Origin of the sequence: Pseudonocardia oceanicola, assembly GCF_047200735.1 — a bacterium.
In the GTDB taxonomy this organism is placed as follows: domain Bacteria; phylum Actinomycetota; class Actinomycetes; order Mycobacteriales; family Pseudonocardiaceae; genus Pseudonocardia.
The window spans coordinates 1-113,564 of record NZ_JBJZON010000009.1; the positions used below are offsets into that span (position 1 = coordinate 1).

Sequence of the window (113,564 nt, forward strand, 5' to 3'; positions counted from 1 at the left end):
CGAGGAACCTCACGGATCCGTCCGGGGCGTTGTCACTCACTCTGTCCGAGAGCCTACCACGCCCGATCGGGCCGGAGGCAACTCTCTCATATTACGTCGTCCGAGCCGCCGGGGCAACCCCCAACACCCGTCCAACTTCCCCCACGCACCGATCCGAGAGGGATCGCCACCGCGGAGGCCGTCACCCTCTGGCGAGCTCGACCCGGCCCGGAGATCCGGCCCGATCCGTCTTCCCGCTCGCCGCGGCGACGAGGAGAAAGTTACACCAAGGCCTCCGGGGGTGGTCAAATCGGCCCCCCATCTGCCTCTTGACCTGCGAAGACGGCGGTTCTCGTCGAACCCGGCGGAAGACAGCTCCGCGACGAACGGTCACCCCCTCGGCGGGTCGTCCGGACACCGCTCACCTGCGCTGATGGCCGTCGCGTCGGCCGCTCCGGGAGCGGCTGGGGCGCCCTCCACTCGTCGTTCGTCGTGCACCACTCCGCTCCCGCGATCGCCCGAAACTTTTTCGGACGCGCTCGACGGCGCCCTTCCGCGGGCCAAGCGGCCCAGCATCTCGTTGTAGGCCTTGAGCTCCGCATCGCCGTCTGTGTCCGCGCGACGATCATCGCGCCTGGCCGACCGCTCGTCGTGGCGAGCCCACTGGACGAGCAACGCGATGATCACCAGGAGCAGGGGCACCTCGCCGGACGCCCAGGCGAGGCCGCCGCCGAGCTTCTGGTCCACGAGCGGATCGGTGACCCAGGGCAGAGCCAGCGAGCGGTAGAAGGTCTCGCCGATCACGGTGTCGGCCCCCATGAGCGCGACGCCGAAGAACGCGTGGAAGGGCACGGAGATGAACACGACCGCGAGCCGCACCACCGGCGGCAGCCGCCGCGGCGAGGGATCGACCCCGATCACGGGCCAGAAGAAGATCAGGCCGGCGAGCAGGAAGTGCAGGTTCATCGCCACGTGGGCCCAGTGCTCGGTCAGCGCCCACCCGAACAGGTCGGAGAAGTACAGCGCGTAGTACGAGCCGACGAACACCGGCAGGGAGAACAGCGGATGCGTCACGAACCTCGCGACCGGCGAGTGCACCGCGGCGAGCAGCCACTCCCGGGGGCCCGGTGGGTTGCCCCGTCCCGCAACCGGCACTGCCCTCAGCATCAGGGTGACGGGCGCTCCCAGCACGAGCAGGATGGGCGTGAGCATCGAGAGGATCATGTGGGTGCCCATGTGCACGCTGAACATCGCAGGTGCGTACCTCCCCAGCCCGGAGCTCGTGGCGATCAGGAGCACGGCGCACCCGCACAGCCACGCCGCCGTCCGCCCCGGCCCCCAGCTGTCCCCCCGGGCACGCAGTCGTCGCACACCGAGCAGGTAGAGCGCGGCCATCAGCAGGGCCGCGGTGCCGAAGAACAGGTCGAAGCGCCAGTCGAGGGCGAGCCTCGCCAGGGTGGGTGGTCCGTCGAGGTCGTACCCGATCACGACCTCGGTCCGCGACGGCGGAGCCGCCTCCGCCGTGGGTGGCGCGGTGCGCCCCAGCGCCACCGCGAGCCCGATCGTGGACAACATGAGCAGCACCTCGACCGCGCCGAGTCGCAGGAGCGCCCCGCGTTCCCCCCGTGCCGCGGCGTCGACCGTGTGCCTGCGGTGCAGGAGACCCAGCCCCCCGAGCACGAGCAGAGCCGCGGTCTTCCCGAGCAACAGCGCGCCGTAGGCGGAACCGAGGAGGTCCGCCGGCGGGACCCGGACGAGCGCGTTGAGCACCCCCGTCGTCGCCAGCACCAGCCAGCACCAGAAGGCCACCCGCGAGAACCGACGCACGGCCACCCCGACCGTTCCCGGGTCGCCGTCCGCCGTGGCCGCCGCGAGCGAGAGCACCGCCACCAGGCCACCGATCCACAGCGAGGCGGCCAGCACGTGCAGCACGAGGCTGTTCGTCGCGACGTCGTGGGAGCCGCCTGCTGCGGAGTGTCCGGTCAGCGCGACCGGCAGCGGGCCGAGCAGCGCGAGCCCGAACGTCACCACCGTCCATCCCCAGGAGAGCACGAGGCGGCAGGCCACCAGGAGCAGCAGCGCGACGATCGCGGTCAACAGCCAGGCCATCGCGTCCGTGAGCCTGGGGATGACGGCGACGAGGAGCTCGGGGTCGAGCACCTCGACCAGCGGCCTGCCCAGGGCGTCGGCCGCGCTCAGCGGGACCAGCAGGAGGGCGGCGGCCGCCCAGCCCGCGGCGGCGTAGGAGGCGGCCCGCACCCCGCGATAGCCCGCGACATCCAGGTACCCGCTGCGTTGCGGCGCCACGAAGAACGCCGCGAGGAGCAGGAACCCGATCGCCAGCACGGCGCACACCTCGGCCGCCGCACGGACCGCCGGAAGCCCGATCGTGGTCAGCGTGCCCGGGTCGGGCAGGCCGAGGTTCTCGACGGGCCGGGCCCCGGTGAGGGCCGTGAGCCCTGCCGCGACGAGGACCGCCACGGCGATGCCGAGTCCCACCAGGCCGCCGACGCCCGACGGCGGGTGGGCCGGCGTCGACGGGGCGGGGTCGGCGGTCGTCTGCGCCATGCCATCAGGCTATGCCCGCACGACGACCGATTCCGCCGCGTCCCGGCTGCGAACCGTTGGTGGTGACGGACCTCCCAGACCGACACCGAGGCCGCGTCGTCCGACCCGGAGGACCGGGCTCGACGAGCCTGGCCCGATCGCTGCCGTGCTGCTCCCGTTCGGCGTGCTCGAGACCGCGCCGTCCGGGACGTCGCCGACGGCTCGAGCCCCCGGTGGGCCGTGCGGTGCGCGACAAGGCCGCTCGAACCCCGGCGACCCGACGTCAGCGCAGGTCCGAGGCCGCTCCCACGACCCGGACACCCTGCGCTCCGGCCTCGCCCTCGTCGACGACGTCGGCCACGATGCACGTGATGTTGTCAGGTCCCCCGCCCTCGTTGGCCAGGGTGATCAGCTGCTCGACGACGACCCCGGGCTCGGTGGGCGCGGCCATCAGGTCCTCGATCGCCTTGTCCGGCAGCACCGCCGTCACCCCGTCCGAGCACAGCAGATAGCGGTCCCCCTGCTCGGGCTCGAGGAACTCGAGGTCCGCCTCGACCGGGTGCTCGGTGCTCAGCGCCCGCATGAGGACGGAACGCCGAGGGTGGACGAGCGCCTCCTCCGGCGTGATCTGCCCCTCGTCGACGAGCTGCTGGACCATGGTGTGGTCGCGGGTGAGCTGGAGCAGCTCGCCGGCGCGGCAGCGGTAGATCCGCGAGTCGCCCACGTGCGCGAGGCCGAGCCGGGTCCCGTCGAACACCAGCGCGACGACCGTCGTGCCCATCCCTTGGGTGTCCGGCTCCTTGCGGGCGTGCTCGGCGAGCCGCTCCGACGCCTCGTCGACCGCGGTGGCGAGCTCGGCGAGCAGATCGACCGACGCGAGGTCCCGGGGCAGGCGCTCGTCCAGCTCCAGCATCGCCGCCACGGTGAGCGCACTCGCGAGCTCCCCGTGCGCGTGGCCGCCCATGCCGTCGGCGACGACGAGCAGGCGGTCCCCGGCCGCGCCGGAGTCCTCGTTCGCGGTGCGCCGGCGGCCGACGTCCGAGCCGATCGCGGAGCGCAGTCCCAGTGCCATGCACCCAGTATGGATCTCGTGCCCCCGCGGCGTGAGGGCGGACACCGCGAAACGGACGGGTGACGTCGCGCAACGGGTGGCTCCGCGACCGCCGGGTCGCACGGACGGGCGGCGGCGGACGTCCACCGCGGCCCGAGCCGTTACCCTCGTCGGCGGTGGCCTCCGGGCCCCACGCCCTCGTAGCTCAGCTGGACAGAGCAAGAGCCTTCTAATCTCTGGGTCGCAGGTTCGAATCCTGCCGGGGGCACGCACGTCAGGGGGCATGGACCGCTGCCCGGGCACGCCACGTGGGCGAGCATCGCCGCCGTCGCCCCAGGGCGGCTGCTCGGGAGGCCTCGATGTCGACGCGACAAGGTCCCCGTCGAACCACGGCTGCCGCGGGTCGGGGTTCGAGACACCGCACCCCGCTGACGGTGAGTTCGGGTGCGCCGGGCGGTCTACCTCCCCATGGGCACTCTCAGCTACGCGATGAGCATCTCCCTCGACGGCTACATCGAGGACCCGACCGGCGGCATCGCCTTCTCCGAGCCAGACGAGGAGGTGCACCGCTTCGCCAACCAGCAGACCCGCGATACCGCGGCATTCCTGTTCGGCCGCGGCCTCTACGAGGTCATGGAGGAGTACTGGACGGCACCGGAGCGGGCGAACGGGTCCGAGGTGGAGGCGGAATTCGCCCGCGAGTACGTCGCGACGCCGCGGATCGTGTTCTCCGACTCGCTGGAGTCGGTCGCACCCGGGTGCCGGCTGGTGCGCCGCGCCGACGCGGTCGACGAGGTGGTCCGGCTCAAGAAGGAGACCGACGGCGACCTGGCCGTCGGCGGCGCCGGTCTGGCCGCATCGCTGCTGGACCTGATCGACGAGTTCCGCCCGAGTGTGGTGCCGGCCGTCGTCGGCGGCGGCAAGCCGTACTTCCCGCTCGGCGCCGACCTTCGGCTGCGGCTGGTCGAGCAGCGCGCCTTCCGCGCCGGCATCGTGTACCTGCGCTACGAGAGGACGGTGTGACGGAGCACGGGTGTGCGGAAGTGACGTCCCAGGGCGCCACGCCGCACACTGGAGCAACCGAGTCAACTCGGCGCGACCGGGACCCGCATCCCTCCGTGCACGGACCGCACCGCAACCTCGGGGGACGACGTGGACGACGAGACGACCCGCGCAACGATCGAGGCCGTCGAGCGGCTCGATGCTGCATTTGACCGCGGTGACATCGACGCCTTCATGGCGGCCCTGACCGAGGACTGCGTCTGGGAGTCCTTCGCGCCGGCCCCAGACGGGCACCGCTACGAAGGCCAGGCGGCGGTGCGGCAGGCAATGGCGGACTTCCTCGGCTCCTCCCCGGTCTTCGACGGCGAGGAGATGCTCGCCGCCGGCGACCGTGCGACGGTGCGCTGGACCTGCCGCTTCGATCGCGGACATGTCCGAGGAGTCGACGTCGTTCGAGTCCGTGACGGGAAGGTCGCCGAGATCCTCTCCTACGTGAAGGGGTGACCGCGCCCATCCGGGCCGCCTCCAGTACACCGGCGGTGCCGTCCCCTCCCAGCCTCGAGTCGAAGCCCCTCGGCGACGACTGGTGGCCCTACCACGTCGCCGGCCACCGTCAGGCCCTCCACACCTCGCTGACCCACCACCACGGGGAGGGGTCCCTTCGTCGGTGGACGATCGAGGAGATCGTCGGCTCGCAGCTGGGCGGTACCGGACGAAGCCGGGCCTACCGGGCGGCGGAAGGGCGACCGGGCCCCGGCGAGCCGTGCATGACCTGCCTCACGCACGAACCGCTCGGTGGTCGCCGGGGCGAGCCCGCCCTCGACCGTCTCGGCCACCGGTGTGCGGCAGACGGTGAGGCCGGAGTGCGACCGACGCAGGAGTGCGCCGTGATCGTCGAACCGGTGGTCCGCATCAGGGGTGTGGTCGCGGAAGCGCGGGGGTAGCTCCGGACCCGTCCGGCCTCGCTCGTAGAGGCCGGGCCCATGGTCGAGCAGCGGCCGGACCGTCGAGCAGTCCGGTGCGTCCCGGGTCCGCGCGGCCGGGCGGATGCACCACCGCAGGGATCACCGTCGAGAGGGGAAGCGCACCATGGCTCAGGAGCCGACGACCACGAATCCGAATCCGGCGAGGACGAGGCGCCCGCCGGCCGCCACCAGACCGAAGGCCGCCCGGCCGGTCAGCGGCCCGCCGAGCGAGCCCGAGGTGACACCGGTCGGTGTCCCTGTCGCCGAGGCCGACCGCGATCGCGTGAGCCGCCGCGCCCGCGAGCAGGGCGACCGCCGGCCGAAGGGCTCGACCGGGCCGGCGGGGCCGATCGGCGAGCGCGGGGACAAGGGCCCCCAGGGACCGGCCGGCCCCCCCGGTGAGCCGGGCGATCGCGGTCCGAAGGGACCAGCGGGTCCCGAGGGCCCCGTCGGCGAGCGCGGTGACACCGGCCTCCCGGGTCCGGTCGGACCGCCCGGGGAGCAGGGCCCCCAGGGGCCGACCGGCCCGCAGGGCGAGCAGGGCCTCCCGGGTTCCACCGGCCTTCCCGGCGAGCAGGGAGAACTGGGCCCGCGCGGGCCGCTGGGCGAGCAGGGCCCCCAGGGGCCGACCGGCCCGCAGGGCGAGCAGGGCCTCCCGGGTTCCACCGGCCTTCCCGGCGAGCAGGGAGAGCAGGGCCCGGCCGGACCCGTCGGCCTGCCCGGCGACGCGGGAGAACGGGGGCCCCAGGGCGAGCGGGGTTTGTCCGGCGCCCCGGGCCCGCGAGGCGTGGTCGGGGAGGCCGGCGAGAAGGGACCGCGCGGTCTGCAGGGCCCGCAGGGCGATGGCGGCGAGAAGGGTGCTCCCGGCGTCCGCGGACCCCAGGGCCCGCAGGGTGAGCAGGGGCCGCCCGGCCCGGCCGGGCTGCCCGGGGTTCAGGGCCCCCAGGGTCGGACCGGGCCGGCCAGGCTGTACCGGCCCAGCCCGGTCGAGCTCGCGGGCAAGGTCAAGGAGGCCGCGTTGAACATCCGCCCACGGACGGTGCTCGACCCCCGCGAGGGCGCCCGCTACCTGGCGACGCTGACCTCCCGGATCGTCAAGTTGCAGGGAGGCCTGATCCTGCGCGTGATCGTCGACACCGACACCGACACCGACACCGACGCCCCCGCGGACCGCGCCCCGGCCAGGCCGGGCGACGTGCGCTCGTCGACCTGATCGAGGTCACCCTTCTCGCCTCCGTCGACGTCGGCGACCTGCTCCGGCCCGGGCGCGCCCTCGCACGGACCCGCAGCGGGAGTTCGACAGCACGGAGCTGCGGCCCGGGCCGGCAGAACGCCCTGCCACGGGCGGGTCGGAGCCGGTCGGGGTCGCCGATCTCGACCGGCTCGATCAGCCGCGGCTGCAGGGACCGCGAGCGGAGTCCCACGGCAGGTCCGGCCCGAGAACTGCTCGACGAACTCGTGCCGAGAGCACGCCGGTCAGCCCGCGGAGGGCGCGGTGACCGTGAGCAGACGCGTCCCGGAGAGATCGAGCCGCACCCGTCCGCCGCCGGTCCCGAACCGCAGCACGACGGCCGTGCAGGACGGGCAGCGCACCACCAGCGCGGGAGCGTCGGGGTACAGGTCGTGCTCACGCAGCTCGGTGCTCGCCCCGCAGCCGCCGCAGGTGAGGACGGCGTCGGTGAGGTCGAGCGCGAAGAGGCCGCGCAGGTCGTCGAGCGTGGTCGTCATGGGTCGGTCCCCTCAGTCTCCGGCGTAGCGCTGCTCGCGCCACGGATCGCCGTAGGTGTGGTAGCCGAAGGTCTCCCAGAAGCCGGGCTCGTCGAACGACGTGAGCGCCAGCCCCCGCACCCACTTCGCCGACTTCCAGAAGTACAGGTGCGGCACGAGCAGCCGCGCGGGCCCGCCGTGCTCGGGTGCCAGCGGCTCGTCGGAGTAGGTGTCGACGACCCACGCCTGTCCGCCGGTCAGGTCCTCGAGCGGGAGGTTGGAGGTGTAGCCGCCGTCGGAGAAGGCGACGACGTACTCCGCCGCCGTCTCGACACCCTCGAGCACGGTGTCGACCGAAACCCCGGACCAGCGCGTGTCGAACTTGGACCAGCTGGTCACGCAGTGGATGTCGACCGTGACCGGCTCGTGCGGCAGGGCCCGGAACTCCTCCCACGTCCACCGGTGCAGCCCGTCGACCTCCCCCTGCACCACGAAGTCCCACTCGTCGAGCGGGGTGTGCGGGGTCGGCCCGGCGGTGAGCACCGGGAACCCGTCCCCGATGTCCCGCTGACCCGGTGGCAGCCGCCCGTCCCGCCGCCCGCGCCCGTGGAACCCCCGCGACACCACAGCCATCGCCCGCCCCTTCCCTCGGAGCACCCGAGCATGGCGGGTGGGCGGGCCCGCCACATCGCGCGTTCGTACCAAGGGCCCACCTGTCGGATCGCACAAAGGCGCCCGCCGGGGACGGCACGCGTTCGTGCTCGCGGTGCCTGCCGGAGACCGGACCGGGCACGGAAGGTATGACGCGTCCCACACCACCCCCTGCGAGGTGCCCGTGCGCGCTACCGCCCGATCCCGTCCGCGTCAGCCAGGCCGCAGGCCGCACCCGGTCGACGAGGTGCTGCCTGCCGGCAAGCTCGCCGTCTACGGCGTGCAGCACGTGCTCGCCTTCTACGCCGGCGCCGTCATCGTGCCGATCCTGCTGGCCGGCGCGATCGGCCTGTCGGAGCGCGAGCTCATCCACCTGATCAATGCCGACCTCTTCACCTGCGGGATCGCGTCGATCATCCAGTCCGTCGGGTTCTGGAAGATCGGTGTGCGGCTGCCGCTGCTGCAGGGCGTCACGTTCACCGCGGTGTCGCCGATGATCGCGATCGGGCTCGCGGCGGGCGGCGGCACCGACGGCCTGCTGGTGATCTACGGTGCCGTGATCGTCGCCGGCCTGTTCACCTTCCTCATCGCCCCGTGGTTCAGCAAGTTGATCCGCTTCTTCCCCCCGGTGGTCACCGGCACGGTCATCACGATCATCGGCCTCGCGCTGCTGCCGGTCGCCGCGCAGGACGCCGTCGGCGGAGGCTCCGCGCCCGACCCCACCAGCGCCCGCAACCTGGCCTACGCCCTCGGCACGCTCGCCGTCATCGTCGTGATCCAGCGGGTGTTCCGCGGGTTCACCGCCACCGTCGCCGTTCTGATCGGGCTGGTCCTGGGCACGGGCGTGGCCTGGCTGCTGGGCGACGCGTCGTTCGCGTCCGTCGGCGAGTCCTCCTGGTTCGGCGTGACCACGCCCTTCTACTTCGGCTGGCCGAAGTTCGCCGGCGCCGCGATCGTCTCGATGATCGTCGTGATGCTGATCACCGCCGTCGAGACCACCGGCGACGTCTTCGCCACCGGCGAGATCGTGGACAAGCGGGTCGGCCGCGAGGACATCGCCCGGGCGCTGCGGGCCGACGGCCTGGCCACCACCATCGGCGGCGTCCTCAACTCCTTCCCGTACACCTGCTTCGCCGAGAACGTCGGGCTGGTCCGGCTCACCCGCGTCAAGAGCCGGTACGTCGTCGCCGCCGCGGGCGCGTTCATGATCCTCATCGGGCTGATCCCCAAGGCCGGCGCGGTCGTCGCGGGCATCCCGCACCCGGTGCTCGGCGGCGCGGCCCTGGCGATGTTCGCGACCGTGGCCGTCGTCGGCATCCAGACGCTGTCCCGCGTCGACTTCCACGACCACCGCAACGTCGTGATCGTCGGGACCAGCCTGGGGCTGGCGATGTTCGTGACCGCCCAGCCCGACGTCGCGAAGGCCCTGCCCGCCTGGGCGCAGATCGTGTTCGGCTCCGGGATCACCCTGGGCAGCATCACGGCGATCCTGCTCAACCTCGTGTTCCACCACGTCGGCAAGGACTTCGGCCCCGCCGTCGCCGGTGCGCCGGGCACCCCGACGATCCGGCTCGACCAGGTGAACCGGATGAGCCGCGACGAGTTCATCGCCGCCTTCGGCCGGCTGTTCCAGGGCCCGACGGACGTCGTCGGCCGGGCCTACGACCGCAAGCCGTTCGCCGACACAGCGGCCCTGCGCACCGCGTTCCAGGAGGCCCTGTTCGCGGCGCCGCGCGAGGAGCAGCGCGCCCTCATGGCCGCCTACCCCGACCTCGGCGGCGACCGCGTCGCGGACGGTGAGGAGGGCGACGACTCCCGCGAGGACCAGGCGTCGGCCGGCCTGACCCGGCTCTCCGACGACGACCGCACCGAGTTCGCCGAGCTCGCTGCGGCCTACCGCGAGCGCTTCGGGATCCCGCTGATCGTGTGCGTCCGCGAGCACCCGGACCGCGAGGCGATCCTGCGCGAGGGCCGGCGCCGGCTGGGCAACTCCCCCGCCCAGGAGCACGCGGCCGCGTTGATCGAGATCGCCAAGGTGGCCAACCGCCGCTTCGAGGACCTGGTCGCCGAGGCCAACCCGATCGCGACGGCGCGTGCCGGGGCCTTCGGATCGGGCGCCCGATGACGGCCGTCGCCCTGACCGTCGGGGCCTTCGACGACCTGCCCGCCGCCCGCGCCGAGGAGCTGCTCCGCGAGGTCTGCGCGGCCCCGCGATGGGCGCGGCAGGTCGTCGCCGGGCGGCCCTACGGCAGCCTCGCGGCGCTGCAGTCGGCGGCCGCGGCGGCGCTCACCGAGGCGGACCTCGACGCCGCCCTGGCCGGCCACCCGCGCATCGGCGACCGCTCCGCGCGGGGCACGGCCCGTCGCGAGCAGGGCGCGGTCGCCGGGGCGCCGACGCCGGTCCTCGACGCGCTCGCCGAGGGCAACCGGGCCTACGAGGAGCGCTTCGGGCACGTCTACCTGGTCTGTGCCAGCGGTCGTGACGCCGAGGACCTGCTCGCCACCCTGCGGGCCAGGCTGGGCAACGACCCCGCGACCGAGCGCAGCGTGGCGCTCGCGGAGCTGGCCGCGATCAACCGGCTCCGGCTGGGGCGGGTGTTCGGGGCATGACGCTGTCCACCCACGTCCTCGACGCGACGACGGGCACCCCCGCCGCCGGGATGACCGTCGTGCTGCGCACCGACGGCCGCGAGCGCGACCGGCTGACCACCGACGCCGACGGCCGGGGCCGGTTCACCGGGCCCGGCCCCGGCGTGCACACCCTGACCTTCGCCACGGGCGACCGGTCCGACTTCTACCCCGAGGTCACGGTGACCTTCACCGTGACCGACCCGGGGCGGCACCACCACGTACCGCTGCTGCTGTCCCCGTTCGCCTACTCGACCTACCGCGGGAGCTAGACATGGGAATCAGGCTGGGTGCCAACGACTACGGCAAGGCGGAGAACCGGGTCGTCCGGATCTACCGCGACTCGCCGCGGCACGAGATCCGCGACGTCACCGTGACGACCGCGCTGCGCGGCGACTTCACCGACGCGCACCTGCGGGGCGACCAGGCCCGGGTGCTGCCGACCGACACGCAGAAGAACACCTGCTACGCGTACGCCAAGGAGAAGGGCCTGCGCGAGATCGAGGACTACGCGCTCACGCTGGCGCGGCACTTCGTCGCCGACGTCGAGCCGGTGTCCGGGGCGCGGATCGCGGTCGACGAGCACACCTGGGAGCGGGTGCCGGTCGACGGGCGCGGGCACGACCACACGTGGGTGCGCCGGGAGTCGGAGATCCGGACGACGGTCGTGGAGGTCTCCGGCGACGGTGAGCGCGTGGTCTCCGGGCTGCGGGACCTGGTCCTGCTCAAGTCCACCGGCTCGGAGTTCGCCGGCTTCCTCACCGACCCCTACACGACCCTGCAGGAGACCCACGACCGGATCATGTCCACCTCGCTCGTCGCGGAGTGGGCCTACGCCGGCACGGAGATCGACTGGGACAAGACCTGGGCCGACGTCCGGCGGATCCTCCTCGAGCGCTTCGCCACCGTGCACTCCCTCGCGCTGCAGCAGACGCTGTGGGAGATGGGGAAGGCCGTGCTGGAGGCGCACCCGGAGATCGCCGAGATCTCGCTCTCCGCGCCCAACAAGCACCACTTCGTGGTGGACCTGGCGCCGTTCGGCCTGGAGAACCCCAACGAGGTCTTCCACGCCGCCGACCGCCCCTACGGCCTCATCCAGGCCACCATCACCCGCGACTGACCCGCACCATGGTTCCATAACGCGCGGAGACCGGCCCGATTCCCGCGTTGTGGTTCCGTACTGCGTCAGCGGGAGCGGAGGGCGAGGAAGAGGTCGACCCGGTCGGGGAAGTCGGCGAGGCTGCGGCCCGTCAGCTCCTCCACCCGCCCGATCCGGTAGCGCACGGTGTTGACGTGCAGGTGGAGCCGTTCCGCGGCGCGGCTCCACGAGCCCGAGCAGTCCAGGAACGCCTCGAGGGTCTCCAGCAGCCCGGCCGCGTTGCGCTCGTCGTAGGCCAGGACCGGGCGGAGCACCCGGTCGGCGAAGGTGCGGCGGACGTCGTCGGGCACCGCCGCGAGCAGCGCGACGTGCGAGGTCACCTCCGACGCCGTGACCACCGCGACCGCGCCGGGGCGCTGCTGCGCGAGCGTCCGGGCGTGCACGGCCTCCTGCAACGCCCCGGTGAGTGCGGCGAGGGCCGCGGGCCGGCTCACCCCGACCGCGAGCTTCTCCGACGCGAACCCGGGTTCGAGGCGGGCCAGCGCGGCGTCGAGCACCGCCGTGTCCCCGGGCACGAGCGCGACGGCCAGCCCCTCGTAGGTCCCGACGACCGGCGGCCCGAGGTGGGCCGCGGCGTCGACCAGCACCGAGCGCGCGGTCTCCACCCGCCCCGGCCCGCTGAACCCCGCGACCGCCACCGCGAGCGGCGCCGACGGGTCGAGCCCCGCCTGCCGCAGCCGCACCGGCAGCTCCGGCCGCTCCCCCGCCCCCTCCGCGACCAGGGCGATCGCGTCGTCGGCGATGTCGCGCGCGAGCCGCAGCCCCTCGCTGCGCCGGGCCCGGTCGAGCGCGGCGATCGCCACCAGCTCGCCCACCGCCTCGACCGTCTCCTGGTCCCAGTCCGGCCGCGCGCCGTCGACCGCCACGAACCACGAGGTCGACCGCAGCTCCGATGACGGCCCCACCGGGAACACCGTGCGCGCCGGTCCGCGGGTGGTGACCGCGGGGAGCCGGTCCGCGGTGAGGAAGGTCCGCACCGCGACGTCGAGCTCGATCGTGGGCAGCGGCTCCGGCCCGGCCGCGAGCGCTCGCCCGGCCGCGGTGAACACCCGGCAGGTCCGCCCGATCGCGGCCCCCACCTGCGCGGTCAGCTCGTCGAGCCCCAGCCCGCTGGCCACCGCGGCGAGCAGCTGGCGCTGCCGCCCCACCGTGACGGCGAGCCGGTCGCCCCGGGCCGCCGTGACCGAGCCGACGACGTACTCGGTCACCGCCGCGAACGAGACCTCCTCGGGCACCTCCAGCAGCGGGACGTCGTGCCGGCGGCAGGCCTCCGCGACATCGTCGGGGATCCCGTGGAACACGGCCGCGCCCGCGGCCAGCGCCGCCACCTTCGCCCGCGCGAGCGCCCCCACGAACCGCTCGGTGTCCGCCTCGGCCGTCCGCCACACCAGACCGCTGATCACCAGCTCGCCCCCGGAGAGGTAGCGGCCGGGATCGGGCAGGTCGGTGGTGTAGACCCAGCGCACCGGGCGCTCGAGCGCCGCCGCGTCGCCGTGCAGCAACCGCAGCTTCAGCTCGGGGCGCCCGACCAGGTCGCGCAGCAGCATTGGAGGAACGTACAACCGTGCCGCCCGGGACCGCCACGGGTTCGTCGCGGCAGCGACTCGTGGCGGTCACGAGCGCGCGCTGTACTTCTCGGCATGGACTTCCTGGCGCCGACCTCCTGGGCGGAGGCCCTCGAGACCAAGGCGGCACACCCCGACGCCCTGCCCGTCGCGGGCGGCACGGACGTCATGGTCGAGCTCAACTTCGACCACCGGCGCCCGGCCGCGCTGCTGGACCTCACCCGGGTCCCCGAGCTGCAGGAGTGGTCGCGCGACGCGGGCCGCATCCGGCTCGGCGCCGGCGTGACCTACAGCCGGGTGATCAGCGAGCTCGGCGGCACGCTGCCCGGCCTGGCGATGGCCGCGCGCACCGTCGGGTCGCCGCAGATCCGCAACCGCGGCACGGTCGGCGGGAACCTGGGCGCGGCCTCCCCGGCCGGGGACAGCCACCCGGCGCTGCTCGCCGCGTTCGCCGAGGTGGAGATCGCCTCGGTACGCGGGACGCGCGTGGTGCCGGTCGCCGGGTTCTTCACCGGCGTGAAGCGCAGCGTGCTGGAGCCCGACGAGCTCATCGCCGCCGTGCGCGTCACCCCGCCCGCCGGCCCGCAGCAGTTCTGCAAGATCGGCACCCGCAACGCCATGGTGATCGCGGTGTCCGCCTTCGGGTTCGCGCTGCACCCGGACCGCCGCGTCGTCGGCACCGGGATCGGGTCGGCCGCACCCACCCCGCGCCCGGCCCCCGAGGCCGCCGCCTTCCTCGCCGGCGAGCTGGAGGCCGCCGGGCTGTGGGACTCCCGCGGCCCGCTGCCCGAGGGCCTCGCCACCGACTTCGGCCGCCGCGTCCGCGACGCCGCGGCCCCCATCGACGACGTCCGCGGCAGCGCCACGTACCGCCTCCACGCCCTGTCCGTCATGGCCCGCCGCGCCGCGACCTGGGCCTGGGACTCCTACCGCAACGACGACGGGACCGACGGGACCGACAGGAGCGCCGCCGCATGAGGATCGAGCTGACGGTCAACGGCACCCGCCGCGAGGCCGACGACGTCTGGGAGGGCGAGAGCCTGCTCTACGCGCTGCGCGAGCGGCTCGGCCTGCCCGGTTCGAAGAACGCCTGCGAGCAGGGCGAGTGCGGCTCCTGCACGGTCTACCTCGACGGCACCCCGGTGTGCGCCTGCCTGGTCGCGGCCGGCCAGGCGCAGGGCCGCGAGGTCACGACGGTCGAGGGGCTGGCGGGCGAGGAGCTCGACCCCGTGCAGCAGGCGTTCGTGGAGAAGGGCGCGGTGCAGTGCGGTTTCTGCACCCCCGGCTTCCTGATGTCCACCAAGGACCTCCTGGAGCGCAACCCCGAGCCGAGCGACCCGGAGATCCGGGAGGCCCTCGCCGGCAACCTCTGCCGGTGCACGGGCTACGAGAAGATCCTGGACGCCGTGCGGAGCGCCAGCGGAGCGCGCATCGACTCGGCGCGGGCTGCGGCGGCGGCGAAGCGATGATCATCGAGAACGCGCACGTCGTGACCGTGACCGGCGCGGAGATCGCCGGCGGGCACGTCGTCGTCGAGGGGAACCGGATCGCGGCCGTCGGTGCCGGCCCGGCGCCCGACCGCGAGGGCCACGACGTCGTCGACGCCCGCGGCGGACTGCTCACCCCCGGCTTCGTCAACACGCACAACCACCTCTACCAGTGGGTCACCCGCGGCCTCGCGGTCGACGCGACCCTGTTCGAGTGGCTCACCACGCTCTACCCGGTGTGGGCCGGCATCGACGAGCACGCCGTGCACACCGGCGCCACCGGCGCGCTGTCCCAGCTCGCGCTGACCGGCTGCACCACCAGCACCGACCACCACTACGTCTTCCCCCGCGAGGGCGGGGACGTGTTCGCCGCCGAGATCCGCGCCGCCGCCGAGGTGGGCCTGCGCTTCCACCCCTGCCGCGGCTCGATGGACCTCGGGCAGAAGGACGGCGGCCTGCCCCCGGACCACGTCGTCGAGGACCGGGACGCCGTGCTGGCCGCGTCGGAGGCGGCGATCGACCGGTGGCACGACGCCTCGCCGGGCTCGATGCTGCAGGTCGCGCTGGCCCCGTGCTCGCCCTTCTCCGTGACCGGCGACCTCATGCGCGAGTCCGCCGAGCTGGCCCGCCGGCGCGGCGTCCGGTTGCACACCCACCTCGCCGAGACCCTCGACGAGGAGGACTTCTGCCGCGAGCGCTTCGGCTGCTCGCCACTGGAGTACGTCGAGGGCCTGGGCTGGACCGGCGACGACGTGTGGTTCGCCCACGCCATCCACCTCGACGACCCGGCGGTCAAGCGGATCGGCGCGACCCGGACCGGGGTAGCGCACTGCCCGTCGTCGAACGCCCGGCTGGGCGCGGGCATCGCCCGCACCCGCGACCTGCGCGACGCCGGCGCCCGCGTCGGCCTCGGCGTCGACGGCGCCGCGAGCAACGAGGCGGGCTCGCTGTTGGAGGAGGTCCGGCACGCGGTGCTGTTCGCCCGCGCCGTCGGCGGCCCCACGGCGCTGACCGTCCGGGACGCCCTGGAGCTGGCCACCCTCGGTGGCGCCCGGGTCCTGGGCCGGCAGGACGAGATCGGCTCGATCGAGATCGGCAAGCTCGCCGACCTGGCCCTCTGGGGCCTCGACGGGCTGGGGCACGCCGACGTCGCCGACCCCGTCGCGGCGCTCGTGCTCGGCTCGCCGCCGCCGCTGGACCTGCTGCTCGTGAACGGCCGCCCGGTCGTCGAGCACGACCGCGTGGTCACCGTCGACACGGACGCCGTGGCGCGCGAATGCGCCCGCGTCCACCGCACCCTGCTGGAGAAGGCGTCATGACCAGTACCGAGACCCGGACTGCAGGCAGGCTGGGCGACTCCCCGCTCCGCCCCGACGGCACCCTGAAGGTCACGGGCGAGTTCGCCTACTCGTCCGACCTGTGGCACGACGACATGGTCTGGGGCGTCACGCTGCGCAGCCCGCACCCGCACGCCCGCATCCGCGCGATCGACATCACCGAGGCGCTGCGCGTCCCCGGCGTGTCCGCGGTCCTCACCGCGGCCGACGTCCCGGGCGAGAACGCCGTCGGGCTCGAGCACCTCGACACCCCCGCCCTGGCCGACGGCGTGGTCCGCTACCAGGGCGAACCCGTCGCGCTCGTCGCGGCGGACCACCCCGAGACCGCGCGCCGCGCCGCCAAGCGGATCGTCGTCGACTACGAGGTGCTGCCCGCCGTCACCGACCCGCGCCGCGCGCTCGACGCCGACGCCCCCCTCGTGCACACCTCCCGCGAGGACAACCTGGTGCGCGCCATGAAGATCCGGCGCGGCGACCCGGCCCCCACCGCTCCCGTCGTGGTGGCGCTGGACTTCGAGGTCGGCATGCAGGACCAGGCCTTCCTCGGGCCGGAGTCCGGGCTCGCGGTGCCCGACGGCGAGGGCGGCGTCGACCTCTTCGTCGCCACCCAGTGGCTGCACGTCGACCAGGGCCAGGTCTGCCGGGTGCTCGGGCTGCCGCCCGAGCAGGTCCGGCTCACCCTCGCCGGTGTCGGGGGTGCGTTCGGCGGCCGCGAGGACCTGTCGATGCACGTCCACGCGTGCCTGCTCGCGCTGCACACCGGCAAGCCGGTGAAGATGAGCTACGCCCGGGACGAGTCCTTCTTCGGGCACGTCCACCGGCACCCGGCCTGGCTGCGCTACGAGTTCGGGGCGTCGGAAGAGGGTGAGCTGATCTACGCCAAGGCGGACATCCTCTTCGACGGCGGCGCCTACGCGTCGTCGACCGGCGCGGTCGTCGGCAACGGCGGCACGCTGGGCCTGGGCCCGTACCGGATCCCGAGCGTGCACGTCGACGCCCGCGGGGTCTACACGAACAACCCGCCCTGCGGCGCGATGCGCGGCTTCGGCTGCGTGCAGGCCGCGTTCGCGCACGAGGCGCTGATGGACGAGCTGGCCGACCGGGTCGGCGTGGACCGGGTGGAGATCCGGGCGCGCAACGGCATGCGGGAGGGCGACCACAACATCACCGGGCAGGTGATCGACTCGGCGGCCCCCGTGGCCGAGCTGATCCGGACCGTGCGGGACCTGCCGCTCCCGCCGGAGCCCGAGGGCGAGCGCGACATCCGCCAGCTGCCCGGCGGGGTCTCCAACACCACGCACGGCGAGGGCGTCGTGCGCGGGGTCGGGTACGCGGTGACGTACAAGAACGTCGGGTTCTCCGAGGGGTTCGACGACTACTCCACCGCCCGCGTGCGGCTGGAGGCGGTCGCCGGCGCGCCCGTCGCCACCGTGCACACCGCAGCCGCCGAGGTCGGGCAGGGCCTGATCACGATCGAGCAGCAGATCTGCCGCACCGAGCTGGGCGTGGACCAGGTCGTGGTGCACCCGAAGGACACCAGCGTCGGCTCGGGCGGCTCGACGTCGGCGTCCCGGCAGACGTACGTGACCGGCGGTGCGGTCAAGGCGGCGTGCGAGGCGGTGCGGACCTCGGTCCTGCGGCGCGCGGCGGAGGCGCTGCAGCGCGACGACCTCCGGCTGGAGGGCGACAAGATCGTCGCCGGGTCCGGGGAGGTCGTCGCGGGTCTGGTCGAGGTGCTCGACGAGCCGGTCGAGGAGACCGTCGAGTGGCGGCACCGCCCGACCTTCCCGATCGACGAGGAGACCGGGCAGGGGAACGCGCACGTCCAGTACGCCTTCTCCGCGCATCGCGCCGTGGTCGACGTCGACACCGAGCTCGGCCTCGTCAAGGTCGTCGCGCTGGACACCGCGCAGGACGTCGGCCGGGCGCTCAACCCCGACGCCGTCGTCGGACAGATCCAGGGCGGCAGCGCGCAGGGCATGGGCCTGGCGCTGATGGAGGAGGTCGTGGTGCAGGACGGGCACGTGAAGAACCCGTCCTTCACGGACTACCTGATCCCCACGATCCTCGACATGCCGCCGATGCAGGTGAAGGTGCTGGAGTATGCCGACCCGCACGCGCCCTACGGCGTCCGTGGGGTGGGCGAGCCGCCGACGATCTCCTCCGGCCCGGCCGTCGCCGCCGCGGTCCGCGCCGCCACCGGAAAGGCCCTGCGCCGGGTCCCGATCCGCCCCGAGCACATCACCTTCTGACCCTGTGAGTGGCGACAGGCGCCATGCATCTGCCCTACCCACCCACCCCGCCGGCTTCGCCGGCCGCCGTCCCCCATGCCACTCACGAGAGGAGCCGGCATGCCGCGCATGTTCCTCAACGGCACCGCCATGTCCGGCGGGGCCGACCACCACCTCGTCGGCGACGCGCCGCTCGTCGCCCGCACCCGGACCGCCCCGCGCTACCGATTCCACGCCGTCGACGGCCGGTACCCGGCCCTCGAGGAGGGCGGCGCCGCCGCGGTCGAGGGCGAGGTCTACGAGATGACGTACGCGCAGCTTCGCGAGGTGCTGCTGCCCGGCGAGCCCGAGGGTCTCGAGCTCGGCGTGGTCGAGCTGGCCGACGGCTCCGGGTCGCTCGCCATGGTCCTGCGGGCCGACCACCCCGCGCCGCGGACCGACATCTCGGAGCTGGCGAGCTGGCGGGCCTACCGGGAGGCGTCGTGAGGACCGTCTTCCGCGCACCCCGCGCCGTCGTCGAGGGGACGGAGCGGCCGGCCGCCGTGCTCGTGGCCGGCGACCGGATCGAAGCCGTCCTCGCGCTCGACACCCCGGTCGACGCGTCCGAGATCCGTCTTGCGGCCGACGAGGTGCTGGTCCCCGGCCTCGTCGACACGCACGTGCACGTCAACGAGCCCGGCCGCACCGAGTGGGAGGGGTTCGCCTCCGCGACCCGGGCGGCCGCGGCGGGCGGTGTCACGACGCTGGTCGACATGCCGCTCAACGCCCTGCCGCCCACCGTCGACGTCCCGGCGCTGGAGATCAAGCGCAAGGCGGCCGACCGACAGTGCGCCGTCGACGTCGGGTTCTGGGGCGGCGCGATCCCGGGGAACGAGCGCGAGCTGCGCGCGCTGCACGAGGCCGGCGTGTTCGGGGTGAAGTGCTTCCTGCTCGACAGCGGCGTCCCCGAGTTCCCGGCCCTGCCGGACCCGCGCGAGGCGCTGCGCGAGCTGGCCTCGTTCGACGGCCTGCTGCTCGCGCACGCCGAGGACGGCGCCCTGGTCGGCGAGGCCCACGGCCGTCGCTACCGGGACTTCCTGGCCTCCCGCCCGCGCGCCGCCGAGGACTCGGCGATCGCCGGGCTGGTCCGGATGGCCCGCGAGACGGGCGCGCGGGTGCACGTCGTGCACCTGTCGTCGGCCGACGCGCTGCCGCTGCTGGCCGAGGCCCGCGCGGACGGCGTCCGGATCACCGTCGAGACCTGCCCGCACTACCTCGCGCTGACCGCCGAGGAGGTGCCCGACGGGGACACCCGCTTCAAGTGCTGCCCACCGGTCCGCGAGGAGGCCAACCGGGACGCCCTCTGGCAGGGGCTGGCCGACGGGGTGATCGACATGGTCGTCAGCGACCACTCCCCCGCCACGCCGCAGCTCAAGGGCACCGGCGACTTCGGGTCGGCCTGGGGCGGCATCGCGTCGCTGCAGATCGGGCTGCCCGTGGTCTGGACCGAGGCGCGCCGGCGCGGCTGGTCGTTCGCCGACGTCGTCGCCCGGATGGCGACGGCCCCGGCCGACCTGGTCGGCCTGCGCCACAAGGGCCGCATCGCCCCGGGGGCCGCGGCCGACCTCGCGATCGTCGCCCCCGACGAGACCTTCGCGGTGGGCACGCTCGCCCACCGCCATCCCACCACCCCGTACGCCGGCCGCACGCTGCACGGCGTCGTCCGCGGCACCTGGCTGCGCGGCCGGCGGGTGGACCCCGACCGGCCCGCGGGCCGGCTGATCGGCAGAGGAGACGCCTGATGCACCCGGACCTCGCCCTGCGCACCCTGGGCGGCGCCGTGGTCTCGGCGACCGACGAGTCGTTCGCGGCCAAGGAGAACCTGATCGTCCCCGGCCCGCCGGTGTTCGACCCGACCACGTTCGGGCACCGCGGCAAGGTCTACGACGGCTGGGAGACCCGCCGGCGTCGCACGCCCGGGCACGACGAGGCCGTCGTCCGGCTCGGCGCGCCGGGGGTCGTCCGGCGGGTCGTGGTCGACACGACCTGGTTCACCGGCAACTACCCGCCGGAGGGCGCGGTGGACGGGTCCGCGGACGGGAGCACCTGGTTCGGGCTCGTGCCCCTCTCGCCGCTCAAGGGGGACTCGGAGAACGCATTCGACGTGCGGAGCGACAAGCGCGTCACGCACGTGCGGCTGCGGATCGTGCCCGACGGCGGCGTGGCCCGGCTGCGCGTGCACGGCGAGGCCCTGCCGGACCCGGCGTTGCTCGACGTGCTCGGCACCGTGGACCTGGCGGCGATCGAGAACGGCGGGCACGTCCGCGACGTGTCGAACCGCTTCTACAGCAGCCCGCACAACCTGCTGCTGCCCGGACCGGCGCGCTCCATGGGCGAGGGCTGGGAGACCGCGCGGCGCCGCGACGCCGGCAACGACTGGGTCGAGCTCGGCCTGGGGACCGAGGGCCGGATCGCCGTGGCCGAGATCGACACCTCGTACTTCCTGTACAACGCGCCCGGCTCGGCGGTCCTGCGCGGCCGGAGCGGGGAGGGAGCCTGGCAGGACCTGCTGGACACCCCGCTGCAGCCCGACACCCGGCACCGCTTCGTCCTCGCCGACCGCCCGGCGGTCAGCGAGGTACGCCTCGACATCCACCCGGACGGCGGCCTCTCCCGGGTACGCCTGTGGGGCAGCCCCACCGAGGCCGGCCGCGAGTCCCTCCGCACCCGCTGGGAGGCCGCCCAATGAACCGACCGCAGTATGGCTCCATAACGCCTCCAGACCGACCCTCGGCCCGCATTATGGTTCCATAACGCTTCCAGCACCCGCCTCCGAGCGCATTATGGTTCCATAACGCGACTCAGAGGCCCTCGAAATCGCATTATGGCTCCATAATGCGAACATCCCGGAGGAAATCTCGTGGCGTTTCGTCATGCCCTCAACTGTTCCATCGTGCTCACCGATCTGCCCCTGCTCGAACGGCCGCGTGCGGCCGCCGACGCCGGGTTCGATGCCGTCGAGTTCTGGTGGCCCTTCCCCACCGCCGCCCCGTCCGACACCGAGGTCGACCGCTTCGCCCGTGCGATCGAGGACGCGGGCGTCCAGCTGATCGGGCTCAACTTCGCAGCCGGTGACATGCGCGCCGGCGACCGCGGGCTCGTCTCCTGGCCCGGTCGGGAGCAGGAGTTCCGCGACTCGGTCGCCGTGGCCGTCGGGCTCGGCGAGCGGCTCGGCGCCGGGATCTTCAACGCCCTGTACGGCAACCGGATCGACGGGGCCACCGGGCAGGACGAGCTCGCCGCCGAGAACCTCGCGCACGCCGCGAAGGAGGCCGGGCGGATCGACGCGACCGTCGTCGTCGAGCCACTCAGCGGCACCGACCGCTACCCGATCCGCACCGCCGCGCAGGCCGTCGCGGTGCTCGGCCGGGTCGGCGCGCCCCACCTCGGCCTGCTCGCCGACCTCTACCACCTCGCGGTCAACGGCGAGGACCTCGACGCCGTGATCGCCCGCTACACCGACCGCATCGCCCACGTCCAGCTCGCCGACGCCCCGGGCCGACACGAACCCGGCACGGGCGGACTCGACTTCGACCACCTGCTCGATTCCCTGCGGACGGCCGGATACACCGGCCGCACCGCGCTCGAATACGTCCCCACGCGACCCGATTTCGCGTGGCTGAAGGAGTCCTCGTGACCACTCCCGAAAAGACCGATCCCACAGAGAGCACGCCCGGAAAGAGCACGATCGCCTTCATCGGCCTCGGCATCATGGGCGGCCCGATGGCCGCGCACCTCGTGCGGGCGGGCCACGACGTCATCGGGCACAACCTGTCCCGGCTCGCCGTCGACGTCCTGGTCGAGCGTGGCGGGCGCGCCGCCGCCGACACCGCCGACGCGGTCCGCGAGGCCGACGTCGTGATCACGATGGTCCCGGACAGCCCGGACGTCGAGGCCCTGGTCTTCGGCGAGGACGGCATCCTCGCCCACGCCAAGCCCGGCACCCTGCACATCGACTGCTCCACCATCCGCCCGGACGTCGCCCGCCGGATCGCCGACGCCGAGCGCGAGCGCGGCATCCGCCCGGTCGACGCCCCGGTCAGCGGGGGCGAGCCCGCTGCGGTGGAGGGCGCCCTGTCGATCATGGTCGGTGGGGAGGCCGACGACGTGGCGGCGGCGCGGCCGTTCCTCGACGTCGTCGGGAAGACCGTGGTCCACGTCGGCCCCTCCGGCGCGGGCCAGACCGTGAAGGCGGCCAACCAGTTGATCGTCGCCGGCAACATCCAACTCGTCGCCGAGGCGCTGGTGTTCCTGGAGGCGCACGGTGTGGACGCCGAGTCCGCGCTCGCGGTGCTCGGCGGCGGACTCGCCGGCAGCACGGTGCTCGACCGCAAGGGCGCCACGATGCGCGCCCGCACGTTCGCCCCCGGCTTCCGGATCGACCTGCACCACAAGGACCTCGGCATCGTCACCGCCTCGGCCCGGGAGGCCGGCGTCGCGATCCCGCTGGGCGCGCACGTCGCCCAGCTCGTCGGGTCGCTGCGGGCGCAGGGGCACGGCGGGCTCGACCACAGCGCGCTGCTGCTGCAGGTCGAGCAGCTGTCCGGACGGGGCCACGCAGACGGGAGGGCACGGTCATGACGAGGATGCGCGCCGTCGACGCCGCCGTCGCGATCCTGCGGGCGGAGGGCGTCACGCACCTCTTCGGCCTGCCCGGGGCCGCGATCAACCCGTTCTACGACGCCGTGCGCCAGGACGGGACGCTCACCCACGTCCTCGCCCGGCACGTCGAGGGCGCCTCGCACATGGCCGAGGGCTACACCCGCGCGAAGGCCGGCAACAGCGGCGTCTGCGTGGGGACCTCCGGTCCCGCCGGCACCGACATGATCACCGGCCTGTACTCGGCGATGGCCGACTCGATCCCGATCCTCGCGATCACCGGCCAGGCGCCGGTGGCGAAGCTGCACAAGGAGGACTTCCAGGCGGTCGACATCGCGGCGATCGCCGCGCCCGTCACCAAGCTGGCGATGACGGTCCGGGAGCCCGCCCAGGTGCCCGGCGCCCTCGCGCAGGCCTTCCACCTCATGCGGTCCGGCCGGCCGGGACCGGTGCTGCTGGACCTGCCGATCGACGTCCAGCAGGCGGAGATCGAGTTCGACCCGGACACCTACGCCCCGCTCCCGGTGCACCGGCCCGAGGCGACCCGCGCGCAGGCCGAGAAGGTCCTCGACCTGCTCGCGTCCGCCGAGCGGCCGGTGATCGTCGCCGGCGGCGGGATCGTCAACGCCGACGCCTGCGCCGAGCTCGTCGAGCTGGCCGAACGGTTGGACGTCCCCGTCATCCCCACGCTGATGGGCTGGGGTGCGATCCCGGACGACCACCCGCTGATGGCCGGCATGGCCGGGCTGCAGACCTCGCACCGCTACGGAAACGCGACCCTGCTCGCCTCCGACCTCGTGCTGGGCATCGGGAACCGGTGGGCGAACCGGCACACCGGCGGGCTGGAGGTCTACCGGCGCGGGCGGCGGTTCGTGCACGTCGACGTCGAGCCCACCCAGATCGGGCGGGTGTTCGCCCCGGACTACGGGGTCGTGTCCGACGCCGGCGCGTTCCTCCGCCGGATGCTCGAGGCCGCCCGCGAGCGGGCGCTGCCGAGCCGCACCGAGTGGGTGCGGGAGTGCGTCGAGCGCAAGGGGACCCTGCAGCGCCGCACCCACTTCGACGACGTCCCGATCAAGCCGCACCGGGTGTACGAGGAGATGAACAAGGCGTTCGGGCCGGACACCCGCTACGTCAGCACGATCGGGCTCAGCCAGATCGCGGGCGCGCAGTTCCTGCACGTCCAGCGGCCCCGGCACTGGATCAACTGCGGGCAGGCGGGGCCGCTGGGCTGGACCGTGCCGGCGGCGCTCGGGGTGCGGGTCGCGGACCCGGACGCCCCGGTGGTCGCGCTCTCGGGCGACTACGACTTCCAGTTCATGATCGAGGAGCTGGCGGTCGGCGCGCAGTTCAGCCTGCCGTACGTGCACGTGGTCGTGAACAACTCCTACCTCGGGCTGATCCGGCAGGCGCAGCGCGGGTTCGACATGGACTACTGCGTGCAGCTCGGCTTCGACAACATCCACTCGCCGGAGCTGGACAAGTACGGCGTCGACCACGTCAAGGTCGCCGAGGGCCTGGGCTGCAACGCCCTGCGCGTGACCGACCCGGCCGACCTGCCGGCCGCGTTCGCCCGGGCGCAGGAGCTGGCCCGGCTGCACCGCGTGCCGGTGGTGGTCGAGGTCGTGCTGGAGCGGGTCACCAACATCGCGATGGGGCAGGACATCGACGCCGTCGTGGAGTTCGAGGAGCTCGCCACGACCCGCGAGCACGCCCCGACGGCGACGATCCCGCTCCCGTGACCGGACACGTGCTGGTCGCGCCGGACAAGTTCAAGGGCTCGCTCACGGCGGCGGAGGCCGCGGCGCACCTGGCCGCCGGCCTCCGCGCGGCCGGGCGCGAGGCCCGCGAGCTGCCGGTGGCCGACGGCGGCGAGGGCACCCTCGAGGCCGCCCTCGCCGCCGGGTTCGGCCGGGTGCCGGTGACGGTGTGCGGACCGACCGGCAAGCCGGTGGAGTCCGCGGTCGCGGTGCGCGACGGCGTCGCGGTCGTCGAGCTGGCGGCGGCGTCGGGGCTCGCCCTGCTGCCGGACGGGCCGGACCCGCTGGGCGCGACCAGCCGCGGGACCGGCGAGCTCGTCGCCGCGGCGCTCGACGCGGGCGTCGACACGATCGTGCTCGGCGTCGGCGGCAGCGCGTGCACGGACGGCGGCGCGGGCCTGCTCGCCGCCCTCGGCGCCCGGATCCTCGACGCCACGGGCGACCCCGTCTCCGACGGCGGGGCCGCGCTCGCGCAGGCTGTGCGCCTGGACCTCACCGCGCTGGACCCCCGGCTGCGGAAGGTGGAGCTCGTGCTGGCCTGCGACGTCGACAACCCGCTCCTCGGCCCGGACGGCGCCGCCGCCGTCTACGGCCCGCAGAAGGGAGCGGGTCCGCGGGAGGTCGCCGCGCTGGAGGCGGGCCTCGCCCACTGGGTGCGGCTGGTCGGGAGCGCACCCGACGTCCCCGGCGCCGGGGCCGCGGGCGGCGTCGGCTTCGCCGCCCTGGGCGTGCTCGGTGCCCGGCGGCGTCCGGGCATCGAGGTCGTGCTGGAGCTGGTGGGGTTCGCGGAGCACCTGGCCGGCGCCGCACTCGTCGTCACCGGGGAGGGGGCGCTCGACGCGCAGACCTTGCACGGCAAGGCACCCGCCGGTGTCGCCGCGGCAGCGCGGGCGGCCGGCGTGCCGGTGATCGCCGTGTGTGGCCGGTGCGAGGTGTCGGCCGCCGAGCTCGCCGCCGCGGGGATCCGGGAGGCGCACGCCCTCGTCGACCTCGCCCCGGACAGGTGCCTCACCGAGGCGGGCGCGCTGCTGCGCCGGATCGGGGCCCGGCTCGGGTGAGATCGGGCCCGGACGGGGAACGCCCCGGACGGGAGGACTCGTGCAGAAGATCAACGACAAGCTCCACAGCTGGGCCTCGATCCTCGAGCCCGCCACGCTCGCGCAGGCCGAGCGGACGGCCGCGATGCCGTTCGTGCAGCCCTACCTGGCCCTGATGCCCGACGCCCATCTCGGCGCCGGCGCCACCGTCGGCTCGGTCATCCCGACCGTCGAGGCGCTCGTGCCCGCCGCGGTGGGCGTCGACATCGGCTGCGGGATGATCGCCGTCCGCACGCAGTTCACCCGCGATGACCTGGGCGGCCGGGCCCTCGGCGACCTGCGGCGATCGGTCGAGAAGCGGATCCCGCTCAGCGCGGGCCACCACCACCGCACGGTGGGCGACACGGCGGCGCCGCGGGTCGCCGCGCTGAGCGAGGAGGCCGGTGACCGGCTGTCCTTCTACGGGGACCTCACCCGGGTGGGCTGGGAGCTCCAGCTCGGCAGCCTCGGCAGCGGCAACCACGTCATCGAGCTGACGGCCGACGAGACCGGCACGCTCTGGCTGTTCCTGCACTCCGGTTCGCGCGGCATCGGCAACGCGATCGCGCGCCACCACATCCGCGTCGCGCAGGAGCGGTGCCGCGACCTGCGCCTGCCGGACCGGGACCTCGCGCACCTCACCGAGGGCACCCGCGAGTTCGACGAGTACGTCCGCGACCTGGAATGGGCACAGCACTTCGCGCTGGCCAATCGCGAGGAGATGAGGGGGCGATCCGGGCGGACGCGGGCCGCCCCGGCCTGATCCCCGGCTCGATGGGCACCGCAAGCTACGTCGTGACCGGCAGGGGCGACCCGGCGAGCTTCGCGAGCAGCCCGCACGGCGCCGGCCGCGCCTACGCCCGCCGGGCGGCCCGGCGGACGTTCACGCTCGAGGACATGGACAAGGCCATGGCCGGCATCGAGTACCGCCGCGACGCCGCGTTCCTCGACGAGATCCCCGCCGCGTACAAGGACATGGACGTGGTGATGGCCGACGCCGCCGACCTCGTCGAGGTCCGCCACACCCTGCGCCAGCTCGTGAACGTCAAGGGCGATCTCGTCGAGCGGCGCGGCGCGGACCAGCTCGCGGGCGCTGCGCTCGGCGCCGGCCAGCTCGGTGGGCGTGGCCAGCGCCAGACAGGCCTCGGCGTAGCAGGCCAGCGCCCGGTGGTGCAGCCGCCGCCGAGCCTGGCATCCCGGCGGACCGCGGTCAGCGGCTCCGGGATTCCCGCGGTGCCGCTCCGGGTACACCCGGATCGGTTGAGCGACCAGCCGCTGCACGAGGGCGACGCCGGTCCGTGCCCGCGTCGCCGGGACGACGGAGGGCGGAGGCGATGGCGCATCCCGCGGACACCGTGGACGCTGTAGACCCTGCGGACACCCGCACGACGGTCGACACCCCACTCGCGGCCCCGGACCACGCGGGGTCGCCGGGTGCCTCCGGCCCGCGCACCGTCGGTGTCGAGGAGGAGTTCCTGCTCGTCGACCCCGTGACCGGGCGGGCACGGGCGGTCGCGACCAGCCTCCTGAGGTCGGCGCCCGACGCCGGCGATCTCTGCGCCGAGCTGCAGCGCGAGCAGCTCGAGACCGGCACCAGCCCCTGCCGCGACCTCGCCCACCTCGCCGAGGAGATCCGTCGCACGCGCGCCGCCGCACAGTCGGCGGCCGAGGTGACCGGAGTCGCCGTGGCGCCGCTGGCCACCTATCCCCTCGACGTCGAGCCGACGCCCTCGCCGAACGAGCGGTCCCGGCGGATGGTCGAGCGGTTCGGCCTGATCGGCCGCGAGCAGCTGACCTGTGGTTGCCACGTGCACGTGGGCGTCGCGGACGACGTGGAGGCCGTCGCCGCGCTCGACCGGATCCGCCCGTGGCTGGCGCCGCTGCTGGCGCTGTCGGTGAACTCGCCCTTCTGGGCCGGCGCCGACACCGGCTACGCCGGCTACCGGGCGCAGGTGTGGCCGCGCTGGCCCTCCGCGGGCCCGTACGGAGCGTTCGGCTCGGCGGCCGGGTATCGGGCCCTCACCGACACCATGCTCGGCACCGGCACCCTCCTCGACGCCGGCATGCTCTACTTCGACGCCCGGGTGTCGACGCACCTCCCGACCGTCGAGATCCGCGTCGCGGACGTCTGCCGGGAGGCCGACGACGCCGTGCTGGTCGCCGCGCTCGTCCGGGCCCTGGTCGAGACCGCGGTCCGGGAGTGGCGGGCGGGTGTCGACGCCGATCCCGTGCGCACGGAGGTCCTCCGGCTCGCGTCCTGGCGTGCGGCGCGCACGGGCGTCTCCGCCGATCTCGTCGATCCGGCGACGTGGCGGCCCGCCCCGGCCCGGACGGTGCTCGACCGGCTCCTCGCCCACGTCCGGGACGCCCTCGCCGACGCGGGCGACCTGGAGGCGGTGTCCGGTCGCCTCGAGGCCGTCCTGCGCCGGGGCACGGGCGCCGAGCGGCAGCGGGCCGTGTTCCGCGCGACCGGCGACCTCAGGGCGGTGGTGCTCGACGCCCTGCCCGTGGGGCCGCGGGACGCCGCCGCCTACTGACGGCCCCGCCTGACCCACGGCCCCGCCTCACCCGAGGCGTTCCTCCAGGCGGTCGAGGTCCGGCTGCTCGCCGGGCACCCGCGGGCGGCCGGCCTCGGCCCGCAGCCGCCGGGCCAGTGCGACGAAGTGCCGGGCGCGCTCGTCGGTGCGGGCGGTGAGCGCCCGCCCCTCCACGACGTAGGCGACGGCCCGGGGGTCCCGCGTCGCTGCGGCCGCACGTTCGGCCTGGTCGAGCAGGGCGGCCGCTCGGGCCGACGTCGAGACCCGGGCCAGCGCGGCGGCCGTCATCGCGACCCCGGCGACCGAGCCCGCGTACCGGTACCAGCCCAGCGCCTGCCGGTGTCCGCGCTCCGCGGCCGCCCGGTGGCCGGCGCGGGCGTCGGCGAGCGCCAGCGTGTTGCCCGCCCAGGCCAGCAGGGACGGCGACGCCACCCGCCGGGCGAGCGCCGTCGCCTCGGCCAGCCGCTGCCGGCCGCCGGCGTGGTCGCCGCGCAGGTCGGTGACGCTGCCGAGGCGCACGGAGAGGTGGCACTGGGCGTGCGGCCAGCCGCCCTGCACGGCCAGCAGCAGCGCGTCGCCGTAGCGGCGCGCGGCGCGGCCGAGGTCGCCCGCCACCTCGTCGAGGTAGCCGAGCAGCTCCAGGGCGCGCATCCGGCCGGCCGCGTCGGGCAGCGACTCGAACACCGCGAGCGCGGCCGACGCCCGGGCCTGCGCCTCGTCCGCACGGCCGGCCGCGAGCCGCACGCGCGCGTGCACGAGGTCGTCGAGCGCGGTGCCCCACGGGTCGCCGACCGCCTCCACGGCCGGCCGCGCCGCGGCGAGCAGGGCCGTCGCCCGGTCGGGCTCGCCACGCTCGGCGTGCCGGTCGGCGAGCACCAGCAGGGCCAGCCCGTCGACCGAGCTCTCGATGCGGCCGCCGGCGGCGAGGTGCCCGTCGAGCAGGGTGCGCACGTCCGCGAGCGCCGCGGGCTCGTCCCGGTCGTGTGCGGCCAGCGCCGCCGCCCAGAGCCGCGCGGTCGTCGAGTCGGGACGGTCGCCGAGCAGGTCGAGCAGCAGCCGGCGGCCGCGCCCCCGGTCACCCGCGAGCCACCAGCCCCACGCACACCGCACGGCGAGATCCAGGGCGGCCTGGCGGTGCCCGTGCCGAGCGAGCCAGCGGATCATGTCCGGCGGCTGCAGCACGCCCGGTCCGGCCGCCTCCGGCCGGGCCGAGGACCGCTCGTCGGCCAGGATCCGGGCCTGCACGGCCCGCAGCTCCGGCGCGGGCTCGAGCCCGGCGGCCTCGGCCAGGACCCGGCGGGCGCGCGCGTAGCCGGCCAGCGCCTCCGCCCGGCGCCCGTCCCGGTCGAGCGCCTCCACCAGCACCGCCTGGGCGTGCTGGCGCAGCGGGTCCTCGGCGACCAGGGCGGTGGCGAGGTCGGCGGCGCCGCGGGCGTCGCCGGCCTCGAGGACCGCGCGGGCGTGCACCTCCCGGACCGCGACGAGCAGCTCCCGCAGCCGACCCGCGGCGGGCGTGACCGCGGCGCACGCGTCGGCGCCCTCGTACGGCTCGCCGCGGACGAGGGCGAGCCCCTCCTCCAGCGCGGCCGCGGCCTCCTTCGGAGCGCCTGCGGCCAGCCGGGCCCGCGCACGGTCGAGGGCCTCGCGCAGCAGGTCGTCGTCGCCCTCGTCCGGGCCGGTCCGCAGCAGGTAGTGCCCGCCCTCGCGGACGATCCGGTCCGGCCCGACCAACCGGCGCAGGTGCGAGATGCGAGCCTGCAGGGCGTTCGGGGTCCATCCGCCCTCCGCGCCCCAGCCCGCCTCGGCGAGCACCTCGACGGCCACCGTGCGGTTCCGTCGGGCGAGCAGGGCCGCCAGGATCGCCCGGTCCCGGGGGCCGGTGAGCGTCACCGCCCGCCCGTCCACGGCCCGGACGGCGGGCGGCCCGAGGACGAGGAAGCGCGGGGTCACCGGAGGGCCGCCGGGGCCGCGACCCCCATCGCGTTCGGGTAGGGCACCGCTCCGGTGTCGACGACGGCGGCGGCGAGCGGGGCGAGCGCGTCGAGCAGGTGCACGAGGGCGGCGTCGTCCAGCCCGGCGAACGCGGGTGCGGCGGCGTCGTCCGTGCAGTGCTCGATCACCACGCGCGCCTCGCGCCCGCGCGGGGTGACGGCGCCGTCCGCGTCGAGCCAGCCGCGCAGCCGCAGGGCCGCGCCGGCCGCGGTCCACTCCCCGGTCGTCCAGCCGCGGAACTCGCGCTGCTGGTCGACGAGCGACCCGAGCGCGGCCAGCAGCACGTTCGCCCCCGCGCCGTCGACGCCCGCCGCGACCAGCGCCGCCACGTGCCCGTCGCCCCGGTACTCGCGCAGCACGGTCGCAGCGTGCCACAGCCGGGCGAGATCGTCGGCCGGTTCGGGCACGGCCGCGTGGGCCGCCGCCAGCGCCCGCCCCCCGAACGACGGCGGCCGGGCGGCGGCGAGCAGCGCCAGCGCCGGGCCGGGGTCCCACCCGTCCGGCCGGAGCCGGGCGAGCGCGGCCGCGGCACCGGCCGTGCGGGCCTCGGTCACCGCCCCCGGCCGCGCGATCTCCCACACCGCGGGCACCGCGCGCTCGACCATCCGCGGGGCGAAGCCGTGGAAGAGCGCGGTGACCACCGCGGCCGGCACGGGGCCGAGCGCGGCCGCCCGCGCCGCGAAGTAGCGGCGCCAGAACCCGCGCAGGCCGAGCGCGGTGAGCCGGTCGGCCGGGTCCGGCGCGAAGTAGACGACGGCGTGCACCGCCTCGATCACCCGCCACAGCTCGCGCTCCCGCGCCGCCCGGTCCATGTGCCAGACGTAGATCGGGTGCGGCGCCCGCGGCAAGGGGTCGGGCCGGCCTGCGTCAGCCTGACGTCAGTGCGGCCGCCGACCGTCTGACGCCCGGCTGACGTGGTGGCCGGACGCCGTTGCCCGCGAGCGGTCGCGGGTCCTGACATGGGCGGGTCGGCCCCGCCCGAAGGGAGCTCCCGCCATGCCGGTCCTACCACCCGACGACCGCCCGGTCGCGCAGGTCGGGCTCCGGGTCACCACGGCGAGCTGGACGGACGTCGTCGCGGTCGTCGAGCTCTGCGGCCCGGAGGCCCTCGCCGCACGCTTCCTCGGGGCCGGCGCACCACCGCGGGCGGAGGTGCTGGGCAGGCTGGCGCGCACCCTCCACGAGGGCCGGACCCTCGTCGCGTCGGTGGGCCGTCCGGTGGGGCTCCTCGGGGTGCATCCGGACGGCGAGCAGCGGGCCGAGCTGTGCGCGCTCGTCGCGGACGCGTACCAGGCGCGCGGTGTCGGCACGGCGCTGCTCGCGGCCGAGCTGGGGTCATCCCGTCACCGGGACCGGACCCTGCACGCCCTGGTGGCGCACGGAAACCTCGCGGCCCACGGGCTCGTCCGCAGCGCCGCGCGGCGGGTGCCCGTGACGCGGCACCGGGCCACGGACGGCGTGGAGTACGTCCTGCACCCGCGGGGTCCGGCGTGACCCCGCCGCTCGGGTTCCTCGGCCTCGGGCTCATGGGGCTGCCGATGGCGGTGCGACTCGCCGAGGCCGGGCACGACCTCGTCGTCTGGAACCGGACGCCGGCCCGGGCCGAGCCGGCGGTGGCCGCGGGCGCGCGGCTCGCCGCGACCCCCGCCGAGGTGCTCGGGCAGGCCGACACGGTGCTGGTGATGCTGGCCGACGAGGCCGCCGTCGACGCAGTCCTGGGCCGGGACACACCCGCCTTCCCCCGGCTCGTCGCCGGGCGCACGATCGTCCACACCGGAACGGGGGCGGCGGCCTGGTCCGCCGGGCTGGAGGCCGATCTCCGGGCCGCCGGCGGCCGCTACGTCGAGGCGCCCGTGTCCGGCTCCCGCACCCCGGCCGAGGAGGGGACGCTGGTCGCGATGCTCGCCGGCGACCCCGCGGACGTCGCGCGGGTCCGGCCGGTGCTGGCCCCGCTCTGCGCGCGCACCGTGGTGTGCGGGCCCGTCCCCTCGGCGCTGCGCATGAAGTTCGTGGTGAACACCGTGCTGATCACGCTGGTCTCCGGGCTCGCGGAGGCGTGGCGGCTGGCCGCGGCGCACGGCCTGGACCCGCAGCTGTTCGCCGAGGTGCTCGACGCCGGCCCGATGGCGTCGGCGGTCTCCCGGACCAAGCTCGGCAAGCTGCTGGCCGGCGACTTCTCCGCCCAGGCCGCGATCGACGACGTCCTGAAGAACTGCCGCCTGGTACGGGACTCGGCGCGGGAGGCGGGAGCCGCCACCCCGTTGATGGACGCCTGCCTGCAGCTCTTCGCGACCGCCGCCGACCTCGGCCTCGGCGCCGAGGACATGATCGCGGTCGTCCGGGAGCAGGCGGAGGTGGAACCGCGCTGGTCGGGCCGGCCCGGCCGGCAGTAGGTCAGGCGCCGGCCCCGCGCAGGTCACGGAGGTCACGCCGCTCGAGCAGCCAGGTCACCCCGAACCCGGCGAGCAGGCCCCAGAAGGCGCCGCCGACGTTCAGCACGGTCACGTCGGCGACCGTCACCACGAAGGTCACGAGCGCCCCGAAGGTGCACCGCGATCCGAACGCGGTGACGAAGGCGGACTGCAGCACGCGCAGCATCGCGAGCCCGCCGAGGGTGGCCACGAACGCGGGCGGCGCGGCCAGCATCAGCCGGGTGAACAGGGGCGCGAAGAGGCCGAACACCAGGGCGAGCAGGCCGCAGCAGATGCCGGCGACGTAGTGCCGGTGCCGCTCTCCCGAGGCGGTGAGCAGCGCGTTGGTCGGCCCGGTGAGGCAGGTCGACACGGCCCCGACCCCCGCGGTGAGCAGCGACCACGCCCCGCAGGCGATCGTCGCGACGTTCACCGGCGGCTCGTGCCCGGCGCTCCGCAGCACCGCCACGCCCTGGCCGTTCTGCACCACCAGCACGGTGATCGCCAGCGGCAGGACGAGCTCGACCATCGCCTGCCACGACCACTGCGGCGCGACCAGGACCGGCGCGGCGAGCCAGCCCGTGCCGTCGCCGGTGGGACGGAAGCGGCCGGACAGCGCCACCGCCACGACGCCGACGACGAGCGCCGCGAGGATCGGCGGGACCTTCCGCCCGGCCGCGGACCACGCGCTGAGCAGCAGGAACACCGCGACCATGGGGGCCGCGACCAGGACGTCCGCCGCCACGGAGCGCACCAGCCCGGTCCCGAAGCTCAGGAAGACGCCCGCGACCATCCCCATCACGATCGGCATCGGCACGGCCGCCATCGCCCGCCGTACCCAGCCGGACAGCCCGAGCAGCAGCATCAGCAGCCCGGTCGCGAAGTAGGCGCCGACGACCTGCGGGAAGGTCAGGTGGCCCAGCGCCGGCCCGACGAGCACGGTGCCCGGGATCGTCCAGAAGAACGCGAGCGGCCGGCGGTAGAGCCAGCACGCGAGGACGGTGAGGATCCCGTTGAGGAAGAAGACCCCGAACAGCCAGGACGCCAGCTCGCGCTCGGTGAGGCCGCCCTGCACGCCGACCGCGAGGATGACCGCGACCGGTCCGGTCGCGGCGAAGATCAGCCCGACCAGTCCGTTGGCGACGTACTGCGGGCCGAGGTCGCGGACGAACCGCCGCGGGGTGGTCGCCGGCCCCGGTGGCCGCTCGAAGCGCGGCGGCGGGGACGGCGTCGCCGCGGCCGACGGGTCGCTGGACGGGCCTCGGACGTCGGGCGTGGCCACGGGTGCCTCCGTGCGGGTCGTACGGGTCGTGCTCCCCGGCGGGCCGGCGCCGTCCGGGACGACGGCGCCCAGCAGGAACGACCCGGCGAGGACCGGCTTCGGACCCATTCGGTCGGCGACCCGCGAGGCGAGCCCGCCCGCTCGCGCTCGGCGGGGGCCGCGTCGGTGGCGGGCACCGCGGCCGCGTCGTCGAGCACCACGCCCGTCCGCTCGGCCAGTGCGCGTGCCTCGGTGACCCGTCCGCGGGCGAGCAGCCACGCGGGCGCCTCGGGCATCTTCACCAGCGCGAGCGGCAGCAGCGTGACCAGCGGCAGCGCGCCGATCAGCGCGTAGCTGCCCAGCGCGCCGCCCAGGGCGGGTGTCACCTCGCCGATCTGGCTCGGGTCGCGCAGGAACTGCGGGAGCAGCGTGCCGTAGACGACGAGGTCGTCGCCGTCGAGGACGAGGCCGACGGTCGCGAGCGCGACGATCCAGCTGACGGTCCTGCGGCGGAGCACGTCCCGGGGGACGTCCCGCTTCTCCCCGACCGAAGTCGTCGTTGCCTCCCGGGGGAAGGGAATGGGCGTCGTGCGAGGACCTGCGGGACGCACGGGCGCGCGCCGCGCAGGGGTACTGCGGGACGTGCGGGGGCGTGCGGGACGTGCGGGGCGCCACCCGGGCGCGGACGCGGGCGCGCGGACGGTGACGTCGAGCGAAGGGCCGGGTCGGCGGAAGGGCCGGATCGCCGGGACGGGCCGGCGGCGCCGCCCGTGCCCGGCGCGAGGCGGGGCACGGGGGCGTGCCGCGCAGGGGTGACCTCGCGGGTCAGCTGTCGAGGTGGACGTCCGACGGGTGACCGGCGAGCGGCGTGACCGTCATCGTCATGTGGGGGAAGAGCGGCAACCCCCAGAGGATCTGGTGGAGCTGCTCGTTGGACTCGACCTCGAAGATCGAGAGGTTGGCGTACTCCCCCACGCAGCGCCAGATGTTGCGCCAGTGCCCGGACCGCTGCCACTCCTGCGAGTAGGCCTTCTCCCGGGCGAGGAGGTCGGCGCGCGCCGCCGGGTCCATGTCCGGCGGCAGCGCCACGTCCATGCGGACGGCGAAGAGCTCGCTCATTCGGCCGGGTCCAGGGCGAAGTCGTAGGTGACCTCGTTGCCGGTGCCCGATGCGGCCGGGGTCGGACGCAGGATCAGCTCCGGCTTCACGGCCTGGGCCACGTCGTCGTCGACCCACTCGCCGCCGTCGAAGTAGAGCTGGGTGGTGACCAGCTGCGTGCCCGGGGCCGACACCTTCAGGTGCAGGTGCGCCGGGCGCCACGGGTGCCAGCCGGCGGCGGCGATCAGCGTGCCGCAGGAGCCGTCGGTCGGGATCTGGTACGGCGCGGGCTGGATGGTGTGGAAGGCGAAGTGCCCGTCGGCACCGACGCGGATCTGCCCGCGCAGGTTCCACTCCGGGATGCCCGGGGCGAACTGCGAGTAGTAGCCCGCGTCGTCGGCGTGCCACAGCTCGACCAGCGCCCCGTCGATCGGCGCCCCGTCGAGGTCGGTCACCGTGCCCTGGAACAGCAGCGGGGTGCCCTTCTCGTCCTCGCGCATCGGCAGTGTGGCCTCGCTGGTGAACTCCGGCGCCCCGGGGATGTAGTACGGGCCCTCGATGGTGCCCACGGCACCCTTGCGGTCGGCGTTGGCGACCTCCTCGACCACGTGCTCGATCCACACGTCGAGGAACAGCGGCCACTCGCCGGTCTCGCCGACGTCGATCAGCCACGCCTTCAGCGCGTCGTACTCGGCGTAGGTGACCTCGTGCTTGCGGATCACCTCGTGCAGCGCCTGGATCGCGTCGGTCGCGATCGCCGACACCCGCTGGTGGTCGACCGGCCCGGCGGCGCGCTCCTTCTTGGCGAACGAGGCGGTGGCGTTGCGGCCCGAGCCCGCGGCGGTGGGGTTGATCGCCTGCCCGCTTTCGGTGGTGGTCATGTCCGTGTCTCCTGACGCGTCGGTGCGGTTCGGAAGGATGTGCGTCGGTTCAGCTGGTTCGATCGGTGCGGTAGTGCGCGAGCTTGTCGGGGTCGATCTCGATCCCGAGGCCCGGTCCCGGACGGACGGCCAGCTCCCCGCCGCGGATCTCCAGCGGCTCGGTGAGCAGGTCGTCGCACATGCCCAGGAAGTTCGAGAGCTCGCCGGCGCGCCGGGAGCTGTGCCGGTGCGCGGCACCGAAGGCGACGGTGCACGCGGTGCCGACCTGGCCGTCGACCTGGTTGCCCAGCACGACCTCCACGCCCATCCCCGCGCATTGGTGGAGGATGGCCTGCGAGGTGTGGAACCCGGTCCGGGCCGTCTTGATGCTGATCATCGTCGCGGAGCCGCCGAGCAGCTCGCGGGTGACCTCGCCGGGGGTCGTGGCGCTCTCGTCGGCCACGGTCGGGATCGTGGTCCGGGCGGTGAGCCAGCGGCGCCCCAGGACGTCGTCGGCCGGGCAGAGCTCCTCGGACAGGGTGAGGTCCAGGTCGTCCATGGCGCGCAGGGCGCGCGCGGCCTCCGCCGGCGTCCAGCCACGGTTGCCGTCGACGTAGAGCTCCGCCTCCGGCCCCAGCGCGGCGCGCAGCGCCCGGCAGGCGGCCACGTCGAGGGAGACCGGCCGGCGGCCCACCTTCACCTTGAACACGGTGACCCCGTAGGTGTCGCGCATCCGCTCGGCGTCGGCGACCATCGCCTCGTCCGAGGCGAACCCGACCATGTGCGAGACCCGCATCCGGTCGGTGTACCCGCCCAGCATCTGGGTCACCGGCAGATCCAGGGTCCTGCCCAGGGCGTCCCAGCAGGCCATGTCCAGCGCGGCCTTCGCCGCCGGGTTGCCCACGGTGCGCTCCAGCCGGGCGTGCATCACCTCGCGCTCCAGCAGCGACAGCCCCACCACCTCGGGCGCGAAGATCCGGTCGATCACCGCGACGATCGACTGCTGGGTCTCGCCGTAGGTGAACGGGCGCGGCGGCGCCTCCGCGACCCCGACCACACCGTCGTCGGTGTGCACGCGCACCAGCACGTGCTCGGCGGTGTGCACCTCGCCGGAGGCGAAACGCAGCGGCTTGCGGTACGGGATCGCGAAGGGGATCGCCTCGACGTGCGCGATCTTCATCGGGCCTCTCCGGGGTGGGCGGGGACGCGGTCGGTGCGCGGGCGGGCCGGGGCCTCGGGCGGCACGAAGCCGTTGGCCTCCAGGACCTCCACCAGCCGCGCGAGGGCGGGGTTCGCCTCGTCGGCCCGCCAGGCGAGCGCGAGGTCGACGTGGGGCGCTTCGGCCGTGCCGTCGGGGCCGGGTGTGCTCCGGTCGGCGACCGGGACGTACCGGACGCCGTCGACGCCGAGGGCGAGCGCGGACTCGGGCAACAGCGCCACACCGAGTCCGGCGGCCACGAGGGTGAGCATGACCGAGGTCTCGGCGACCTCGTGGGTGCGCCGCGGCAGGAACCCGGCGCCGAGGCAGGCCTGGGTCACGGCCGCGTCGACGACCGAGTCCCGGGCCCCGTAGACGACGAAGTCCTCGTCGTGCAGCTCGTGCAGGCCGACCGGCTCCTCGCCGGCCAGCCGGTGCCCGGCCGGCACCGCGAGCGTCAGCCGCTCGCGGGCGACGGGCCGGGACACCAGCCCGGGGCGGCGCAGCGGCGGGCGCAGCACGGCCAGGTCGATGCGGTCCTCCGCGAGGGCCTCCTCCTGCGCCGGCGTGAGCAGGTCGGGGACGTAGCGGAGGATCAGTCCGGGCAGCTCGCGGGCGGCGATCCGGGCCAGCTGCGGCAGCTGCTTGTAGGCCGCGAGGCCGGTGCAGCCGACGCGCAGCAGGCCGCTGTGCCCGTCGCCGATGCGCTGGACGCGCTCCCGGGCCGCCTCGACCGAGTCGAGGATGCGCAGGGCGTCCCGCAGGAAGGCCTCGCCGGCGGGGGTGAGGTCGACGCGGCGGGTGGTGCGGTGGAACAGCGTGGCGCCGACGTGGGCCTCGAGTTGGCGGATCGCCTGCGAGAGCGGCGACTGCGCCATGTGCAGGCGTTCGGCGGCCCGGCCGAAGTGCCGGGTCTCCGCGACCGTGGCGAAGTAGCGCAGCTGGCGGATCTCCATGCCGCTCTCCCTCCGTCGGGTCACTCGACCGGGCTGTCCGGTGCCTCCACGGTAGGACCGCCGTCCTGCACACACAAAGACCTAGTGCAGCTTCATTGAGACATCTGGCGTCCGAAAAAGTGCTGGGTCAGAACTAGGCAGAGTGCTGACGCGAAGCCCCGCGGTCCGGCGCGAGAGTCGGATGCGACACCGAACTCGACTCACCGCCGACTCGACCGGGAGGCCCACCCATGACCGCCACCGCCGACGTGTCCCGTTCCCGGGTGCGCACGGTCGTCGACAGCAGCGTCGTCGAAGACCCCGCCGCCGGGGTCTACCGCGCCAACCGCCGCATCTTCACCGACGAGGAGATCTTCGAGCTGGAGCTGCGGCACATCTTCGAGGGCAACTGGGTCTACCTGGCCCACGAGAGCCAGGTCCCGGACCCCGGCGACTACTTCACCACCTCCGTCGGCCGCCAGCCCGTGGTCATCACCCGCGGCAAGGACGGCGAGCTGCACTGCCTGATCAACGCGTGCGCGCACCGCGGCGCGATGCTGTGCCGGCGCAAGACCGACAACCGGATGACCCTGACCTGCCCGTTCCACGGCTGGACCTTCCGCAACGACGGCACGCTCCTCAAGGTCAAGGACCCCGACGGCGCCGGCTACCCGGACACGTTCGACGTCGACGGCTCGCACGACCTCACCCGCGTCGCCCGCTTCGACTCCTACCGCGGCTTCCTGTTCGGCAGCCTCAACGCGGACGTCGTGCCGCTCGACGAGCACCTCGGCGACACCGTCACGGTGATCGACATGCTCGTCGACCAGTCCCCCGAGGGCCTCGAGGTGCTGCGCGGCAGCTCCACGTACACCTTCGACGGCAACTGGAAGGTCCAGGCGGAGAACGGCGCCGACGGCTACCACGTCTCGGCCACCCATTGGAACTACGCCGCCACCACCTCCCGGCGCGGCACCGGCGAGTCGACGAACTCCACCAAGGCGCTCGACGCCGGCGGCTGGGGCAAGTCCGGCGGCGGCTACTGGTCCTACCCGAACGGCCACCTGTGCCTGTGGACCTGGGCGGCGAACCCGCAGGACCGCCCGCTGTGGGACCGGATGGACGAGCTCAAGGAGCAGTTCGGCGAGGCCAAGGGCGAGTTCATGGTCAAGGGCAGCCGCAACCTGTGCCTCTACCCGAACGTCTACCTGATGGACCAGTTCTCCACCCAGATCCGGCACTTCCGGCCGATCGCGCCGGACAAGACCGAGGTCACGATCTACTGCATCGCGCCCGAGGGCGAGAGCGCCGAGGCCCGTGCGCACCGGATCCGCCAGTACGAGGACTTCTTCAACGCCTCCGGCATGGCCACCCCCGACGACCTGGAGGAGTTCCGCTCCTGCCAGCTCACCTTCCGCGCCACCGCGGCCCCGTGGAACGACATGAGCCGCGGCGCGGAGCACTGGCTCACCGGCCCGGACGAGGTCGCGACGTCCCTCGGCATGGACGGCGTGATCTCCGCCGGGATGCGCAACGAGGACGAGGGCCTCTACCCCGTCCAGCACGGCTATTGGCGGCGGACCATGCTCGCCGCCCTCGAGAAGGAGCAGGCCGAGCACGACTCCGCCATCGCGAGCGAGAAGGGCTGACCGCCGATGACCACCACGGAGCAGCGCCGCACCGACACCGAGCGGACCGGCGACAAGCTGATCACCCAGAACATGATCGAGCAGTTCCTCTACCGCGAGGCGCGGTACCTCGACGACCGCGAGTTCGAGAAGTGGCTCGAGTGCTACGCCGACGACGTCGTCTACTGGATGCCCTCCTGGGGCGACGACGACCGGCTCACCGAGGACCCCCAGCGCGACATCTCGCTCGTCTACTACGACAACAAGGGCGGTCTGGAGGACCGGGTCTTCCGGATCCGCACCGAGCGCTCCAGCGCCACCTCGCTGCCCGAGCCGCGGACCAGCCACAACATCAGCAACGTCGAGGTCATCGAGCGTCGCGGCGACCTGGTGGACGTGCGCTTCAACTGGCACACCATGTACTTCCGCTACAAGACGGTCGACCCGTACTACGGCACGTCGTTCTCCACGATCGACTTCTCCGGCGCGCTGTCGAATTCCGGGGGCCCGCTGATCCGCCGCAAGACCGTGGTGCTCAAGAACGACTACATCCACCACGTGGTCGACGTCTACCACTTCTGAGGAGGGGCACCATGAGCGCTCCCGCCGCGTCGACCACACCGTCGACCACACCGTCGACCACCCCGCCGACCCGCCCGGCGGCCCCGGCGTCGGCGAGCCACCGGGTCGCCCTCACCTTCGAGGACGGCGTCACCCGCTTCATCACCTGCGCCGAGGACCAGACCGTCGCCGACGCGTCGTACCGGTCCCGGATCAACATCCCGATGGACTGCCGCGACGGCGTGTGCGGCACCTGCAAGGCCTTCTGCGAATCCGGCGAGTTCGACGGCGGCAGCTACCTCGACGACGCGCTCGCTCCCGACGAGGAGGCGCAGGGCTACGTCCTGACCTGCCAGATGAGGCCGCGCTCGGAACTGGTACTGCAGATCGCGAGCACCTCGGCGGTCGCGAAGACCAGCGCCGCGACCTACCGCGGCACGGTCACCGGGCTCGAGCGGCTCTCGCCGACCACGGTCGCGCTGACCATCGAGATCACGGAGCGGGAGAAGCTCGCCTTCCTGCCCGGGCAGTACGTCAACATCGCGGTGCCGGGCGCGGAGGAGTCGCGCTCCTACTCCTTCAGCAACGCCCCCGCCGACGACGCGCTGACCTTCCTGGTCAAGCTCACCCCGGGCGGGGTCATGTCCACCTGGCTGACCGAGCGGGCCCGGGTCGGTGACGACGTCTCCTTCACCGGCCCGCACGGCAGCTTCTTCCTGCGCCAGTCCGTCCCCGGCGGCGACTCGGCCGATCCGCTGCTGCTGCTCGCCGGTGGGACCGGGCTCGCGCCCATCCTGTCGATCCTGCGCACCCTCGACGCGCTCGGCAGCACCCGCCCGGTGCACCTGATCTACGGGGCGACGACCGACGCGGACGTGGTCGAGCTGGCGACGATCGAGCGGCTGGCCGTCTCGATCCCCAACCTGACCTGGGACTCCTGCGTCGCGGACGAGAACACCGCGGCACGGAACCAGGGTTACGTCACCTCGCTGATCGAGCCCGAGCACCTGCACGCGGGCGCCACGGCCGTGTACCTCTGCGGGCCGCCGGCGATGGTCGACGCGGTGCGGAGCCACTTCGCCGACCGCGGCATCCGGCCCGCCGGGTTCTACTACGAGAAGTTCGCGCTCGCGGCGTCCGCCGGGGACGTCGATGAGCGGGTTCCGGAGGCTGCCGCCGACCACCGGGCCACGGACACCGGGAGCACGACGACGGCGGAGGGCACCGAGCAGACCACCGAGCAGACCACCGTGCGGCCCGCGGTCCCGGTCACCCCGGCCGGGGACGGCGACGGGCTGGTCGTGCTCGGCGGCGAGGGCCGCGCCGTCGACGGGCAGGAACTCGCCCCGGCGGTCGAGCTCGAGCCGCTCGGCACCGGCCAGGGGGCGTCCGCCGACACCGCGCGGGTCGTCTGCGGGCAGGAGCTGTTCCGCACCGAGCTGCCCCCGGCGAGCCGCACCCCCTCGCCCCGGACGACGCCCTGATCGTGGCGGGCGGCCGCGGCGCGGCCGGCCAGGAGCTCTTCCCGGCCGCGGACCTCGCGCCACTGCACCGGCCGGCGCCGGCACCCCTGCCGCCCGCCGCGGTGGGCGAGGACGGGTACGAGATCGGCGAGGAGCACCCGTCGGTCCGCGAGTCCGACGCGATCTTCGACGCCCGCCGCGCCCTGGAGCTCGGCGCGCTCGAACTCGTCGTGGGCAGGCTGACCTCCCGGCAGCTCACCGGGTACCGGCTGCTCGCCGAGGCGACGCTGCCCCACGTCGAGGGCGACCGGTTCGTCGACGCCGCCGGCTACACCGAGGCCAACGCGGCCTTCCACGACTACCTGTTCACCCTCACCGGCAACGAGCACCTCTCGCAGGCCTACACCGCGCTCGGGGTCAAGGGGCACATGGAGCAGTCCCTGCGCACCGCGACCTGGTGCCATCCCCGGTGCGCCCGGGACCACCTCGAGATCGTCGCCGCGATCGAGGCCGAGGACCGGGAGACCGCGCGGCAGCTCATCACCGAGCACGCGGACCGCTCCAAGGAGACGACCCGCCGGGCGATGGCCGACAACGCCGCCGCCCGCCGTCCCCGCTTCGTGACGCCGGGCCGCTTCGACCGCACGGTCGTGGTGGTCACCGGCGCCGCGCAGGGCATCGGGCGGGCGGTCGCCGAACGCGCCGCGGCCGAGGGCGGACAGCTGGTGCTGCTCGACCGGTCGCCGCTGGTCCACGAGGTCGCCGAGGGCCTGCTCGCCGACGGCGCGAAGACCCTCGCGATCGAGGCCGACCTGGAGGACTTCACCTCCGCGGAGGCCGCGCTGCGCGAGGCGGTGAGCTGGCAGGGTCGGATCGACGTCCTGGTGAACAACGTCGGCGGCGCGATCCACTTCAAGCCGTTCACCGAGTTCGCCGAGGCCGAGATCGGGGCCGAGATCCGCCGGTCGCTCATGCCGACGCTCTACTGCTGCCGGGCGGTGCTGCCGGGCATGGTGGAACGCGGCCACGGGGTGGTCGTCAACGTCTCGTCGGCGGCCACCCGCGGGGTCCACCGGATCCCGTACTCGGCCGCGAAGGGTGGCATCAACGCGCTGACCGCGTCGCTGGCGTTCGAGTACGCCGACAAGGGGATCCGGGTCGTCGCCACCGCACCCGGCGGCACGGAGGCGCCGCCGCGCCGGATCTCCCGAGGCACCCCGCAGGCCCGGTCGGAGCAGGAGCAGGCCTGGTTCCAGGCGCACGTCGACCAGACGCTCTCCTCGTCGTTCCTGGGCCGCTACGGCACGCTCGACGAGCAGGCCGCGGCAATCCTGTTCCTGGCGTCGGACGAGGCCTCCTACATCACCGGGTCCGTGCTCCCGGTCGCCGGCGGCGACCCCGGATGACCCGTGCGGCCGGGCGGGGAGCGTGCCTCCCCGCCCGGCGGCCTTCTACGGTGGCCGCATGAGCACGCGGGTCGGCGAGGGTGCCGGCGCTGTCGACGGGGCCGGTGGACACCCGGCGCACGTCGTCGGGCAGGACGCGGAGTCCGCGGGGCTCGACGCGGCACTCTCGGAGGTCACCGACGCCACCGCCGGCATCCCGGTGGTCGTGGTGGTGGAGGGCGTGCCGGGCGTCGGCAGGACGACCCTGCTGCGCCGGTTCCTCGCCCGCCGGCCCGGGCTCGCGACCGTGCGGGCCGAGGGCCTGGCGTGGGAGGCCGGGCGGCCCGGGGCGCTCGCCCGGCGGCTCGACGGGTACTCGTGCACGGGGCCGGTCGACCCCGGCGCCTGGGGCGAGGCGCTCGCCGCGTGCTGGCGGGCCCGGGCCGCCGCGGCCCCGCTCGCCGTGGTGGTCGACGACGCGCACGCCGCCGACCCGGCGTCGCTGCAGGCGGTCGCCTCGGCCGTGGTCCGGGTGACCGATGCGCGCCTGCTGGTCGTGCTCGCGGCCCGGACCGGTCCGGACGCCCGGGCTCACCCCGACACGCGCGACGTCCTCGACCGGCTGCCCGCCCGGCGGATCACGGTGGCGCCGCTGACCGCCGAGCAGACCCGGCTGCTGGCCGCGCGGGCCGCGGGCATCGACCTGCCGATCCCGGTGGCCCGCCGGCTCCGCGAGCACACCGGCGGCGTGCCCCGCCACCTGCTGGAGATCCTGCGGGACAGCCCGCCGGCGCGCTGGTCGGACTGGCAGACCCGGCTGCCCGCACCCACCTCGGTGCGGGAGCGGGTCGAGGCCGCCCTCGACGCCGCCTCCCCACCGGCCCGCACCCTCGTCGAGGCCGCCGCCGTTCTCGGCAACACCCCGATCCTCGCCGAGGCCGCCGAGCTGGGCGGCGTCACGGACCCGATCGGCGCACTCGACGAGGCCTTCGCCGCCGGGCTCCTCTCCCCCGCCGCCGGGCACGGGCTGGACACGCTGACCTTCCCCGGCCGGTTCGTGCGCGGGGCGGTGCACGCCACCCTCTCCCCCGGCCGCCGGCACGACCTGCACAAGCGGGCCGCCGGCGTCGTCCGGGACGAGACCGAGTGCCTCCGGCACCGGGTCGAGGCCACCCCGCTGCCCGACGCCGAGCTGGCCGGCGAGCTGCTGGACCTGGCCCGGCGCAAGGCCGACGAGGGCGCTTGGGCGGTCGTCGCCGGCGCGCTCATCGACGCCAGCCGGATCAGTCCGCGCCGCGCGGACCGGGAGGACCGGTTGCTCCAGGCCGTCGACGCGCTCACCGGGGCCGGGCTGCTCGGGCAGGCCGTCGACGCGCTGTCCGACGTCGAGGCGCTGCCGCCCGGGCCCCGGCGGGACGCCGTCCTCGCCTACGTCGCCATCCAGCGCGGGCGCCGGGCCGAGGCCACCTCCTACCTCGACAGTGCCTGGCGCGGGCGCGGGACGGACCGGGGGGCCGCCGCGCGGGTCTGCCAGCGGCACGTCCTGCACGCCCTCGCCGACTGGGACGGCGAGCAGCTGGTCCGGTGGGCCGGCCGGGCGATCGAGCACGCCGACCCCGGCTCGCCGGCGGCGGTGGAGACCCGGGCCATCGTCGGGCTCGGACACGCCGCACGCGGCGAGATCGAGGAGGCGTTCACCGCCTACCACGCGGCGACCCGGGAGAGCCCGGCCGGTCCGCAGCACCAGCGGGCGCGGATGGGACTGGGCTGGCTGCTGCTGGCCCAGGACGAACCGGAGGCCGCCCGCCGCGAGCTGGAGTACGCCGTCGCGGGCGTCGGGCAGGGCGGGTCGAACCGGATCCTGCTGTGGGCGCTGTGCTGGCTGGCCCGCACCCGCTTCGCGCTCGGCGACTGGTCCGGTGCCCTGCAGAACGTCGACCGGGCCCGGCTGCTGCTCGGCGCCACGGACCTGGAGCTCCTCCGACCGCTGGTGCACTGGACGGGTGCGCAGGTCCACGCGCTGCGCGGCGAGCCCGAGGAGGCGGCGCGGCACGTCGAGCTGGGCACGGCCGCCGAGCACGACTACGCCGTGATGACCGTGCCGGCGCTGCTGGCACGCGCGCACGTGGCCGAGGCGGCCTCGGACTACGACGCCGTCGTCCGGCACCTCGCGCCGCTCGCCACCCGGGCCCCGCGCGGCGGGCTCGACGAGCCCGGCTTCTGGCCCCTGGCACGACCTCTACGCCAACGCCCTCGTCGTGACCGACCGGCTCGGCGAGGCCGACGAGTTCCTGCGCCCGCTCGAGGAGCTCGTCCGGCGGCGGGGGCACCGGTCCGCGGCGGCCCGGCTCGGCTACGTCCGCGGCCGGCTGCTCGGGGTGCGGGGCGACACGGCCGCCGCGGAGGAGGCGTTCGTCGCCGCCCGGGCCCGGCTCGAGGGCCTGCCGCTGCCGTACGAGAAGGCGCGCGTCGACTTCGCCCACGGCCTGATCCTGCGCCGGGCGGGCAGGCGGCGGGACGCGGGCGCGGTCCTCGCCGCCGCCCGGCAGCGGTTCGCCTCGCTCGGCGCGCGCGTGTACATGGAGCGCTGCGACCGGGAGCTCAAGACCGGCCGGCCGGGGTCCCGGCTGCACGACAACGACCTCGACGCCCTCACCGAGCAGGAGCGCACGGTCGCCGGGCTGGTCGCCGGTGGCATGACGAACAAGGAGGTCGCGGCGGAGATGCTGCTGTCGGTGAAGACCGTGCAGTTCCACCTCACGCGCACCTACGCAAAGCTCGGCGTGCGGTCGCGCTCCGAGCTCGCCGCCCACTTCCCGCGCACGACGGGCTGACGGCGTGCAGGCGGTGGGCGCACCGGGACCGTGCCGCCCGCCGCGTTGCCGGGTGGTCGGGGCCGACCTACGGTGCGCGGATGGGAGCGCAGGGCCACGGGCACGGCGTGCGTGCCGAGGCGGACCGGCGATGGCTGGGTCTGGCGCTCGGCCTGATCGTGGCGTTCATGGTCGTCGAATTCGTCGTCGGCCTGCTCGCCGGCTCGCTGGCGCTGATCACGGACTCGGCGCACATGCTCACCGACGCCGCCTCGATCGCGCTCGCGCTCGTCGCCCTCCGGCTCGCCGCCCGGCCGGCCCGGGGCGGCTACACCTACGGCCTGCCGCGCGCGGAGATCCTCTCGGCCCAGGCCAACGGGATCACCCTGCTGCTGCTCGCGGTGTGGTTCGTGTACGAGGGCATCCAGCGGTTGCTGACGCCGCCGCAGGTCGCGGGCCTGGCCGTGCTCGTCACCGCGCTGGTGGGCATCGTCGTCAACCTCGCCGCCTCGTGGTGCATCAGCCGCGCGGACCGGTCGAGCCTCAACGTCGAGGGCGCCTTCCAGCACATCCTCAACGACCTCTTCGCGTTCATCGCGACGGCGGTGGCGGGGCTCGTGGTCCTCCTCACCGGGTTCGACCGGGCGGACGCGATCGCGGCGCTGCTCGTGGCCGGGCTCATGGTCAGGGCGGGCTGGGGCCTGGTGCGCGAGTCCGGGCGGATCTTCCTGGAGGCCGCGCCACGGGACGTGGACCCCGAGGCGCTCGGCGGGCGGCTGGCCGAGGTCCCGGGGGTCGCGGAGGTCCACGACCTGCACGTCTGGGAGATCACCTCCGGCAGGCCCGCACTGTCCGCCCACGTGCTCGCCCGGCCGGAGGCCGACTGCCACGAGGTCCGGCGCGTGATCGAGCGGGTGCTGCACGACGAGCACGGACTGGACCACACCACGCTGCAGGTGGATCACCGCGACGGGGACGCCCCGGCGGGCAGCGGGGACTCCGGTCCGTGGCCGGGCGGCGAGGACCCTGCCCGATCCGAGGACGGGCGCGCGCCGCACTGTGCCGACCCCCACGGCCCGGTGCACCTGCCCAGGTCGAGGCCCGGCGGGGAACCGCCAGGTGCCTGACCGGTCACGCGGGCCACCTCGGTGCGGGGTGGCGACCTCACCGGGACGCGGCCGGTCGGGCGCGCGGCCGGGTGCCGGCCATGCGGGTGATCACCGGCCCGGCGACGGCCAGCAGGAGGACGTAGGCCGTCACCAGGGCGCCGAGTCGCTCGTGGGACGCCCCGGCCAGGCCGATGATCACGATGGAGAACTCGCCCCGGGCGATCAGTGCGGTGCCCGCCCGCACCCGGCCCCGCCGACCGGCACCGTCGCGCGCCGCGGCGTACCAGCCGGCCGCGACCTTGGTCGCCGCGGTGACACCGGCCAGCGCCACGGCCGCAGGCAGCAGCGGCACCAGCGCGCCCGGGTCGACCGACAGGCCGATGCCCAGGAAGAACAGCGCGGCGAACAGGTCCCGCAGCGGGCTCAGCACGGTCCGGGCCCGGTCGGCGACCCGGCCGGTGAGCGTCAGGCCGACGAGGAACGCGCCCACCGCGGCGGAGACGTGGACGGCCTCGGCCAGCGCGGCGACGACCAGGGTGGAGCCGAGCACCCGCAGCAGCAGCTGCTCGTCGTCGGGATGCGAGAGCAGCCGCCCCAGGTGGCGGCCCCACCGTCGGGACGCGGCCAGGGCGAGGACCACCGCGGCCACCGCCAGCAGGACCCCACCGGTCGCCTGACCCCACGTACCGCCCGCGGCGAGGACGGCGAGCACCGGCAGGTAGGCGGCCATCGCGAAGTCCTCGAGCACCAGCACGGACAACACGGCGGGGGTCTCGCGGTTGCCCAGGCGCTTCAGGTCCCCGAGCAGGCGGGCGACGATCCCGGACGAGGAGATGTAGGTGACCCCCGCCAGCGCCAGGATGCCGACGGCGTCGAGTCCCAGCAGCCACCCGGCCACCGCGCCCGGTGCCGCGTTGAGCAGGAGGTCGACCCCTCCGGACGAGATGTGGCGGCGCAGGCTCGCGGTGAACTCGGGGAGCGTGAACTCCAGGCCGAGGACCAGGAGCAGGAGCACCACGCCGATGGCCGCGCCGATCTCGACGAACGCCCCGGCCGCCGGGACGGGGGTGATGCCTCCCTCCCCGAGGGCCAGGCCGGCCAGGAGGTAGAGCGGGACGGGAGACAGCGCGACGCGCCGCGCGATCGCCCCGAGCACGCTGAGGGCGGCCAGGATGGCGCCCAGCTCCAGCAGCAGGGCGACCGACATCTGCACGCGCTCAGCCCTGCACGATCCGTTCCACGCCCACGATGCCCTCGTGGGTCCCGATCACGACCAGGACGTCGCCCGCCCGCAACACGTGCTCGGGGCCCGGGGAGGCGACCACCTCGGGTCCGCGGACGATGGCCACGATCGATGCACCGGTCAGCGTCCGCGCCCTCGTCGCCCCCAGCGTCCGGTCGACGAAGGGGGTCCCGACGCGCACCTCGACCTGCCCCGCGGAGAGTCCGGGCACCTCCTTGGTGAGGTCGGCGAAGCGTTCGGCGATCCGCGGGGCGCCCAGGATCTCGGCGAGCGTGTCGGCCTCCTCCCCGGTCAGCCGGAACACCGGACGGGCCTCGTCGAGGTCGTCGCCCTCGTAGACCACCACCTCGAACTCGCCGGACCTCCGGGCGACCACGCCGATGCGGTCGCCGTCGCTGTTGAGGAACTCGTAGCGCAGCCCGACGCCGGGCAGGAGCACCTCGGTCACGTCCACACCGCACTCCCGTGAGTCGGGCGCCCGGTGTCGTGGCGCCGGGGACGGCTGTCGCCGTCGTTCGTCATGTGGCCGACGATCGCCCGTCCGAAGGCGTGGCGGCAGGGCTCAACGTCCCGGCACCGGGGCCACGAAGTCCCTGGGCGACCGGGGCCTCCGCCGTCGACCGCGACCACGCGGTGGCGCGATCACCTCGCCCGGCTGCTCGGCACTCCCCGTCCACCGGGGGTGATCACGTCACCGGCGACTCGTGCGCCGAGCGCCTCAGGCGGGAGCGCGCAGGTCCGGGCCCGTGGACGGGTCGACCAGCCGGCCGATCTCCTCGGCCGCCCAGCCGGAGCCGAGGACCCCGGCCCAGAGCAGCTCCGGGAGCTGCCGCTCGCGGTCGACGCGCCCGCCCACCCAGGACTTCGTCGCCGCCAGCCGCTCGGCCCGGACGCACAGCTCCCAGGCCCGCGACCCACGGTCGGTGACGTCCGTCGAGAAGGGCGCACCGCAGGTGCGGGTGCGGTAGCGGCGCTCCGGGCTGTTGATCGCGTGGACGAGGGTGAGACCGAGGCCGGCGAGGCCCGTCCCGACCACGACCCCGGCGGCGAACCACAGCAGCACGAAGAGCCAACCGTCGCCCAGCAGGAGCCCGGAGGCGGCCCCGACGGCGAGGACGGCCAGCGCGGTGGAACCCGCGGGCAGCCGGGTCCAGACGAGGGTGCCCGAGTCGTCGATCTGGTAATGGGTGCCGGCGGTGAGCGTGGGATCGAACACGCGATAACCCGATCGGGTACGGATCAGGGTGGGCAGGCGGTCGGCAGGGGCCTGCTTGACGAAGTCGACGGACGCGTCGCCGGGGAACGTGCTCATTGCCTCTTGATCTTGCTGGTCGCACCGGGGAGGGGGTGTGCGGCAGCCGCGCCGGGGAGGGCGCCGCCACGCACATCATCGCAACCGAGCAGACCCCTGTTACGTCGCTGAAACGTGACGCAAGCCTCACCGGAACGTGGGGAGTGCTCGGTCACGGTGAGGAGTGGGCGCGCGGGTAGCTAAGGTTCGCCTACCCTCATCATCGATCGAAGGAGCTTCCGGGTGCACCGCCTCCTGTCCGTCCTGGCCGCGGTCGTCCTGGCCGCCTCGCTCGCCGCGTGCGGATCCGCCGGCGACGGCGCCGGTTCCACGTCGTCCGCTGCGTCCGGGACCCGCCCCGTCACCCACGCCATGGGCACCACCGAGGTGCCCGCGGACCCGCAGCGGGTGGTCGTGCTCGACACCGGCGAGCTGGACAGCGTCCTCGCCCTCGGTGTCACGCCCGTCGGGGCGACGTCGCCCGTCGCGGGCGGCCCGCTGCCGACCTACCTCGCCGACCGCACCACCGGCGTCACGAACCTCGGCACGCAGTCCGACCTGAACCTGGAGGCGGTCGCCGGCCTGCGCCCGGACCTGATCCTGTCCAACAAGGTGCGGCACGAGGAGCTCTATCCGCAGCTCAGCGCGATCGCCCCGACCGTCCTCGCGGAGCGGGTCGGCGTGGCGTGGCGCGAGAACCTGCGGCTCGCCGGGCAGGCCCTCGGGCGGGAGGCCGACGCGGAGCGGATCCTGGCCGACTACCGGGCCAAGGCGGAGGAGACCGGGGCCGGGTTCGCGCCGGGCACCACGATCAGCATGGTCCGCTTCACCGGCGGCTCGGTCCGGCTCTACGGCGAGGGCTCGTTCATCGGCACGATCCTCGCCGAGGCCGGCCTGGCGCGACCCGAGAGCCAGCAGGTCCCGGGTACCTTCGCCGAGGTCTCGCCGGAGCAGATCGGGGCGGGCCGACGGTGACCGGCTCTTCTACGCCTCCTACGGCGAGTCGGGCGGCCGGGACAAGGCGAGCGTGCTCGGCGGGCCGCTCTGGCCGACCATCCCGGCGGTGGCCGAGGGCCGGGCCCACGAGGTCTCCGACGACCTCTGGTACTCCGGCATCGGGCCGATCGCGGCGGACAGGGTGCTCGACGAGCTCGGCACGCACGCCACCGCCTGACCGCCGATCCGGAGCGGGCCGGCGCGGGGGCGGGGCCGGCCAGGGCGAGTCCCCGCGCGATCACGACCGCAGGTCGCCCCCGAGCAGCCCGACCACGCCGGACCCGTCCGCGGCTCAGGTCCCGAACGTGTAGCGGAGCACCGGCAGCATGGCGTCGGCGTCCGTGCGGGAGGAGTCGTCGACCACGCAGGCGGCCAGCTCGGCCTCGACGGTCGCCGTGTCGATCCCCGTGCCGATCAGCACCAGCTTCGTGTGCCGCGGCTCGCCGGGCTCCCAGCGGGCGCGGCGGAAGCGGACGTACCGGCCGACCGTGTGCAGCACGTACTTCTGCCGGTGCCCGGGCACGCCGAACTCCACGAAACCCTTGATCCGGTAGACGCCGGCCGGCCGCCGGTCGAGCAGGTCGCGCAGCCGCTGGGGGTCCATCGGGGCGTCGGAGGTGAAGGCGACGCTGTCGTAGGCCGCGTGGAGGTGGTCGGCGTGGTCGCCGTCCGCGGCCACCCGCTCACCGAGCAGCAGCTGCCGGCCGGGCACCACCTCGATGTCGAACAGCAGCCGCGGATCGACGACGCCGTGCTCGGCCGGGACGATCGGGGCCGACCCGTTGGCCTCCCGCAGCAACCGCCGGACCCGCCACACCTTCCCCGGGTCCACCCGGTCCACCTTGTTGAGCACCAGCAGGTCCGCCAGCCCGACGTGCGTGTCGACCTGCGGGTGCCGCCGCCGCGTCGCCTCGAACTCGACGGCGTCGATCACCTCGACCAGCCCGCCGAAGACCAGGTGCGGGTTGGCCGCCTCGAGGATCAGCTGGACCAGGGTGCCGGGCTCCGCGATCCCGCTGGCCTCGATCACGATCACGTCGAGCTCGTCCCGGCGCCGGGTCAGCCGGTCGAGCAGCGGCCCGACGCCGTCCTCCCCCACCGCGCAGCACAGGCAGCCGTTGCCGAGCGAGACCATCGCGTCGGTCCCGCCGACCAGCATCGCGTCGATCCCGATGGCGCCGAAGTCGTTGACGACCACGCCGATCCGGGCGTCGAGCGAGTGCGCGAGCAGGTGGTTGAGCAGGGTGGTCTTGCCCGCACCGAGGAAGCCGGCGACGACCACGACCGGGATCCTCCGCATCCCGGAACTGTTACCAGGCGCCCCTGCCGCCGCGCGCCGCGGGTCCGGGGGCAGGATGGGCGCATGGCACAGGTGACCGCGACCGCCGAGCGAATCGTCCCCGCCCCCGTCGACACCGTCCGCGCGGCCGTCGTCGACTACACGGAGACCAGGCCGGCGATCCTGACCGAGCAGTTCACCGACTACGCCGTGCTCACGGGCGGGCAGGGCGACGGCACCTCGGCCACCTGGAAGCTGCACGCCACGAAGAAGCGCACCCGGCACGTGAAGGCCGACGTCACCCAGCCGACGCCGGACACCGTGGTCGAGAAGGACGCGAACTCCTCGATGGTCACGACCTGGCGCGTCGAGCCGGCGGGCGAGGGCGCGAGCACGGTCACGATCACCACGACGTGGAACGGCGCCGGCGGGATCGGCGGGTTCTTCGAACGGACCTTCGCCCCGAAGGGCCTGACCCGCATCTACGACGGCGTGCTCGCCAACCTGGCCGCCCGCGTCGAGCGCTGAGGATCGGGCACCGAGGAGCCGCGCACCGAGGGCCGGGAGCTGAGCCCGGGGCATGACCTCTGGCACGCTGTCGACGTGGCTGACAGCGTGGCGGCAAATGGTGTGATCGCGGTCGCGGGCGAGGCGCTGGTCGACGTCGTGCCCGCCCCCGCCGAGGGGTACTTCGAGTTCGCGCCCGGCGGCAGCCCCGCCAACGTCGCGGTCGGCCTGGCGCGGCTCGGCGTGCCCGCCCGGATGCTGGCCCGCCTCGGGTCGGACTTCCTGGGTCGTCGGCTGCGCGCGCACCTGGCGGGCAACGCCGTCGACCTCTCCCACGTCGTCGACGCGCCCGAGCAGTCCTCGCTGGCCCTGGTCGAGGTGGGGCCGGACGGGGTCGCGGACTACGACTTCCGCATCGTCGGCACCGCGGACTGGCAGTGGACGCCGGAGGAGCTCGCCGGGGCTCTCGACGGGATCGTCGCGCTCCACTCCGGATCGCTGGCGCTGACCGTCGAGCCCGGCGCCGCGGTGCTGCGCGGCCTGATGGCCAAAGCCTCGGGATCGGCCACCGTGAGCTACGACCCGAACTGCCGCCCCCGGCTGATGGGCGAACCCGACGAGGTGCTGCGCGGGGTGCACGACATGCTCGCGGTCGCCGACGTCGTCAAGGTCAGCGACGAGGACCTGCGCTGGCTGCTGCCCGACGTCCCGCCCGGCGAGGTGCTCGACGACTGGGCGACGCGCGGCCCGGCGCTGGTCGCCGTGACCCTCGGCGGCGACGGTGTGCTGGCGGCGACGGCGTCGGGGGTCCGGACGTCGATGCCGGGCCGGGCCGTCGACGTCGTCGACACGGTGGGGGCCGGGGACAGCTTCTCCGCCGCCCTGCTGGCCGCCCTGCACGCGCGGGACCTGCTCGGGCCGGAGCACCGGGCCGCCCTGCGCGCGCTGCCGGCGCTGACCCTCGACGAGGTGCTCGAGGAGTGCGTGACCGCGGCGTCGATCACCTGCTCCCGCCGGGGCGCTCAGCCGCCGACGACCGACGAGCTGCGGGCCGCCCTGCACTGAGAGCCGCCCGCACCGACCTCGTCCGGCCCGCCCTACGCCGGGAGACCTGCCCCGCCCCGGGAGGTCTGCCCCGCCAAGGAGGATCGGGAGACCCGGTGTGGTCCAACGTGGACGGCGGCGAGGGCTCCCCAGCATCGCCGCCGTCCACGAGGCCGCGGGTGGCGGGACGGCCCCAGTACCTTTCGCCCCGCCACCCACGAGTTCGGGGGTCAGCCGCTCCCCGGCCGGTCCACCGGCCGCTGCGGGTCGGGCTGCGGCGGGTCCGGCTGGTGTGCCACCGGCTGCTGTGCCACCGGCTGCTGTGCCACCGGCTGCTGCGGGTCCGGCTGCTGCGGGTCCGGCTGCTGTGCCACCGGCCGCGGCGCACCCGGCTGCTGCGGGCCCGACTGCCGCGAGACGGGCTGGGGGGTGCGGTCGGGGTGCAAATCGGGCTGCCCGGTGGCGGGAGCGCCCGGCGCCAGCGACAGCCCGGCCGGCTCGCTCTCCGGCAGCGCCCACTGCCTCGCCCAGTCCAGGTGCATCGCCGACAGGCCGAACGCCGGCGGGAAGTAGTCGAGCTGCACCGTCATGTTCATGGCGCCCGGCGGGAAGTGGTCGGTCCGCGTGGTGGAGTACCACTCCTCGCCGTCGAGGTACGCCGTCATCCTCTGCGGCGTCCACTCCAGGGCGTAGGCGGTCCACTCGGTGGCGTCGTGCCGCACCGAGCCGCTCTCTTGGGAGTTGTCGGCGCCGTAGTGCAGGAAGAAGTCCGTGCTCTGCCGGTCGTCGGCGCTGATCTCCATCCAGTCGATCTCCCCGCCCACCGGCCAGTTCTCCTGGACCGGCCAGAGCAGCAGCACCGGGTGGTAGCCGCCGGAGCCCGGGTCGGACTTCACGCACACCTCCCAGCGGCCGTACCGCTGCCCCGGGTGCCAACTCATCGCGCCGGTGGTGCCCTGCGCGTCGCCCGCGACCGTCACCTGGCCGTCGGCGATCGTGATCGCCTCGGGGGTGCGGATGCCCCGCTCGTCGTGGCCGGGCTCGGGCCCGTACGGGTGCCAGTCCGACGGCAGCGCGGTGCCGTCGAAGTCCGACTGCCGGGTCGGGGTGCCCCAGCCCAGGATGTCGGCCGCCGTCCGCGGGCAGTGCGACGAGCCGGCCTGCGATCCGGGAGCCTGCGACGACGCCCCCGACGACGGGGTGCCCTGCTGCGGCTCCGGTGGACCGGCCTGCGACGCATCGGCGGGACACGCGGTCAGCGCGAGCAACACCCCGCCGCTCACCGCGACGGCCAGGGTCCGCACCAGACCGGACGTCCGCATCGCCAGCACCTCTCGTCACTCCTGCCTCAGACCTGCCCTCATTTCACCGCAGATCGTGAGCGACGCGAGTCCTGCCACCCGGTCGAGTACCCCCCGTTCGTGCAAGTACCGCGACCGAGGCGCGACTTCGATCACGGCTCGTGACGACGGGTGATCACCACACGTGACAGGACCCGCGGCGACCGCGAGACTCGGGGTGTGCCGCCTCCCGCCCTCGCCACCGCCCTCGACCTGGCTCCCCACCCCGAGGGCGGCTGGTTCCGCCGCACCTGGACCTCCCCGGTGACCGTCGGGACCGAGCACGGTCCGCGACCGACGGCCACCGCGATCCTCTACCTGCTCGACGGGGAGTCACGGTGGCACCGGGTCCGCTCGAGCGAGCTCTGGTTGTGGCACTCGGGCTCCGCCGTGGGCATCCGGATCGGGCCCGAACCGGGCGCGGGCATCTCCTGGACGCTGCGGGCGGCCGCTCCGCAACGGCTCGTCCCGGCGAACGCGTGGCAGTCCGCGCGGCTGCTCGGCGACGAGCCGGCGCTCGTCTCCTGCGTGGTCTCCCCCGGCTTCGACTTCGCCGACTTCGAGCTGGCCGACCTGGAACCGGACCGAGCCGGCTGAGCTGAGCCGGACGGGGCCGGACGGGGCCGGACGGGGCCGGACGGGGCCGGACGGGGCCGGACGGGGCCGGACGGGGCCGGACGGGGCCGGACCGGCCGCGATCCCGGGCCTCACGCGCGGGCGGCGAGCAGCTCCTCCAGCCCCCAGGTGTTGCGGATCCGCTCGGTCGGCACGCCGCACTGCACGGCCCGGGTGCAGCCGTAGTCGAGCCAGTCGAGCTGGCCGGGGGCGTGTGCGTCCGTGTCGACGGTGAACTCGCAGCCCGCCTCCACCGCCAGCCGCAGCAGCCGCTTCGGCGGGTCCAGCCGCTCGGGCCGGGAGTTGATCTCGACCGCGACGCCGTGCTCGGCGCAGGCGGCGAACACGGCGTCGGCGTCGAACTCGGACTCGGGCCGCGTGCGCTTCCCGGTGACCATCCGGCCGGTGCAGTGGCCCAGGACGTCGACGTGCGGGTTCGCGACGGCGGTCAGCATCCGCTCGGTCATCTCGTCCCGCGGCATCCGCAGCCTGGAGTGCACGCTCGCGACCACGACGTCGAGCCGGGCGAGCAGCTCCTCCTCCTGGTCGAGCGCCCCGTCGTCGAGGATGTCGACCTCGATCCCGGTGAGCACGCGGAAGCCGGACAGGCCGGCGTTGAGCTCGGCGATCTGTTCCAGCTGGCGGCGGAGCCGCTCCGGGGACAGCCCGTTCGCCACGGTGAGCCGGGGCGAGTGGTCGGTGACGACGAGGTAGTCGTGGCCGAGGGTGATCGCGGTCTCGACCATCTCCCACAGCGGGGAGCCGCCGTCGGACTGGTCGGTGTGGCTGTGGCAGTCGCCCCGCAACGCCTCGCGCAGGTCGGCCGCCGCGGTGTCCAGCTCGACGCCCTCGGTGGCCTCCAGCCGCCTCAGGTAGACCGGCGCCTCCCCGCGCAGGGACTCGGCGACGCACCGCGCGGTGACGTCGCCGACCCCCTTCAGCTTCCGCAGTTCCCCCGAACGCTCGAGCGCGGCGAGCTGCTCCGGGTCCTTGGCGCGCAACGCCGCGGCGGCGGTGCGGAAGGCGCGGACCCGGTAGGTCGACTCGTGCGCGCGTTCCAGCAGGAACGCGATCCGCCGGAGATCGCCCACCGGGTCCCGTGCGTCGCTCACGGCCGCGATTCTGACAGCTCGGCCCCTGGCGGCGCCGTCACTTCCGCCGCAGCTCCGGCAACTGCGCCTCGACCCGCTCGGCCGCGGCCTGGGCGCGGCCGTAGAGGATGCCGAAGGTGAAGCCGTTCTCGCCGTCCGCGTGGGCCTGCGCGCCCAGCTCGCGCAGCACCTGCCGCCCGACGACGACGTCCTGGTGCTCGCCCAGCGCCTTCGTGATCGCCTTGAGCTGCTTGGCCTGCTTGGGCGTGCCGGCCAGCTCGGTGGCGTAGCGGAGGCGCTTGCCCGCCTTGCGGGCGTCGTGGATGGCCGCGTCCGAGTCCCGGCCCGCGGCCAGGGCGTCGAGCGCGGCGGTCACACGCTTGTCGAAGCGCTTGTCCGCCTTCCTCAACGCCGCATCGAGGGTCTTCTTCGATCCGGCGGCCCTCGCCAGCGGCGGGTCCTGCAGGAAGTGCTCGATCGCGCCGCGCAGGGCCGCGTAGCGCTCGCCGTCGAGGGCGGCGATCGCGGCGGCCTTGCCCTCCGCGCGCGCCCGCGCGAAGTGCCGGGTGATCTGGGCCTGCACCGGCCCGAGGACCAGCTCGGGCGGCAGCGCGTCCACCGCCGCGGTGATCTGCTCCTCCTGGACCTCGCTGTCCCGGGCGGCGGCGAGGGCGCGGCCCAGCCAGCGCAGTTCCTCGATCAGGGCCTGGGCGCGGGGTCCCTGGAAGACCGGCGAGAAGGCCTGCAGCGCGCTGCGCATCCGCCGGGCGGCGACCCGCAGCTGATGGATCGCGTCCTCCTCGTCCCGGCGGGCCCGCAGGTCCTCGGCGGCGAGCCGGTCCGCGTGCTCGGCGAGGTAGCCGAGCACGCCGGCGCCGGCGGTGCCCTTCTTGCCCCGCCAGCGCGCCGGGGGCGGCGGGGCGGCCTCGCGCAGCAGCCGGTCGAGTTCGGCCTCGGCGGTCACCGCCGCCGGTGCGGCGCCGGTCGCGGCCAGCCGCTCGGCCAGCACGTCGAGCAGGCCGGCCGGGCCGCCCGAGATCGTGACCGTGTCCTCGGTCCAGTTCTCCAGGCTGGTCGCCTCGCCGAACGTGGCGAGCTGCACCTCGTCCCGGCGGATCTCGGCGATCTCGCGGCGCCGGCCGTCACGCAGCGACCCGACGGTGCGGACCCGCCGGATCCGGCCGACCGCGGTCACGTCCGCGCCGCGGAGCACGCCCTGAACCAGCTCGCGCAGCTCGGCGGGCACGTCCGGCTCGACCCCCTCGACGTCCGGCGGGGCGATCGGAATGCGGAGCTGCTCGCCCTCGACGGCGTCGGGCAGGTCGAGACGCCAGAACGCCTCGGGGTGCACCGGGTCGTCCGTGCGGTGGATCGCGAGGACGATCCCCGAGGTCGCCAGGCGCAGGTCCGGCGAGTCGTACCGCTCGAACTCCAGCACGACCGGCTCTCCGGCGACGGTCGACCGCACCCCCTCGACCCCGGCGAGGTTCGGGGCACCGGCCTGCGCGGGGCCGCGGAAGGTGGCCGTGGGGCGGTCGGTGTCGGTCTTCCCGAGGTTCGTCGTCGTGGTGCCGGTAGCCATGGACCAAGAATGCCCGAACCAGGTGATCACTCAAAGGTGCTCGCGGACCATTCGCCGGCCGCCGTTCAGCACTTGCTCAGAGCAGCTTCTTCTGCACCTTGCCCATCGCGTTGCGCGGCAGCGACTCCACGAAGCGGACCTCGCGCGGCCGCTTGTGCGGGGCGAGCAGGGCGGCGACGTGGTCGACGAGCCCGCGGGCGAGGTCGTCGTCGGCCGCCGCCCGGTCCGTCGGCACGACGTGCGCGACGATCCGCTCCCCCAGGTCCGGGTCGGGCACGCCGACGACGGCCACCTCGGCCACGGCGGCGTGCTCGAGCAGCGCGTTCTCGATCTCCCCGGCGCCGATCTTGTAGCCGCCGGACTTGATCAGGTCCGTGGCCTGCCGGCCCACCAGGGCGAGCAGCCCGCTCTCCGTCCAGCGGCCGATGTCGCCGGTGCGGAACCAGCCGTCCGCGGTCCGGGCGGCGGCCGTCGCCTCCGGGAGGTCGAGGTAGCCGGAGAAGAGCTGCGGGCCGCGGACCTCGACCGCGCCCAACCCCTCGTCGGGCTGCTCGCCGTCCGCCGCGGGCAGGGGCGCCAGCCGCACCTCCGTGTCCGCCAGCGGACGCCCCACCGTGCCGACCTCGGGCTCCTCGTCGGCACGGGCGGCGGTGAGGATCAGCGTCTCCGTGAGCCCGTAGCGCTCCCGGACCGCCAGCCCGGTCGCCTTCTCGATCCGCGCGTGGTCGACGGCGGTGAGCGCGGCCGACCCGGAGATCAGGAGCCGGGCGCGGCCGACCGTCCGGCCGGCGTCGGGGTCGGCCTCGAAGTCCGCGGCGAGCCGGTGGTAGTGCGTGGGGACGCCGAAGACCATCGTGGCGCCCTCCGCCACGGCGACGGCGAGCCGCTGCCCGTCGATCGCGCCGAGGTGGTGCAGGGACCCGCCGCGGCGCAGCGGACCGATCGTGCCCAGCACCAGCCCGTGCACGTGGAAGATCGGCAGCGCGTGGGCGAGCCGGTCGGCACCGGTCCAGGCCCAGGCGTCGGCCAGGGCGTCGAGGTCGGCGGCGATCGCGCCGCGGGACAGCACCGCGCCCTTGGGCGGTCCGGTGGTACCGGAGGTGTAGACGACCAGGGCGGGGTCCTTCGCGGGCGGCTCCTCGGGCACCGGCACGGGCCGTGTTGTCCCGGCGGCGCCGGGGACACGCCCGGCCACGTCGACGTCGATCCGGACAAGCCCGGCGAGCGCCGCGGGCAGCTCGACGCCGGGCGCGGCGAGCACCACCTCGGGTGCGGAGCTCGCCACGATGTGCGCGAGCTCCCGTTCCCCGGCCTTCGGGTTCACCGGCACCACCGGTACGCCCGCGAGGAGCCCGGCCGTGATGCCGGTGGCCGCGGCGAGCGTCGGGGTGGCCCACACGGCGACGCGGGAGCGCCCGGCGATCCGCACGCCCAGGTCCGAGGCCAGCGCGGCGAGCTCGCGGTAGGTCACCGCGCCGTCGGGGAACCGCAGGGCGGGCTCGTCGGTCGGGTCGGCGAGCGCGGGCAGCAGCGCGGACATGTCAGAGCACCTTGCCGGGGTTGAGGATCCCGTCCGGATCCAGTGCCTTCTTGATCGCCTCCTGCATCGCGAGCGAGCCGGGGTCGAGCTCGCGGCGCATGCCCGCGCGCTTGAGCAGACCCACCCCGTGCTCGCCGGTCACCGTGCCACCCAGCACGATCGCGGCGTCGACGATCTCGTCGAAGGCCCGCTGGGCCCGCGCCTTCGCCTCCGGGTCGCCGGGCGGAACCATGATCAGCGGGTGCAGGTTGCCGTCGCCGGCGTGCGCGACGGTGCCGATGAAGGTGTCGCGCCGGGCGGAGATCTCCTCGATCCGCTCCAGCATCCCGGCGAGCCGGTTGCGGGGCAGGCAGACGTCCTCGGTGAGCTGGGCGTCGCCGCGCTGCTCGAAGGCCGGGTAGGCGAGCCGGCGGGCGGCGAACAGCGCGTCGGCCTCGACGGGGTCGGTCGAGACGAGGGCGTCGCGGGCGCCGTTCGCCTCGAACGCGGCGAGGATGCCGTCGGCCTCGGCCGTCGCGGCGGGCTCGGGGAGGTCGGTCTGGGCCAGCAGGAGCGCGGCGGCGTCCTCGGGCAGGCCCGTGTGCTTCCAGTCGTTGACGGCCTTGAGGCAGTGCCGGTCGACCAGCTCGAAGATCGCGGGCTGCAGGCCGGCGGCGGTCACCGCGGCGACGGCGGCGCCGCAGTCGGCGAGGGTGTCGAAGAACCCGACGACGGTGCGCGGCTCCGCGGTCGGCGCCGGCCGCAGCCGCACCGTCACCTCCGTGATCACGCCGAGCGTGCCCTCGGAGCCCACGAGGAGCCCGGCGAGGTCGTACCCGGCCACGCCCTTCGCGGTGCGCCGGCCGACGCGCACGATCTCGCCCGCGGCCGTGACGATCTCCAGCGCGAGCACGTAGTCACGGGTGACGCCGTACTTCACGCAGCACAGCCCCCCGGCGTTGGTGGCCACGTTGCCGCCGATCGTCGACCACGGCGCGCTCGCCGGGTCCGGCGGGTACCAGAGGCCCTCCTGCGCGGCGGCCCCGCGAAGGTCGTCGTTCACCACGCCGGGCTGGACGACGGCGAGCCGCTCCCCCGCGTCGATCTCCAGGATGTCCCGCATCCGTTCCAGCGACAGCACCAGCCCGCCCTCGACGGCGTTGGCCCCACCGGACAGGCCCGTCCCGGCCCCGCGGGGCACGACCGGGACGCGGTGCCGGGCCGCGGCCCGCACGGTCTCGGCGACCTCCGCGGTGGACCGCGGCCGCACGACGGCGAGCGGAGCGCCGTACTCGGCCCATTCGGCCTCGTCGTGCAGGTAGGGGCGGGCGGTGTCGGCGTCGGTGAGCACCCGGTCCGCGGGCAGGGCCGCGGCCAGCTCCGCGAGGACCGCGCGGCCGGCCTCGCCCGGCTCCGCCATCCGGGCCGCCCCCGTGCCGCGGTCCCAGCCGAAGGGACGCTCCGCGGTGGGGGTCTCCGGCGTCGTCGTCCGGGCGGTCGCGCTCATTCCCGAGACGCTACGTCCTGCCGCCCGGCGATCGCCAACCAGCGTTAACGTCGCGCTCACGCTGCAGGCGTTTCACGATCTCGCGGCCGAGGAGGGTGCCGGAGCGCCACGCCGTCTCGATGCGGGAGCTGCCCCAGCCGTCGCCGGCGAGCCCGATGCCGTCCTCGCCGAGGTGGAAGGGCTCGGCGCGGTCCAGCTCCGGCGCGGCGAACCGCCAGCGGTGGGCGTCCGTCCACACCGGTGCCTCGGACAGGCCGAGCAGCTCGCGCACCGCCTCGACGACCGTCGGGACCGCACCGGCCGGGTCGGCGTCGTGGGCCCGCGCGACGGCGGAGGTGGTGTGCGCCACCAGGACCGGAACGCCGTCGCCGCGCCGGGCACCGTCGTCCGCGACGAGGGTGAGCACCGGGTGGTCGTTGACGAACGCGGCGGAGAGCTCGGGCCACTCCCGCGTGGGGTAGCCGGCCGCGACCGTGAGCACCGGCCGCCACGGGCGGTCCGAGGTGAGGGCGACGGCGCCGAGGCCGGGGGCGAGGACGCGCAGCGCCTGCGGGTCCGGCATGGCCAGCACGACCACCTCCGCCGGTTCGCCGTCGACCCGCGGCCCGTCCGCGACCCGTTTGACCTCGTGGTCCAACTCGATCTCGAGGCCCTCGGCGAGCGCGGCGACGAGGCTGCGCAGTCCCTTCGGCGCGGCCCAGCGCATCGGGCCCGCCGAGCGCGACCGGTCCCCGTGGGCGAGCACGGCCATCTCGGCGGTCCACGGCCGCGCGAGCCCGGCGCTGCGCCAGCCCGCCACGACCTCGGCGAACTCCGGGTCCCGGACGGTGAAGTAGGCCGCGCCCATGTCGACCGGGCGCCCGTCGTGCGGCGAGCTGGCCATGCGGCCACCCACGGTGTGGGCGCGGTCGAGGACCCGCACCGGCAGACCGGTCCGGGCCACCTCCCGGGCGCAGGCCACCCCGGAGAGCCCGGCCCCGACCACGACGACGCTCATGACGCGGTCAGCCTAGAGCCGCGCGGCCCCGTCCGCCGCGTCCGCCCGTGGACACGTCCGGGTACGACCGTCCTCACAGGAGCGCGACGCGCTCCGCGCGGGCCCGCCACCATGCCGCGCGCCCGGCGTCGGCCGACACCTCGGTGCGACGCACCGGTTCGGGCGCGGTCCGCAGCACGGGCAGCGTCCCGTCGCGCGGGAGCAGCCGGTCGGCGTCGGCCACGACGTCCGCGGTGAACAGCCGCCCGGTCCCGAGGCCACAGGCGAACTCGAGCTCGGGCAGTGCGGCGGCGAGGGCGATCTCGGCGGCCAGCCCCACGCTCGACTCCAGCGCGGACGACACCACGCAGGGCAGCCCGCACGCCTCGGCGACCCGCAGCGCCCGGCGCACCCCGCCGAGCGGCAGGCACTTGAGGATCGCGACGTCGGCGGCCCCCGCCACGGCCACGGTCAGCGGGTCCTCGGCCCGGCGGATGGACTCGTCGGCCGCGATCCGGACGTCGACCCGCCGGCGCACCGCGGCCAGCTCCGCCACGGTCGGGCAGGGCTGCTCGACGTACTGCAGCCCGCCCGCGGCCCGGTCGAGTTCACGGATCCTGCGGACCGCGGTGTCGACGTCCCAGCGCGCGTTGGCGTCGACCCGGACGTGTCCGGCCGGTCCCAGCGCGTCCCGCACGGCCGCGACGCGGTCGAGGTCCTCGGCGGCGGAGTCCGGGTGGTCGGCGACCTTCACCTTGGCCGTCCCGCAGCCGGAGGCGCGCACCATCTCCGCGGCCCGCTCCGGACCCACCGCGGGGACGATGCAGTTCACCGGCACGGTGTCGCGCACCGGTTCCGGCCAGCCCTCCTCCGCCGCCTCGCGCGCCGCCGCGTACCAGGCCGCGGCCTCGGCGTCGTCGTACTCCGGGAACGGGCAGAACTCGCCCCAGCCCGCGGGGCCGGGCAGGAGCATCCCCTCCCGCACCGTGATCCCGCGGAACCGGGTGGTCATCGGGATCGCGTAGACGGCGGCCGCCTCCATGCGGGCGGACGCTACGCGACGAGCTCGTGGTCCCCGGGTCGAGCTTCCGTGTCCGGCGGCGGAAGTCGAACGTGTACCCGGGCTTGACCCCGTCCCGCCCGGTGACGGTCATCCGGGCCAGGCCGTCGGCGACCCGGAACCCCGTGCCGAAGATGATCGTGTCGACCTCGTGCTCGGTCTCCCGGCCCACCGCGTCGACGGTCACCACGCCGGTCTCGGTGACGCGGGCGATCCGGTCCGTCTCCACGGCGACGTTCTCCCGGCGCAGGGCCGGGTAGTAGTCGTTGTGCATCAGGATCCGCTTGCAGCCCATGGTGAAGGTCGGCGTGGCCTTCTTCCGCAGCTCCGGGTCGCCGGCGAAGACCGTGCGCAGGTAGGCGAGGCCGAGGCGTTGCACCACCTTCATGACCCCGGGGTGCAGGAAGCCGAGCACCAGCGCCTCGTGCCGCCAGTACAGCGAGAGCCGCGGCAGGCGCTGCAGCAGCGGGAACCGGCGGAAGGCGCGGCGGGTGCGCTCCGGGACGTTGTCCCGCCAGGTGCCCCCGAGGGTGTCGCCCTTCTCCAGGACCAGGAAGTCCCGGCGGCCCGCCTCGTCCAGCTCCACCGCAGCGCCCAGATCGGCGAACCCGCTGCCGACGATAGGGGTGTCCAGCATCTTCGCTCCCCTCCGGTGGGTGTTACCGCCGGTAACTTACCATGGGTAACTTAGGAGGGTAGGGTTCGGCGCATGGAGACGAGCACGCCGGCGTCGACACCCGGCGCGTCGTCCGGCCCGTCCCCGCGGCGGCGCGTCTCCCGGGCCGAGCGCGAGCGGCAGATCCTCGACGCCGCCGTCGCGGTCTTCGCCGAGCGCGGCTACGCCAACGCGTCGATGGACGCGGTGGCCGAGCGGGTCGGCGTCACGAAACCGGTGCTGTACACGCACTTCGGGTCCAAGGAGGGCCTGTTGCTGGCGTGCGTCTCGCGGGCCCGCACCGAGCTGCTCGAGGTCACCTCCGAGGCCGCGTTCGCCGCCGAGGGCCCCGAGGACATGCTGCGCCGCGGCACCCTGGCGTTCTTCCGGTTCCTCGACGACCGGGCCCCGGCCTTCACGCTGCTCTACTCGGAGACGAGCATCGCCGCGGAAGCGGTCGAGGCCATCCGCGCGCAGCAGACGGACTTCATCGCCGGACTCCTCGGGATCGCCGCGCCCGGGGCCGAGCCGCTGCGGCTGCAGGGCTGGGCGCAGGTGATCGTCGGGGCGTGCGAACGGCTGGCGGTGTGGCGCAAGCGGGACCCGCGGGTCACGGCGGAGCAGGCCACGGAGTACCTGATGGACCTGGCGTGGAGCGGGCTGGCGGGCCGCACCGACCGCAGTGCGGATCCCTGACGCGCTCCACACGCGCACCCGAGCGCACCATGGCTCCAGAACGCGGCCACGGCGGCTTCCTGACCGCGTCATGGCTCCATGACGCGGTCGCGCGGGGCGGTTGGGGGCGTTGTGGTTCCATGGTGCGCCGTGACCACGACCGCCCCCCGGCTGCTGCAGGTCAGCCGCAGCACCCGGGTGACCCCCAGGATGATCCGCCTGACCCTCACCGGTGAGGAGCTGGCCGGGTTCCCGGGCGAGGGGCCGGACCGGCGGATCAAGATGTTCTTCCCGGTCGAGGGGCAGGACCGGCCGGCCGTGCCGCGGGCGAGCACCGGCGGCCCCGTCTGGCCGGCGGGCGAACCGCGGCCGACGATCCGGACCTACACGGTCCGCCGCTTCGACCCGGCCGCCGGGGAACTCGACGTCGACTTCGTGCTGCACGACGGGTACGGCCCGGCCGCGGCGTGGGCGCAGGCCGCCGGGCCGGGCTCCTGGGTCGGGGTGTCCGAGCCGGGCGGGCGCTGGGTCCCGGACCCGGCGTCGGCCTTCCACGTGGTGATCGGCGACGAGTCGGCGCTGCCCGCGGTGGCCACCGTGCTGGAGGCTCTTCCCACCGAGGTGCCCGCGCTGGCGATCCTCGAGGTCGCCGACGCCGGGGAGGAGCAGGAGCTGCCCGGCCACGCCGCCGTGACCTGGGTGCATCGCGGCGCCGCCCCCGCCGGGGAACCGCTGGTCGCGGCGGTGAGGACCGCCACCTTCCCGGACGGCGAGGGACAGGCCTGGCTGGCCGGCGAGTCGGCGGCCGTGAAGGAGATCCGCGGGCACCTGCTCACCGAGCGGAAGCTGGACCGCCGGGCGGTCTACGCCACCGGCTACTGGCGCGCCCGCTGACCGCCGGTCAGGCCGGGTCCACCTGGATCCGGTCGCCCACCGCGCGCACCGTCACCTCCCGCCCGACGACGGCCGGGCCCGGCGGCCGTGCCGGTCCCTCCGGGAACACCGTGAGCGCCTGGGCGCTGGCCGCGTCGCCCTCGACGGTGCAGCCGGCGAGGCGGCGACCGTCGACGGTCCGGGCGACCAGGAACCCCTGGGACGGATGGCCGTCCCGGTCGTACTCCACGGTCGCGGCCTCGACGCGCACCGGCTCCTCGGCGAGCTCGGCGACCGGGCAGGACGGCGGGCCCGGCTCGGCGGTGTCGTGCGGCTCGGGATCGCCGATGTAGCCGTCGACGTGCGGCTCCCGGCCGAGGACGACGACGTGCTGGCGGGTCAGGTACCCCCCGTTGGCGTGCACGAGCGCGGTCCGCGCCCCGGCCCGGACGCGCACGGCGCAGGCCGCGAGCGAGTGCAGCGTGTAGGTCGAGAGCGGGCCGCCGAAGGACGAGTGCCCGCCGGTGGCGCCCGCGAGCGCCTTCACCGGCAGCCCGAGGTAGCGGCCGGCGAGCCGGGGCACCACCGGGAAGCAGGAGTAGACGTCGACGAGGTCGACCGTGTCGGCGGTGAGCCCGGCGGAGGCCAGTGCGCGATCCAGGGCCGAGCAGAGCGCCGGTGATCCGGTCAGCGCGGGCCGGGCGAGGACGTCGGCGGCGTCGGCGGCCCCCGCCCCGCCCCAGACGTGCACCAGACGCTCCTCCGGCACCCCGTGCTCCAGGGCGACCGCCCGCGAGGTCAGCAACAGTGCCGCGGCCTGGTCGACCAGCGGGAACGCGTTCACCGCGAGCGGGTAGGGCTCGCAGATCATCCGGTTGTCCGGCCCGACCCGCAGGATCTCGGCCGAGTCCCGGGCCGCCGGGTTCCATGCGATCGGGTTGGTGGCCGCGACCTCGCTCAGGGCCGCGAACACGGCCGCCCCGGCGACCATGGTCTCCACGGGTGTCTCACCCACGGAGTGCCCGAAGGCGGTGTCGACCATCGGGTAGACCCGGGTCGGGAGCACCAGGCCGGCGGCCTGCATCGCGGGGCTGCCGAGGTCGTCCGGCCCGATCGGGGCGAGCCCGCCGGGTTCGGTGGTCCAGCCGAGGTCGGTGCCCGGGTCGACGCCCGCGCGCTGCAGCACGGTGAGCGATGCCGAGGCCTCGCCCCCGGCGACCAGCTCGACCCGGGACTCCCCCGAGGCGATCCGCGCGGCCGCGGCGTCGACCAGCGCGGCCGGCCAGTGCCCGCCGACCGGCGCCGAGAAGGTGTGCACCGGGTCCGCCGCGAGCCGCTCGGCGAGCCGGGCGGGCAGGTCCGCGTAGGACCAGCTGGCGACGTGCGGGACGGTGATCGCATCGACGTCCCGGAGCAGCCGGGTGCCGGTGCCGCCCGCGTCCGCGGCGGCGACGTGCACGGCGTCGGCGATCAGGCGCAGCGGCTCGCGGGCCCCGGCGACGGTTCGGTCCCGGTTGGCCTGGACCTGCCCGACGCCGACGAGGACCGGCGATCTCTCCGCGTGCACCGGCGAAAACTAGTACAGCCCGACCCGGCCGGGGCGGCCGGGACCGGGCCGATGATCCGTTCCGACGATCGCGGCGTCAGCCGGCCGTGGCCGGGCTCGGGGTGGGCGCCAGGTCGGCGCAGGCCTCCGTCGCCGCCGTCCAGGTCGCCTCGTCGACGCCCGGCGGGGCCTGCATCGTGCCGTCCTGCGGCGGGGCACCGCCGTCCTGCGGCGCGCCCTCGGGTGGGGTGCCGCCCGCCTCGGGAGCGCCCGACGGCGGAGTGCCGCCCCGACCGCCCGGTCCGCCGCCGCCCGGTCCGCCGCCGCCCGGTCCGCCGCCGCCCGGTCCCCCGGCCGGCGCCTCGACGCCGTTCTCGGCGAGACAGGCCTGGAAGGCGTCGGCGGTGCCGGACGTGTCGGCGGTGCTCGACCCGCTCGCGGCGGTCGACCCGGAGGTGCTCGAGGTCTGGTCCGTCGAGGAGCCGCAGGCCGCCAGCACGGCGGCGGCGACCAGCCCCACCGGGACGAGGGCGAGCCGGTGGGCCCGGCGGGAGTCGAGAAGGGACATCGCGTGCTCCTGATCCGGTCGCGGCGGGAGAAGGAGGTGAGGCGGGATCGCGACCGGCGCCCACCGTGCTGAGCGAACCTGTCCGCGCACTGTGCGGACGAACAGGGGAGCGTGTGCGGCCGGTACCTCCGACGGCGCACAGGGAACGCACAGGGAGCGCCCACCGGCGGCACAGCCGGACGGGCGAGGCTCTCCTACCATGACCGAGGTGACCGAACAGTCCGCGCCGCTCCGCCGCGCCGACGGCAGCCCCGTCCGCGTCCTGGTGGTCGACGACGAGGCGACCCTCTCGGACCTGCTCTCGATGGCGCTGCGCTACGAGGGCTGGGAGGTCCGCAGCGCGGGCGACGGGCTCACCGCGGTCCGGACCGCCCGGGACTTCAAGCCCGACGCCGTCGTCCTCGACATCATGCTGCCGGACCTCGACGGGCTGGAGGTGCTGCGCCGGCTGCGCGCGGACACCCCCGAGGTGCCCGTCCTGTTCCTCACGGCGAAGGACGCCGTGGAGGACCGCGTCGCCGGCCTGACCGCGGGTGGCGACGACTACGTGACCAAGCCGTTCAGCCTGGAGGAGCTCGTGGCACGGTTGCGCGGGCTGCTGCGCCGGGCGGGGATGACGGCGGCGCGGCAGGGTTCGGAGCTCGTCGTCGGCGACCTGGTGCTCGACGAGGACAGCCACGAGGTGCGCCGCGGCGACACCGACGTCGACCTCACCGCGACGGAGTTCGAGCTGCTGCGTTTCCTGATGCGCAACCCCAGGCGGGTGCTGTCCAAGGCGCAGATCCTCGACCGCGTGTGGCACTACGACTTCGGCGGCCAGTCCAACGTGGTGGAGCTGTACGTCTCGTACCTGCGCAAGAAGATCGACGCCGGCCGCTCCCCGATGATCCACACCGTGCGCGGGGCCGGGTACGTGCTCAAGCCCGCCATCGCGTGAGGATCGGCGCATGGCCGCACGGGTGACCGACCGGGTCGTCGCACGGAGCCGGACGCTGCGTGCCCGGCTCGTGGTCACCGTGCTGCTGCTGATCGCCCTGGCCTGCGCGGTCATCGGGGTCGCGACGGCGATCGCGTTGCGCGGCTTCCTCTACCACCGTCTCGACGAGGACGTGCTCGGCGCCGCGGGCCGCTTCGAGTTCTCCCGGTCCGAGCCCGCGCCACCGGGCCTGTCCCGGGCCGACACCTACCTCGGCCCCGCGCAGAAGCCGGGCACGCTGGGCGCCGTCGTGCGGTCCGGCGCCGTGGTGGAGGCGGCGGTCACCGACCGCCGGGGCTCGTTCCGGCCGGTGCCCGAGAGCGACGTCGCCCGGCTCGCCGCGCTGCGGCCGGGCGACCACCCGCGGACCGTGTCGCTCTCGCTCGGCGAGTACCGCGCCGTCGCCGTCCCCGCATCCGACGGCGCCGTGCTCGTGCTCGGCCAGCCCGCGCAGGAGGTCGCGGACATCGTCGACGGGCTGGTCGTGATCGAGCTGATCGTGATCGGCGCGGCGCTCGGCGGTGCCGCGGTGGCCGCCACGGTGCTGGTGCGGCGGGAGCTGCGGCCGCTGGAGGAGGTCGCGGGCATCGCCGCGACGGTGTCGGGGATGCCGCTCGACCGGGGCGAGGTCGAGCTGGCCACCCGCGTGCCGGAGCCCGACGAGCGCACCGAGGTCGGGCAGGTCGGCGTCGCGCTGAACCGCATGCTGGACAACGTCGAGGGCGCGCTCGAGGCCCGCCAGGACAGCGAGACCCGGCTGCGCCGGTTCGTGGCGGACGCCAGCCACGAACTGCGCACCCCGCTCGCCGCGATCCGCGGCTACGCCGAGTTGACCCGCCGCGACGGCACCGCGCTGCCGGAGGGCACCGCGCACGCGCTGACCCGCATCTCGTCACAGGCCGAGCGGATGAGCACCCTGGTCGAGGACCTGCTGCTGCTCGCCCGCCTCGACGCCGGCCGCCCGCTCGAACGCGCCTCCGTCGACCTCACCCGGCTGGTGCTCGACGCCGTCTCCGACGCCCACGCCGCCGGCCCCCGCCACCGCTGGCAGCTGGACCTGCCGGAGGAGCCGGTCGTGGTGCCCGGTGACGCCTCCCGGCTCACCCAGGTGCTCACCAACCTGCTGGCCAACGCCCGCACCCACACCCCGGAGGGCACCCTCGTGACCGTCGGTCTCCGGGTGTCCGCGGGCGCCGCGGTGCTCACCGTGCTCGACACCGGCCCGGGGATCCCGGCCCAGCTGCAGCCGCACGTCTTCGAGCGCTTCGCCCGCGGCTCCACGGGCCGGGCCCGCGCGGGCAACGACACCGCCAGCACCGGCCTCGGCCTGGCGATCGTCGACGCCGTCGTCGCCGCCCACGGTGGCCGGGTCGAGTTGCAGAGCGAGCCGGGACGCACCGAGTTCCGGGTGACCCTCCCCCGCACTCCCGCACCCGTGGTCGCCGAGACACCAGCGCGGGTGTGAGGGGCGCCCCGCCCAGATCGTTCCGGGGGGTACGGGAGCGCTGCGCCCACAGCCGCAGCGTGACGCTCGCGCGAGCGCGGGCAGGCACGATCATTCCGGGAGTCACGGGACTGCGGCCGACAGTGCGACCGGGTGACGGTCGCCGTGATCAAGGAAGGCCTTGCGGGCGCCTCCTGTGTGGACCTCCTCAACGGCGGGCCGCGCTCACAGCCGCCGCACAGGTGCGGCACCGGGGCGGCACAGCGGGACGCACCAGCCTCGGGCAGCGTGACGAGCACCCTGACCGCGCGCCCCGCCGATCCCCCCGTGGCCGAGGACCCGCCCCCGCCACGCCGGCGGACGCTGCCGGAGCGCGCGTCGCTCGCGGTCCTGCTGGTCGGGACCGGGGTCCTCTACCTGTGGAACCTCTCGGCCTCCGGCTGGGCCAACGCCTTCTACTCGGCCGCCGCGCAGGCCGGCGGGGCGAGCTGGGAGGCCTGGTTCTTCGGCTCGTCCGACGCCGCCAACGCGATCACCGTGGACAAGACGCCCGCCGCGCTGTGGGTGACCGGGTTGTCGGTGCGGCTCTTCGGGCTGAACAGCTGGAGCATCCTGGTCCCGCAGGCACTGATGGGGATCGCGGCCGTCGGGCTGCTGTACGCGACGGTGCGACGCACCTCCGGGCACGCGGCGGGCCTGCTGGCGGGGGCGGTGCTCGCGCTCACCCCCGTCGCCACGCTGATGTTCCGCTTCAACAACCCCGACGCGCTGCTGGTGCTGCTGCTGGTCGCCGCGGTGTGGGCGACGCTGCGCGGGCTCGGGCGCGGGCACGGCCGCTGGCTCGTGCTCGCGGGCGTGTTCCTCGGCCTCGGCTTCCTCACCAAGATGCTGCAGGCCTTCCTGATCGTCCCGGCACTCGCCGCGGTGTGGCTGGTCGCCGCGCCCACGGGGATCGGTCGACGGATCCGGGACCTGGTTCTCGCGGGCGTCGCACTGGTGGTCGGCGCGGGCTGGTGGGTGCTGGCGGTGGAGCTGTGGCCGGCCTCGTCGCGGCCCTACATCGGCGGCTCGCAGAACAACTCGGTGATGGAGCTGGTGCTGGGCTACAACGGCGTCGGCCGGCTCACCGGGGACGAGACCGGCAGCGTCGGCGGCGGCCCGGGCGGCGGCTGGGGCCAGACGGGCGTCGGCCGCCTCTTCGGGGCCGAGATGGGCTCCGAGGCGTCCTGGCTGCTCCCGGCGGCCCTGATCCTGCTGGCGGGACTGCTGTGGCTGAGCGCCCGCCGCCCGCGCACCGACCGGGTGCGAGCCGCGGCGATCGCCTGGGGCGGCTGGCTGCTGATCACCGGTCTGGTGTTCAGCTTCATGGCCGGGATCATCCACCCCTACTACACCGTGGCCCTGGCCCCGGCGGTCGGCGCGCTCGCCGGCATGGGCGCGGCGGAGCTGTGGCGCCTCCGCTCCGCCGCGACGGCGCGGGTCTCTCTCGCCCTCGCCGTCGGGGCGAGTGCAGGGTGGGCCTTCGTGCTGCTCGGCTCGTGGCTGCCCTGGCTGCGCTGGACGGTCCTCGCGCTCGGCGTGATCGCGGCCGGGGCGCTGCTCGGGGTGCACCGGTTCCCACGGCTGCTCTCCGCCGGTGTCGTGACGGCGGCGGTGCTGGCCTCGCTGGGTGGCACGGCCGCGTGGTCGGTGGCGACCGCCGTCCAGCCGCACAGCGGCGCGATCCCGAGCTCCGGGCCGTCGGGCGTCGGCCGGGGGCCGGGCGGCGCGGGTGGGCCCGGCGGGCCGGGCGGCGCAGGCATGCGGGGCGGGTTCGGCGCCGGGCAGGCGCCGGGCGGACAGGCCGGCGCCCCGGGCGCTCCCGGAGGCACGACCGCCCGCGCCGGGGCCACGGCTCCGGGCGTCTCCTCCGGCACGGCCGGACTCGGCGGCACCGGCCCGGGCGGGATGCGCGGTGGCATGGGTGGCGGCTTCGGCTCCCTGCTCGGCACCACCACCCCGCCCGCCGCGGTGACGACGCTGCTGCAGGCGAACGCGTCCGCCTACACCTGGGTCGCGGCGGCCGTCGGCTCGAACGCCGCCGCGGGCTACCAGCTCGCGGCCGACGCCCCGGTCATGGCGGTCGGCGGCTTCAACGGCACCGACCCCGCCCCCACCCTGGCGCGGTTCCAGCAGTACGTGGCGGCGGGGAAGATCCACTGGTTCGTCGGCGGCGCGGGGTCGGACGCCCGCGGCTCGGACACGGGCGGCAGCGCCGCGGCCGCCGAGATCGCGGCGTGGGTGGAGCAGACCTTCACCGCCCAGACCGTCGACGGCGTCACGCTCTACGACCTCACGGGCGGCACCCCGGCCTGATCCAGGAGCTGGCGGAGCCTGATCCGGGCGGCGGAGGGCAGGGATCCCGTGCGGACCCGCCCCCGTAGACTGAACGCGCGTTCCAGGGAGCGCCCGACTCGGTGTGCGGGAGCGCCCGGCTCGCGGCGTGGGAACGCCCTGCTCGCGCGAGCGCCGACTCGCGGGGTCGGGGAGCGCCCGACTCGCGGTGCCGCTACGGCCCACGGGCTCGAACAAGATCACCGTAGCTCTGCTCCCAGGGCGGGCCGCCGAACCGTGGGCGCACGCAGGTGTCGATCTTCACCAGCGGGCGCCACCGCCACCGCCCTGACGCTTGTGGAGCCGCCTCGGGCCGGAGCTCCCGACTCGCGCTCAACGAGGGACGGTCGACCGGGTGCCGCACCACATGGTGCCGCGGTACGTCCGGGTCGCCGACGCGCTGCCGCGCACGCCCACGACGAAGGTGCAGAAGGCGCGGCTGCGCCGAGCGCCCGGCGGCCGCCTGGGACCGCGAGGCGGCCGGCATCCGGGTGCGCGGCGAGGCCGCCCGGTGGCGCCCACAGCTCGCGCACAGGTCCGGTACACGATCACGACAGCCGGCAGCGGGATCGTCGGGGCCCATGAGGCCTGCTCCCCGCCCCGAGGGCGCCTGTGTGGCGGGCGCGACACGGGATCGGGGCCGCTCCACAGCGGAGCCACAGGTCGACCACAAACCCACGACAGGCCCGACCCCGATCGTCGTCGGCATGAGCCTCGCAGCCGCCGACAACTCGACCCAGAACGCGCCCGGGATCGCCGCACGCGGCGGCCGACGCGACCGCACCGTGCTGGACATCGTCGTCCCCGTCCACAACGAGGAGAACGACCTCGAGCCGTCGGTCCGGCGGCTGCGCGAGCACCTCCTGCGCAGCTTCCCCTACTCGTTCCGCATCACCATCGCCGACAACGCCAGCGTCGACACGACCCCGCTGATCGGCGCCCGGCTGGAGGCCGAGCTCCCCGAGGTCCGGCTGGTCCGGCTCGAGCAGAAGGGCCGCGGGCGGGCCCTGCACACCGTGTGGTCGGCGTCCGACGCCTCGGTCCTCGCCTACTGCGACGTCGACCTGTCCACCGATCTCGACGCCGTCCTGCCGCTGGTCGCCCCGCTGATCTCGGGACACTCCGACCTCGCCATCGGCACCCGGCTCGGCCGCGGGTCCCGCGTGGTGCGCGGGGCCAAGCGCGAGTTCATCTCCCGCTGCTACAACCTGATCCTCCGCAGCACCCTGCAGGCCGGGTTCTCCGACGCGCAGTGCGGGTTCAAGGCCATCCGGGGCGACGTCGCGCAGCGGCTGCTGCCGCTCGTCCAGGACACCGGCTGGTTCTTCGACACCGAGCTGCTGGTCCTGGCCGAGCGCGCGGGGCTGCGGATCCACGAGGTCCCGGTCGACTGGGTCGACGACCCGAACTCCACCGTGGACATCGTCGCGACGGCCACGGCGGACCTCAAGGGGGTCTGGCGCGTCGGCCGCGCCCTGGCCACCGGCGCGCTCCCGATCGTCGAGCTGCGGGCCCAGCTGGGTCGTGCACCCCTGCAGACGTCCGTGGAGGGCGTGCCGCGGGGGCTGCCGACCCAGCTGGTGCGCTTCGCGGCGATCGGCGTGGCCAGCACGCTCGCGAACCTGCTGCTCTTCCTGCTGTTCCGCACGTTCATGGGCCCGATCTGGGCGAACGTCGTCGCGCTGCTGCTCACCGCGATCGCCAACACGGCCGCGAACCGGCGGCTGACCTTCGGCGTCCGCGGGCGGCAGGACGTCGCCAGGCACCAGGTCCAGGGCCTCGTCGTGTTCGGCCTCGGGCTGGGACTCACCACCGGTGCGCTCGCCCTGCTCGGGGCCGTCGTGCCGGGCGCCCACCCGAGCCTCGAGGTGGCGACGATCGTCGTCGCCAACCTGGTCGCGACCGTCCTGCGCTTCGTCCTCTTCCGGGCGTGGGTGTTCCGCGGCCGTACGCGCACCGCGGCCGCCGCCCCGGCGGAGGTCCCCTCCGAGTTCGCCGCCTGACCCCTGCACCCCGAACCGCCCTGCGCCCGACAGCACGCCGCACCGAGAGGCACCCGTGACCCGCACGCTCGACTCCGACGCCGGCGCCGCCCTGCCCTCCGCGGGCGGCGCCGCCCCCCGGCCCACCGCTGCTGCTCCCCGGCGGCGGTGGCACCGCCCGGCGTACGCGCTCCTGCTCGTCGGCACCGCCGTGCTGTACCTGCAGAACATCGCGCTCTCGGGCTGGGGGAACTCCTTCTACGCCGCGGCCGTGCAGGCCGGGACGCAGAACTGGACCGCCCTCTTCTTCGGCTCGCTGGACGGCGGCAACGCGATCACGGTGGACAAGCCGCCGGCGTCGTTGTGGATCATGGCGCTGTCCGGCCGGATCTTCGGGTTCGGCTCGTGGAGCATGCTCGCGCCGCAGGCGCTCATGGCGGTGGCGTCCGTGGCGTTGCTGTACGCCGCGGTGAAACGGGTCGCCGGGCCCGGCGCAGGGCTGCTCGCCGGGCTGGTCCTGGCGCTCACGCCCGTCGCGGTGATGATGTTCCGCTTCAACAACCCCGACGCCTTCCTCGTCCTGCTGCTCGTCGCCGCCGCGTACTGCACGGTGCGGGCGCTGGAGAAAGCCTCGTGGCGCTGGCTCCTGCTCGCCGGGCTGGTCCTCGGGTTCGCGTTCCTGGCGAAGATGCTGCAGGCCTTCCTCGTGGTGCCCGGCTTCGCGGTCGCGTACCTGTGGGCGGCGCCGACGACCGTCGGGAAGCGGATCCGGGACGTCCTGGTCGCCGGGGTGGGCATCGTCGTCGGCGCGGGGTGGTGGCTGCTGGCGGTGGCGCTGTGGCCCGTCGACGCCCGGCCCTACATCGGCGGGTCGACGGACAACACACCGCTCGAACTGGCCTTCGGCTACAACGGCCTCGGCCGGATCTTCGGCGGCGAGGGCAACGGCGGGGGCGGCGGTGGTCGTGCGCCCGCGACGGGCGCCGGCGGGTTCCCCGGGGGCGCCGAGGCGGCAGGCGGCGTCCCCGGGGCACCCGTCGCGGGGATGCCCGCGGGCGGGATGCCCGGCGGGGGCGGCCCCGGCGGCGCCATGTTCGGCGGCGAGGCGGGACCCGGTCGGCTGTTCGGCACCGCCTTCGGCACGCAGATCTCCTGGTTGCTGCCCGCGGCGCTGATCCTGCTGGTCGCGGCCCTGTGGTTCACGCGTAGGGCGCCGCGGACCGACCGGATGCGCGCGTCGCTACTGGTGTGGGGCGGCTGGACCGTCGTGACGGGGCTGGTGTTCAGCTTCATGAGCGGCACCATCCACCCCTACTACTCGGTGGCGCTCGCCCCGGGTATCGCGGCGTTGCTGGCGCTCGGCGGGCTGGCGGCCTGGCGGGCCCGCGGCACCTGGACCGGCCGCGCGACCCTGGCCCTGACCGTGGCGGTCACGGCGGTGTGGGCGTTCGTGATGCTCGGCTGGTCGCCGACCTTCCTGCCGTGGCTGCGGTGGGTGGTCCTGGTCGTCGGGCTGCTCGCAGGGCTCGCCTTCCTGGTGCCGACCGGACGCCGGCGCTGGATCACCGCGGTCGCCGGCGCCGCCGTCCTGGCCGGGATCGCGGCGCCGGCCGCATCCGCCGCGGTCACCGCCGGCACCGCGCACACCGGCTCCGTCCCGACCGCGGGTCCCGCGGTGGAGGGTGCCGAGGGTGGCTCCGGCGCGACGCGGGGTTCGGGCGCCCGGTTCGGCGACCGCACGGACGGCCCGGCGGCCGGGAGCACCGGGCCCGGATTCCCGGCCACACAGGGCGCCGCGCCCGGCGGCACCGCGTCCGACGGCACCGGCCGGCCCGGTGGGACGAGCGCACCGGGTGCCCAGCCGGGTGGTGGCGGCGGACCGGGTGAGGAGTCGGTCGACGCCGAGCTCGTCGACCTGCTGCGGAACGCGGGCACCCGCTGGGCGGCGGCGACCACGGGCTCGCAGGGCGCGGCGTCGATGGAGCTGGCCTCGGGCACGTCCGTCATGGCGATGGGCGGGTTCGTCGGCTCCGACCCCTACCCCACGCTGCCACAGTTCCAGCAGTACGTCGCGAACGGCGAGATCCACTACCTCGTCGCGGGCGGCATGGGCGGCGGCCCGGGCGGCCGCGGCGGTGCGACGTCGGAGATCACCCGCTGGGTCGAGCAGAACTTCCCCGCGGCGACCGTCGGCGGACGCACGGTCTACGACCTCACGTCCCCCTGACCTGCGGCTCCGCCGCCGGTGCGCGGTCAGCGGTGCTCCGGCACCACCGACCGCGCACCGGCGGCGGACATGCGGACACGGTTGAATGGCGGCCGTGAGCGACCGTCGGACCCCTTCCCTCACCACCACGCTCGGCCCGGCCGCCGACGGCCTGCGGCACGCGGCCACCACCGCGCTCGGCACCGGCCGGGCACTGGTCGCGCTGGCCCGCTCCGGTGTCGTCCGGCCCATGCGACCGGACCGGCTGGCCGGGACGCTCGCGGGCCTGGTGCGCTACCGGCTCAGCCTTGCCGGCGGCTACGCGGTCGGCGCCGCCCGGCACCCCGACCGGCCCGCGATCGTCGACGACTCCGGCTCCCTCACCTACGCCGAGGTCCACGCCCGGACGGACGGGCTGGCGCGGGCGCTGCAAGACCGCGGCGCGGCCGAGCGGACCCGGGTCGGCGTGTTGTGCCGCAACCACCGCGGCGCGATCGAGGCGATGGTGGCGTGCTCGAAGCTGGGTGCGGACGTCGTGCTGCTCAACACCGGCCTGCCGGCCGGCCAGCTCGCCGAGATCGCCGAGGAGCTGAGGCTCCGGATCGTCGTCGTCGACGACGAGTTCCGCGACCGGCTGCCCGCGGGCCTCGTCGTGGTCGGCGCGGGCGAGCTCGACGCGCTCACCGCGACCCCCGGTCCCCCGCCCGGCCGCCCGGCCCAGGAGGGCCGGATGATCGTGCTGACCTCCGGCACCACCGGCACGCCGAAGGGCGCGCAACGACCGCCGATCTCGAACCTCGCGCCGGCGGCGTCCATCCTCTCGGCGATCCCGTTGCGGGCCGGCGAGGCGGTGCTGCTCGCCGCGCCGCTCTTCCACACCTGGGGCAACGCGGGACTGCTGCTCGCCCTGCTGCACGGGGACACCGTCGTGCTGCGCCGGCGGTTCGACCCGGAGGACTTCCTGGACACCGTGGCGGCCGAGAAGGTCCAGGTCGTGATCGCCGTGCCGGTCATGGTGCAGCGGGTGTTCGAGACCGGGCAGCCGTGGCGCGACGAGCACCGCCCCCGGCTCGTCGCCGTCTCCGGTTCGGCGCTGCCGACCGGGCTCGCCCAGGACTTCATGGCGCGCTACGGCGACTGCCTCTACAACCTCTACGGCTCCACCGAGGTGTCGTGGGTGAGCATCGCCTCGCCGCGCGACCTGCGCGAGGCGCCGGGCACCGCGGGGCGCGCGCCGGTCGGCACGATCCTGCGCATCCTCGACGACGACGGCCGCGGGGTCCCCCCGAACACCGACGGGCGCGTGTTCGTCGGCAACGACCTGCCGTTCGAGGGCTACACCCGCGAGGGCGCCGACATCGAGCGGCAGGACGGGTTGATCGGCACCGGCGACGTGGGGCACCTCGACGACACCGGGCGGCTCTTCCTCACCGGCCGGGCGGACGACATGATCGTCTCGGGCGGGGAGAACGTGCACCCCGGTCCGGTCGAGGACCTCATCGCGGCCGACGACGGGGTGCGCGAGGTCGCCGTCGTCGGGGTGCCGGACGAGAAGTACGGCCAGCGGCTGGCGGCCTACGTCGTGCTGCGCGAGGGCGCCACTCTGGACGAGGACGCCGTGCGCGCGCTGGTCAAGGAGAAGGCGGCCCGGTTCGCCGTCCCACGGGACGTGGTGTTCGTCGACGAGCTCCCGCGCAACCAGACCGGCAAGGTGGTCACCAGAGAGTTACCGGGTATGGACTGAGCGCATCATCCGAGGTCACCCGTGCGATTTAGGGTGGCCTAAGGTAGGGTCCCGGAATGGCCGGGAAGACCGACGCGCGCTGCTCCGCACTCGCGCGGGCGCTCGCCGAGCCGCTCCCCGGGACCGCTCCCGTCGGCGACCGACTCGTCTGCGTCGAGCACCTCGGCGCGTGGCCGCGGACCGTGGACCGGCACCCCGATCCCGCCGTCGCCGGACTGGCGGAACGGGCCCGGGCGGCGGGCCGGAAGCTGCTGCTGATCCGGCGGCCCGGGCGTCGTCCCCCGCCGGACTCGCCGCGCACCGTGCTGCTCGCCGACACCGCGCCAGGGGCCGTGCGCGTCGGCCGGCTGGTGGTCGACGGGCCCTCGGAACTCGCCGACGTGCCCCTGCACGACGCCCGCGCGGGCGAGCCCGTCACCCGCCCGTTGCTGCTGGTCTGCACGCACGGCACCCGCGACCTCTGCTGCGCCGTCGACGGGCTGGCGCTCGCCCGGGGGCTCGCCGAGACCGAGCCGGACGGGGTGTGGGAGTGCTCGCACCTCGGCGGGCACCGCTTCGCTCCCACCGCCCTGGTGCTGCCGACCGGCTACCTCTACGGCCGCCTCGACCTGGCCTCCGCGGTCGTGGCGCGCAAGGCCGCGGGGCAGGGCGAGGTGGAGCACGGGCACTGCCGGGGGCGCGCGGCGTGGGAGCCGGCCGGGCAGGTCGCCGAACTGGCGGTGCGCGCACACACCGGGCTGCGGGACGTCGACGCCCTCCTCGTCGCCCGGACCGACGGCCCGGAGGTGGTCGTCACCGGGCCCGAGGGCGCGGCGTGGGCGGTGCGGGTCGAGCCCGCCCCCGGTCCTGCCCGTCCCACCTCCTGCGGCGGCGCCCTCGAGCGCATGGCCCCGCTCGTCGCCACCGAGGTCCGGGAGCTCGCCCGGGCGCGGTAGGTGCGGTTCCGCGCGCCACCGACGACCGCGTCGAGCACCGCGACGCACGTCAGAGGTAGCGCTCCAGCACCGCAGCCAGGCCGTCCTCCGTGACCGCGCCGGTGACCTCGTCGGCGGCGGCCTTCACCTCCGGCGGGGCCTGGCCCATCGCCACGCCGAGCCCGGCCCAGCGGAGCATGGCCCGGTCGTTGTCGCCGTCGCCGACCGCCAGGACGTCCTCCTGCGCCACCCCGAGCGCGCGGGAGACGCCCGCCAGCGCCGACGCCTTCGACACCCCCTCGGGCACCATCGACACCCAGGGCAGCTCGTGGTCGAGGGTGACCTCGGCGCCGGGGATCTCGACCCCCGCCATCCGGTCGGCGACGTCCGCGGGCGTGCCGTGCGGCCAGTAGGCGACGACCTTGGGGGTCGGCCCGGCGAGGAGCTCGGCCTCGTCGACGACCCGGACCCGCCCGGCCAGGACGCCCTCCGGAAAGGGCCCCCCGACCCGCTGCCCGACGCCGACCTCCTCGCACCCGAACACCGCTCCGGGCAGCGCCTCGCGCACCGCCGCGACGACCGGGCCCGGTTCGAACCGGATCGTGTACCGCACCTGTCGCGATCCGGTGTCGAGCACCACCGCGCCGTTGGAGCAGACGGTGGTGTGCTCGACGTCGACGTACCGGTCGGCGACCGGGTGCTCGCCGAGCCCGAGCTGGTCCAGCACGTGCTCGACGCCCAGCACGGTCCGCCCGGTGCACAGGGTGACGACGGCGCGGCGCCCGATCTCCCGGACGGCGGCGAGCACACGGGCGCTGGGTGGCCGGTGCTCGTGAACGGTCGTGCCGTCGATGTCGAGGGCGATCAGTCGCGGCTGCCATCCCGGGGGTCGCACATGCCCGACCCTACGGGTCGCGACCCCGCCGAGCAGGGCGCCGCCCCGTCCCCCAGCAGCGGTGACAGTGCAGCCCGAGGGTCCCGCGGCGGGCGCCGCGGGGTTTCGGCAGCATGAACCCATGCAGACCGGGTCCTCCGTGCCGACCACGCTCCCGCTCCGCCCGCCCGCCCACCGCGTGGACCCGCGCGCACGGACCTGGTGGCGGTTGCGCGGGCTCGGCGGCGCCGCGGTCGTCGCGCTCCCCCAGCTCGTGCTGGCGCTCGTGCTCGACGGTCCGACCTGGCTGTGGACCACGCTGGCGGCGTCGGCGGTGGTCGGGCTGGGGTACGCCGCCGTCGTCCCCGGGATCCTCTTCCGCATCCACCGCTGGGAGGTCACCGACGAGGCGGTCTACACGCTCTCGGGCTGGCTGGTCCGCGAGTGGCGGATCGCGCCGATCTCGCGGGTGCAGACCGTCGACACCGAGCACGGACCGCTGCAGCAGCTGCTGGGGCTGGCCAGCGTGACCGTGACGACGGCGTCGGCGCGCGGGCCCGTCACCATCCGCGGCCTGGCCACCGCGCACGCGCAGGAGCTGGCCCGGCAGCTCACCGAGACCACGCAGGCCACGCCCGGTGACGCGACATGAGCAGCTCCGCCGGCCCCGCCGCACCCGTCGACGGCGCCGGACCCGCGTCGGTGACCCCGTGGCGACGGCTCGACCCGAGGATGGTCGTGGTCGAGCCGGTCCGCACGCTGGTCAAGCTCGTCCCGGTGCTGCTCGTCGTGCTGCTCACCGGCGGTAACGGTGACCCGGTCCGGCCGTGGATCACGCTCGGCATCGGTGTGCTGGTCGTCGTCGCCGGCGTGGTCCGGTGGCGCACGACCCGGTACCGGATCACCGCCGAGCGGGTGGAGCTGCACAGCGGCTGGCTGCGACGGCAACGGCGGTCCGTGCCACGGGACCGGATCCGCACCGTCGACCTCACGGCCTCGCCGCTGCACCGCGCGTTCCGGCTGAGCGTGGTGGCGGTGCGGGCGGCCGACCCGGGCGGGGAACACCGCAACGGCGGCCTGACGCTCGACGCCGTCAGCACGGCCGAGGCCGAGATCCTGCGGCGGGAGCTGTTGGACCGGCGCGTCCCGCAGCCCGACGCGCCCGCCCCGGCCCCCGACGACCCCGCCGAGCCGGCCGAGGAGCTGGCCCGGTTGCACTGGTCCTGGCTCCGGTTCGCCCCGCTGACCTTCTCCTCCCTCGCCGGCGTCGGCGCGATCGCGGCGGCCGCGTTCAACGTGTTCAACGAGCTCGGGGTGAGTCCCACCGAGGTGGACGGCGTCGACGCAGCGGCCGAGCGGCTCGCCACCGCGCCGCTCTGGCTCGCCGTCGGGCTCGTGGGCGTGGGCCTGCTGGTGGTCGCGGTCGTCGGGTCGGTGCTGTTGTTCACCGAGCGCTGGTGGGGGTACCGGCTGACCCGGGAGGCCGACGGCACCCTGCGCGTCCGGCGCGGCCTGCTCACCACGCGATCACTGTCGGTCGCCGAGGAGCGGCTCCGCGGGGTGGCGGTGCACGAGCCGCTGCTGCTGCGCGCGGGCGGCGGAGCCCAGACCCGCGCCCTGTCCACCGGCCTCGGCCGCGACGCCCAGGGCGGGGTTCTGCAGCCGCCGGCGCCGCGGTCCGAGGCGCACCGGGTGGCGGGGGCGGCGCTCCGGCGGGCCCCTGGCCCCGCCCCCGGTCCGATCGGTGCCGAGCCGGCCGCCGCGGGCCCGACGGGCAGCGCCCCCGAAGCCGGATCGACCGACGCCGACCTCACCGACATCGTTCCCACCGGAGCCGACCCCACGGAGGCCGACCCCACGCTGATCCCGCTGGTCCCGCACCCCCCGGCCGCTCGGCGGCGGCGGTACACGCGCGCCCTCGGCCCGGTGCTGGGGCTCATCGTGGTGGCCGTGCTCGTCGGCTGGGTCCGGCCGGGGCTGGCATGGATCTGGCCGGGCACCCTGGTCCTGCTGCCCCTCGCCGCGCTGCTGGCCGCGGACCGGTTCCGGGCGCTCGGCCACGCGCTGACCCCGCGGTACCTGGTCAGCCGGCTCGGCGGACTCTCCCGGCGCACCGTCGCGCTGCAGCGCTCCGGGGTGATCGGCTGGACCGTCCGGCAGAGCCCCTTCCAGCGCCGCGCCGGGCTGGTGACGCTGCAGGCGGTCACGGCGGCGGGCGAGGGCGGCTACCGGGTCCTCGACGTCGGGGCGGCCGACGCCGTCGCGCTGGCCGAGGCGGCCACGCCGGGCCTGCTCCCCCGACGGACCCGGGAGACCCCCTAGATGATCGATTCCTTGAAGGTGGCGTGTCGATCAGCCAAGACACGGGAGGAGGGCGGCCATGATCGACTGTGACGAACGACCTGGACGCCCTCCTGACCGCACTGTATGTGGAGATCGACGACCATGTGGTCCCGGCTCGCCGAGGACGAGGACGACGACCCCGACTCAGCGACGCCGAGCTGTTGACCCTGGCCGCGGCCCAGGTACTGCTCGGGGTCGACGCCGAGCACCGGTGGATCCGGTTCGCCTACTGCCGCCTCGGACACCTGTTTCGGTACCTGCCCAAGCAGCCCGGCTACCACAAGCGCCTCACCGCGGCGGCGCCGTTGCTGGCCGCGGCGATCACCCACCTGGCCAAGGTCAGCCCGTCGTGGTGCGACGACCTGCGCCTGATCGATGCCACCCCGCTGCCGTGCGGAACCTCGCGCGAGACCGCGAAACGCTCGGACCTGGCCGGACACGCCGGCTACGGGTACTGCGCGGCGCACTCCCGGTTCTACTGGGGGTTCAAGCTCTACCTGCTCGCCGCCCCGGACGGGATGCCGATCGCCTGGTGTCTGGCCCACCCGAAAACCGGCGAACGAGACGTCTGCCTGGACCTGTTGACCATCGCCGTGGAGACCGGACGCCTCGCCGCCGGAGCGACCGTGTTGGCCGACAAGGGCCTGGCCGGACGCGAGATCGAGGCCCAGATCGCCACCCTCGGGGTCACCCTGCTGCGCCCGGACCGGCGCGACGAACGCACCCGCCACGGCAACCTCGGCGGGGTCCGGCAATGGATCGAGTCGGTGTTCGACACGTTGAAGGGCCAGCTCGGCCTGGAACGCCACGGCGGGCGCACCTGCCAAGGAGTAGGCACCCGCGTTGCTCAGCGGCTCTTCGCCCTGGCCGCAGCCGTCTGGCACAACTGGGCCACCAACGCCCCACTCAAGCGCAGCGTCACCGCCTACGACCACTGAACACCCACTTCACGGAATCGATCATCTAGAGCAGCCGCTCCGCCGTCTCCTCCGACTCGACCCACTCCAGCAGGTCGCCGGGCTGGCAGCCGAGCACCCGGCACATGGCGTCCAGGGTGCTGAACCGCACGGCCTTGGCCCGCCCGTTCTTGAGCACCGCCACGTTGGCCGGCGTGAGCCCCACCTTCTCGGCGAACTCCCCGACGCTCATCTTCCGCCTGGCCAGCTCGACGTCGATGCGCACGACGATCGCCATCAGATGACCGCCTCCATGTCCCTCCGCAGGGTCGTGGCCTGCCGCAGCAGCGCCCGCATCACCACCATCAGCAACCCCAGCACGGCGAGGCCGACCACCAGCAGGAACAGCAGCAGCGGCAGGCCCGGGTCGGTCGCGTGGAACCCGACATAGCCGAACACGCCGACCAGCACCAGCCAGGCGGCGGCGACGGCCCACACGATGGCGTCCACCCAGACCAGGGAGGCCGGGCTGAAGATGCGGTCCTTCCTGACCCGGGTCAGCAGCTTCCAGGTGGCGACGATGACCACCTGGACGCACAGCACCCAGAACACCGCGAGGGCGGTCAGGGGCCAGCGCAGGTACGCGAGCTCCGGGGACTCCCTCGCCATGTGGGCGAACTGCCCGGGCAGCGAGAGGGTCTGGAACATCACCAGCACCGCGAACAGCACCACGAGGAAGACCCGGAGCGGGAGTACCGCTCGATGCTCGGGAATCATGACGCGAGTATCGAGCGATATCTATCGAAAGTCAATCGATCAGCGCCCGCCTCAGCGTCGCCTCCGGGTGCCGAAGAGCCCCCGCGTGATCTCCCGACCGAGTTGGGTGGCCATGGACCGCATGAACGACCTGGCGGCCGGCGAGTCGAGGATCTGGGTCATCACGCCCGGCTCCTCCCGCTCCTCGCGGCGCTCGGGCTCCGGGGCCGGGGCCGGGGCCGGAACGACCTCGGCCGGCGGGGCGGCCTCGGCCAACTTCGCCGTGAGCTTCTCGTACGCGGACTCCCGGTCGATCGTCTCGCCGTACTTGGCGTAGAGCGGCGAGGTCCTCGCCGCCTCGGTCACGGCGGGCCCGCCGATCGCCGCCATCAGCGACCGCGGCGCCCGCATCCGCGCCCAGGCCACGGGCGTGGGCGCGCCCCGCTCGGACAGCACCGTGACGACGGCCTCGCCGGTGCCGAGGGTGGTGAGCGCCTCCTCCAGGTCGTAGACCTTCGAGACCGGGTAGGTCTTCACCGTCCTCGCCAGCGCCTTCTGGTCCTCCGGGGTGAAGGCCCGCAGCGCGTGCTGGATCCGCGCACCGAGCTGCGACAGCACGGCGTTGGGCACGTCCGTGGGCAGCTGGGTGCAGAAGAACACGCCCACCCCCTTCGACCGGATCAGCTTCACGGTCTGTTCGATGCGGGCGAGGAAGGCCTTCGACGCGTCCGTGAAGAGCAGGTGCGCCTCGTCGAAGAAGAACACCAGCTTGGGCTTGTCGAGGTCGCCGGCCTCGGGCAGGTCCTCGTACAGCTCCGCGAGCAGCCACATCAGGAAGGTGGAGAACAGCGTGGGGTTCGCAGCCTGCTCGGCGAGCTCCACCAGCGTGACGACACCCTTGCCGTCCACCTGGCGGAGCAGGTCGGCCGGCTCGAACTCGGGCTCGCCGAAGAAGTCCTCCCCGCCCTGGGCCTCGAGGTTCACCAGCGCGCGCAGGATGACCCCCGCCGTGGCGGGCGAGACGCCGCCGATCCCCTTGAGGTCCGCCTTGCCCTCGTCGCTGGTGAGGTGCGCGATGACCGCGCGGAGGTCCTTGGTGTCGAGCAGCGGCAGGTTCCGCTGGTCGGCCCAGTGGAAGATCAGCCCGAGCGTGGACTCCTGGGTGTCGTTCAGGTCGAGGACCTTCGACAGCAGGACGGGCCCGAACTGGGTGAGCGTGGCCCGGACCGGGATGGCGGAGGACTTCCCGCCGAGGGAGAGGAACTCGACGGGGAAGCCGGTGCCCACCCACTCGTCCCCGGTGTCCTTCGCCCGGCTCTGGATCTTCGGCCCGTCCTCCCCGGGCCGGGCGAGCCCGGACAGGTCGCCCTTGACGTCCGCCAGCAGCACGGGGACCCCGGCGGCGGAGAGCTGCTCGGCCAGCCCTTGCAGCGTCTTGGTCTTGCCGGTGCCCGTGGCCCCCGCGACCAGCCCGTGCCGGTTGAGCGTGGCGAACGGGATCCGGACGGGCGCCGACGGGTCCACCTGCCCGTCGACCATCACGGTGCCCAGCTCGAGGGCCGCGCCCTCGGTGGCGTACCCGGCGGCGATCTCCTGAGCGGCGCTCGACGTGTTCTCCCCCACGTCGGCGGAGCCTAGACCAGCGGTACGACAACCGGCGGGCCAGCGCTTACGCTGCGGGGCATGAACGACCGGTTGGTGTGGATCGACTGCGAGATGACCGGTCTCGACCTGCGGCGCGACGCGCTCATCGAGATCGCCGTGCTGGTCACGGACGGGAACCTGAAGGTGCTCGGCGAGGGCGTCGACCTGGTGATCCACGCCGACGACGAGACGCTGGGGCAGATGCCCGAGGTCGTCCGGGAGATGCACGCGCGGTCCGGTCTGACCGAGGAGGTGCGGGCGTCGACGATCACCCTCCGGGAGGCCGAGGAGGCCGTACTGGCCTACATCCGCGAGCACGTGCCCGATCCGGGCACCGCCCCGCTGGCCGGCAACTCGATCGCCACCGACCGCGGCTACCTGGCCCGGGACATGCCGGAGCTCGACGCCCACCTGCACTACCGGATGATCGACGTCAGCTCGCTCAAGGAGCTGGCCCGTCGCTGGTTCCCCCGGGTGTTCTACGCCAAGCCGGAGAAGGGCCTCGCCCACCGCGCGCTCGCGGACATCGAGGAGTCGATCCGCGAGCTCGAGTACTACCGGCGGACCCTGTTCGTGCAGCCCCCGGGCCCGACGTCCGACGAGGCCAGGGCCGCCGCGGCCGCGCTGGCACCCCCGCGGTGAACCCGCTCGACACGGCCTTGTAGAGTTCACGTCAGAACACCGGGGCGGCCCGGAGGTTCGATGGTGGGTGTAGCTCAGCTGGTAGAGCACCTGGTTGTGGTCCAGGAAGTCGCGGGTTCAAGTCCCGTCACTCACCCGGGGTCGCGGACCCCCTCGCACGACCTGCGGAGCGCGCCTGATAGCGTTTCGCCTGTCGCGCAAGGGACACCGGACGACCCGGTAGGACAATTGAACACATGCGCCGCTAGCTCAATCGGCAGAGCAGCTGACTCTTAATCAGCGGGTTGGGGGTTCGATTCCCTCGCGGCGCACTCACCTGCGGAAACGTAGCTTCCGGAGATCATCCGAGCAAGTGACACCCGCTGATTCCTCGTCAACGGGGCCGTCGTTCCCTGGGTCTCTCCGGTCTGCTCCGCCGATGGAGCCTCACTGTTGAGTTATCAACTAACACGACGAGGACGTCCCAGACGGCCTACGCGGCTCTAGCCCTAGCGGATACCCACGACCACGACAATCGGCGGTCAGTGAGCCAGACAGCGGCCCCTAACGGGCCGTCCCGCTCCGCTACCTCTAGCAACGCTTCCGCCTGGTGACGGACGACGCGCCACGTCTCGTTGGGGAGGCCAATCGTGTCGTCCCCACCCATGTCCTCCTGTGCGATCTCCTCGTCTGTCTGTTCGCCGACCCCGTACCGCTCCCGGGTCCCCTGGGACCACGTGAGGGTCCGGCGACGGTGGGCCGTCTGTTCGTACTCGGTCCACAGGTCGTAATCGTCCGCGTTCCCCGTAGCGAGGAAGTCCCTGAAGATCTGGAACGGGGTCCGGGAACCTCCCCGGCCCTGCTTCGTCGGCGACCCCGACACCTCGTGAGCGATCTTCGAGAGGTACACCCCGAGCGATCCCGATCCCCGGGCCACCACCCGAGCGTCAAGACCTCCCTTGTCGGCTACGGCCGTGAAGCCCCTCCGTGCCAGGGCACGTTCCCACCGCAGGAACCACCGCTCCGAGAGTTCGGTGACCATGTCCTGAGACATCGGCGAGTCGAAGAGGACGAGGATGTGCCGGTGCGGGTGCCACCCCGCATCCCCGTGAGTCACCTCGACGGCAGAGAGCCATCCGGTGATCCCGAACGTCTGCCACTCGTGGGCGTACGCCTTCCCCGACGACACCCGCGACCACGCGTAGGTCAGCGCGTCCCACACCTCACGAAGCCGGTGCCCCTTGTGATGGCGAAGGGTCAACGTCACGAGTGCTGCCGACCCACCAGCAGCGTGGACCTGGTCTACAACGTGGCCGATCTCCTCGGCCCTGCGAGCCCCCACCTTCGAAGCGCACACCGGGCACGTCATGACCCCGCACGACACCAGACCCGCGTAACCGGCGACCCGCTCACCAGGAGCCCCCGAGACACGCAGCACCGGACCACCGGCCTCCGTACGGGACACCCGGCCGCACTTCCGCACACCGGGAAGCGTCGACAGCTCCCAGAGGCGACGGCGCATCTGGTACTTCTCAGCCCGTCTACCAGCGGGGGAAGGGTTATCCACGTTCTTACCAAGCGGGGCCTTCGGCCCCGGGCCGCCCGCCCCTCCGGCCTCCGGCCTACGGGCGGCGGCCAGGCCAGGCCCGGTCACTGCACACCGCCCACGAGCCGGACGTAATCCGCGTACCCACCAGGGAGCCACGGGGTACGCAGACGGACCAGGGACCGGCCAGGAACGCTGAGGAGGCCGACACCGGGCAGGGCGCGGGAGTGCTCGGCGATCACGGCCGGATCGGCGTCGTGGAGCATCTTCACGGCATCCGGATCGGATCGGTAGGAAAGCCGGAACGAGCACTGGGCCCGTTCGAATCCACCGATCAGTGAGGCATCGGCACGTTGGGCGACCAACACAAGGCGAACACCCGCCTTCCGACCTTCACTGAGCAGTCGGGCCACCAGGGCGCGGATTCGCTTACCCATCTTCGAGTCCACCGAGTCCAGAAAACGGAGGAGCCCGGGATATTCCTCGATGACCACGACACGAAGCGGGTCGTCGTGGTTCAGCGGGAGTTCGTCCGAATCCTCGGGGATGCGTGAGGTCCGATCGTCCATGTCCGCTACAGCAGCGGTCAGGAACCGCTCTACATCATCCGGGCACGCCAACCCGAGCACTGAGTTCGGCCAGGGCCTCAGGAGAATCCCGCTAGGGTCGATCCCGTCAACCCGAATCGGATATCCGCCCCGCCTGTACCGGGCATAAGCGGAGAGCAGCGAATAGAGGAAGCTACTCTTACCGCTGCCCGTGGAGCCGACAACTACAGCGTGGCCAATGTCGGCAGGGTCGTCTACCACTAAGCGTTCCCCATCGTCGGAAGCTCCGATCAGAATCGGGCCACCGTTCACGAACGCGAGCGGTCCGCGCCCCAGGGGGTCGGAGGCCAATAGGCTGACGACGACTGAATCCCCGTTACCTATCGGCTCCACCCGCAACCCCCAGGCCCCGAGATAGGGAGCGATACGCGGGGCAAGAGTCCGCACATCGTTCGCAGTCATTCCAGGTTCGAGTCGCACTGAAAGAGTGCGCTTCGTCAGATCGACCATGACGACCTTCGGCGGGACCTCAGTCGTCCCCGAGACGGTTTCAACCTTCCTGACGAGACCAGCACCCCGGCACGCCCGATCCCACGCATCCGTCAGGGACTGAACCTCCATCTCGTCCAGGTCCACCGCAGTGAGCTGCCTACGACGCCACATCACGCGGCCTTCCTGCCGAACAACGGCACCACGTTGTCGGTCCTCGGGTACTCCCCTTGCGACAGCGGGACCTCTGCCGGGAGGTCCATCACGATCACCTGCTCGGCAGGGTCGTGACCGGCGGCCCACGGCACCGGACTGCGGTATAGCGTCACTCGGAGCCATCCGCGATCACGCGGGACGAGTAGAACGGCGATGTAGCCGCACAACATCGCGAGTAGAACGATGCTGATATGAACGGGTGCGAGCCACCAGACCCACACGGCGAAATCCCACAGCCGGGCGAGAATCCAGCCAATAACGGACATTGTTTCTCCTCTCAGGACATACGAAGGGACCGGCCCCGGGCACAATGGGGCCGGTCCCGAGGGGGAGCGGTCTAGTTGGCGGGTGGCATCGCGGTACACGATGCGAACGGACCCGAGGCGGTGTTACTCGCGACGACCTTTCCGTCCTGTAGGACTTCGCACGTCACCTTCCCGCCGTCCTGGTCCAGGATCGCCGAGACGTGCACGAAGTTGATGAGGGACGAGAAGGTCTCCCCGATCTCCCACGGGAGGGAGACGTCAGAGACCGACGCTGATCCGGTGTCCGTCTGGTAATCGATTCGGACGTCTGATCCCGACCCGGTGACGCGGTAGGTGTAGGTAACCGGCTTCCCAGCCTCGGTGATCGCCGAATCAACGGCGGCGGTGCACGCGCCGAAACCGACGATCGGTGCGACGACGATGACGAGGACCAGGACGATCCACGGCCACACGCGACGCTTCCGCTTCGGCTGGGGGTACCACCCGGGCGGGGGCTGATTCGGATTGTAGCTGTGCTGGCTCACATCGGTTTCCTTCCATATACGGTTCATCTACAGATTGCGGAGATAACCCGATTCGACACGGGCGGCTTCCCGATTCGCCCAACGCTCACAGTCGGCAGGATCGGGGCACGGGGACAGGTCGCACACCGGGCACAGATTGCGGTTGTAGGTCTCTTCCGCGTAATCGCGCTGATCGTCCATCACGCGGCCTTCGGAGCCTGGTTGGCTCCCTCCACACCGTCCGCACGAAGACTAGTAGCAGCACGGCCGGTCTGACTGTTTACGTAGACGTTCGCTCGAAGGTTCACGAACTTGACGGGCGCGAACTGTCGGGCGGTCGGCTCCTCGTGAGAGGCGACGGTCACCGCGACCACCTCCGCACGCATCGAATCGTCATCCGCCGAGAAGCAATCCATTGTCCAGAGCGGCGTACCGTTCTCGTCCTTAGCCTGATTACCGGACCGACGACGCTCGCCGTTCGTCAGCTCCACGTACTCAGCCTTCGGAATGACCTTGCCGCTGAAGATGAGGGTGGTCCGGTTGGTGTCCAGGTAGAGCCTCACTGTGGTTCCTCTCTCGGGTGTGTGTTGTTGTGCCTATCGGCTGTTAGCAAACCTTGTATTCGTGTTCAATTTCGACGGTGACCGACGATCGGGGTAGACCGTTCCGCTCGGCGAGGAGGTACGCACCTTCCCGGTACGAACGGGCGCGGCCGATGACTTCTCCCTCGGACTCCACGACATAGACGTCCCGGCGACCGGTGGCGCCGTACTTGTCCAGGACGATCTCTCCGCCGAAATCGAGTTCACCGCACGTCACAAGCGCCCGACCCGGCCGGACCACATCGACCAGGACCAGCACCATGCACAGGGCCAACTGACCCGGCAGCTCCGTACGCATCCCGCAACCTCCGCCACTCTCGCCAACCTCGCAACGGCGCCGAAGCTAGCAGAGGTCTCGCCAACCTCGCAAGCCTCGCAACGCAAGACCCGCCACTCCCGCAGATCTCGCAGGTCGGGCATGATGTCCGGGTGGATCGCAGCGGGCTTGTAACGACCGGGAAGGCAGCGGCAGCCGTCGGTGTCAGCCATCGGACCCTGCTGCACTGGGTCACTCAGGGGCGTATCAAGCCGACGTGGACGACCCCGAGCGGTCAACACAGGTGGTCCGTCGAGGACCTACAGCGGCAACTAGACGAGTTGCCTCACGACGACCGGACGTAGTTGTAGGAACCCCACAGGCCGGCCCTCGGGAGCTCAAATCACCGACCAGGGACAACGGTCTACCTCCGTTGTCGGGTTCGTACACCTTCCGCCCCGCTCCCCACAGGGCACGACACCGCCCGCCCGGCGTCCAGGGACCGCTACGCTCGGCTACGCCGCCCTGGACACCAGACGACCGGCGCCGAGGTCTACAGACACCGGGGCTCCGCAGGAGGATGGTCAGCCCCCACCAGAGAGGACCACGAGATGCCTGCTACCGCTGACGACCGGATCGCTGAGCCGATGGTGTGCGGCCGGTGCGGCGCCCGGGTCCTGATCGCCGTCGCTGACAGGTGCGCCGATTGCGTCGCGGACATGGGACTCCGCCACCCGGAGGAACACGCCGTGTGGCGTGAGGAAGTCAGGGAGCGGTACACCCGCCGGTAGGCGGGGCAAGGCGCGCCGCTGGTCAGCCCCCACGTCCCCCCGGACGCTTGACCAAGATCGCCACGCCCCGCCCCAACTGGGACATTACAACACTCGGGGTACATGTCACGCCCAACCGGTCTACTCGGTGGTAGCGGTTGACGGTGTGGATCACGTAGGTGACGCTGGCACCCGCAGCGGCCCCCCTCCGCTGTGCGGCACGCCCCACACACCCCCCGTGGGGCGTGCCACTTAAACCTCGGTGACCCGCGACAACGAACCGTCCGGCTGCACAATGAACGTCCCGTACGGGGTCCGATAAGCGAACGGCGAGCCCGCATCGAGGTGGTCCAGAATCGCCTGCCCGTCCGGCATCCCAAGGTCCCGGAACATCTCAGCGCGACGTCGAATGTCGTCAACCGCCGTGATCGGTGTGTCGAAGATGCTCATCGGACCTCCCGATCCTCCGGGAGAGCGGCCGCAACGGCGAGGAAGTCCACAAGCCGCGTTCCGAGAACGTCCATTACATCGCCCGCGGAAGGGCCGGCGAAGGTAAAGAGATCCCGGGCGTACTCCGCCCACGATTGATACGCCTGGTACTTCCGGGAGGTAGTCGGCGCAGACGCGTCCACGCGGACGATCGGATTTCGCAACCGGTCCGGTAGACCTTTCGGGACTCCCGCCGACTCCTCGATACCCTTAATCCGAATCGCCACGGTTCGCCCATCGAAGTTCCGCCAGACGCCGAAAGTATTCAGATTCACGCTCGGCGCGCTGAGCTGCCCGTTCCTCGTCATCCGGCAGTGATAGTTGCTTCATATACCGGGCATACGACTCCCCGGCCACGCGGATTTCAGCAATAAGGGGGTTAATCACGGGCTGCTTCATACTGCCCTTTACTGAGTACTCGGGATCTGCGTTGAAGACCGCTCGGAGGTTCGCAATCGTGTCAAGCTGCCGACACGCAAGCTCCAGAATCCGGTACTCATCCGGCCTGAGCCGCAATGCCTCGTCGCTAACAACCTCATCCCACAATGCCCCGCCGTCGGAGCCTAGATCGGTGGGTCTGTCCACTCGTAAACCTTTCCTTATGGCGCCGGAATGGCGCTCGGTATTAAAATCAGGGTCTCGCACGCTGGGCGGATGGCTCGGCAGCATTACGGGCCGATCAAGAGAGGGGCCCAGGGGGAACCTCCCCTGGGCCCATCGATCATCCGTTCTGCGGACGATCATATCCGGAATGAGAAGCAGAATGCAACCCTCGGAACGAAAGAATCTGCACGACTTTCCCGCTACGCCCACACTGCTGTATCCGGGTCGCCATCCTCGTTATCCGAATGCCCGTACGTAGCGACACCGCGAATAGCGGGACGAATAACGCCGATACCACTCGTCACGCCAAGCCACGCCCATTCCTCATCCGTAATGTGTAGACGACCCGAGGCCGTAGCAGGGTTACGCTCGTACGCGTAGTTCCCATCTGTCTCACTCACGTACCCTTCCGGGTTCCGGATAAGACGTAACAGAGCCTCGGCTTTAACGAGATTAACGATTGACTCATCCACGGATGAAACGTCCACACGGGTAGCAATCAGGGCTTCTATATCCTGAACCCTTGATTCGATAATCCTTGATTCGCTTGGGTCCAATTCCCTTCCTAGCCTAGCTTCAATCTCTGGTATCACTTGGCTCCTTCGTCGCGTGGTATTCGTCGATAGCATCGCCGAGATCGATTAGTGCACGCCATTGACGGTCTAGATGTTCAGGGACCGATTCGCCCCGCGCTTGGTACGCGTGAATCCTGTTGAGAACCTTTCGTTGGTGACCATTGAAAGTCGCACACATCCTTGAACACCATCCGGGCGTATTCGGGTGGACTCTTCGGCCACATCCCTCACGGCGACACCTTGGGATTGCTTGGTTCGGTTTCACATCAGTCCTGCTACGTAATCGTGTGAGTCAGGCCCGGAAAGGGGCCCATTCAAGGGCCCCTGACCAGGTATTTCTAATGGCGGAATACGGTCCCGAGGGTAGTTATACCGGGGTAGACCCCGAAACCCTCTGACCAGGCGTTTCTAATGAACGGAGATCCCGTGTCCGAGGACGGCCAGAACCCGGACCGGATCAGGCTCATACCCACGCCCAACGGCCTCGGCGTACTGAACGAGGTTGCGGGTGTACCTGACGAGATCCGGCTCGGTAGCGGCACGCTTAGCTAGCTTTAGGGCGAGGTCTACACGCGCCGTGCGGTCGTCCACGTTCGGACCGGACTTATCGACCCAGACGTAATCGGGGACGGGAACCGGGGTGAACTCCGGCGCATCTTGGGGCGCCCTCGGACGACACAGGTCGCAATACCGCTGCCTACCGGAACGGGGCGCGTAAACGTCCCCGCACTGATCGCATGTCTTCTCCCGATACTGCATTACTCATCATCACATTCTCTCCTCTCTGTAGTTGGATTACTTAGGCGAACGGGATATGCCGGGTATCGGCCTCGAACGGGGTCACAAGGTCCAGGCGGCCACCGCTACGCGGAATAGCGACGTGCGGCGCGAGAGCATGAAGCGAGAGATCACGATCGTTATGGGCGTAACCGACGATGAGCCTCACCGCTTCCTCCGCCTGGTCCTCGGACACGACCCCGAGCCGTGCGACGATGACGGAAGCTGAGCGCGGAGTCTTCCCGAACTCGTCCCGACCCGTGAGGAGACGTGCGAGACCCTGGTACGCGTTCCACAGCGCGTGCAGCGGAGCAACCGCCGTCTTCGCGTCCTGTAGCGCCACTGAGACGTCCGGCGAGACGTCCAGAGGGTTAACCCCGGTGAGATCCGGAATCCGCTCTACGGCCTCGGTGAAAGCCGGTGCGGCGGCGTTATACGTGGTGGTGATCTCCTCGAACAGTGTGAAGATGTGCGGGCGAATAGTCCCGGTCACCTGATCCTCACCGATGCGATTGAGAGTCCCGTAAATTCGAGTCTGGTCGACGTTGGCAACGGAGAGAGCGAGGACGAGATCGGCAACCGCCGAATCGTACTCATCCTGCGTAGTCGCAGCGGCTACCTTCGCCTCTGCCTCCCGGGTACCCGGAAGCGACGTCGGACGGAACTTCGCCCGGTTGAGAGCGTCGGTAACATCCTCGGGAACCGTGATACCGGCGGCGACGAGGTTAGCGACCACACTACGAATATCGTTAATAGCACTCATATCTATTCTCCCTTAGTTAACGTGGATAGTGAAAGCGGCGCCATTGCCCCGGCGGCGCTGACGGTCGAAAGCGTCGGAAAGGGCCTGGCGGAACTCATCCTCGGGGGACGGCGGGGGACCCTCACTCCCGAGGGCCTGTGTGTGATCGGTAGCGGGCACCCGCTCCGGTGCGGCACGCCCGCCGGACTCGAACGGGTCCGGGTGATCGTCTATCCACCCGAGCGACCGGGCCGCGTGAGTCGCCTGTTCGTTTAGCTGACGGGCGAAAGCCTCGGCGAACTCATCGCGAGGATTAGTCATTATCGGTCTCCCTTATAAGTGCGTCTAGGAACTCATTTAGTTCGCGTAGGTCTGGCAACGTCAGGAACCTGACGTATAACATAATCTCTAGTAATGTGGGGTCATCGCCCTGAACCTGTTTACGACCCATCCGCGAAATCCGGATAACCGGCGCGGACGTCCTCGGCGTCGACGTCCAGGTACGTGCACAGTCGGTCAAGGTTCTTCGGAGCCGGGCGGGAATCGCCACGGCACCACTTGTAGACGGTGCTCGCGCCCCAATTCAGTCGGCGGGCGATATCCGCCTCCGACTTACCGCTTCGCAGGATCGCCCTCCGGATACCCTGGGCTAGCAACTCGCGTTCGGTCATGGTGACCTCCTTTCGTAATCGTCATCAGACATAGTGTGGACACACGAATAGCCCCGGTGCCGTACTCACCGGGGAGATTGAGAGGGAGAAACCTCGAACCCCGGTCAGGCTGGGAGACCCTGACCGGGGACGAGGGAGCGCCTACAGAAGCGGCGCTCATGTTCACGAGAGAGGAGAACGCGAACGGACTGGAGAGGGATGCTCCCTTACCCCTCCACTTATTACCGGAGTTGCCTCATACGCAGATGACGAATGCTTTAAGCGGCTCTAGTCGTGTACGCGGACAACCGGTGAAGATCCCGAAATCACGGATATCCTCCATCGGCCACGCACGGGCGGGCTTCCACTTCCGCTCCGGAATATCGATGAACGTCATCAACGGAAACGGACGGGAGTCCCGGGCCTTGTATGTCGGCTTCACGTACGTATCCACGTGCGGAGCGTCCGACCCGACGACGTCACGCACGTTCGGCACCGTGCGCCCGACTCGCAGACCATCGCGAGGAACCGACGCGGAACGCCACCACTCATGATCCGGACCCGGCTCAGTGTCGTATGCGGTTGGCTGGGTCCATCCGTCAGTCGGAGGAACCGTCGAGGTCGCTGTGTACCCCAGACCACGGAGGATGTCGGACAGGCCGTGTAGCCGATCCCCTGGCGGATCACTCGGGGCGACGAGTTCCACGAGCGTAGAGAGCCGCTCAGCCCCCAATACCGTGCCCTCCTCCGGGACTACCTCGGAGTCGTCGAGCGCGAGGACGTCGCGGACGAGGGACGGGCGGAACCCGGTGTCGGACTCACCGGGGACACCCTCGGTTGGATCCTCGGGGTTACCAGGCTTGCGAGGTCGCTTCCCATCCGCCGAACGTTCCCTCCGGATCGCGGCGGCGACCTCACGGCGGGCGATCGGTGAGTCATCCGGCCTCACCTCCTCACCGAGGTCGACAGGCTCCGAGTCGTCCGACGGGATCGTGACCGGGTAAGCGGTGAGATCGGTAGACCTCGTGTACCGCTGTAGCCGGTTCTTCCTCACGCGCTTACACGACGGCGAACACGTGAGCTTCGACTTCGGACCTGTGAACGTGGTACCGCATTCCGTACAGACAAGGTCGGCCATCACACGACCCCGGACGACCACACGACGGACGGATTGTCCAGGTTCTCAACTCTCGTCCGTCTACGCACGCGGAGCCGGGTGTCACGCCCGGCGAGGATCGCACCGTGAGCGTGGACGAGTTCGATCTCGTCCCCGTGGTCGATCACCTGAATGATCGCCCGGGAACCGTCGGGCGTCTGTACGTTGTCGCCGAATCGGACGGATTCGGCACTGATAAGCTTCTCAATCGTCGTCATTTCTTCCTCCTCTATCGTTACGTCGGCAGGCTTAGATGCCTGCCCTATCGTCGCGGCCGACCGTGGCCGCTCTACGCATTCGTTCGTTATGTCGGATCGCCTCGAAAGCGATCCTCTACGTCCTGCGACCCTTCGAGGGGTCGCCCGTCGCTTCGCTCTCGGACATTCTGCGGCCCTGTAAGGGGCCGCCCCGTACGTTCGTCGCGTCCTCTCGGTGACCACCTCCCAGTGGTCACACGTCGTCCGCTCTACGTCGCTCGCTACGCGGAGGTACCTCCCAGTACCTCCTACTCGCTCTCACTCACCGGCGAGCCTCGGAGGGCTCGCACACGAAACGTTAAGTGGGGGGTGGTGTGAGGTACGAACACCTATAGGGGGGATCACCACCACCACCACTTCCCACCGCTCTAGACCCTGGTCCACACAGCGGCCTTCCCGTCGCCGTCCCTCCGCAGCATCGCGGATAGCGCGCCACGCATAAGCGAGTCACGACACGTCGCGTTAGATTTCCCGAACTTCTCTGCGAGAGCCCCGGCCGTCTCGTTCAACCCCTTGCCTTGGCAATCGTTGACGACGTAATCCGCCATCTCGGCGTTCTGATCCAGCGTCTCCGGTGCCCGTTTCTGTTTCGGCTTCTCCTCCTCGTCCTTCTTCACCCACGGTCCCCGAGATATCACCCGGTAATCCGGACCCGTCTTCGGCTCGGCGATAATCTCGATCGGCTGGTCCAACTTGTTCGATTGCACGATTAGCCCCGTGTTCCCCCCTCGAAACTGCTTCTTCGACGTCTGCCGAACCTGAATCCACACCCGGGATTTCTGCACGCTATTCGACATACCCATAGGCGGAGCCCCGTGGACAACGTTAGTCCGACCATGCTCCGATTCGTGGTGAATCACGACGACCGGGATACCTCGAAGGACCAGACGGTTTAGACCGTCATACACCGTAGAGATTGCGGGTGTGTCGTTAGAATCCCCGGTCGCTCCCATAAGGTTGTCCAGTACTGCGAAGTTTCGGCCAGAATCAATAAGGTGATCCGTTAAGGCGGTCCACTCCTCCGGACGCCTCGTGACCCCGATTGAGTACATCGGGATATCGAGATCTGCGTCCGTAGCTAGTGCCATCCGCTCGGCGTACTCCTCCTGTACCCCCGGATCGGTACACAGGATCACCGGGCGCCACTCCTTAAACGGGTCGGTCGGTTGCATCCCGAGGAACTCACGGTCCGCCAGGACGAGAGAAAGGAGCATAGAAGAGACGAGGTACGATTTACCGACGTTCGATCGCCCATAGATCATCGTCGCGGAACTACTTATTAGGTCCTCGAAGACCCACCGTTCAGTCTCCTGTGCTCGCGCCTTCGCCTCCGCGAAGGTCAGGACCGGGAACCGGGTTGCGATATCAATTGTCACTTCGCTCTCCTCATGCAGTAGTTCGAACAATATTTACGCGGCGCCCCGGTTCGCTTATTCATCGCCACCGGGGCGTCACAACGGTGGCAATAGCCGTTCGTCATTACCGGTCCCCGAGAAGGCTCACAGCGTCCTCGGCGAACCCACGAACGGATTGCACGTCATCCCACGGGACGAAGATGTCCGGGTGCTCGTCCTCGTGGATCGCGAAGCCGTCCACGATCACCGCCTCGACGGCGGGCACCTGAGGGACACCCTCCGGGGTCTCTACCGGGACCAGGACCAGCGTGTGCGAGTCGCACCCGTCGCAGTACCGGTGAAACCGGGCGTACAACGTCGCAGGGTCGATCGGGGCGTCGATTCCCACGAGATCGGCCAGTAGCCGTAGCGTGGAACCGTGGTCCACGAGGTGGGTCCCGCCCTCGGGGTCAACGACAATCATGGTTTCTTGCAACAACGTTTCCTCCCTAATGTGAACATGACGAAATGCCCTCCGGATTCGATCCCGAAGAGCTGCATAGGACGTGTCTCGGAGAAGCCGAGACGTAGAAGGCCCCCTGTCATGGGGGCGAATGAGACGGGTATACCTCACCCGTCAGATGTAGGCGACCGGGTGTCGGCACCGGTCGCGGGCGTGCACGGGCCGGGTGGCACCGGAGCCGTCACGCGGTGTTCTGTTCGTGGTGTCCGCCCCCGAGAGGGGCCGACTCGTCTACGTTCTCACGAGGTGGACCACAAAGGTAGACCACGGATCGTGACTATCCTCACGGGGGCTTGCCGGAATAGCCCGGGGCGTGTAGCGGCCTAGAACTCGTCGTCCGGTTCCGGGGCAGGGTCAGGCTTAGGCTTCCCCTGTTTCGCAGCCTGGTACGCCTGGTTGAACGGGGGTCGGTCGTCCGGCTGCTTACCTAGGTAAGCGCGCCACGCCTTCGCCATGAACGTCACGTGCGTATCACTACGACCGATCTCGGCGGCGAGTCCGCGAACCGTCTTCCCGCCCTCTGTGAGTTCGAGGTGGATAGCCTCCGCTGTCGCCCACCTATTGGACTCCCACTCCTCGGAAAGACGATCCGCCTCATGCTCTAGCCGGACAGTCATTGCGTCACGGATCAGGTGCGGATGGGCCATCAGGACCTGGTGAACCGACCAGGGGCATCCAAGACGTCTTGGAAGCGGCCATGCCGCCGCAACCTTTCGATAGACGTCAATGGATTCCCAGGCGCACCCGATTTCGTCCGCGTATCGGCGCAGGTTATCCATAGCGCCGTTGTTAGACGTGTCCGAACCCATCGGAGCAATCTCTAACGCGGCGTCACCTAGATCCCAATTCGACCGCATAGCACGATCGCCGATCTCGATTAACTCCGCCCATCTGTCCGTTCCGGGTTCTACGCGCGTCTCATCCTGCAACGTAGTCATTCGTCCTCCTTACAATGCTGACACCGGTTGTCGTGATGCAACGGGGAACGCTGGTCTGTACAGAATTGCTAGAACCGGTCCCCGAGCCCTTTCCTTCGGTGCGCCTCTCTAGCACGCTCCGTAGCGGCGCTAGCCCCGTACCTGTCCACCATCTGGCGTGACTTCCACCCGGCGAGACGCATAAGCGACTCCTCATCCCCGCCCGACGCCTTCCACCGGTGGGCGAACGTGTGTCGGAACCTATGGGCGTGTAGTCCTCGGATACCCGCCTGGTTCCCTCGCCGAGTGAGCATCAACCGTACTCCGTCCTCGGTGAATTCCCCTTTCTGAGAGAGCCACAACCGGGGCCGGTCCGCGTATTCGTGATTCCTGCGGACCCGTAGATACCTCCGCAACGCCTCGGTCGTCTTGTTCCCGAACACTGCGAGCCGCTTACGGCGACCCTTCCCAAGGACCGGAACGGCGGAGACGTCGAAATCTAATTCGTCCGTCCGTATCCCGGTGAGTTCTGACAACCGCATCCCGGTGTCCAGGAACATACGGATAATTGCGTGGTCTCGCCGATCCTCGAAAGATCGGCCCTCGGTGATCGCGAGCAACGCCTTCAGTTCCGGGTCGGCCAGAATCGGAACCGGCTTCTCCGGAACGTGCGGAGGTGACAACCGGTCGAAAGGTGATTTCGCGATGACTTCCTCTCTCACGAGGTACTTAAACCATTGCTGTAGCGACCGGTAGTGATGTGCGACCGTAGCCGCGCTAACCGGTTTCCACGTGTGCCGCTGCTGTGGGCGGTCGGCGAGGGCGACGAGGTACGCCTCAATCACCCGGTGTGTTATGTCCTCGGGAGCCGTAGACCTCCCGGTCTCCCGTAGCCATCTGACGAACGCCTCCCCCGCCTGGACGTACCCGGTAACCGTCCTCGGGGCACGGTTCCGGGCGACGAGGTGTAGCCGGAAGTCAATAAGGAGATCATCCAGACTGTCCACTTTAGTCCCAACGTCGGGCGCCGACCCGATAAGTCAGCGGGTTTTATAGCCGGATAAGCCATAAAACCGCTGGTCACCGACTCCAAGATCCACAAGATCTCTTAATCAGCGGGTTGGGGGTTCGATTCCCTCGCGGCGCACCATCGTTGCAGGTCAGACCGAGTGTCGGTCTGGCCTGTTACTTTTCCCGGAGATCCACTCAACGAAAACCCCATCCGGGAGGGGTACGCGATGGCTCGTCCTCCACTCGCGTTGGGCTCGCACGGCGAGATCCAGGTCACCCGCGACGGCAGCCGCTGGCTCGCCCGCTGTCGGGACCGCGACCTCGACGGCAGGACCCGCCAGCTGTCCCGCTGGGCGTCGACCAAGGCGGCAGCGCAGAAGTCGATCCAGGACGCGATCCGCGAGCGCAGCGGCGTCCCGCGGGCGATGGCGCTCGGCCAGCACTCGCGCTTCAACGAGGCCGCCGAGGTCTCGTGCCTCGTCAGGCAACGTTCGGTAGGTAATCAGGTCTGCGGATCTTGGACTCGGGGGCAAAGTGCCGTTTGGGTCGGGCGTGGCGGTTGGCCCAGCGGACGTAGCCGGCGATGGCGGCCTCCTGCGCGGCGTGGGAGGGGTAGTCGCTGCCGTCGAGGGTGAAGTAGCGCAGCGCGGTGAACTCCGACTCGATCCAGTTCAGCCAGGACGCGTTGGTCTGCCAGCGCACCCCTGCCTCTCGCAGCACCTGCCGGACGGTCTCGGTGCTGACCACGATCCGATGCGTCGTGGCGAGGTGGTCGACGAGCTTGGTCAGGCTCCAGGTGGTGAACGGCAGCCCTGCTTGCTGCGGTGGGGTGCGAGCGGCCCGGCAGATGACTTCGTGGACGTGGGGGCCGAACTTACGGGGTCGGCCCCCGCTCCATTTTGGGTCCAGAGCGGCGAACCCCTTGTCGTTGAACGCGTGGATCACCTCCCGTGCGTACTGCGGCTTCGCCGCGAACATCGCCGCGGCCTCGGTCGCGGTCCGGCCCTGCATCGAGGCGAGCACGATCCCCGCCCGACGCAACCGGACCCGGTCCCGCGCCGTCCTGGTGATCTTGACCAATCGCTGGGCTTCGTCCGGAGTCAGCTCCCGGACGAACACCTCGGGCTGGCGCGCCATATATCCACCTCCGGCGGACAGCCTCCTGCGCCGGACCGGGATGGATCAAGCCAGCTCGATTACCTCCCCGACCTTCCTGGACGAGGCACTAGAACGCCTCCTCGACTGACTCCCACCGGACTACTGGGAGACGCTCAAGAGGTGTACCCGCAGCGGCCCAGGCGGCGCGCAGTAGCCCCCACGCCAGCGAGACCGGCTTGCCACGCACACACAAAAGCGCTCTGCGTGGCCGCCGCCGCGCTGGCCGACCGCGACTGGGCCGTGCTGCGCCGCGGCATGCCCTACGTTATCTGCGACACCGACAGCACACCCGTCGACCGCCCGCCGCGAAGGCGAACATCGTCGTGCGGTGGACCGTCCCCACCGTCGTCCGAGCCCGCCGCTGCTGCAGCCGCCTAGTGGGGTAGGGCTGGCCGAGCAGTCCGGTCATCAAGGCACGCAGGCTCTTGTTGGTGATGCCGGTGACGGCGAGCAGGGAGACGTTCAGGGCGCCGTCCAGGGCTTGGACCTGCGGGTCGCCGAACCGTAGGGCTGGGGCCCGCCGCCCCTCCCGGGTGCGGGTGGGGTGCGATCCGCTCAAAGGGGCTCTTCCGGATTCAGAGTGCAGGCGCTCCGCAGTGCAGTAGCGACCGGATGCGGTAGTTGAGCAGGTTGCGGAAGCCCAGGGCGTTGCGGCGGAGTGCTTCGAGTCGGCCGTTGATGGCCTCGGTGGGCCCGTTCGAGGCGCGGTGGGTGAAGTAGGCGAGCACGTCGGCGCGGCGGCGGTGCAGGGTCCGGCCGAGGGTGGCGAGTTCGTCGAGTCCGGCCGGTAGCCCGCTGCGGAGCCGGTCGATCACGGCGGCGAGTAGTGCCTTGCCGCGACGGCGGTCCTCGGTGGCGTAGGCGGCGATGATCTGCTGATACGCCCACCAGGTGACCTCGACCGCGACGTGCTCGTCGGCGGCGAACACCGCCTCGAGCCGGGCGCGTTGGCGGTCGGTGAGCAGCCCGAGACGGGTGCGCAGGGTGCGCCGGACCCGGTAGAGCGGGTCACCGGAGCGGCCGCGATGCCCTTGGGTGTCCTGCTGGACGCGTTGGCGACACAGGTCGACCTTGTGTCACGCAGTCTTCAAGATTTCATTCGCCCGCCCCAACTCGGCATTCTCGGCACGCAGCCCCGCAATTCAGCCACTGCATCATCATCAGGCCCGGCCGAGGCCGCCCCAGAGCCGGAATCACACTCCTCGGCCTCGACCCAACTCCGGATCGTCGCCGGATTCACGTCCAACAGCTCACCGACGTGCCGGCGGGCGGCCAGCTTCGACTCGCCGTGATCACGCAGACGGTCCAGGTAGAGGCGGACCGCGCGGGCACGGGTCTCCTCATCGAACTTCCGAGGTGCTCCCACAGCTCCAGTCTCCTTGCTAGATCAGGAGCCTCTCCACCACCCAGGACGATTCAGGCTCTTGACCGTCTCCCGGGAGGTGCCGCACGGCACCGGGGTGGCATCGACCAGACACGGGTCGTCACACCAGGCCGGGCTCACCCGGGCCAGATGCGTGATCGCCTGCGCGAGCAGCGGTGCTGCCGTCTTGAGCCGCTGGTGGTAGCCGGGCTGGTTGGGCAGATACCGGAACAGGTGCCCGACCCGGCAGTAGGCGAACCGGACCCAGCGGTGCTCGTTGTCGATCCCGAGCAGGACCTGGGCCACAGCCAGGCAGACCAGTTCGGCATCGCTGAGTCGGGGCCGGCGTCCACGCCCTCGACGAGCCGGGACCACCTGGCCGTCGATCTCCACATACAGCTCGGACAGGAGGGCGTCCAGGCTGTTCGTCACAGTCGATCATGGACGCCCACCTCCCATCTCCAGGCTGACCGACACGCCACCTTCACGGAATCGATCATCTAGGCCGCCTCGCGCAGCAGCCCGGCGAGCTCGACGGGCATGGTGATCATGCAGTCGTGGCCGGTCGGCAGCTCCCGCACCCGCTCGCCTGCCGGGACGGGACGCCGGGTGATGCCCGCCGGCCGACCGGCGACGCAGTGGATGTGCGTGCGGGGGATCGTGCGCACAGCCGGGTCGTCCAATTTGACCGGCTCCTGAAGGCACCGCACCGGCTGGTCCGACAGGATCGAGCGCAACCAGGCGACGTCGTCGGGATCGGTGACCCCGAACAGGCCGAGGGGTGGCGGCTGCTCCGGCATCGGCGGAACCCGCCATCCGTCCACGGCGACGTCGATGAGCTGCTTGGTGATCGGCTGGACATCGACTGCGGTTTCGCCGTCTTCGGGGACCATCGCGTCGAGGAACACCAAATGCGCGATCCGCTCCGGGACCCGGTTGGCAACCCCCGATATGACCATCCCGGCGTAGCTGTGCCCGACGAGCACGACGTCGTCGAGACGCTCGTCTTCGATCAGGCCGGCGACGTCGCCAATGTGGGTGCCGAGCCCGACCTCGGGGCCCAGCAGGCGTGCCTTGTCGCCGTAGCCGGTCAGCGACGGCGCGAACACGCGGTGCCCGGCCGACTGCAGCAGCGGGACCACCCGGTCCCAGGTCCGCCCGTTGTGCCAGGCGCCGTGGACCAACAAAAATGTTGCCATGGCGGTGCGGTTCCTCCTCGTGCCTCAGTACCCTGTGGTAACCGAGACATCGTGATCCCCACGACGTGCACCGGGCAATACGGCACTTTCCGGTGCCCTAGTTCTCAGGAGGTAACCATGCAGGACCCGTGCCAAGCCCGCGAAGTCCTCGGGATCGTCGGGGACAAGTGGGCGCTGTTGATCGTGCGCAAGCTCGCGGACGGGCCGCGGCGCTTCACCGAGCTCAAGCGGGCCATCGACGGCATCAGCCAGCGCATGCTCACCGTGACGCTGCGCGACCTCGAACGCGACGGAATCCTGACGCGCACAGTCCACAACGTCATGCCACCGCACGTCAGCTACGAGCTGACCACGATGGGCCAGACCCTGAGCGAGGCCACCGCGCCGCTGCTCGACTGGAGTATCACGCACCTGCCGCACATCGACGCGGCCCGCGCGGCGTACGACAACCGCTAATACGGGCCGTGTGTACCAAGTGTGCTGTTCAGAGAGCTGGCAGGTGGCCGGGAGTGCAACCTACTCGACCGAGAAGTCGACCTTTGGGTACGGAACCTGTCCTGCTGATCGGGGTTGATCATCCTGACGAGCGGCTCTCGGACCGCGGGGCGAACAGCCGAGGCAGGCTGGGGTCCTCGAGCCGTCCGTCGGTGCCTCCGTGCTGCCGCCTTCGTCGTCACTCATCTGGCAGCGCGTTGACCAGGTCCGCGAAGACGCTGCGGATGTGCTCACGGCACGCCGCCTCGGCGGCAGCGGGATCCCGCTTCGTGATGGCGGTGACAATCTCCTCGTGCTGGCGGACCGAGGCGTCGAGTCGGCCGGGCACGGCGACCGTGAGGTTGCCCAGACGCTCGAGGTGGGCGTCGAGCTCGACGAGCATGCCGCCGATCCGGTGCCCGGCCGCCTGCCGGTAGAGGATGCGGTCGAAGCCGTCGAAGAGCGCCGGGAGGCCGTCGAGCTCGCCCGCGTCGAGCTGCGCGCGGCTCTGTCGCACGTTGGCCCTCAGGTCGGCCTCGTCCGCGTCGCTGATCTGCATGGCTGCCCGCCGCGCGCAGAAGCCCTCCAACAGCTCACGGAGCTCATAGATCTCGCGTATGTCCGCGTGCGTGTAGCCGCGAACGATCGCGCCCCGGTACGGGGCGACCGTGACCAGGCCCTCCTTCTCCAGCCGGACCAGCGCCTCGCGGATCGGGGTCTTGCTGACCCCCATCTGCTCAGCGAGCTGGCGCTCGCGGAGCTGGGTGCCCGGCTCGAGTTCCAGCTCGACGATCGCCCGGACCAGGCGGCGGTACACGACCTCCTTGATCTGGAGGTGGGTGTCCGCGCCGGGCTCCGGCAGGGTCAGGCCGGTGAAGTCCGGCGTCGACCTGCGGGTGGACGCCTTCGGCGCCGGGGGCGTGTCCACGCTCGGCCTCATGATCGTCTTGTCCTTCGCACTCCCCCGGCGGGTCGGGGTCTCCGGTGATCCTGGTGGTACAACCTTGCACTCTCCGTGCGCGGGGCGCGGTGACGAAAGAGCCACAGCCGTTAACTTTGTGATTCTCGCGGACGCGAAGCGGCCGGTGCAGGACCGAGGACGTCCTGGGCGTGGGCCGCGAAGCCGAGGACCCGGTCGTCGTGTGCCCACGGGCCCACAACCTGCAGCGCAGCCGGGAGGCCGTCGTCCGCGAATCCGCACGGCACGGTGACGGCGGGCTGGCCGGTGATGTTGAACGGGTACGTGTACGGAGTCCAGGTGATCCACGGGAGCGGCGCGTCCACCTCGCCGCCGTCGGGAACCTCCGCGTCCGCAGCGAACGCCGTCAGCGGCATCGTGGGCATGACGAGCAGGTCCCACTCGTCGAGCGTCTGCGCCATCGCAGCGTTGAACGCGCGCCGCGCGGTCAGCGCCTCGTAGTAGTCCGCCAGGCTGTAGGCCTCGGCCAGCGGGCCGAGCTGGACGAGCCCGGGGTCCATGATTGCGGCGTGCTGCCGTGCCAGGTCGCGAAATCCGAGGCCGCGTCCGGTCACCCACAGCGCCTCGAACACCGTGCGCGGCAGGGCCGCGAGCAGGGTGATCTCGTGGTACTCGGCGCCATCCGACGCGGCGAGCGCGGCGAGGGCGGGCTCGACGACCCGGGAGACCGAGTCGTCGGGAGCGATCCCGAAGGGTGCGCGGACCACACCGATCCGGAGCCGCCGCGCACGGTCGGGGGCCGGCGGCCGGGCCCAGTACGACTGGGGGTCGCGCGCGTCCGGGCCGCGGGTGAGGTCCAGGACTGCCCGGGCGTCGCGCACGTCGCGGGTGATCGGCCCGGCGTGGGAGAGGTTCTCGTTGACCGTGCCCGGCCAGACCGGGATCGCCCCCAGGGTCGGCTTGAGCCCGACCGCGCCGCAGAAGGCGGCGGGGATACGGACCGAGCCGCCCGCGTCGGTGCCGGTCGCAATCGGGACCGCGCCGCTGCCGACGGTCGCCCCCGAACCCGCGCTGGAGCCACCGGAGCTGCGGGTCGGGTCCCACGGGTTGCGGGTGATGCCGGTGCGCGGCGAGATCCCCGTGCCCTTCCACCCGAACTCCGGGGTGGTGGTGCGTCCGATGACCACGGTGCCCGCGTCGACGAGCCTTCCCACCATGGGCGATGATGCGGCGGCGGGCGTGTCCGGGCTGGTCCGGGAGCCCTTTCCGGCCGGGAGCCCCTCCTCCAGCATGTTGTCCTTCACGGCGATCGGGACCCCGTGCAGCGGACCGCGCACGCGGCCGGCCCGCACCTCGGCCTCGAGCTGCACCGCCGCGGCGCGGGCCCGCTCGGGGAGCAGGACGGCGTAGGCGTTGAGCACGGGCTCGACCTCCGCGACCAGGCCCAGGGCCAGCTCGGCCAGGTGCACCGGGGAGATCTCCCCGACGGCGACCCGGCGCCCGAGCTCCAGTCCAGACGCAGCCCGGTACTCCTCGGCGTCGAGCTCGATGTAGCGCGCCGCCGCGGTCACGCCTGCCCCGCAGGGGTCGACAGGTCCGCCCAAGCCGCGGCGAACCGCTCGCCCCAGTCCTCGGGGACCGACGTGCTGACCTTCACGAAGCGCTCGCCGAAGCGCGGAGACTGGTAGGTCCCGGGCCGGATGAACACGTCCCGCTCGAGCATGGCGGCGCACAGCGCGCCGGCAGACCAGCCGCTACCCGCGATGTCCACGGCGACGAAGTTCCCGTGCGAGGGGAACACCACGAGCTCGCCGAGCCCGCTGCGCTGCACGGCGAGCCGGACCGTCTCCTGGTTGGTCCGGTTGGCCGCGCGCACGCGGGCGAGCCACGGTTCCTTCACCGACAGCCCCGCCATCGCCGCGCGCTGGGCCTGGATGTTGGCGCCCAGTGGGTTCGACGGCACCTCTGTCAGCCGGCCGAGTAGCTCCGGCACCGCCACCACCGCGCCGAGCCGCAGCCCGGCCAGACCCAGCCACTTGGAGAACGAGTAGGTGGTGAACGTGCCCTCGGGGTAGAGCTCCGCCGCGAGCGTGTGTTCCCTGGCGAAGTGTCGGTAGGTGCAGTCGTGCACGACGAGGGAGCCCGTCTGGCGAGCGAGGTCGGTGATCGCGACGAGCTCGGCGCGGGTGTAGCGGCTGCCGAGCGGATTCAGCGGGTCGATCAGGTAGATCAGCGAGCGGGGCTCGATCACCTCGGCGATCTGCTGGGCGGTGACGCGGTAGCCCTGCTCGGCGGAGTAGAGGTCCAGGGTCGTGGCAGGCACGCCCTCCAGGCCCGCGAACCGGGCCGGCCATGGCCATCCCGGGTCGCTCGTGACCACCTGGGAGACCGACCCGGCCAGGCCGGTGCAGATGTGGTGGAGCCCGCCCACCGCGCCGTCGGTGATCCACGCGTCGGCCCTGGTCAGGCCGAGGTCCTCGACGATCTGCGTGCGCAGCCGCTCGAAGCCCAACGCCGGGGCGTAGAGCTGGAACTCACGGCGCCGGGTGCTCTCCTCCAGCGCGGCGAGCACCTCGGCGGGCGGTTTCAGGTGGGTGGTGTTCTGCCCCATCCACACCAGGTCCGGACGCTCCAGCAGGTGCTCGAAGGACGGGGCAGCCGTGGCCGGGGCGCTCACGTCAGCAGCGCCAGCGTCGCGAAGGCGGTGTAGACCTTGGTGGCCTCGACGATGTCCGCGACCGAGAGCCGCTCGTTCGGGCAGTACACCGGCTCGCCGCCCGGACCGAAGATCACCGTGGGAATCGTGTCGCCGAAGCTGGCGGTGTCGCCGAGCCAGCCCGCGGCCTGCAGGGTCGGCTCCGTACCGCGCACCTGCCGGACGGCGTCGACCATCGTCTCGACGACGAGGCTGTGCGGGTCCGCCACGTAACCGGACTTGACGTCGGCGAGCTCGACCCGCGCCGCGAAGCGCGGGTCGGCGGCCTTGACCGCGTCGAGGCAGCGGTCGAGCTCGGCACGCACCGTCTCCACCGACACCCCGGGCTGCGGGCGGCAGTCGAGCCGGATCACGCACTCGTCCGGGATCATCGACGGCCCGCCCGGCGGCAGACCGCCGTAGACCCGGCCGGGCGCCATGTAGGTCTCCTCGCCGAACAGGTCGCGGACCCACGGCTCGAGCTCGGGGGTGAGCCGGGACGCGTCGAGCTCCAGGATCGCCCTGGCCGCCAACATGTTCGCGTTGACCGCGAGCGGCTTGTGACAGGTGTGCGCCGACTTGCCCTGCGCGGTGATGTCGAAGTAGTAGCGGCCCCGGTGGCCGAGGTAGATCTCATTGTCCGACAGCTCCCCGAGCACGCACAGGTCGGCGGAGTACTCGTCGAAGTAGCGGATCGAGCCGAGCTGGTCGCCCATGTGGTCGCTGACGCCGGCGAACGCGAGCCTGCCCGACACCGGGACGCCCGAGGAGCGCACGGCCTCGGCGGCGACGATTTGGCAAACCAGCGCCGCCTTCATGTCCATGATCCCGTGACCGTAGACGTGCCCGTCCATCAGCTCGCCGGAGTAGGGCGTCGTGTCGGTCCAGCCGATGGACTCTGGCTTGGTGTCCATGTGTCCGGTCAGGACGACCCGGGGGCCCGTGCCGAAGTCGAGCTCGCCGATGGCGTTCGGCCGGTCGGGCAGCACGTCCTGCAGCCGGACGTCGGTGAAGCTCGAGTCCTTCATGACGTCGACCAGGTACTGAGCGAATGCGAGCTCGTCACCGAGCACGCTGGGGATCCGGCAGACGTCCTGGACCAGGGACACCACACGCGCCTCGTCGATGCTCGCGAGGGCCTGTTCGACCGCTGCTGACTTCTCCATTGCACTCCCACTTCGATTTGAGATCTCAAATCTGCGGGGTCGATCCACAGACTGTCAAGAGCGGGGACGTCACGTCACGGCACGTTAACCGAGGATGGTGTTGCGTGCTGGTTACGCATCCGTGCATGCCTTGACGGCCAGTGAGCCCCGAGGACACGATCCGTGGCACCAGATGCGATCTCAGGATCTCAGCCGCCGGCGGATCGGTCGCGAAGAAGGAGAGTCAGATGATCCGAGTGCCTTCGTGGCTGCGCAGCACCCGCGTGCTCGCCGCGCCCGTCCTCGGCGCCGCGCTCGTGCTGAGCGCCTGCTCCAGCGGCGGGTCGACGGCCGCGCCGGAGACCGGTGCCTCCGGGGCGCCGACGAAGGTCGGTGTCGTGCTTGCCGGCCCGCGCAACGACAAGGCCTTCTACCAGTCCTACCTCGACGGCGTGCAGGCCGTTGCGGACCGGGAGGGTATGACCGTCTCGGTCGTCGACAACGTCGGCTCCCCACAGGCCGCGATCGACGCCCTGACCAACCTGGCCGCCGACAACCAGCTGATCATCGCCGGTGGCAGCTCGCTGGTCTCCGCGGGCAACACCGTCGCCCCGCAGTTCCCCGACGTCACCTTCGTGATGTCCGGGGTGGTGCAGGCCGGGGTGCCGAACCTGCACACCTATGCGACCAGGCAGGGCGTTCCGGCCTACGTCGCCGGCGTCGTCGCGGCGCAGGAGAGCACGACGGGCACGGTCGGCTACGTCGGCGGCACCGACATTCCGCCGAACTCGCAGTCGTCGATCGACTTCGCCGCCGGCGCCAAGTCCGTCAAGCCGGACATCAACGTCGCTTCGGTGACCGTCGGGTCCCTGAGCGACGCGGCCAGGGCGAAGGAGGCCACCGCGGCCCAGATCGCGAACGGCGCCGACGTGATCTACGCCTTCCAGGACGCCGGCCTGCCCGGTGTGCTCGACGCGGTCACCGAGTCCGGCAAGGACGTCAAGGTCTTCAACCCGACGACCGACCGCTGCGAGGAGTCTCCCGCCTTGATCGGCTACGCGTTCCAGGACACCAAGATCATGGTCGGCCACGTGCTGGAGGACTACAAGGCGGGCTCGCTGCCGGCCGAGCCCCGCTTCTACGCCCTCGACGACCCCGCCGTGCAGGCTCTGAAGCTCTGCCCGTCGGCCTCGCACTACGAGTCCGTCGTCGCTGACACCACCGCCAAGCTGAACTCCGGGGCCATCACGCTGCCCCAGGGCGGCTGAGCGTGCCGGCCCCCTCCCGCACGTCCGACGGCGCCGCCCCCGCGGCGCTGTCGGCGCGTGCGGTGACCAAACGGTACGGCGCGCTGCTCGCGAACGACGGGATCGACCTCGACGTCCGCCCCGGGGAGATCCTCGCGCTGCTGGGGGAGAACGGGGCCGGCAAGTCGACCCTGGTCAAGATCCTCTCCGGGCTGGTGCGGCCGGACTCGGGTGAGGTGTCCGTCGCCGGCGCACCGCTGCCGGCCGGGGACCCGCAGGCCGCGCGCGCCGCCGGGATCGGCGTGGTCCACCAACACTTCATGCTGGTCCCGGACATGACCGCCACGGAGAACGTGGCGCTGGCCCAAGGCACGACCGGCCGGTACGACGCAGCCGCGATCCGGGCCCGGCTCGTCGAGATCGGCGAGCGACACGGCATGCCGGTCCGCCCGGACGTCCCGGTGGAGACCCTCCCGGTCGGCGAGCGGCAACGGATCGAGATCCTCAAGTGCCTGCTCGGCGACGCCCGGGTGCTGCTCCTCGACGAGCCCAGCGCCGTGCTCTCCCCCGCCGAGTGGGACCGCCTCGCCGAGGTCCTCGCCGAGCTGGCCGCAGCAGGCCTGGCCATCGTGCTGATCACCCACAAGCTGGGCGAGATCGCGGCCGTGGCCGATCGGTGCACCGTGGTGCGGGGCGGGCGGGTCGTCGACACCGTCGAGGTCGGTGCGACCCCGCCCGAGGAGCTCGCCGGGATGATGGTCGGCCGGGACGTCGTGCTGCGCACCGAGCGGCCGGTGGTCCCGCCGGGTCCCGTGGTGCTCGATGTCGACGGGCTCACCCTGGCCCGGTATCGCGGCGACCGCGACCTCGGGCCCGTCGACCTGCGGGTGCGGGGCGGCGAGGTGCTCGGGATCGCCGGTGTCGAGGGCAACGGGCAGAGCGAGCTCGCCGACCTCGTCGCGGGCGTGCGTACCGCCACGGCGGGCACGGTCACCATCACGGCCCGCACCGGCGGTGGCCCCGGTCGCACCGGGACGATCGCCGAGGACCGACACTCCGACGGGTTGGCGCTACCGCTGTCGGTGACCGACAACCTCATGATGCGGGCGATCGGCGAGCCCGCCTTCAGCCGCGCAGGCGTGCTGCGGCCGGGCCGCATCCGTCGGCACTGCGCCGACCTCGTCGCCCGCTTCGACGTCCGCACCGCCGGGCTGGACACCTCCGTCGCGAGCCTTTCCGGCGGCAACCAGCAGAAGATCGTCCTGGCCCGGGAGATGCACGGCGAGCCCGATCTGCTCGTCGCCGCTCAACCCACCCGTGGCCTCGACGTCGGCGCGATCGAGTTCGTGCACGCCCAGATCAACGCCCACAAGACCGCGGGCGGGGCGACCCTGCTCGTCTCCGCCGAGCTCGACGAGATCTTCGCCCTGTCCGACCGCATCGCGGTGATGTCGTCGGGCCGGGTCGTCGCGGTGCTCGACGCCGCGGACGCCACGCGCGACCGGATCGGCGAGCTGATGGCCGCCGGCGCAGAAGGAGCGACCCCATGAGACGGCTCGCCGTCGACCGGCGGGCTCTGCGCGGCGCTGCCGTCAGCCTGCTCGCCGTCGTCCTTGCGCTGGCGGTGTCCCTTCTGGTCATCGCCCTGAGCGGAGCCCCCGTGGGCGACGCCGCCCTCGCGATGTGGGACGGGGTCTTCGGCAGCCCGGCCCAGTTCGGCGCCACCCTGACCAAGTTCGTCCCCCTCGTCCTGGCCGCGGTCGGCTGGGTCGTCGCCTCCCGCGCCGGTCGGCTCAACGTGGGGCTGGAGGGGCAGATCCTCGCGGGCGGCACCACCGCGGCGGTGGTCGGACTCCACCTGTCGGGCCTACCGATGGCGGTGCACCTGCCGCTCGCGGTCCTCGCAGGCGCCGCCGGCGGCGCGGCACTCGGCGGCATCGCCGCCTGGCTGTGGGCTCGCCGCGGGGTCAACGACTTCATCGCCACGCTGCTCCTCACCCTGATCATGACCCAAGTCGTGTCCTGGCTGGCCAACGGCCCGATGGAGGAACCGACCGGCACGCTCGGCCAGAGCTCCCCGGTGGCCGACTCGGCGCGCTGGCCGGTCCTGTTGGCGCGCACCACACTGCGCTGGGACATCGTGCTGGTCGTGGTCGTGGTGCTGGCCGCCGCGTACGTGCTAGGCCGCACCGTCGTGGGCTACCGGCTGCGGCTGACCGGCGCAAACCCGTCCGCGGCCAAGGCCACGGGAACCCGGACCCGGCTGGTCGGGGTGGGTGCGCTGTGCACGTCGGCCGCCGTCGCCGGCGTCGCGGGCTCGTCGCTCGTGCTGGCCGCGCCCGCGGGCAACCTCGCCCCCGGCTTCTCGGCGAACTACGGCTTCGACGGCATCGTCGTGGCCCTGCTCGCCCGCAACAACCCGCTCGCCTGCATCCCGGCCGCGCTCCTGCTGGCCGCGCTGCGCCAGGGCGGCGGGCTGATGGAGGCCAGGGTCGGCATCTCCTCCGGCCTGGTCACCGCAACCCAGGCCGTGGTGATCCTGCTGGTCACCGGCTCCGCATGGCTGGTCGAGCGCCGCCGTTCCCGGCGGCCCGCAGCGACCGCGGCGGAGCAACCCGCACGCGTCGCCGAAGGAGCGCACTCGTGAACCCGTTCGACGTCGCCCTCTTCGCCGCCGCGATCCGGCTGTCGGTCCCGCTGCTGCTCGCCGCGCTCGGTGAACTGATCTCCGAACGCGCCGGCGTGATCAACATCGGGCTCGAGGGGATGATGCTGTTCGGCGCCTACGCCGGCTTCCTCGCCGCGTACGCCACCGGCAGCGTCGGGCTCGGGCTGCTCGCCGGAATCGGCCTCGGGCTGGTCCTCGGCGCGATCATGGCGTTCGTGTCGGTGACCCTGCGCGGTGACCAGATCGTGGTCGGCGTGGCGCTGAACCTGCTGGCCGCTGGACTCACCCTGTT

Annotated in this window: 101 protein-coding genes, 3 tRNA genes and 5 pseudogenes (1 of these 109 running past the window's edge); 53 read left to right on the top strand and 56 right to left on the bottom strand. The window is 72.9% G+C overall.

The features are described 5' to 3' along the window. Positions 1 to 369: 369 nt before the first annotated feature. Together ACL02T_RS14870 and ACL02T_RS14875 are read right to left on the bottom strand one after the other, a co-directional pair. Entirely contained in the window at positions 370 to 2,547 is a 2,178-nt protein-coding gene (locus ACL02T_RS14870) for a bifunctional copper resistance protein CopD/cytochrome c oxidase assembly protein (RefSeq protein ID WP_412831300.1), read from the bottom strand. A gap of 262 nt (positions 2,548 to 2,809) precedes the next feature. After that, a complete protein-coding gene (locus ACL02T_RS14875) occupies positions 2,810 to 3,598 on the bottom strand; it encodes a PP2C family protein-serine/threonine phosphatase (RefSeq protein ID WP_412831301.1) in 789 nt (262 codons plus the stop codon). Between the two features lie 173 nt (positions 3,599 to 3,771). On the opposite strand from ACL02T_RS14875, the gene ACL02T_RS14880 reads away from it, so the two are divergent. The 4 genes from ACL02T_RS14880 to ACL02T_RS14895 all read left to right on the top strand — a co-directional run bounded on the left by ACL02T_RS14880 (position 3,772) and on the right by ACL02T_RS14895 (position 6,757). Next, a tRNA-Arg gene (locus ACL02T_RS14880) sits at positions 3,772 to 3,845 on the top strand. Between the two features lie 200 nt (positions 3,846 to 4,045). After that, positions 4,046 to 4,600, top strand: coding sequence for a dihydrofolate reductase family protein (locus ACL02T_RS14885; protein WP_412831302.1), 555 nt, complete (start codon positions 4,046 to 4,048; stop codon positions 4,598 to 4,600). A gap of 129 nt (positions 4,601 to 4,729) precedes the next feature. Then, positions 4,730 to 5,083 carry a nuclear transport factor 2 family protein gene (locus tag ACL02T_RS14890; RefSeq protein WP_412831303.1) on the top strand — a complete coding sequence of 118 codons (354 nt, stop codon included), beginning with the start codon at positions 4,730 to 4,732 and terminating at the stop codon, positions 5,081 to 5,083. Positions 5,084 to 5,827: 744 nt separating this feature from the next. Beyond that, a complete protein-coding gene (locus ACL02T_RS14895; RefSeq protein WP_412831304.1) occupies positions 5,828 to 6,757 on the top strand; it encodes a collagen-like domain-containing protein in 930 nt (309 codons plus the stop codon). A 263-nt stretch (positions 6,758 to 7,020) separates the two neighbouring features. Here ACL02T_RS14895 and ACL02T_RS14900 read toward each other — a convergent pair whose 3' ends face one another. Continuing rightward, a complete protein-coding gene (locus ACL02T_RS14900) occupies positions 7,021 to 7,272 on the bottom strand; it encodes a DUF6510 family protein (RefSeq protein ID WP_412831305.1) in 252 nt (83 codons plus the stop codon). Positions 7,273 to 7,284: 12 nt separating this feature from the next. Beyond that, positions 7,285 to 7,884, bottom strand: a complete 600-nt coding sequence (locus ACL02T_RS14905) for a molybdopterin-dependent oxidoreductase (RefSeq protein WP_412831306.1) — start codon at positions 7,882 to 7,884, stop codon at positions 7,285 to 7,287. Between the two features lie 265 nt (positions 7,885 to 8,149). Between ACL02T_RS14905 and uraD (ACL02T_RS14910) the strand changes: the two genes are divergently transcribed. The 4 genes from uraD (ACL02T_RS14910) to pucL are packed head-to-tail and all read left to right on the top strand — an operon-like array spanning position 8,150 to position 11,650. Further along, positions 8,150 to 10,027, top strand: a complete 1,878-nt coding sequence (uraD, locus tag ACL02T_RS14910) for a 2-oxo-4-hydroxy-4-carboxy-5-ureidoimidazoline decarboxylase (RefSeq protein WP_412831307.1) — start codon at positions 8,150 to 8,152, stop codon at positions 10,025 to 10,027. Further along, positions 10,024 to 10,512 carry a 2-oxo-4-hydroxy-4-carboxy-5-ureidoimidazoline decarboxylase gene (gene uraD, locus ACL02T_RS14915; RefSeq protein ID WP_412831308.1) on the top strand — a complete coding sequence of 163 codons (489 nt, stop codon included), beginning with the start codon at positions 10,024 to 10,026 and terminating at the stop codon, positions 10,510 to 10,512. Before uraD (ACL02T_RS14910) ends, uraD (ACL02T_RS14915) begins: the two co-directional genes overlap by 4 nt. After that, complete coding sequence (locus ACL02T_RS14920; RefSeq protein WP_412831309.1) at positions 10,509 to 10,802, top strand: hydroxyisourate hydrolase; 294 nt, start codon at positions 10,509 to 10,511, stop codon at positions 10,800 to 10,802. Before uraD (ACL02T_RS14915) ends, ACL02T_RS14920 begins: the two co-directional genes overlap by 4 nt. Positions 10,803 to 10,804: 2 nt before the next feature. Continuing rightward, complete coding sequence (pucL, locus tag ACL02T_RS14925) at positions 10,805 to 11,650, top strand: factor-independent urate hydroxylase (RefSeq protein WP_412831310.1); 846 nt, start codon at positions 10,805 to 10,807, stop codon at positions 11,648 to 11,650. 65 nt (positions 11,651 to 11,715) lie between these two features. On the opposite strand, the gene ACL02T_RS14930 is transcribed toward pucL, so the two are convergent. Further along, positions 11,716 to 13,236, bottom strand: coding sequence for a PucR family transcriptional regulator (locus ACL02T_RS14930; RefSeq protein ID WP_412831311.1), 1,521 nt, complete (start codon positions 13,234 to 13,236; stop codon positions 11,716 to 11,718). 93 nt (positions 13,237 to 13,329) lie between these two features. Here ACL02T_RS14930 and ACL02T_RS14935 point away from each other — a divergent pair, with 93 nt between their 5' ends. The 13 genes and pseudogenes from ACL02T_RS14935 to ACL02T_RS14995 all read left to right on the top strand — a co-directional run bounded on the left by ACL02T_RS14935 (position 13,330) and on the right by ACL02T_RS14995 (position 28,320). Continuing rightward, positions 13,330 to 14,232, top strand: a complete 903-nt coding sequence (locus ACL02T_RS14935) for an FAD binding domain-containing protein (protein WP_412831312.1) — start codon at positions 13,330 to 13,332, stop codon at positions 14,230 to 14,232. Then, complete coding sequence (locus tag ACL02T_RS14940) at positions 14,229 to 14,723, top strand: (2Fe-2S)-binding protein (RefSeq protein ID WP_412831313.1); 495 nt, start codon at positions 14,229 to 14,231, stop codon at positions 14,721 to 14,723. The genes ACL02T_RS14935 and ACL02T_RS14940 overlap by 4 nt, the downstream gene beginning before the upstream one ends. Beyond that, positions 14,720 to 16,060: an 8-oxoguanine deaminase gene (locus ACL02T_RS14945; protein ID WP_412831314.1), complete on the top strand. Its 1,341-nt coding sequence runs from the start codon at positions 14,720 to 14,722 to the stop codon at positions 16,058 to 16,060. The genes ACL02T_RS14940 and ACL02T_RS14945 overlap by 4 nt, the downstream gene beginning before the upstream one ends. Then, on the top strand, positions 16,057 to 18,330 hold the full coding sequence (locus tag ACL02T_RS14950) for a xanthine dehydrogenase family protein molybdopterin-binding subunit (protein ID WP_412831315.1): 2,274 nt from the start codon (positions 16,057 to 16,059) through the stop codon (positions 18,328 to 18,330). The genes ACL02T_RS14945 and ACL02T_RS14950 overlap by 4 nt, the downstream gene beginning before the upstream one ends. Before the next feature lie 99 nt (positions 18,331 to 18,429). Further along, positions 18,430 to 18,795 (top strand): allophanate hydrolase-related protein, encoded by a 366-nt coding sequence (locus tag ACL02T_RS14955; protein WP_412831316.1) that lies wholly within the window; start codon positions 18,430 to 18,432, stop codon positions 18,793 to 18,795. Continuing rightward, the gene (gene allB, locus ACL02T_RS14960) at positions 18,792 to 20,090 is read left to right on the top strand and encodes an allantoinase AllB (protein WP_412831317.1); all 1,299 of its coding nucleotides are present in this window, start codon (positions 18,792 to 18,794) and stop codon (positions 20,088 to 20,090) included. Before ACL02T_RS14955 ends, allB begins: the two co-directional genes overlap by 4 nt. Beyond that, a complete protein-coding gene (gene alc, locus ACL02T_RS14965) occupies positions 20,090 to 21,037 on the top strand; it encodes an allantoicase (RefSeq protein WP_412831318.1) in 948 nt (315 codons plus the stop codon). Before allB ends, alc begins: the two co-directional genes overlap by 1 nt. 171 nt (positions 21,038 to 21,208) lie before the next feature. Beyond that, complete coding sequence (locus ACL02T_RS14970) at positions 21,209 to 21,985, top strand: hydroxypyruvate isomerase family protein (protein WP_412831319.1); 777 nt, start codon at positions 21,209 to 21,211, stop codon at positions 21,983 to 21,985. Continuing rightward, complete coding sequence (locus ACL02T_RS14975) at positions 21,982 to 22,929, top strand: 2-hydroxy-3-oxopropionate reductase (RefSeq protein ID WP_412831320.1); 948 nt, start codon at positions 21,982 to 21,984, stop codon at positions 22,927 to 22,929. Before ACL02T_RS14970 ends, ACL02T_RS14975 begins: the two co-directional genes overlap by 4 nt. Then, positions 22,926 to 24,689: a glyoxylate carboligase gene (gcl, locus tag ACL02T_RS14980; RefSeq protein ID WP_412831321.1), complete on the top strand. Its 1,764-nt coding sequence runs from the start codon at positions 22,926 to 22,928 to the stop codon at positions 24,687 to 24,689. The genes ACL02T_RS14975 and gcl overlap by 4 nt, the downstream gene beginning before the upstream one ends. Beyond that, positions 24,686 to 25,765, top strand: coding sequence for a glycerate kinase (locus tag ACL02T_RS14985; RefSeq protein WP_412831322.1), 1,080 nt, complete (start codon positions 24,686 to 24,688; stop codon positions 25,763 to 25,765). The genes gcl and ACL02T_RS14985 overlap by 4 nt, the downstream gene beginning before the upstream one ends. A 154-nt stretch (positions 25,766 to 25,919) precedes the next feature. Then, positions 25,920 to 27,151 (top strand): annotated as a pseudogene (locus tag ACL02T_RS14990) (RtcB family protein). Beyond that, positions 27,118 to 28,320 carry a carboxylate-amine ligase gene (locus tag ACL02T_RS14995; protein ID WP_412831323.1) on the top strand — a complete coding sequence of 401 codons (1,203 nt, stop codon included), beginning with the start codon at positions 27,118 to 27,120 and terminating at the stop codon, positions 28,318 to 28,320. The pseudogene ACL02T_RS14990 and the gene ACL02T_RS14995 overlap by 34 nt, the downstream one beginning before the upstream one ends. A 27-nt stretch (positions 28,321 to 28,347) precedes the next feature. Here ACL02T_RS14995 and ACL02T_RS15000 read toward each other — a convergent pair whose 3' ends face one another. Both ACL02T_RS15000 and ACL02T_RS15005 read right to left on the bottom strand, forming a co-directional pair. Next, the gene (locus tag ACL02T_RS15000) at positions 28,348 to 30,270 is read right to left on the bottom strand and encodes an AfsR/SARP family transcriptional regulator (protein WP_412831324.1); all 1,923 of its coding nucleotides are present in this window, start codon (positions 30,268 to 30,270) and stop codon (positions 28,348 to 28,350) included. Next, the gene (locus tag ACL02T_RS15005) at positions 30,267 to 31,124 is read right to left on the bottom strand and encodes an SCO6745 family protein (RefSeq protein ID WP_412831325.1); all 858 of its coding nucleotides are present in this window, start codon (positions 31,122 to 31,124) and stop codon (positions 30,267 to 30,269) included. The genes ACL02T_RS15000 and ACL02T_RS15005 overlap by 4 nt, the downstream gene beginning before the upstream one ends. Before the next feature lie 184 nt (positions 31,125 to 31,308). On the opposite strand from ACL02T_RS15005, the gene ACL02T_RS15010 reads away from it, so the two are divergent. Beyond that, positions 31,309 to 31,806, top strand: coding sequence for a GNAT family N-acetyltransferase (locus tag ACL02T_RS15010; RefSeq protein ID WP_412831326.1), 498 nt, complete (start codon positions 31,309 to 31,311; stop codon positions 31,804 to 31,806). Further along, positions 31,803 to 32,705, top strand: a complete 903-nt coding sequence (locus tag ACL02T_RS15015; RefSeq protein WP_412831327.1) for an NAD(P)-dependent oxidoreductase — start codon at positions 31,803 to 31,805, stop codon at positions 32,703 to 32,705. Before ACL02T_RS15010 ends, ACL02T_RS15015 begins: the two co-directional genes overlap by 4 nt. Position 32,706: 1 nt before the next feature. Here ACL02T_RS15015 and ACL02T_RS15020 read toward each other — a convergent pair whose 3' ends face one another. From ACL02T_RS15020 to ACL02T_RS15040, 5 genes are all read right to left on the bottom strand, one after another. Continuing rightward, a complete protein-coding gene (locus tag ACL02T_RS15020; RefSeq protein ID WP_412831328.1) occupies positions 32,707 to 34,005 on the bottom strand; it encodes a benzoate/H(+) symporter BenE family transporter in 1,299 nt (432 codons plus the stop codon). Between the two features lie 804 nt (positions 34,006 to 34,809). Beyond that, positions 34,810 to 35,103, bottom strand: coding sequence for a muconolactone Delta-isomerase (catC, locus tag ACL02T_RS15025; protein ID WP_412831329.1), 294 nt, complete (start codon positions 35,101 to 35,103; stop codon positions 34,810 to 34,812). After that, positions 35,100 to 35,963 (bottom strand): catechol 1,2-dioxygenase, encoded by an 864-nt coding sequence (catA, locus tag ACL02T_RS15030; RefSeq protein WP_412831330.1) that lies wholly within the window; start codon positions 35,961 to 35,963, stop codon positions 35,100 to 35,102. The genes catC and catA overlap by 4 nt, the downstream gene beginning before the upstream one ends. A gap of 49 nt (positions 35,964 to 36,012) precedes the next feature. Beyond that, positions 36,013 to 37,122, bottom strand: coding sequence for a mandelate racemase/muconate lactonizing enzyme family protein (locus ACL02T_RS15035; RefSeq protein WP_412831331.1), 1,110 nt, complete (start codon positions 37,120 to 37,122; stop codon positions 36,013 to 36,015). Then, positions 37,119 to 38,096: a LysR substrate-binding domain-containing protein gene (locus ACL02T_RS15040; protein ID WP_412831332.1), complete on the bottom strand. Its 978-nt coding sequence runs from the start codon at positions 38,094 to 38,096 to the stop codon at positions 37,119 to 37,121. The genes ACL02T_RS15035 and ACL02T_RS15040 overlap by 4 nt, the downstream gene beginning before the upstream one ends. 230 nt (positions 38,097 to 38,326) lie before the next feature. Here ACL02T_RS15040 and benA point away from each other — a divergent pair, with 230 nt between their 5' ends. From benA to ACL02T_RS15070, 6 genes are all read left to right on the top strand, one after another. Next, positions 38,327 to 39,724 carry a benzoate 1,2-dioxygenase large subunit gene (gene benA, locus ACL02T_RS15045; protein ID WP_412831333.1) on the top strand — a complete coding sequence of 466 codons (1,398 nt, stop codon included), beginning with the start codon at positions 38,327 to 38,329 and terminating at the stop codon, positions 39,722 to 39,724. A gap of 6 nt (positions 39,725 to 39,730) precedes the next feature. After that, positions 39,731 to 40,285 carry a benzoate 1,2-dioxygenase small subunit gene (gene benB / locus ACL02T_RS15050; protein ID WP_412831334.1) on the top strand — a complete coding sequence of 185 codons (555 nt, stop codon included), beginning with the start codon at positions 39,731 to 39,733 and terminating at the stop codon, positions 40,283 to 40,285. A gap of 11 nt (positions 40,286 to 40,296) precedes the next feature. Continuing rightward, entirely contained in the window at positions 40,297 to 41,748 is a 1,452-nt protein-coding gene (gene benC / locus ACL02T_RS15055; RefSeq protein WP_412831335.1) for a benzoate 1,2-dioxygenase electron transfer component BenC, read from the top strand. Between the two features lie 2 nt (positions 41,749 to 41,750). Beyond that, complete coding sequence (benD, locus tag ACL02T_RS15060) at positions 41,751 to 43,133, top strand: benzoate diol dehydrogenase BenD (protein WP_412831336.1); 1,383 nt, start codon at positions 41,751 to 41,753, stop codon at positions 43,131 to 43,133. Positions 43,134 to 45,808: 2,675 nt separating this feature from the next. Continuing rightward, on the top strand, positions 45,809 to 45,946 hold the full coding sequence (locus ACL02T_RS15065) for a helix-turn-helix domain-containing protein (protein WP_412831517.1): 138 nt from the start codon (positions 45,809 to 45,811) through the stop codon (positions 45,944 to 45,946). Between the two features lie 80 nt (positions 45,947 to 46,026). Further along, the gene (locus ACL02T_RS15070; RefSeq protein ID WP_412831518.1) at positions 46,027 to 47,052 is read left to right on the top strand and encodes a cation diffusion facilitator family transporter; all 1,026 of its coding nucleotides are present in this window, start codon (positions 46,027 to 46,029) and stop codon (positions 47,050 to 47,052) included. Positions 47,053 to 47,089: 37 nt separating this feature from the next. Here the strand turns inward: ACL02T_RS15070 and ACL02T_RS15075 are convergent, their stop codons facing one another. From ACL02T_RS15075 to ACL02T_RS15085, 3 genes are all read right to left on the bottom strand, one after another. Further along, positions 47,090 to 48,241, bottom strand: coding sequence for a cation:proton antiporter (locus tag ACL02T_RS15075; RefSeq protein ID WP_412831519.1), 1,152 nt, complete (start codon positions 48,239 to 48,241; stop codon positions 47,090 to 47,092). Between the two features lie 10 nt (positions 48,242 to 48,251). Then, positions 48,252 to 48,725, bottom strand: coding sequence for a cation:proton antiporter regulatory subunit (locus ACL02T_RS15080; RefSeq protein WP_412831337.1), 474 nt, complete (start codon positions 48,723 to 48,725; stop codon positions 48,252 to 48,254). Between the two features lie 270 nt (positions 48,726 to 48,995). Continuing rightward, the gene (locus ACL02T_RS15085) at positions 48,996 to 49,589 is read right to left on the bottom strand and encodes a hypothetical protein (protein WP_412831338.1); all 594 of its coding nucleotides are present in this window, start codon (positions 49,587 to 49,589) and stop codon (positions 48,996 to 48,998) included. A 222-nt stretch (positions 49,590 to 49,811) separates the two neighbouring features. Between ACL02T_RS15085 and ACL02T_RS15090 the strand changes: the two genes are divergently transcribed. Continuing rightward, a complete protein-coding gene (locus ACL02T_RS15090) occupies positions 49,812 to 50,543 on the top strand; it encodes an ABC transporter substrate-binding protein (protein ID WP_412831339.1) in 732 nt (243 codons plus the stop codon). Positions 50,544 to 50,856: 313 nt separating this feature from the next. Here ACL02T_RS15090 and ACL02T_RS15095 read toward each other — a convergent pair whose 3' ends face one another. Then, positions 50,857 to 51,864 carry a CobW family GTP-binding protein gene (locus ACL02T_RS15095; protein ID WP_412831340.1) on the bottom strand — a complete coding sequence of 336 codons (1,008 nt, stop codon included), beginning with the start codon at positions 51,862 to 51,864 and terminating at the stop codon, positions 50,857 to 50,859. 63 nt (positions 51,865 to 51,927) lie between these two features. Here ACL02T_RS15095 and ACL02T_RS15100 point away from each other — a divergent pair, with 63 nt between their 5' ends. Beyond that, the gene (locus tag ACL02T_RS15100) at positions 51,928 to 52,371 is read left to right on the top strand and encodes an SRPBCC family protein (protein ID WP_412831341.1); all 444 of its coding nucleotides are present in this window, start codon (positions 51,928 to 51,930) and stop codon (positions 52,369 to 52,371) included. A gap of 75 nt (positions 52,372 to 52,446) precedes the next feature. After that, the gene (locus ACL02T_RS15105) at positions 52,447 to 53,415 is read left to right on the top strand and encodes a carbohydrate kinase family protein (protein WP_412831342.1); all 969 of its coding nucleotides are present in this window, start codon (positions 52,447 to 52,449) and stop codon (positions 53,413 to 53,415) included. A gap of 209 nt (positions 53,416 to 53,624) precedes the next feature. Here the strand turns inward: ACL02T_RS15105 and ACL02T_RS15110 are convergent, their stop codons facing one another. Continuing rightward, on the bottom strand, positions 53,625 to 54,716 hold the full coding sequence (locus ACL02T_RS15110) for a glycoside hydrolase family 16 protein (RefSeq protein WP_412831343.1): 1,092 nt from the start codon (positions 54,714 to 54,716) through the stop codon (positions 53,625 to 53,627). A 198-nt stretch (positions 54,717 to 54,914) separates the two neighbouring features. Between ACL02T_RS15110 and ACL02T_RS15115 the strand changes: the two genes are divergently transcribed. Further along, positions 54,915 to 55,331 (top strand): cupin domain-containing protein, encoded by a 417-nt coding sequence (locus ACL02T_RS15115; RefSeq protein WP_412831344.1) that lies wholly within the window; start codon positions 54,915 to 54,917, stop codon positions 55,329 to 55,331. A 110-nt stretch (positions 55,332 to 55,441) separates the two neighbouring features. Here ACL02T_RS15115 and ACL02T_RS15120 read toward each other — a convergent pair whose 3' ends face one another. From ACL02T_RS15120 to ACL02T_RS15150, 7 genes and pseudogenes are all read right to left on the bottom strand, one after another. Next, on the bottom strand, positions 55,442 to 56,461 hold the full coding sequence (locus ACL02T_RS15120) for a PHP domain-containing protein (RefSeq protein ID WP_412831345.1): 1,020 nt from the start codon (positions 56,459 to 56,461) through the stop codon (positions 55,442 to 55,444). A gap of 37 nt (positions 56,462 to 56,498) precedes the next feature. Further along, a complete protein-coding gene (locus tag ACL02T_RS15125) occupies positions 56,499 to 58,022 on the bottom strand; it encodes a CYTH and CHAD domain-containing protein (protein WP_412831346.1) in 1,524 nt (507 codons plus the stop codon). 76 nt (positions 58,023 to 58,098) lie between these two features. After that, a complete protein-coding gene (locus tag ACL02T_RS15130; RefSeq protein ID WP_412831347.1) occupies positions 58,099 to 59,562 on the bottom strand; it encodes an AMP-binding protein in 1,464 nt (487 codons plus the stop codon). 1 nt (position 59,563) lies between these two features. Next, positions 59,564 to 60,961 carry an FAD-binding oxidoreductase gene (locus ACL02T_RS15135; RefSeq protein WP_412831520.1) on the bottom strand — a complete coding sequence of 466 codons (1,398 nt, stop codon included), beginning with the start codon at positions 60,959 to 60,961 and terminating at the stop codon, positions 59,564 to 59,566. A gap of 97 nt (positions 60,962 to 61,058) precedes the next feature. Then, positions 61,059 to 62,045, bottom strand: a complete 987-nt coding sequence (locus ACL02T_RS15140; RefSeq protein ID WP_412831348.1) for an NAD(P)/FAD-dependent oxidoreductase — start codon at positions 62,043 to 62,045, stop codon at positions 61,059 to 61,061. Positions 62,046 to 62,118: 73 nt separating this feature from the next. Further along, positions 62,119 to 63,066 carry an o-succinylbenzoate synthase gene (locus ACL02T_RS15145; RefSeq protein WP_412831349.1) on the bottom strand — a complete coding sequence of 316 codons (948 nt, stop codon included), beginning with the start codon at positions 63,064 to 63,066 and terminating at the stop codon, positions 62,119 to 62,121. A 529-nt stretch (positions 63,067 to 63,595) separates the two neighbouring features. Next, positions 63,596 to 63,721 (bottom strand): annotated as a pseudogene (locus ACL02T_RS15150) (NAD(P)-binding protein); the annotation flags it as partial. A 72-nt stretch (positions 63,722 to 63,793) separates the two neighbouring features. On the opposite strand from ACL02T_RS15150, the gene ACL02T_RS15155 reads away from it, so the two are divergent. Further along, positions 63,794 to 64,435 (top strand): TetR/AcrR family transcriptional regulator, encoded by a 642-nt coding sequence (locus tag ACL02T_RS15155; protein WP_412831350.1) that lies wholly within the window; start codon positions 63,794 to 63,796, stop codon positions 64,433 to 64,435. Positions 64,436 to 64,564: 129 nt separating this feature from the next. Then, complete coding sequence (locus tag ACL02T_RS15160) at positions 64,565 to 65,308, top strand: siderophore-interacting protein (RefSeq protein WP_412831351.1); 744 nt, start codon at positions 64,565 to 64,567, stop codon at positions 65,306 to 65,308. Positions 65,309 to 65,315: 7 nt separating this feature from the next. Here the strand turns inward: ACL02T_RS15160 and ACL02T_RS15165 are convergent, their stop codons facing one another. Both ACL02T_RS15165 and ACL02T_RS15170 read right to left on the bottom strand, forming a co-directional pair. Beyond that, a complete protein-coding gene (locus ACL02T_RS15165; protein ID WP_412831352.1) occupies positions 65,316 to 66,854 on the bottom strand; it encodes a TLP1 C-terminal extension domain-containing protein in 1,539 nt (512 codons plus the stop codon). A 76-nt stretch (positions 66,855 to 66,930) separates the two neighbouring features. Continuing rightward, complete coding sequence (locus ACL02T_RS15170) at positions 66,931 to 67,401, bottom strand: hypothetical protein (RefSeq protein WP_412831353.1); 471 nt, start codon at positions 67,399 to 67,401, stop codon at positions 66,931 to 66,933. Between the two features lie 199 nt (positions 67,402 to 67,600). On the opposite strand from ACL02T_RS15170, the gene ACL02T_RS15175 reads away from it, so the two are divergent. The 7 genes from ACL02T_RS15175 to ACL02T_RS15205 all read left to right on the top strand — a co-directional run bounded on the left by ACL02T_RS15175 (position 67,601) and on the right by ACL02T_RS15205 (position 79,061). Continuing rightward, complete coding sequence (locus tag ACL02T_RS15175) at positions 67,601 to 68,338, top strand: response regulator transcription factor (RefSeq protein ID WP_412831354.1); 738 nt, start codon at positions 67,601 to 67,603, stop codon at positions 68,336 to 68,338. Between the two features lie 10 nt (positions 68,339 to 68,348). After that, on the top strand, positions 68,349 to 69,842 hold the full coding sequence (locus tag ACL02T_RS15180) for a sensor histidine kinase (RefSeq protein WP_412831355.1): 1,494 nt from the start codon (positions 68,349 to 68,351) through the stop codon (positions 69,840 to 69,842). Between the two features lie 267 nt (positions 69,843 to 70,109). After that, complete coding sequence (locus ACL02T_RS15185) at positions 70,110 to 72,176, top strand: glycosyltransferase family 39 protein (RefSeq protein ID WP_412831356.1); 2,067 nt, start codon at positions 70,110 to 70,112, stop codon at positions 72,174 to 72,176. Positions 72,177 to 72,901: 725 nt separating this feature from the next. Then, positions 72,902 to 74,197: a bifunctional glycosyltransferase family 2/GtrA family protein gene (locus tag ACL02T_RS15190; protein WP_412831357.1), complete on the top strand. Its 1,296-nt coding sequence runs from the start codon at positions 72,902 to 72,904 to the stop codon at positions 74,195 to 74,197. A 55-nt stretch (positions 74,198 to 74,252) separates the two neighbouring features. Then, positions 74,253 to 76,403, top strand: a complete 2,151-nt coding sequence (locus tag ACL02T_RS15195) for an ArnT family glycosyltransferase (RefSeq protein WP_412831358.1) — start codon at positions 74,253 to 74,255, stop codon at positions 76,401 to 76,403. A gap of 94 nt (positions 76,404 to 76,497) precedes the next feature. Continuing rightward, positions 76,498 to 78,126: an AMP-binding protein gene (locus tag ACL02T_RS15200; RefSeq protein WP_412831359.1), complete on the top strand. Its 1,629-nt coding sequence runs from the start codon at positions 76,498 to 76,500 to the stop codon at positions 78,124 to 78,126. A gap of 56 nt (positions 78,127 to 78,182) precedes the next feature. Then, on the top strand, positions 78,183 to 79,061 hold the full coding sequence (locus tag ACL02T_RS15205; RefSeq protein ID WP_412831360.1) for a ferredoxin family protein: 879 nt from the start codon (positions 78,183 to 78,185) through the stop codon (positions 79,059 to 79,061). Positions 79,062 to 79,110: 49 nt separating this feature from the next. On the opposite strand, the gene ACL02T_RS15210 is transcribed toward ACL02T_RS15205, so the two are convergent. Further along, complete coding sequence (locus tag ACL02T_RS15210; protein WP_412831361.1) at positions 79,111 to 79,935, bottom strand: HAD family hydrolase; 825 nt, start codon at positions 79,933 to 79,935, stop codon at positions 79,111 to 79,113. Positions 79,936 to 80,056: 121 nt separating this feature from the next. Between ACL02T_RS15210 and ACL02T_RS15215 the strand changes: the two genes are divergently transcribed. The 3 genes from ACL02T_RS15215 to ACL02T_RS15225 all read left to right on the top strand — a co-directional run bounded on the left by ACL02T_RS15215 (position 80,057) and on the right by ACL02T_RS15225 (position 83,195). After that, the gene (locus ACL02T_RS15215) at positions 80,057 to 80,566 is read left to right on the top strand and encodes a PH domain-containing protein (protein WP_412831362.1); all 510 of its coding nucleotides are present in this window, start codon (positions 80,057 to 80,059) and stop codon (positions 80,564 to 80,566) included. Then, positions 80,563 to 82,236 (top strand): PH domain-containing protein, encoded by a 1,674-nt coding sequence (locus ACL02T_RS15220; RefSeq protein WP_412831363.1) that lies wholly within the window; start codon positions 80,563 to 80,565, stop codon positions 82,234 to 82,236. The genes ACL02T_RS15215 and ACL02T_RS15220 overlap by 4 nt, the downstream gene beginning before the upstream one ends. Before the next feature lie 68 nt (positions 82,237 to 82,304). Continuing rightward, the gene (locus ACL02T_RS15225) at positions 82,305 to 83,195 is read left to right on the top strand and encodes an IS982 family transposase (protein WP_412831364.1); all 891 of its coding nucleotides are present in this window, start codon (positions 82,305 to 82,307) and stop codon (positions 83,193 to 83,195) included. 25 nt (positions 83,196 to 83,220) lie between these two features. Here ACL02T_RS15225 and ACL02T_RS15230 read toward each other — a convergent pair whose 3' ends face one another. The 3 genes from ACL02T_RS15230 to ACL02T_RS15240 are packed head-to-tail and all read right to left on the bottom strand — an operon-like array spanning position 83,221 to position 85,532. Then, positions 83,221 to 83,451 (bottom strand): helix-turn-helix domain-containing protein, encoded by a 231-nt coding sequence (locus ACL02T_RS15230; RefSeq protein ID WP_412831365.1) that lies wholly within the window; start codon positions 83,449 to 83,451, stop codon positions 83,221 to 83,223. Continuing rightward, positions 83,451 to 83,930, bottom strand: coding sequence for a DUF2975 domain-containing protein (locus ACL02T_RS15235; protein ID WP_412831366.1), 480 nt, complete (start codon positions 83,928 to 83,930; stop codon positions 83,451 to 83,453). The genes ACL02T_RS15230 and ACL02T_RS15235 overlap by 1 nt, the downstream gene beginning before the upstream one ends. Before the next feature lie 51 nt (positions 83,931 to 83,981). After that, a complete protein-coding gene (locus ACL02T_RS15240; protein ID WP_412831367.1) occupies positions 83,982 to 85,532 on the bottom strand; it encodes a helicase HerA-like domain-containing protein in 1,551 nt (516 codons plus the stop codon). Positions 85,533 to 85,592: 60 nt separating this feature from the next. On the opposite strand from ACL02T_RS15240, the gene orn reads away from it, so the two are divergent. From orn to ACL02T_RS15255, 3 genes are all read left to right on the top strand, one after another. Further along, positions 85,593 to 86,195: an oligoribonuclease gene (orn, locus tag ACL02T_RS15245; RefSeq protein WP_412831368.1), complete on the top strand. Its 603-nt coding sequence runs from the start codon at positions 85,593 to 85,595 to the stop codon at positions 86,193 to 86,195. A 63-nt stretch (positions 86,196 to 86,258) separates the two neighbouring features. Next, positions 86,259 to 86,331: transfer RNA gene (locus ACL02T_RS15250), tRNA-His, on the top strand. A gap of 102 nt (positions 86,332 to 86,433) precedes the next feature. After that, a tRNA-Lys gene (locus ACL02T_RS15255) sits at positions 86,434 to 86,506 on the top strand. Between the two features lie 161 nt (positions 86,507 to 86,667). Here ACL02T_RS15255 and ACL02T_RS15260 read toward each other — a convergent pair. From ACL02T_RS15260 to ACL02T_RS15365, 22 genes and pseudogenes are all read right to left on the bottom strand, one after another. Then, the gene (locus ACL02T_RS15260) at positions 86,668 to 87,696 is read right to left on the bottom strand and encodes a protein rep (RefSeq protein WP_412831369.1); all 1,029 of its coding nucleotides are present in this window, start codon (positions 87,694 to 87,696) and stop codon (positions 86,668 to 86,670) included. Between the two features lie 128 nt (positions 87,697 to 87,824). Next, on the bottom strand, positions 87,825 to 88,904 hold the full coding sequence (locus ACL02T_RS15265; RefSeq protein WP_412831370.1) for a hypothetical protein: 1,080 nt from the start codon (positions 88,902 to 88,904) through the stop codon (positions 87,825 to 87,827). A 26-nt stretch (positions 88,905 to 88,930) separates the two neighbouring features. Then, on the bottom strand, positions 88,931 to 89,239 hold the full coding sequence (locus tag ACL02T_RS15270; RefSeq protein ID WP_412831371.1) for a hypothetical protein: 309 nt from the start codon (positions 89,237 to 89,239) through the stop codon (positions 88,931 to 88,933). 71 nt (positions 89,240 to 89,310) lie between these two features. Beyond that, positions 89,311 to 89,763: a hypothetical protein gene (locus ACL02T_RS15275; protein ID WP_412831372.1), complete on the bottom strand. Its 453-nt coding sequence runs from the start codon at positions 89,761 to 89,763 to the stop codon at positions 89,311 to 89,313. Between the two features lie 179 nt (positions 89,764 to 89,942). Beyond that, a complete protein-coding gene (locus ACL02T_RS15280; RefSeq protein ID WP_412831373.1) occupies positions 89,943 to 90,305 on the bottom strand; it encodes a hypothetical protein in 363 nt (120 codons plus the stop codon). Positions 90,306 to 90,348: 43 nt separating this feature from the next. Then, positions 90,349 to 90,642 (bottom strand): hypothetical protein, encoded by a 294-nt coding sequence (locus ACL02T_RS15285; protein WP_412831374.1) that lies wholly within the window; start codon positions 90,640 to 90,642, stop codon positions 90,349 to 90,351. 980 nt (positions 90,643 to 91,622) lie between these two features. Next, the gene (locus ACL02T_RS15290) at positions 91,623 to 91,820 is read right to left on the bottom strand and encodes a hypothetical protein (RefSeq protein ID WP_412831375.1); all 198 of its coding nucleotides are present in this window, start codon (positions 91,818 to 91,820) and stop codon (positions 91,623 to 91,625) included. Beyond that, complete coding sequence (locus ACL02T_RS15295; RefSeq protein WP_412831376.1) at positions 91,817 to 92,167, bottom strand: hypothetical protein; 351 nt, start codon at positions 92,165 to 92,167, stop codon at positions 91,817 to 91,819. Before ACL02T_RS15295 ends, ACL02T_RS15290 begins: the two co-directional genes overlap by 4 nt. A gap of 495 nt (positions 92,168 to 92,662) precedes the next feature. Further along, positions 92,663 to 93,091, bottom strand: a complete 429-nt coding sequence (locus tag ACL02T_RS15300) for a Gp19/Gp15/Gp42 family protein (protein ID WP_412831377.1) — start codon at positions 93,089 to 93,091, stop codon at positions 92,663 to 92,665. 745 nt (positions 93,092 to 93,836) lie between these two features. After that, the gene (locus ACL02T_RS15305; RefSeq protein ID WP_412831378.1) at positions 93,837 to 94,550 is read right to left on the bottom strand and encodes a hypothetical protein; all 714 of its coding nucleotides are present in this window, start codon (positions 94,548 to 94,550) and stop codon (positions 93,837 to 93,839) included. A 446-nt stretch (positions 94,551 to 94,996) separates the two neighbouring features. Then, positions 94,997 to 95,227: a helix-turn-helix domain-containing protein gene (locus tag ACL02T_RS15310; protein WP_412831379.1), complete on the bottom strand. Its 231-nt coding sequence runs from the start codon at positions 95,225 to 95,227 to the stop codon at positions 94,997 to 94,999. A gap of 235 nt (positions 95,228 to 95,462) precedes the next feature. Beyond that, positions 95,463 to 96,344: a hypothetical protein gene (locus ACL02T_RS15315; protein ID WP_412831380.1), complete on the bottom strand. Its 882-nt coding sequence runs from the start codon at positions 96,342 to 96,344 to the stop codon at positions 95,463 to 95,465. Beyond that, complete coding sequence (locus ACL02T_RS15320) at positions 96,344 to 96,580, bottom strand: hypothetical protein (RefSeq protein WP_412831381.1); 237 nt, start codon at positions 96,578 to 96,580, stop codon at positions 96,344 to 96,346. Before ACL02T_RS15320 ends, ACL02T_RS15315 begins: the two co-directional genes overlap by 1 nt. Before the next feature lie 407 nt (positions 96,581 to 96,987). Further along, the gene (locus ACL02T_RS15325; RefSeq protein WP_412831382.1) at positions 96,988 to 97,995 is read right to left on the bottom strand and encodes an AAA family ATPase; all 1,008 of its coding nucleotides are present in this window, start codon (positions 97,993 to 97,995) and stop codon (positions 96,988 to 96,990) included. Positions 97,996 to 98,098: 103 nt separating this feature from the next. Next, positions 98,099 to 98,437: a hypothetical protein gene (locus ACL02T_RS15330; RefSeq protein ID WP_412831383.1), complete on the bottom strand. Its 339-nt coding sequence runs from the start codon at positions 98,435 to 98,437 to the stop codon at positions 98,099 to 98,101. A gap of 362 nt (positions 98,438 to 98,799) precedes the next feature. Further along, positions 98,800 to 99,414, bottom strand: a complete 615-nt coding sequence (locus ACL02T_RS15335) for a hypothetical protein (RefSeq protein WP_412831384.1) — start codon at positions 99,412 to 99,414, stop codon at positions 98,800 to 98,802. Positions 99,415 to 99,482: 68 nt separating this feature from the next. After that, complete coding sequence (locus tag ACL02T_RS15340) at positions 99,483 to 100,400, bottom strand: tyrosine-type recombinase/integrase (RefSeq protein WP_412831385.1); 918 nt, start codon at positions 100,398 to 100,400, stop codon at positions 99,483 to 99,485. A 484-nt stretch (positions 100,401 to 100,884) separates the two neighbouring features. Next, positions 100,885 to 101,541, bottom strand: coding sequence for a helix-turn-helix domain-containing protein (locus ACL02T_RS15345; RefSeq protein ID WP_412831386.1), 657 nt, complete (start codon positions 101,539 to 101,541; stop codon positions 100,885 to 100,887). 596 nt (positions 101,542 to 102,137) lie between these two features. Continuing rightward, positions 102,138 to 102,632, bottom strand: a pseudogene (locus ACL02T_RS15350) (ISL3 family transposase); the annotation flags it as partial. 9 nt (positions 102,633 to 102,641) lie between these two features. Continuing rightward, positions 102,642 to 102,928: pseudogene (locus tag ACL02T_RS15355) on the bottom strand (transposase); the annotation flags it as partial. A gap of 36 nt (positions 102,929 to 102,964) precedes the next feature. Next, a pseudogene (locus tag ACL02T_RS15360) lies at positions 102,965 to 103,357 on the bottom strand (IS982 family transposase); the annotation flags it as partial. Positions 103,358 to 103,425: 68 nt separating this feature from the next. Then, the gene (locus tag ACL02T_RS15365) at positions 103,426 to 104,124 is read right to left on the bottom strand and encodes an alpha/beta fold hydrolase (protein ID WP_412831388.1); all 699 of its coding nucleotides are present in this window, start codon (positions 104,122 to 104,124) and stop codon (positions 103,426 to 103,428) included. A gap of 117 nt (positions 104,125 to 104,241) precedes the next feature. On the opposite strand from ACL02T_RS15365, the gene ACL02T_RS15370 reads away from it, so the two are divergent. Beyond that, entirely contained in the window at positions 104,242 to 104,580 is a 339-nt protein-coding gene (locus ACL02T_RS15370; protein ID WP_412831389.1) for a winged helix-turn-helix transcriptional regulator, read from the top strand. Between the two features lie 217 nt (positions 104,581 to 104,797). Here ACL02T_RS15370 and ACL02T_RS15375 read toward each other — a convergent pair whose 3' ends face one another. The 4 genes from ACL02T_RS15375 to ACL02T_RS15390 all read right to left on the bottom strand — a co-directional run bounded on the left by ACL02T_RS15375 (position 104,798) and on the right by ACL02T_RS15390 (position 109,378). After that, entirely contained in the window at positions 104,798 to 105,538 is a 741-nt protein-coding gene (locus tag ACL02T_RS15375; RefSeq protein ID WP_412831390.1) for a GntR family transcriptional regulator, read from the bottom strand. A 110-nt stretch (positions 105,539 to 105,648) separates the two neighbouring features. After that, positions 105,649 to 107,088 (bottom strand): amidase, encoded by a 1,440-nt coding sequence (locus ACL02T_RS15380; protein ID WP_412831391.1) that lies wholly within the window; start codon positions 107,086 to 107,088, stop codon positions 105,649 to 105,651. Next, on the bottom strand, positions 107,085 to 108,194 hold the full coding sequence (locus tag ACL02T_RS15385; RefSeq protein WP_412831392.1) for a pyridoxal phosphate-dependent aminotransferase: 1,110 nt from the start codon (positions 108,192 to 108,194) through the stop codon (positions 107,085 to 107,087). Before ACL02T_RS15385 ends, ACL02T_RS15380 begins: the two co-directional genes overlap by 4 nt. Continuing rightward, a complete protein-coding gene (locus ACL02T_RS15390; RefSeq protein WP_412831393.1) occupies positions 108,191 to 109,378 on the bottom strand; it encodes a M20 family metallopeptidase in 1,188 nt (395 codons plus the stop codon). Before ACL02T_RS15390 ends, ACL02T_RS15385 begins: the two co-directional genes overlap by 4 nt. 227 nt (positions 109,379 to 109,605) lie before the next feature. Here ACL02T_RS15390 and ACL02T_RS15395 point away from each other — a divergent pair, with 227 nt between their 5' ends. The 4 genes in view from ACL02T_RS15395 to ACL02T_RS15410 are tightly spaced (at most 2 nt apart) and all read left to right on the top strand, a layout consistent with a single transcriptional unit that may run on beyond the window. After that, on the top strand, positions 109,606 to 110,625 hold the full coding sequence (locus tag ACL02T_RS15395; protein ID WP_412831394.1) for a BMP family protein: 1,020 nt from the start codon (positions 109,606 to 109,608) through the stop codon (positions 110,623 to 110,625). A gap of 2 nt (positions 110,626 to 110,627) precedes the next feature. Continuing rightward, positions 110,628 to 112,154: an ABC transporter ATP-binding protein gene (locus ACL02T_RS15400; protein WP_412831395.1), complete on the top strand. Its 1,527-nt coding sequence runs from the start codon at positions 110,628 to 110,630 to the stop codon at positions 112,152 to 112,154. Further along, the gene (locus ACL02T_RS15405) at positions 112,151 to 113,251 is read left to right on the top strand and encodes an ABC transporter permease (protein WP_412831396.1); all 1,101 of its coding nucleotides are present in this window, start codon (positions 112,151 to 112,153) and stop codon (positions 113,249 to 113,251) included. The genes ACL02T_RS15400 and ACL02T_RS15405 overlap by 4 nt, the downstream gene beginning before the upstream one ends. Then, positions 113,248 to 113,564, top strand: partial view of an ABC transporter permease gene (locus tag ACL02T_RS15410; RefSeq protein WP_412831397.1) — the 5' portion only. 766 nt of this gene lie beyond the right edge of the window; the window shows 317 of its 1,083 coding nt (coding positions 1–317); the start codon lies at positions 113,248 to 113,250; its stop codon lies beyond the right edge, outside the window. Before ACL02T_RS15405 ends, ACL02T_RS15410 begins: the two co-directional genes overlap by 4 nt.

Bases quoted from the DNA above. Each gene is read 5' to 3' on its own strand.
- ACL02T_RS15010 (WP_412831326.1), top strand. From the start codon at position 31,309: ATGCCGGTCCTACCACCCGACGACCGCCCGGTCGCGCAGGTCGGGCTC.
- ACL02T_RS15135 (WP_412831520.1), bottom strand. From the start codon at position 60,961: ATGGCGGAGCCGGGCGAGGCCGGCCGCGCGGTCCTCGCGGAGCTGGCC.
- ACL02T_RS15320 (WP_412831381.1), bottom strand. From the start codon at position 96,580: ATGACGACGATTGAGAAGCTTATCAGTGCCGAATCCGTCCGATTCGGC.
- ACL02T_RS15125 (WP_412831346.1), bottom strand. From the start codon at position 58,022: ATGGCTACCGGCACCACGACGACGAACCTCGGGAAGACCGACACCGAC.
- ACL02T_RS15300 (WP_412831377.1), bottom strand. From the start codon at position 93,091: ATGCTATCGACGAATACCACGCGACGAAGGAGCCAAGTGATACCAGAG.
- ACL02T_RS15075 (WP_412831519.1), bottom strand. From the start codon at position 48,241: ATGTCGGTCGCCCTGCTGCTGGAGCTGGGCGCCATCCTGGCCGCCCTC.
- ACL02T_RS15365 (WP_412831388.1), bottom strand. From the start codon at position 104,124: ATGGCAACATTTTTGTTGGTCCACGGCGCCTGGCACAACGGGCGGACC.
- ACL02T_RS15100 (WP_412831341.1), top strand. From the start codon at position 51,928: ATGGCACAGGTGACCGCGACCGCCGAGCGAATCGTCCCCGCCCCCGTC.
- ACL02T_RS15285 (WP_412831374.1), bottom strand. From the start codon at position 90,642: ATGCGTACGGAGCTGCCGGGTCAGTTGGCCCTGTGCATGGTGCTGGTC.
- alc (WP_412831318.1), top strand. From the start codon at position 20,090: ATGCACCCGGACCTCGCCCTGCGCACCCTGGGCGGCGCCGTGGTCTCG.
- ACL02T_RS15405 (WP_412831396.1), top strand. From the start codon at position 112,151: ATGAGACGGCTCGCCGTCGACCGGCGGGCTCTGCGCGGCGCTGCCGTC.
- catC (WP_412831329.1), bottom strand. From the start codon at position 35,103: ATGAGCGAGCTCTTCGCCGTCCGCATGGACGTGGCGCTGCCGCCGGAC.
- ACL02T_RS14940 (WP_412831313.1), top strand. From the start codon at position 14,229: ATGAGGATCGAGCTGACGGTCAACGGCACCCGCCGCGAGGCCGACGAC.
- ACL02T_RS15370 (WP_412831389.1), top strand. From the start codon at position 104,242: ATGCAGGACCCGTGCCAAGCCCGCGAAGTCCTCGGGATCGTCGGGGAC.
- ACL02T_RS15170 (WP_412831353.1), bottom strand. From the start codon at position 67,401: ATGTCCCTTCTCGACTCCCGCCGGGCCCACCGGCTCGCCCTCGTCCCG.
- ACL02T_RS15290 (WP_412831375.1), bottom strand. From the start codon at position 91,820: ATGAGCATCTTCGACACACCGATCACGGCGGTTGACGACATTCGACGT.
- ACL02T_RS14945 (WP_412831314.1), top strand. From the start codon at position 14,720: ATGATCATCGAGAACGCGCACGTCGTGACCGTGACCGGCGCGGAGATC.
- ACL02T_RS15155 (WP_412831350.1), top strand. From the start codon at position 63,794: ATGGAGACGAGCACGCCGGCGTCGACACCCGGCGCGTCGTCCGGCCCG.
- ACL02T_RS15260 (WP_412831369.1), bottom strand. From the start codon at position 87,696: ATGCGCCGTCGCCTCTGGGAGCTGTCGACGCTTCCCGGTGTGCGGAAG.
- ACL02T_RS15130 (WP_412831347.1), bottom strand. From the start codon at position 59,562: ATGTCCGCGCTGCTGCCCGCGCTCGCCGACCCGACCGACGAGCCCGCC.
- ACL02T_RS14930 (WP_412831311.1), bottom strand. From the start codon at position 13,236: ATGCTGCTGCGCGACCTGGTCGGGCGCCCCGAGCTGAAGCTGCGGTTG.
- ACL02T_RS15110 (WP_412831343.1), bottom strand. From the start codon at position 54,716: ATGCGGACGTCCGGTCTGGTGCGGACCCTGGCCGTCGCGGTGAGCGGC.
- ACL02T_RS14870 (WP_412831300.1), bottom strand. From the start codon at position 2,547: ATGGCGCAGACGACCGCCGACCCCGCCCCGTCGACGCCGGCCCACCCG.
- pucL (WP_412831310.1), top strand. From the start codon at position 10,805: ATGGGAATCAGGCTGGGTGCCAACGACTACGGCAAGGCGGAGAACCGG.
- ACL02T_RS15335 (WP_412831384.1), bottom strand. From the start codon at position 99,414: ATGACTACGTTGCAGGATGAGACGCGCGTAGAACCCGGAACGGACAGA.
- ACL02T_RS15375 (WP_412831390.1), bottom strand. From the start codon at position 105,538: ATGAGGCCGAGCGTGGACACGCCCCCGGCGCCGAAGGCGTCCACCCGC.
- ACL02T_RS15235 (WP_412831366.1), bottom strand. From the start codon at position 83,930: ATGATTCCCGAGCATCGAGCGGTACTCCCGCTCCGGGTCTTCCTCGTG.
- benA (WP_412831333.1), top strand. From the start codon at position 38,327: ATGACCGCCACCGCCGACGTGTCCCGTTCCCGGGTGCGCACGGTCGTC.
- ACL02T_RS15040 (WP_412831332.1), bottom strand. From the start codon at position 38,096: ATGGAGATCCGCCAGCTGCGCTACTTCGCCACGGTCGCGGAGACCCGG.
- benC (WP_412831335.1), top strand. From the start codon at position 40,297: ATGAGCGCTCCCGCCGCGTCGACCACACCGTCGACCACACCGTCGACC.
- ACL02T_RS15310 (WP_412831379.1), bottom strand. From the start codon at position 95,227: ATGACCGAACGCGAGTTGCTAGCCCAGGGTATCCGGAGGGCGATCCTG.
- ACL02T_RS15175 (WP_412831354.1), top strand. From the start codon at position 67,601: ATGACCGAGGTGACCGAACAGTCCGCGCCGCTCCGCCGCGCCGACGGC.
- ACL02T_RS15190 (WP_412831357.1), top strand. From the start codon at position 72,902: ATGAGCCTCGCAGCCGCCGACAACTCGACCCAGAACGCGCCCGGGATC.
- ACL02T_RS14900 (WP_412831305.1), bottom strand. From the start codon at position 7,272: ATGACGACCACGCTCGACGACCTGCGCGGCCTCTTCGCGCTCGACCTC.
- benB (WP_412831334.1), top strand. From the start codon at position 39,731: ATGACCACCACGGAGCAGCGCCGCACCGACACCGAGCGGACCGGCGAC.
- ACL02T_RS15345 (WP_412831386.1), bottom strand. From the start codon at position 101,541: ATGGCGCGCCAGCCCGAGGTGTTCGTCCGGGAGCTGACTCCGGACGAA.
- ACL02T_RS15395 (WP_412831394.1), top strand. From the start codon at position 109,606: ATGATCCGAGTGCCTTCGTGGCTGCGCAGCACCCGCGTGCTCGCCGCG.
- ACL02T_RS14995 (WP_412831323.1), top strand. From the start codon at position 27,118: ATGGCGCATCCCGCGGACACCGTGGACGCTGTAGACCCTGCGGACACC.
- ACL02T_RS15315 (WP_412831380.1), bottom strand. From the start codon at position 96,344: ATGGCCGACCTTGTCTGTACGGAATGCGGTACCACGTTCACAGGTCCG.
- ACL02T_RS15205 (WP_412831360.1), top strand. From the start codon at position 78,183: ATGGCCGGGAAGACCGACGCGCGCTGCTCCGCACTCGCGCGGGCGCTC.
- ACL02T_RS15330 (WP_412831383.1), bottom strand. From the start codon at position 98,437: ATGATTGTCGTTGACCCCGAGGGCGGGACCCACCTCGTGGACCACGGT.
- ACL02T_RS15215 (WP_412831362.1), top strand. From the start codon at position 80,057: ATGCAGACCGGGTCCTCCGTGCCGACCACGCTCCCGCTCCGCCCGCCC.
- ACL02T_RS14955 (WP_412831316.1), top strand. From the start codon at position 18,430: ATGCCGCGCATGTTCCTCAACGGCACCGCCATGTCCGGCGGGGCCGAC.
- catA (WP_412831330.1), bottom strand. From the start codon at position 35,963: ATGACCACCACCGAAAGCGGGCAGGCGATCAACCCCACCGCCGCGGGC.
- ACL02T_RS15180 (WP_412831355.1), top strand. From the start codon at position 68,349: ATGGCCGCACGGGTGACCGACCGGGTCGTCGCACGGAGCCGGACGCTG.
- uraD (WP_412831308.1), top strand. From the start codon at position 10,024: ATGACGGCCGTCGCCCTGACCGTCGGGGCCTTCGACGACCTGCCCGCC.
- gcl (WP_412831321.1), top strand. From the start codon at position 22,926: ATGACGAGGATGCGCGCCGTCGACGCCGCCGTCGCGATCCTGCGGGCG.
- ACL02T_RS15390 (WP_412831393.1), bottom strand. From the start codon at position 109,378: ATGGAGAAGTCAGCAGCGGTCGAACAGGCCCTCGCGAGCATCGACGAG.
- ACL02T_RS15065 (WP_412831517.1), top strand. From the start codon at position 45,809: ATGACGAACAAGGAGGTCGCGGCGGAGATGCTGCTGTCGGTGAAGACC.
- ACL02T_RS15145 (WP_412831349.1), bottom strand. From the start codon at position 63,066: ATGGAGGCGGCCGCCGTCTACGCGATCCCGATGACCACCCGGTTCCGC.
- ACL02T_RS15270 (WP_412831371.1), bottom strand. From the start codon at position 89,239: ATGTCCGTTATTGGCTGGATTCTCGCCCGGCTGTGGGATTTCGCCGTG.
- ACL02T_RS15220 (WP_412831363.1), top strand. From the start codon at position 80,563: ATGAGCAGCTCCGCCGGCCCCGCCGCACCCGTCGACGGCGCCGGACCC.
- ACL02T_RS15005 (WP_412831325.1), bottom strand. From the start codon at position 31,124: ATGGACCGGGCGGCGCGGGAGCGCGAGCTGTGGCGGGTGATCGAGGCG.
- ACL02T_RS15230 (WP_412831365.1), bottom strand. From the start codon at position 83,451: ATGGCGATCGTCGTGCGCATCGACGTCGAGCTGGCCAGGCGGAAGATG.
- orn (WP_412831368.1), top strand. From the start codon at position 85,593: ATGAACGACCGGTTGGTGTGGATCGACTGCGAGATGACCGGTCTCGAC.
- ACL02T_RS15295 (WP_412831376.1), bottom strand. From the start codon at position 92,167: ATGACGAGGAACGGGCAGCTCAGCGCGCCGAGCGTGAATCTGAATACT.
- ACL02T_RS14875 (WP_412831301.1), bottom strand. From the start codon at position 3,598: ATGGCACTGGGACTGCGCTCCGCGATCGGCTCGGACGTCGGCCGCCGG.
- ACL02T_RS14920 (WP_412831309.1), top strand. From the start codon at position 10,509: ATGACGCTGTCCACCCACGTCCTCGACGCGACGACGGGCACCCCCGCC.
- ACL02T_RS14950 (WP_412831315.1), top strand. From the start codon at position 16,057: ATGACCAGTACCGAGACCCGGACTGCAGGCAGGCTGGGCGACTCCCCG.
- ACL02T_RS15035 (WP_412831331.1), bottom strand. From the start codon at position 37,122: ATGAAGATCGCGCACGTCGAGGCGATCCCCTTCGCGATCCCGTACCGC.
- ACL02T_RS14885 (WP_412831302.1), top strand. From the start codon at position 4,046: ATGGGCACTCTCAGCTACGCGATGAGCATCTCCCTCGACGGCTACATC.
- ACL02T_RS15070 (WP_412831518.1), top strand. From the start codon at position 46,027: ATGGGAGCGCAGGGCCACGGGCACGGCGTGCGTGCCGAGGCGGACCGG.
- ACL02T_RS15085 (WP_412831338.1), bottom strand. From the start codon at position 49,589: ATGAGCACGTTCCCCGGCGACGCGTCCGTCGACTTCGTCAAGCAGGCC.
- ACL02T_RS14905 (WP_412831306.1), bottom strand. From the start codon at position 7,884: ATGGCTGTGGTGTCGCGGGGGTTCCACGGGCGCGGGCGGCGGGACGGG.
- ACL02T_RS15095 (WP_412831340.1), bottom strand. From the start codon at position 51,864: ATGCGGAGGATCCCGGTCGTGGTCGTCGCCGGCTTCCTCGGTGCGGGC.
- ACL02T_RS14935 (WP_412831312.1), top strand. From the start codon at position 13,330: ATGGACTTCCTGGCGCCGACCTCCTGGGCGGAGGCCCTCGAGACCAAG.
- ACL02T_RS15140 (WP_412831348.1), bottom strand. From the start codon at position 62,045: ATGAGCGTCGTCGTGGTCGGGGCCGGGCTCTCCGGGGTGGCCTGCGCC.